Source organism: Anaerobacillus arseniciselenatis, assembly GCF_001865995.1.
Taxonomy (GTDB): Bacteria; Bacillota; Bacilli; order Bacillales; family Anaerobacillaceae; genus Anaerobacillus; species Anaerobacillus arseniciselenatis.
On the sequence record NZ_MLQQ01000040.1, the window covers coordinates 1 to 115,343 of the forward strand.

124 protein-coding genes, 1 tRNA gene and 1 other annotated feature (1 of these 126 running past the window's edge) are annotated in these 115,343 nt (G+C 35.9%); of the genes, 47 read left to right on the top strand and 78 right to left on the bottom strand.

The window, feature by feature from the left end:
• The first annotated feature begins 134 nt into the window (after positions 1-134).
• The 5 genes from gerPC (at position 135) to BKP35_RS13295 (ending at position 2,132) form a co-directional block, all read left to right on the top strand.
• Positions 135-752 carry a spore germination protein GerPC gene (gerPC, locus tag BKP35_RS13275; RefSeq protein WP_071313851.1) on the top strand — a complete coding sequence of 206 codons (618 nt, stop codon included), beginning with the start codon at positions 135-137 and terminating at the stop codon, positions 750-752.
• A gap of 6 nt (positions 753-758) precedes the next feature.
• Positions 759-935, top strand: coding sequence for a spore gernimation protein GerPD (locus BKP35_RS13280; protein ID WP_071313852.1), 177 nt, complete (start codon positions 759-761; stop codon positions 933-935).
• A gap of 10 nt (positions 936-945) precedes the next feature.
• Complete coding sequence (locus BKP35_RS13285) at positions 946-1,326, top strand: spore germination protein GerPE (protein WP_071313853.1); 381 nt, start codon at positions 946-948, stop codon at positions 1,324-1,326.
• 69 nt (positions 1,327-1,395) lie between these two features.
• Positions 1,396-1,614 (top strand): spore germination protein, encoded by a 219-nt coding sequence (locus BKP35_RS13290; RefSeq protein WP_071313854.1) that lies wholly within the window; start codon positions 1,396-1,398, stop codon positions 1,612-1,614.
• A 77-nt stretch (positions 1,615-1,691) separates the two neighbouring features.
• Positions 1,692-2,132 (top strand): Hsp20/alpha crystallin family protein, encoded by a 441-nt coding sequence (locus BKP35_RS13295; protein WP_084031653.1) that lies wholly within the window; start codon positions 1,692-1,694, stop codon positions 2,130-2,132.
• Positions 2,133-2,397: 265 nt separating this feature from the next.
• Here BKP35_RS13295 and BKP35_RS13300 read toward each other — a convergent pair whose 3' ends face one another.
• From BKP35_RS13300 to BKP35_RS13340, 9 genes are all read right to left on the bottom strand, one after another.
• Complete coding sequence (locus tag BKP35_RS13300) at positions 2,398-2,934, bottom strand: TlpA family protein disulfide reductase (RefSeq protein ID WP_084031654.1); 537 nt, start codon at positions 2,932-2,934, stop codon at positions 2,398-2,400.
• 254 nt (positions 2,935-3,188) lie between these two features.
• Entirely contained in the window at positions 3,189-3,284 is a 96-nt protein-coding gene (locus BKP35_RS18985) for a YjcZ family sporulation protein (protein ID WP_084031655.1), read from the bottom strand.
• Between the two features lie 117 nt (positions 3,285-3,401).
• Positions 3,402-4,517: a GerAB/ArcD/ProY family transporter gene (locus BKP35_RS13305; protein ID WP_245741967.1), complete on the bottom strand. Its 1,116-nt coding sequence runs from the start codon at positions 4,515-4,517 to the stop codon at positions 3,402-3,404.
• The gene (locus BKP35_RS13310; protein ID WP_071313856.1) at positions 4,517-5,704 is read right to left on the bottom strand and encodes a Ger(x)C family spore germination protein; all 1,188 of its coding nucleotides are present in this window, start codon (positions 5,702-5,704) and stop codon (positions 4,517-4,519) included. The genes BKP35_RS13305 and BKP35_RS13310 overlap by 1 nt, the downstream gene beginning before the upstream one ends.
• Positions 5,705-5,828: 124 nt before the next feature.
• Complete coding sequence (locus tag BKP35_RS13315) at positions 5,829-7,358, bottom strand: spore germination protein (RefSeq protein ID WP_245741968.1); 1,530 nt, start codon at positions 7,356-7,358, stop codon at positions 5,829-5,831.
• Between the two features lie 386 nt (positions 7,359-7,744).
• A complete protein-coding gene (locus BKP35_RS13325; protein WP_071313859.1) occupies positions 7,745-8,227 on the bottom strand; it encodes a CBO0543 family protein in 483 nt (160 codons plus the stop codon).
• A gap of 188 nt (positions 8,228-8,415) precedes the next feature.
• Positions 8,416-8,490 (bottom strand) — tRNA-Val (locus BKP35_RS13330).
• A 91-nt stretch (positions 8,491-8,581) separates the two neighbouring features.
• The gene (locus BKP35_RS13335; RefSeq protein WP_420534831.1) at positions 8,582-8,758 is read right to left on the bottom strand and encodes a hypothetical protein; all 177 of its coding nucleotides are present in this window, start codon (positions 8,756-8,758) and stop codon (positions 8,582-8,584) included.
• Between the two features lie 93 nt (positions 8,759-8,851).
• Positions 8,852-9,409, bottom strand: coding sequence for a phosphatidylglycerophosphatase A family protein (locus tag BKP35_RS13340; protein WP_071313860.1), 558 nt, complete (start codon positions 9,407-9,409; stop codon positions 8,852-8,854).
• Positions 9,410-9,671: 262 nt separating this feature from the next.
• Here BKP35_RS13340 and BKP35_RS13345 point away from each other — a divergent pair, with 262 nt between their 5' ends.
• From BKP35_RS13345 to BKP35_RS13360, 5 genes are all read left to right on the top strand, one after another.
• Positions 9,672-10,388 carry an alpha/beta hydrolase gene (locus tag BKP35_RS13345; protein WP_071313861.1) on the top strand — a complete coding sequence of 239 codons (717 nt, stop codon included), beginning with the start codon at positions 9,672-9,674 and terminating at the stop codon, positions 10,386-10,388.
• Positions 10,389-10,445: 57 nt separating this feature from the next.
• Complete coding sequence (locus BKP35_RS13350) at positions 10,446-10,961, top strand: YjcG family protein (RefSeq protein WP_071313862.1); 516 nt, start codon at positions 10,446-10,448, stop codon at positions 10,959-10,961.
• 3 nt (positions 10,962-10,964) lie between these two features.
• Positions 10,965-11,387 carry a GNAT family N-acetyltransferase gene (locus tag BKP35_RS13355; RefSeq protein ID WP_071313863.1) on the top strand — a complete coding sequence of 141 codons (423 nt, stop codon included), beginning with the start codon at positions 10,965-10,967 and terminating at the stop codon, positions 11,385-11,387.
• Positions 11,388-11,514: 127 nt separating this feature from the next.
• Positions 11,515-11,640 carry a hypothetical protein gene (locus BKP35_RS20115; protein ID WP_281244239.1) on the top strand — a complete coding sequence of 42 codons (126 nt, stop codon included), beginning with the start codon at positions 11,515-11,517 and terminating at the stop codon, positions 11,638-11,640.
• A gap of 97 nt (positions 11,641-11,737) precedes the next feature.
• Entirely contained in the window at positions 11,738-12,907 is a 1,170-nt protein-coding gene (locus tag BKP35_RS13360; RefSeq protein ID WP_071313864.1) for an MGDG synthase family glycosyltransferase, read from the top strand.
• A gap of 184 nt (positions 12,908-13,091) precedes the next feature.
• On the opposite strand, the gene BKP35_RS13365 is transcribed toward BKP35_RS13360, so the two are convergent.
• Positions 13,092-13,355, bottom strand: a complete 264-nt coding sequence (locus BKP35_RS13365) for a hypothetical protein (RefSeq protein WP_071313865.1) — start codon at positions 13,353-13,355, stop codon at positions 13,092-13,094.
• Between the two features lie 353 nt (positions 13,356-13,708).
• On the opposite strand from BKP35_RS13365, the gene BKP35_RS13370 reads away from it, so the two are divergent.
• Positions 13,709-15,985: a UvrD-helicase domain-containing protein gene (locus tag BKP35_RS13370; RefSeq protein ID WP_071313866.1), complete on the top strand. Its 2,277-nt coding sequence runs from the start codon at positions 13,709-13,711 to the stop codon at positions 15,983-15,985.
• 87 nt (positions 15,986-16,072) lie between these two features.
• Entirely contained in the window at positions 16,073-16,249 is a 177-nt protein-coding gene (locus BKP35_RS19625; protein WP_169819225.1) for a hypothetical protein, read from the top strand.
• An 85-nt stretch (positions 16,250-16,334) separates the two neighbouring features.
• On the opposite strand, the gene BKP35_RS13375 is transcribed toward BKP35_RS19625, so the two are convergent.
• A complete protein-coding gene (locus tag BKP35_RS13375) occupies positions 16,335-16,574 on the bottom strand; it encodes a hypothetical protein (RefSeq protein ID WP_071313867.1) in 240 nt (79 codons plus the stop codon).
• A gap of 268 nt (positions 16,575-16,842) precedes the next feature.
• Here BKP35_RS13375 and BKP35_RS19630 point away from each other — a divergent pair, with 268 nt between their 5' ends.
• On the top strand, positions 16,843-16,992 hold the full coding sequence (locus BKP35_RS19630; RefSeq protein WP_169819226.1) for a hypothetical protein: 150 nt from the start codon (positions 16,843-16,845) through the stop codon (positions 16,990-16,992).
• Positions 16,993-17,073: 81 nt separating this feature from the next.
• Here BKP35_RS19630 and BKP35_RS13380 read toward each other — a convergent pair whose 3' ends face one another.
• Positions 17,074-17,664 carry a hypothetical protein gene (locus BKP35_RS13380; protein WP_071313868.1) on the bottom strand — a complete coding sequence of 197 codons (591 nt, stop codon included), beginning with the start codon at positions 17,662-17,664 and terminating at the stop codon, positions 17,074-17,076.
• Between the two features lie 163 nt (positions 17,665-17,827).
• On the opposite strand from BKP35_RS13380, the gene BKP35_RS13385 reads away from it, so the two are divergent.
• The 3 genes from BKP35_RS13385 (at position 17,828) to BKP35_RS13395 (ending at position 20,139) form a co-directional block, all read left to right on the top strand.
• Positions 17,828-18,529, top strand: a complete 702-nt coding sequence (locus tag BKP35_RS13385) for a BMQ_0737 family morphogenetic spore coat protein (protein WP_071313869.1) — start codon at positions 17,828-17,830, stop codon at positions 18,527-18,529.
• 160 nt (positions 18,530-18,689) lie between these two features.
• The gene (locus BKP35_RS13390) at positions 18,690-19,343 is read left to right on the top strand and encodes a hypothetical protein (RefSeq protein ID WP_071313870.1); all 654 of its coding nucleotides are present in this window, start codon (positions 18,690-18,692) and stop codon (positions 19,341-19,343) included.
• A gap of 46 nt (positions 19,344-19,389) precedes the next feature.
• Positions 19,390-20,139, top strand: coding sequence for a glycosyltransferase family 2 protein (locus BKP35_RS13395; protein ID WP_084031657.1), 750 nt, complete (start codon positions 19,390-19,392; stop codon positions 20,137-20,139).
• 170 nt (positions 20,140-20,309) lie between these two features.
• Here the strand turns inward: BKP35_RS13395 and BKP35_RS13400 are convergent, their stop codons facing one another.
• Positions 20,310-20,663 carry a DUF1360 domain-containing protein gene (locus BKP35_RS13400; RefSeq protein WP_071313872.1) on the bottom strand — a complete coding sequence of 118 codons (354 nt, stop codon included), beginning with the start codon at positions 20,661-20,663 and terminating at the stop codon, positions 20,310-20,312.
• 765 nt (positions 20,664-21,428) lie between these two features.
• On the opposite strand from BKP35_RS13400, the gene BKP35_RS19865 reads away from it, so the two are divergent.
• Positions 21,429-21,953: an alpha-helical endospore appendage domain-containing protein gene (locus tag BKP35_RS19865; protein ID WP_071313873.1), complete on the top strand. Its 525-nt coding sequence runs from the start codon at positions 21,429-21,431 to the stop codon at positions 21,951-21,953.
• Positions 21,946-22,386: a hypothetical protein gene (locus BKP35_RS13410; RefSeq protein WP_071313874.1), complete on the top strand. Its 441-nt coding sequence runs from the start codon at positions 21,946-21,948 to the stop codon at positions 22,384-22,386. The genes BKP35_RS19865 and BKP35_RS13410 overlap by 8 nt, the downstream gene beginning before the upstream one ends.
• A 94-nt stretch (positions 22,387-22,480) precedes the next feature.
• Here BKP35_RS13410 and BKP35_RS13415 read toward each other — a convergent pair whose 3' ends face one another.
• From BKP35_RS13415 to BKP35_RS13430, 6 genes are all read right to left on the bottom strand, one after another.
• The gene (locus BKP35_RS13415; RefSeq protein WP_071313875.1) at positions 22,481-22,768 is read right to left on the bottom strand and encodes an alpha-helical endospore appendage domain-containing protein; all 288 of its coding nucleotides are present in this window, start codon (positions 22,766-22,768) and stop codon (positions 22,481-22,483) included.
• Between the two features lie 286 nt (positions 22,769-23,054).
• A complete protein-coding gene (locus BKP35_RS18995; protein WP_084031658.1) occupies positions 23,055-23,138 on the bottom strand; it encodes a YjcZ family sporulation protein in 84 nt (27 codons plus the stop codon).
• A 169-nt stretch (positions 23,139-23,307) separates the two neighbouring features.
• The gene (locus BKP35_RS13420; protein ID WP_071313876.1) at positions 23,308-24,246 is read right to left on the bottom strand and encodes a peptidoglycan-binding protein; all 939 of its coding nucleotides are present in this window, start codon (positions 24,244-24,246) and stop codon (positions 23,308-23,310) included.
• A 129-nt stretch (positions 24,247-24,375) separates the two neighbouring features.
• Entirely contained in the window at positions 24,376-25,158 is a 783-nt protein-coding gene (gene fabI / locus BKP35_RS13425; RefSeq protein WP_071313877.1) for an enoyl-ACP reductase FabI, read from the bottom strand.
• Positions 25,159-25,521: 363 nt separating this feature from the next.
• Positions 25,522-25,665 carry a hypothetical protein gene (locus BKP35_RS19635; protein WP_169819224.1) on the bottom strand — a complete coding sequence of 48 codons (144 nt, stop codon included), beginning with the start codon at positions 25,663-25,665 and terminating at the stop codon, positions 25,522-25,524.
• A gap of 35 nt (positions 25,666-25,700) precedes the next feature.
• Positions 25,701-27,791 (bottom strand): cation:proton antiporter, encoded by a 2,091-nt coding sequence (locus tag BKP35_RS13430; protein ID WP_245741969.1) that lies wholly within the window; start codon positions 27,789-27,791, stop codon positions 25,701-25,703.
• 256 nt (positions 27,792-28,047) lie between these two features.
• Here BKP35_RS13430 and prpE point away from each other — a divergent pair, with 256 nt between their 5' ends.
• Together prpE and BKP35_RS13440 are read left to right on the top strand one after the other, a co-directional pair.
• Positions 28,048-28,788, top strand: coding sequence for a bis(5'-nucleosyl)-tetraphosphatase PrpE (gene prpE / locus BKP35_RS13435; RefSeq protein WP_071313878.1), 741 nt, complete (start codon positions 28,048-28,050; stop codon positions 28,786-28,788).
• Positions 28,789-28,901: 113 nt separating this feature from the next.
• Complete coding sequence (locus BKP35_RS13440; RefSeq protein WP_071313879.1) at positions 28,902-29,351, top strand: hypothetical protein; 450 nt, start codon at positions 28,902-28,904, stop codon at positions 29,349-29,351.
• 221 nt (positions 29,352-29,572) lie between these two features.
• Here BKP35_RS13440 and BKP35_RS13445 read toward each other — a convergent pair whose 3' ends face one another.
• The 4 genes from BKP35_RS13445 to BKP35_RS13460 are packed head-to-tail and all read right to left on the bottom strand — an operon-like array spanning position 29,573 to position 32,321.
• Entirely contained in the window at positions 29,573-30,460 is an 888-nt protein-coding gene (locus BKP35_RS13445) for an RluA family pseudouridine synthase (RefSeq protein WP_071313880.1), read from the bottom strand.
• Between the two features lie 18 nt (positions 30,461-30,478).
• Positions 30,479-31,273, bottom strand: a complete 795-nt coding sequence (locus BKP35_RS13450) for an NAD kinase (RefSeq protein ID WP_211274630.1) — start codon at positions 31,271-31,273, stop codon at positions 30,479-30,481.
• Positions 31,274-31,289: 16 nt separating this feature from the next.
• Complete coding sequence (gene yjbM, locus BKP35_RS13455) at positions 31,290-31,922, bottom strand: GTP diphosphokinase (protein WP_169819227.1); 633 nt, start codon at positions 31,920-31,922, stop codon at positions 31,290-31,292.
• 6 nt (positions 31,923-31,928) lie between these two features.
• Positions 31,929-32,321 (bottom strand): UPF0738 family protein, encoded by a 393-nt coding sequence (locus tag BKP35_RS13460; protein ID WP_071313883.1) that lies wholly within the window; start codon positions 32,319-32,321, stop codon positions 31,929-31,931.
• Between the two features lie 185 nt (positions 32,322-32,506).
• Between BKP35_RS13460 and BKP35_RS13465 the strand changes: the two genes are divergently transcribed.
• The 4 genes from BKP35_RS13465 (at position 32,507) to BKP35_RS13480 (ending at position 35,710) form a co-directional block, all read left to right on the top strand.
• A complete protein-coding gene (locus tag BKP35_RS13465) occupies positions 32,507-33,109 on the top strand; it encodes a CYTH domain-containing protein (protein ID WP_071313884.1) in 603 nt (200 codons plus the stop codon).
• On the top strand, positions 33,106-33,747 hold the full coding sequence (locus BKP35_RS13470; protein WP_071313885.1) for a lytic transglycosylase domain-containing protein: 642 nt from the start codon (positions 33,106-33,108) through the stop codon (positions 33,745-33,747). Before BKP35_RS13465 ends, BKP35_RS13470 begins: the two co-directional genes overlap by 4 nt.
• 454 nt (positions 33,748-34,201) lie before the next feature.
• On the top strand, positions 34,202-34,579 hold the full coding sequence (locus tag BKP35_RS13475) for a globin domain-containing protein (RefSeq protein ID WP_071313886.1): 378 nt from the start codon (positions 34,202-34,204) through the stop codon (positions 34,577-34,579).
• Between the two features lie 198 nt (positions 34,580-34,777).
• A complete protein-coding gene (locus BKP35_RS13480; protein WP_281244240.1) occupies positions 34,778-35,710 on the top strand; it encodes a ClpXP adapter SpxH family protein in 933 nt (310 codons plus the stop codon).
• A 687-nt stretch (positions 35,711-36,397) separates the two neighbouring features.
• On the opposite strand, the gene pepF is transcribed toward BKP35_RS13480, so the two are convergent.
• From pepF to cls, 3 genes are all read right to left on the bottom strand, one after another.
• Complete coding sequence (gene pepF, locus BKP35_RS13485) at positions 36,398-38,218, bottom strand: oligoendopeptidase F (protein WP_420534838.1); 1,821 nt, start codon at positions 38,216-38,218, stop codon at positions 36,398-36,400.
• Positions 38,219-38,697: 479 nt separating this feature from the next.
• Positions 38,698-39,924, bottom strand: a complete 1,227-nt coding sequence (locus BKP35_RS13490) for a competence protein CoiA (protein WP_071313888.1) — start codon at positions 39,922-39,924, stop codon at positions 38,698-38,700.
• A 138-nt stretch (positions 39,925-40,062) separates the two neighbouring features.
• On the bottom strand, positions 40,063-41,574 hold the full coding sequence (cls, locus tag BKP35_RS13495; RefSeq protein ID WP_071313889.1) for a cardiolipin synthase: 1,512 nt from the start codon (positions 41,572-41,574) through the stop codon (positions 40,063-40,065).
• A 118-nt stretch (positions 41,575-41,692) separates the two neighbouring features.
• On the opposite strand from cls, the gene BKP35_RS20120 reads away from it, so the two are divergent.
• A complete protein-coding gene (locus BKP35_RS20120; RefSeq protein ID WP_281244241.1) occupies positions 41,693-41,815 on the top strand; it encodes a hypothetical protein in 123 nt (40 codons plus the stop codon).
• 179 nt (positions 41,816-41,994) lie between these two features.
• Here the strand turns inward: BKP35_RS20120 and mecA are convergent, their stop codons facing one another.
• A complete protein-coding gene (gene mecA / locus BKP35_RS13500; protein ID WP_071313890.1) occupies positions 41,995-42,660 on the bottom strand; it encodes an adaptor protein MecA in 666 nt (221 codons plus the stop codon).
• A gap of 385 nt (positions 42,661-43,045) precedes the next feature.
• Here mecA and BKP35_RS13505 point away from each other — a divergent pair, with 385 nt between their 5' ends.
• On the top strand, positions 43,046-43,729 hold the full coding sequence (locus BKP35_RS13505) for a TerC family protein (protein WP_071313891.1): 684 nt from the start codon (positions 43,046-43,048) through the stop codon (positions 43,727-43,729).
• A gap of 228 nt (positions 43,730-43,957) precedes the next feature.
• Here BKP35_RS13505 and spxA read toward each other — a convergent pair whose 3' ends face one another.
• The 5 genes from spxA to BKP35_RS13525 form a co-directional block, all read right to left on the bottom strand.
• Complete coding sequence (gene spxA / locus BKP35_RS13510) at positions 43,958-44,356, bottom strand: transcriptional regulator SpxA (RefSeq protein WP_071313892.1); 399 nt, start codon at positions 44,354-44,356, stop codon at positions 43,958-43,960.
• 331 nt (positions 44,357-44,687) lie between these two features.
• Positions 44,688-44,816 (bottom strand): hypothetical protein, encoded by a 129-nt coding sequence (locus tag BKP35_RS20125; RefSeq protein WP_281244242.1) that lies wholly within the window; start codon positions 44,814-44,816, stop codon positions 44,688-44,690.
• A 208-nt stretch (positions 44,817-45,024) separates the two neighbouring features.
• Entirely contained in the window at positions 45,025-45,579 is a 555-nt protein-coding gene (locus tag BKP35_RS13515) for a GNAT family N-acetyltransferase (RefSeq protein ID WP_071313893.1), read from the bottom strand.
• 201 nt (positions 45,580-45,780) lie between these two features.
• Positions 45,781-46,989, bottom strand: coding sequence for a putative glycoside hydrolase (locus BKP35_RS13520; protein ID WP_071313894.1), 1,209 nt, complete (start codon positions 46,987-46,989; stop codon positions 45,781-45,783).
• A 25-nt stretch (positions 46,990-47,014) separates the two neighbouring features.
• On the bottom strand, positions 47,015-47,245 hold the full coding sequence (locus BKP35_RS13525; protein ID WP_071313895.1) for an excisionase family DNA-binding protein: 231 nt from the start codon (positions 47,243-47,245) through the stop codon (positions 47,015-47,017).
• 242 nt (positions 47,246-47,487) lie between these two features.
• Between BKP35_RS13525 and BKP35_RS13530 the strand changes: the two genes are divergently transcribed.
• The 3 genes from BKP35_RS13530 to BKP35_RS13540 all read left to right on the top strand — a co-directional run bounded on the left by BKP35_RS13530 (position 47,488) and on the right by BKP35_RS13540 (position 50,654).
• The gene (locus BKP35_RS13530) at positions 47,488-48,024 is read left to right on the top strand and encodes an HD domain-containing protein (RefSeq protein WP_071313896.1); all 537 of its coding nucleotides are present in this window, start codon (positions 47,488-47,490) and stop codon (positions 48,022-48,024) included.
• Between the two features lie 728 nt (positions 48,025-48,752).
• Positions 48,753-49,733, top strand: coding sequence for a sodium:calcium antiporter (locus tag BKP35_RS13535; RefSeq protein WP_071313897.1), 981 nt, complete (start codon positions 48,753-48,755; stop codon positions 49,731-49,733).
• Between the two features lie 627 nt (positions 49,734-50,360).
• The gene (locus tag BKP35_RS13540; protein WP_071313898.1) at positions 50,361-50,654 is read left to right on the top strand and encodes a hypothetical protein; all 294 of its coding nucleotides are present in this window, start codon (positions 50,361-50,363) and stop codon (positions 50,652-50,654) included.
• Between the two features lie 150 nt (positions 50,655-50,804).
• Here BKP35_RS13540 and BKP35_RS13545 read toward each other — a convergent pair whose 3' ends face one another.
• Positions 50,805-51,374, bottom strand: coding sequence for a TlpA disulfide reductase family protein (locus BKP35_RS13545; protein ID WP_071313899.1), 570 nt, complete (start codon positions 51,372-51,374; stop codon positions 50,805-50,807).
• 562 nt (positions 51,375-51,936) lie between these two features.
• Positions 51,937-52,201 (top strand) — a binding site (T-box leader).
• A 213-nt stretch (positions 52,202-52,414) separates the two neighbouring features.
• Here BKP35_RS13545 and trpS point away from each other — a divergent pair.
• Positions 52,415-53,401, top strand: a complete 987-nt coding sequence (gene trpS / locus BKP35_RS13550; protein ID WP_071313900.1) for a tryptophan--tRNA ligase — start codon at positions 52,415-52,417, stop codon at positions 53,399-53,401.
• Between the two features lie 293 nt (positions 53,402-53,694).
• Here the strand turns inward: trpS and BKP35_RS13555 are convergent, their stop codons facing one another.
• From BKP35_RS13555 to BKP35_RS13570, 4 genes are all read right to left on the bottom strand, one after another.
• Entirely contained in the window at positions 53,695-54,441 is a 747-nt protein-coding gene (locus tag BKP35_RS13555; protein ID WP_071313901.1) for a YjbA family protein, read from the bottom strand.
• A gap of 99 nt (positions 54,442-54,540) precedes the next feature.
• Positions 54,541-54,750, bottom strand: a complete 210-nt coding sequence (locus BKP35_RS13560; RefSeq protein ID WP_071313902.1) for a YuzI family membrane protein — start codon at positions 54,748-54,750, stop codon at positions 54,541-54,543.
• Positions 54,751-54,890: 140 nt separating this feature from the next.
• On the bottom strand, positions 54,891-55,733 hold the full coding sequence (locus BKP35_RS13565; protein WP_071313903.1) for a DUF2268 domain-containing putative Zn-dependent protease: 843 nt from the start codon (positions 55,731-55,733) through the stop codon (positions 54,891-54,893).
• A 62-nt stretch (positions 55,734-55,795) separates the two neighbouring features.
• The gene (locus tag BKP35_RS13570; protein WP_071313904.1) at positions 55,796-57,940 is read right to left on the bottom strand and encodes a DNA topoisomerase III; all 2,145 of its coding nucleotides are present in this window, start codon (positions 57,938-57,940) and stop codon (positions 55,796-55,798) included.
• Between the two features lie 359 nt (positions 57,941-58,299).
• Between BKP35_RS13570 and BKP35_RS13575 the strand changes: the two genes are divergently transcribed.
• Positions 58,300-59,007, top strand: a complete 708-nt coding sequence (locus BKP35_RS13575; RefSeq protein WP_071313905.1) for a Crp/Fnr family transcriptional regulator — start codon at positions 58,300-58,302, stop codon at positions 59,005-59,007.
• A 78-nt stretch (positions 59,008-59,085) separates the two neighbouring features.
• Here the strand turns inward: BKP35_RS13575 and BKP35_RS13580 are convergent, their stop codons facing one another.
• The 3 genes from BKP35_RS13580 to liaF are packed head-to-tail and all read right to left on the bottom strand — an operon-like array spanning position 59,086 to position 61,673.
• Positions 59,086-59,712 (bottom strand): response regulator transcription factor, encoded by a 627-nt coding sequence (locus tag BKP35_RS13580; RefSeq protein ID WP_071313906.1) that lies wholly within the window; start codon positions 59,710-59,712, stop codon positions 59,086-59,088.
• 22 nt (positions 59,713-59,734) lie between these two features.
• Positions 59,735-60,856: a sensor histidine kinase gene (locus BKP35_RS13585; RefSeq protein ID WP_071313907.1), complete on the bottom strand. Its 1,122-nt coding sequence runs from the start codon at positions 60,854-60,856 to the stop codon at positions 59,735-59,737.
• Position 60,857: 1 nt separating this feature from the next.
• Positions 60,858-61,673: a cell wall-active antibiotics response protein LiaF gene (gene liaF, locus BKP35_RS13590; RefSeq protein ID WP_071313908.1), complete on the bottom strand. Its 816-nt coding sequence runs from the start codon at positions 61,671-61,673 to the stop codon at positions 60,858-60,860.
• A 438-nt stretch (positions 61,674-62,111) separates the two neighbouring features.
• Here liaF and BKP35_RS13595 point away from each other — a divergent pair, with 438 nt between their 5' ends.
• A complete protein-coding gene (locus tag BKP35_RS13595; RefSeq protein ID WP_071313909.1) occupies positions 62,112-63,128 on the top strand; it encodes an LCP family protein in 1,017 nt (338 codons plus the stop codon).
• 1,342 nt (positions 63,129-64,470) lie between these two features.
• Here the strand turns inward: BKP35_RS13595 and fabF are convergent.
• Together fabF and BKP35_RS13610 are read right to left on the bottom strand one after the other, a co-directional pair.
• Entirely contained in the window at positions 64,471-65,712 is a 1,242-nt protein-coding gene (gene fabF / locus BKP35_RS13605; RefSeq protein ID WP_071313911.1) for a beta-ketoacyl-ACP synthase II, read from the bottom strand.
• Positions 65,713-65,751: 39 nt separating this feature from the next.
• Positions 65,752-66,690: a beta-ketoacyl-ACP synthase III gene (locus BKP35_RS13610; protein ID WP_071313912.1), complete on the bottom strand. Its 939-nt coding sequence runs from the start codon at positions 66,688-66,690 to the stop codon at positions 65,752-65,754.
• Between the two features lie 315 nt (positions 66,691-67,005).
• On the opposite strand from BKP35_RS13610, the gene BKP35_RS13615 reads away from it, so the two are divergent.
• On the top strand, positions 67,006-67,353 hold the full coding sequence (locus BKP35_RS13615) for a hypothetical protein (RefSeq protein WP_071313913.1): 348 nt from the start codon (positions 67,006-67,008) through the stop codon (positions 67,351-67,353).
• A gap of 195 nt (positions 67,354-67,548) precedes the next feature.
• Here BKP35_RS13615 and BKP35_RS13620 read toward each other — a convergent pair whose 3' ends face one another.
• From BKP35_RS13620 to BKP35_RS13630, 3 genes are all read right to left on the bottom strand, one after another.
• On the bottom strand, positions 67,549-67,932 hold the full coding sequence (locus tag BKP35_RS13620) for a hypothetical protein (RefSeq protein ID WP_071313914.1): 384 nt from the start codon (positions 67,930-67,932) through the stop codon (positions 67,549-67,551).
• A gap of 299 nt (positions 67,933-68,231) precedes the next feature.
• Positions 68,232-68,786, bottom strand: coding sequence for a DinB family protein (locus BKP35_RS13625; RefSeq protein ID WP_071313915.1), 555 nt, complete (start codon positions 68,784-68,786; stop codon positions 68,232-68,234).
• Between the two features lie 77 nt (positions 68,787-68,863).
• Positions 68,864-69,838, bottom strand: a complete 975-nt coding sequence (locus tag BKP35_RS13630) for a BMP family ABC transporter substrate-binding protein (RefSeq protein WP_071313916.1) — start codon at positions 69,836-69,838, stop codon at positions 68,864-68,866.
• A gap of 166 nt (positions 69,839-70,004) precedes the next feature.
• On the opposite strand from BKP35_RS13630, the gene BKP35_RS13635 reads away from it, so the two are divergent.
• Complete coding sequence (locus tag BKP35_RS13635; protein WP_071313917.1) at positions 70,005-71,597, top strand: peptide chain release factor 3; 1,593 nt, start codon at positions 70,005-70,007, stop codon at positions 71,595-71,597.
• 177 nt (positions 71,598-71,774) lie between these two features.
• Here the strand turns inward: BKP35_RS13635 and BKP35_RS19640 are convergent, their stop codons facing one another.
• From BKP35_RS19640 to BKP35_RS13655, 6 genes are all read right to left on the bottom strand, one after another.
• Positions 71,775-71,948, bottom strand: a complete 174-nt coding sequence (locus tag BKP35_RS19640; protein WP_169819228.1) for a hypothetical protein — start codon at positions 71,946-71,948, stop codon at positions 71,775-71,777.
• Positions 71,949-71,981: 33 nt separating this feature from the next.
• The gene (locus tag BKP35_RS13640) at positions 71,982-72,902 is read right to left on the bottom strand and encodes an NAD-dependent epimerase/dehydratase family protein (RefSeq protein ID WP_071313918.1); all 921 of its coding nucleotides are present in this window, start codon (positions 72,900-72,902) and stop codon (positions 71,982-71,984) included.
• Positions 72,903-73,062: 160 nt separating this feature from the next.
• Positions 73,063-73,806: an alpha/beta hydrolase family protein gene (locus BKP35_RS13645; protein ID WP_071313919.1), complete on the bottom strand. Its 744-nt coding sequence runs from the start codon at positions 73,804-73,806 to the stop codon at positions 73,063-73,065.
• Between the two features lie 78 nt (positions 73,807-73,884).
• Positions 73,885-74,007: a hypothetical protein gene (locus BKP35_RS20130; protein WP_281244243.1), complete on the bottom strand. Its 123-nt coding sequence runs from the start codon at positions 74,005-74,007 to the stop codon at positions 73,885-73,887.
• A 357-nt stretch (positions 74,008-74,364) separates the two neighbouring features.
• The gene (locus BKP35_RS13650; RefSeq protein WP_071313920.1) at positions 74,365-74,544 is read right to left on the bottom strand and encodes a YjzC family protein; all 180 of its coding nucleotides are present in this window, start codon (positions 74,542-74,544) and stop codon (positions 74,365-74,367) included.
• A gap of 85 nt (positions 74,545-74,629) precedes the next feature.
• A complete protein-coding gene (locus BKP35_RS13655; RefSeq protein ID WP_071313921.1) occupies positions 74,630-75,349 on the bottom strand; it encodes a YwiC-like family protein in 720 nt (239 codons plus the stop codon).
• A gap of 348 nt (positions 75,350-75,697) precedes the next feature.
• On the opposite strand from BKP35_RS13655, the gene BKP35_RS13660 reads away from it, so the two are divergent.
• Positions 75,698-76,243, top strand: coding sequence for a hypothetical protein (locus tag BKP35_RS13660; RefSeq protein ID WP_071313922.1), 546 nt, complete (start codon positions 75,698-75,700; stop codon positions 76,241-76,243).
• Positions 76,244-76,410: 167 nt separating this feature from the next.
• Here the strand turns inward: BKP35_RS13660 and BKP35_RS13665 are convergent, their stop codons facing one another.
• The 10 genes from BKP35_RS13665 to lpdD form a co-directional block, all read right to left on the bottom strand.
• Entirely contained in the window at positions 76,411-77,121 is a 711-nt protein-coding gene (locus BKP35_RS13665) for a Crp/Fnr family transcriptional regulator (RefSeq protein WP_084031660.1), read from the bottom strand.
• A gap of 337 nt (positions 77,122-77,458) precedes the next feature.
• A complete protein-coding gene (locus BKP35_RS13670; protein ID WP_071313923.1) occupies positions 77,459-78,985 on the bottom strand; it encodes a NarK family nitrate/nitrite MFS transporter in 1,527 nt (508 codons plus the stop codon).
• Between the two features lie 106 nt (positions 78,986-79,091).
• Entirely contained in the window at positions 79,092-80,387 is a 1,296-nt protein-coding gene (locus BKP35_RS13675) for a NarK family nitrate/nitrite MFS transporter (protein ID WP_071313924.1), read from the bottom strand.
• Between the two features lie 355 nt (positions 80,388-80,742).
• Positions 80,743-80,940: a hypothetical protein gene (locus BKP35_RS13680; RefSeq protein WP_071313925.1), complete on the bottom strand. Its 198-nt coding sequence runs from the start codon at positions 80,938-80,940 to the stop codon at positions 80,743-80,745.
• The gene (locus tag BKP35_RS13685) at positions 80,933-81,463 is read right to left on the bottom strand and encodes a Rieske 2Fe-2S domain-containing protein (RefSeq protein ID WP_071313926.1); all 531 of its coding nucleotides are present in this window, start codon (positions 81,461-81,463) and stop codon (positions 80,933-80,935) included. Before BKP35_RS13685 ends, BKP35_RS13680 begins: the two co-directional genes overlap by 8 nt.
• A 79-nt stretch (positions 81,464-81,542) precedes the next feature.
• Entirely contained in the window at positions 81,543-82,085 is a 543-nt protein-coding gene (locus BKP35_RS13690; RefSeq protein WP_071313927.1) for a 4Fe-4S dicluster domain-containing protein, read from the bottom strand.
• A 22-nt stretch (positions 82,086-82,107) separates the two neighbouring features.
• Positions 82,108-84,231: a formate dehydrogenase subunit alpha gene (fdhF, locus tag BKP35_RS13695; protein WP_071313928.1), complete on the bottom strand. Its 2,124-nt coding sequence runs from the start codon at positions 84,229-84,231 to the stop codon at positions 82,108-82,110.
• 88 nt (positions 84,232-84,319) lie between these two features.
• On the bottom strand, positions 84,320-85,519 hold the full coding sequence (locus BKP35_RS13700) for an MFS transporter (protein ID WP_245741970.1): 1,200 nt from the start codon (positions 85,517-85,519) through the stop codon (positions 84,320-84,322).
• A 1,534-nt stretch (positions 85,520-87,053) separates the two neighbouring features.
• Positions 87,054-88,175, bottom strand: a complete 1,122-nt coding sequence (locus BKP35_RS13705; RefSeq protein WP_071313929.1) for a TIGR04053 family radical SAM/SPASM domain-containing protein — start codon at positions 88,173-88,175, stop codon at positions 87,054-87,056.
• A 228-nt stretch (positions 88,176-88,403) separates the two neighbouring features.
• Entirely contained in the window at positions 88,404-88,739 is a 336-nt protein-coding gene (gene lpdD / locus BKP35_RS13710) for a prenylated flavin chaperone LpdD (RefSeq protein WP_071313930.1), read from the bottom strand.
• 254 nt (positions 88,740-88,993) lie between these two features.
• On the opposite strand from lpdD, the gene BKP35_RS13715 reads away from it, so the two are divergent.
• Complete coding sequence (locus BKP35_RS13715; protein WP_071313931.1) at positions 88,994-89,680, top strand: Crp/Fnr family transcriptional regulator; 687 nt, start codon at positions 88,994-88,996, stop codon at positions 89,678-89,680.
• Between the two features lie 653 nt (positions 89,681-90,333).
• On the opposite strand, the gene argF is transcribed toward BKP35_RS13715, so the two are convergent.
• The 14 genes from argF to ctaG all read right to left on the bottom strand — a co-directional run bounded on the left by argF (position 90,334) and on the right by ctaG (position 105,626).
• Positions 90,334-91,251 carry an ornithine carbamoyltransferase gene (argF, locus tag BKP35_RS13720; RefSeq protein WP_071314111.1) on the bottom strand — a complete coding sequence of 306 codons (918 nt, stop codon included), beginning with the start codon at positions 91,249-91,251 and terminating at the stop codon, positions 90,334-90,336.
• Between the two features lie 79 nt (positions 91,252-91,330).
• The gene (locus BKP35_RS13725; protein ID WP_071313932.1) at positions 91,331-94,504 is read right to left on the bottom strand and encodes a carbamoyl phosphate synthase large subunit; all 3,174 of its coding nucleotides are present in this window, start codon (positions 94,502-94,504) and stop codon (positions 91,331-91,333) included.
• Positions 94,497-95,576, bottom strand: a complete 1,080-nt coding sequence (locus BKP35_RS13730; RefSeq protein ID WP_071313933.1) for a carbamoyl phosphate synthase small subunit — start codon at positions 95,574-95,576, stop codon at positions 94,497-94,499. The genes BKP35_RS13725 and BKP35_RS13730 overlap by 8 nt, the downstream gene beginning before the upstream one ends.
• Positions 95,577-95,817: 241 nt before the next feature.
• Positions 95,818-96,957, bottom strand: a complete 1,140-nt coding sequence (locus BKP35_RS13735) for an acetylornithine transaminase (RefSeq protein ID WP_071313934.1) — start codon at positions 96,955-96,957, stop codon at positions 95,818-95,820.
• Positions 96,958-97,041: 84 nt separating this feature from the next.
• Entirely contained in the window at positions 97,042-97,830 is a 789-nt protein-coding gene (gene argB / locus BKP35_RS13740) for an acetylglutamate kinase (protein WP_071313935.1), read from the bottom strand.
• A 17-nt stretch (positions 97,831-97,847) separates the two neighbouring features.
• Complete coding sequence (gene argJ, locus BKP35_RS13745) at positions 97,848-99,086, bottom strand: bifunctional ornithine acetyltransferase/N-acetylglutamate synthase (protein WP_071313936.1); 1,239 nt, start codon at positions 99,084-99,086, stop codon at positions 97,848-97,850.
• Between the two features lie 29 nt (positions 99,087-99,115).
• Positions 99,116-100,153, bottom strand: a complete 1,038-nt coding sequence (argC, locus tag BKP35_RS13750; RefSeq protein ID WP_071313937.1) for an N-acetyl-gamma-glutamyl-phosphate reductase — start codon at positions 100,151-100,153, stop codon at positions 99,116-99,118.
• 489 nt (positions 100,154-100,642) lie between these two features.
• A complete protein-coding gene (gene moaD, locus BKP35_RS13755; protein ID WP_071313938.1) occupies positions 100,643-100,876 on the bottom strand; it encodes a molybdopterin converting factor subunit 1 in 234 nt (77 codons plus the stop codon).
• Entirely contained in the window at positions 100,873-101,343 is a 471-nt protein-coding gene (locus tag BKP35_RS13760) for a molybdenum cofactor biosynthesis protein MoaE (RefSeq protein ID WP_071313939.1), read from the bottom strand. Before BKP35_RS13760 ends, moaD begins: the two co-directional genes overlap by 4 nt.
• Positions 101,336-101,863 carry a molybdopterin-guanine dinucleotide biosynthesis protein B gene (mobB, locus tag BKP35_RS13765; protein ID WP_071313940.1) on the bottom strand — a complete coding sequence of 176 codons (528 nt, stop codon included), beginning with the start codon at positions 101,861-101,863 and terminating at the stop codon, positions 101,336-101,338. The genes BKP35_RS13760 and mobB overlap by 8 nt, the downstream gene beginning before the upstream one ends.
• Positions 101,864-101,878: 15 nt before the next feature.
• On the bottom strand, positions 101,879-103,147 hold the full coding sequence (locus BKP35_RS13770; RefSeq protein ID WP_071313941.1) for a molybdopterin molybdotransferase MoeA: 1,269 nt from the start codon (positions 103,145-103,147) through the stop codon (positions 101,879-101,881).
• 481 nt (positions 103,148-103,628) lie between these two features.
• Positions 103,629-104,081: a FixH family protein gene (locus BKP35_RS13775; RefSeq protein ID WP_071313942.1), complete on the bottom strand. Its 453-nt coding sequence runs from the start codon at positions 104,079-104,081 to the stop codon at positions 103,629-103,631.
• 10 nt (positions 104,082-104,091) lie between these two features.
• Positions 104,092-104,700, bottom strand: coding sequence for an SCO family protein (locus tag BKP35_RS13780; RefSeq protein ID WP_071313943.1), 609 nt, complete (start codon positions 104,698-104,700; stop codon positions 104,092-104,094).
• Between the two features lie 11 nt (positions 104,701-104,711).
• Entirely contained in the window at positions 104,712-105,626 is a 915-nt protein-coding gene (ctaG, locus tag BKP35_RS13785) for a cytochrome c oxidase assembly factor CtaG (RefSeq protein ID WP_071313944.1), read from the bottom strand.
• A gap of 411 nt (positions 105,627-106,037) precedes the next feature.
• Here ctaG and BKP35_RS13790 point away from each other — a divergent pair, with 411 nt between their 5' ends.
• From BKP35_RS13790 to BKP35_RS13810, 6 genes are all read left to right on the top strand, one after another.
• Positions 106,038-106,847: a Cof-type HAD-IIB family hydrolase gene (locus BKP35_RS13790; protein WP_071313945.1), complete on the top strand. Its 810-nt coding sequence runs from the start codon at positions 106,038-106,040 to the stop codon at positions 106,845-106,847.
• Between the two features lie 136 nt (positions 106,848-106,983).
• Complete coding sequence (locus tag BKP35_RS20135) at positions 106,984-107,118, top strand: hypothetical protein (protein WP_281244245.1); 135 nt, start codon at positions 106,984-106,986, stop codon at positions 107,116-107,118.
• Positions 107,118-107,351 (top strand): DUF3813 domain-containing protein, encoded by a 234-nt coding sequence (locus tag BKP35_RS13795; protein ID WP_071313946.1) that lies wholly within the window; start codon positions 107,118-107,120, stop codon positions 107,349-107,351. The genes BKP35_RS20135 and BKP35_RS13795 overlap by 1 nt, the downstream gene beginning before the upstream one ends.
• Before the next feature lie 331 nt (positions 107,352-107,682).
• Positions 107,683-108,138, top strand: coding sequence for a GNAT family N-acetyltransferase (locus BKP35_RS13800; protein WP_337959648.1), 456 nt, complete (start codon positions 107,683-107,685; stop codon positions 108,136-108,138).
• Positions 108,139-108,383: 245 nt separating this feature from the next.
• Entirely contained in the window at positions 108,384-108,983 is a 600-nt protein-coding gene (locus tag BKP35_RS13805) for a hypothetical protein (protein WP_071313947.1), read from the top strand.
• A gap of 412 nt (positions 108,984-109,395) precedes the next feature.
• Positions 109,396-109,749 (top strand): DUF1360 domain-containing protein, encoded by a 354-nt coding sequence (locus BKP35_RS13810; RefSeq protein ID WP_071314113.1) that lies wholly within the window; start codon positions 109,396-109,398, stop codon positions 109,747-109,749.
• On the opposite strand, the gene BKP35_RS13815 is transcribed toward BKP35_RS13810, so the two are convergent.
• Positions 109,746-109,940, bottom strand: a complete 195-nt coding sequence (locus BKP35_RS13815; RefSeq protein ID WP_084031684.1) for a hypothetical protein — start codon at positions 109,938-109,940, stop codon at positions 109,746-109,748. The two genes, BKP35_RS13810 and BKP35_RS13815, sit on opposite strands and share 4 nt — an antisense overlap.
• Positions 109,941-110,113: 173 nt before the next feature.
• Positions 110,114-110,302, bottom strand: a complete 189-nt coding sequence (locus tag BKP35_RS13820; RefSeq protein ID WP_071313948.1) for a hypothetical protein — start codon at positions 110,300-110,302, stop codon at positions 110,114-110,116.
• Between the two features lie 140 nt (positions 110,303-110,442).
• On the opposite strand from BKP35_RS13820, the gene BKP35_RS13825 reads away from it, so the two are divergent.
• Positions 110,443-111,000, top strand: coding sequence for a hemerythrin domain-containing protein (locus BKP35_RS13825; RefSeq protein ID WP_071313949.1), 558 nt, complete (start codon positions 110,443-110,445; stop codon positions 110,998-111,000).
• Positions 111,001-111,338: 338 nt separating this feature from the next.
• Here BKP35_RS13825 and BKP35_RS13830 read toward each other — a convergent pair whose 3' ends face one another.
• The gene (locus BKP35_RS13830; protein ID WP_245741976.1) at positions 111,339-111,593 is read right to left on the bottom strand and encodes a DUF6154 family protein; all 255 of its coding nucleotides are present in this window, start codon (positions 111,591-111,593) and stop codon (positions 111,339-111,341) included.
• 319 nt (positions 111,594-111,912) lie between these two features.
• Here BKP35_RS13830 and BKP35_RS13835 point away from each other — a divergent pair, with 319 nt between their 5' ends.
• The 4 genes from BKP35_RS13835 to BKP35_RS13850 all read left to right on the top strand — a co-directional run.
• A complete protein-coding gene (locus BKP35_RS13835) occupies positions 111,913-112,653 on the top strand; it encodes an AzlC family ABC transporter permease (protein ID WP_071313951.1) in 741 nt (246 codons plus the stop codon).
• A gap of 6 nt (positions 112,654-112,659) precedes the next feature.
• Complete coding sequence (locus BKP35_RS13840; protein ID WP_071313952.1) at positions 112,660-112,965, top strand: AzlD domain-containing protein; 306 nt, start codon at positions 112,660-112,662, stop codon at positions 112,963-112,965.
• A 173-nt stretch (positions 112,966-113,138) separates the two neighbouring features.
• Positions 113,139-114,446: a hypothetical protein gene (locus BKP35_RS13845; protein WP_071313953.1), complete on the top strand. Its 1,308-nt coding sequence runs from the start codon at positions 113,139-113,141 to the stop codon at positions 114,444-114,446.
• On the top strand, positions 114,439-115,343 hold the 5' end (the start) of the coding sequence (locus BKP35_RS13850; RefSeq protein ID WP_084031663.1) for a DEAD/DEAH box helicase. The gene runs 2,113 nt beyond the window's last position; only the first 905 of its 3,018 coding nucleotides appear in the window; the start codon lies at positions 114,439-114,441; the stop codon falls past the right edge of the window. Before BKP35_RS13845 ends, BKP35_RS13850 begins: the two co-directional genes overlap by 8 nt.

Consider the following 115,343-nt stretch of genomic DNA (forward strand, 5'->3'; position numbering starts at 1 on the left):
AGCGTACCCACCAATTGGCATAGTTTCACATATTATAAAAATAATGTTAGAGGTCGTGTCGAAAAATATTTTTTTGGTACTTCTCCAACGGCTCAAACCGTTGGTATATCAATATTTATAGAGGGAGGAAATTTATGTATTATCAATACGACTACTCCACTTATTTTCAACAAATTTACCAACAGTTAGAAGCACAACAAAGTAAAATTGACGAACTAGAAGAAACCATCGATATCCTCCTTGACGAGATCAGTACGCTAAAAAATCAAGCATCACAACAACCAGGAAAAATTGAATATAAATTTGATCAATTAAAAGTAGAAAGACTCGAAGGAACCTTAAATATCGGAATCACTCCTAACGGTGGAGTTGAGCCTAATTCTATTGACGATTTCACAGTAAACCGAAACAATATAGATGTACCCGTCGTCCAACAGCAACATCCAAAGTTTTATGAAAATATCAAAAAGAAAGTTTATGATTATTTGAATAACGGGTGTTTCGATGCGATGAAATCTTTAGAACAACATTATAATTACCAGCTTGATATCCCCTATCGTAATTTCATTGTTGAAGATATTAAAAAGCAAATCGATAAGCGAATTCAATATTATTTAAAAGACGTTAACCTTCAAGACGAAAGTGAAGAAGCTTTGAAGCAAATCGAGGAAACTACCGTCAATAATGTTATCAATGATATAAACCGAACAATGGAAGAATTTATTAAACACTTACCTCAGAAAGGAGAATAAACATCTATGAATTTTACTGTCGTAAACCACAACATTTCTGTCGGTAATATCGACGTTGGTGGGGTTTCATCAGCTTCCATTTTTTTAGTCGGAGATACTGATACGATTATCTTATCATGTGTCTTTGATACTCCACCTGAATCGTTAATCATTGGCCCATTTGTGCCGCTTGCACCGGAATAAGGTGGTTCAAATGACAAGAAGAACTTCAGTAGTCGACTACTCAAGAGTTATTAACGTCAGTTTAAGTTCAATTTTTCATATTGGTGATTCAGTTCAAGTAACTCCTGTCGCTTGGGCTATTGCTGTACAACGGCAACTTCAACTTTTTTATGGCGATGAAGGGAACTTTTTACAGTTTCCAATGTTTACGATGGAGCTTCCACAACCGACGATCCAAGAGCCAATTACAGTAAATAGGTACAATGCTTCATCATTCATTAAAGTAAATCGTATTCACGTTACAAGTGTAGCGGCAGGTAGCGTCCATCAAATTGGTTCAACAAACTATATTAATTCAGAATCTAGAATTAAGCATATTAGGCAGTTTCATAGAGATCCGAACATGGAGTAATAGCATTTGTCACGCATTGAAGTACATTCACATAAAATAAATATTAATTAAATTGAAAAGGGTGTTTTTATGCCTGCAATTGTTGGTGGACCTTTCAAAATTAACGATAATGGTGGTGTCATAAATTTCGGGGATACATTAAATATATCTCCAAAAAGCACATCAAAATCTGTGTCCGGATCAGGATCGATTAGTTCAGGGGATTTTGTCATTTCAAATAACGGTATTAATGTAAATAATACGCTTGACCCTGATTTAGCAGATCAAAATGTAGGAGCGAATGTATAAATGATAGAGTTTATCTAAATGATAGACTTTGTCATTTATTACTTTAACTATTTTCAGGTGAAAAGTGGTGAATTTTTATGGATCGTGACATGATGGAGTGGATGAAGCCATTTCAAAAAACGTTTGACCAAGACTTTTTCAGAAACTTTAACCATCTTTTTGACAATAATGAACAGCAAAACAAGAATGTAAAAGTCAATCTTTACGAAGGTCACAATGAAATGCTTTGCATCGTATTCTTACCTGGAATTGAAAATGTGGAGGATATCTCATTAACCGTTCATTTGAACACGATAGAAATAAAGGGCAAATTAGATGTCCAATTTGACAACTTTACATTAACTCAAAAAGAGTTTGATAATGGCGACTTTAAACGAACGATCCAGCTTCCTTACGTGGTTCGCGAGGACAAAGTTGATGCCACTTATCGGAACGGTTTATTAATTATTCACCTTTATAAACAAATGTCTAGCAAACAAAATGAACATCGAATTAATATTAAGCATATCGATGAATGAACCGCCTACCAACTAGCATGTAAAAAGTGGATGATTTCCTTCACTTCGCCGTGACCTTCTATCGAATCTCAGACGCTCGTTCAGGAAATCATCCGCTTTGCCTTTTTCAGACAAACCCCTTATTCTGGTACCACAAGAACAATATACAGATTTCGGTGTTTTCTTTCTAACTATTTCCTAACCAACAAACCAACTATAAAAAACAAAGAGAGTCCCCGTGTTCATTCATTAGCTGACACTATATCGGGACACTCTCTTTGTTTTTTTATCTTATTTCTTCTATAAACTCCTCTAACCATTCATACCTTACCAAACCACGATATACTTTTACAATCACACCATCACGGTCGATAACATATGTAAACGGAATGCTATCAATATTGTAAAGTGTCGAGACGACCCCTCTTCTTTCTTCGTTAGGTTGGTCAACGAACGTCGGGAAGTCAACACCAAACTCTTCCATGAATTCATCAGCATCTTCAGGACTTCTTTCTTGTAGTGCTAAATTAACCCCAACAACTTTTACGCCCTTGCCTTTATAATTATTTGAGAGTTCGATCAATTCTGGCATTTCTTCTCTACACGGCGGACACCACGATGCCCACAAATTTAAAACGACAATATCTCCTCTAAATGAAGATAATTCAGCTTCTTCCCCTGTATGCCATAAAGGTAGCGTAAAATCTGGAGCAATCATCCCTTCTTCTGCTCCAACTCTAGGTTGCGTAGTAGCAACAACATAAGCAATTAAACCTACTGCAACTATGAATACAATTAAACTCGTTAATCTCTTATTAATCACATTTACCCTCCCAATAAATAACCAATTTCAAAACGTTTATTTAATGAAATTCATCCTATTGTTGTTTTAAATTTTTGCCTATAATATATACTCCCTATACTATAACTAATTTCGTTCATTAATGATATATATGAAAATAACAATTTTGATACAGAATTTTAAAAAACTTTCAAGAAATATGTAAAAAATGAGGGTGTCCCTAAACAAAGTGTCAGACACTTCAGGGACACCCTCACTTTTTCAGAAAACTCTTTTTAGTAACCGTAACCTACGTACGAAGCACCGATAATTACTAAAAGAATGAACAATACTACGATTAACGCAAATCCTGCACCTAAAGTGTGAGCCATGATTCAACACTCCTTTTCGTCTATTTGTGGAGTTTTTCTCCACCCACGATTACTATATTCATCCAAGGATAAACGTGATTAGACGAATGTGGAGTTATTTCGCCCAGATTTTTTATACTATGAGGGAGCATCAAGATTCCCCTTTGTTAATTTCTTTTTAAAAATAAACCCTAATAAAAAAACGATAATCGGTACAGCGAATGTAATCGGCATCGCAACCCGTGGCCAATAATACGTTAATAAATCCATTGCTCGAATATGGTCATTTACAACCCAATAACCAAAAACACCTAAAATCACTGCAACCGGAATCAATAAAAAATTTAAATTGTTCCCCCCAATGATATGCTTCGCTGAAATCGATGCACATAATAAGCACATCATTACTTGGATAAGAGCTGAAATGGCGAAAAAAATAACCATGATTAATTCATAGCGGTGGACAAATAAACCAATCTCCGCACTTCGAGCCATTTGCATACAAGCGACAATATATTGTCCGGCCACTTCAGGAGATAAAACACCAACCTCTAAGATCGGCCACATTAAAATAAATCCACCACCTAGAATTAGGGCTTTCGTCGAATATTTCATCCATTTTTCTTTTTGCTTGACCATTGGTAAAATAATCGCAACCATTAAAGTGGCCATCGCCCAATCCGCATTGTGGTGCTTTGTTACTTCTACTGCATTGAAGAATCCATTTCTTAACACAGGTAAAAAAGATTCGATTTCGAAATAATCTAACGAACCTAAAAGGAGAAGAATATTTAAAACAATAATTGAAAAAACCCCTAAAACAGCAAGCCGTGCAATTACTTCAACTCCTTTCATTATTCCATATACACCAACAATTGTAACAAGTGCAACGAAGATATACGTAGGTACTTCAGGTAAGAAATAATCCATTAGATGATAAACAACTGTAATCATGATGCCACCGTATGCACCGAGAAAGAAGGTAAACATTAACAGCGCAATAAGCTTCTCGCCCCACTTTCCAACTAATAGCTTTGTCTGTTCTAAAATATTTTTTTCAGGAGTACGCTTGATGATTAATACTGTCAATGACATGATTAATAAGCCAAATAATGTAGAGAAAATAGTGACGATCCACATATCTCCCCCAGCTTGTCTAGCGATAATCCCTTGAGTGACTCCAATCGCTTTGGCGTATACTATATTAATGATAATTGCCAGTAACATTGCGTTTGAAATTTGTGATTTCATCATTAATCCTTACCTTTTCTCGTTGGATTTTCTAACAATTGCGGATTATTTAACTCCACTTTTACGTTTACTTTCACTTCGATCTCTGGAAATATTTCATCCCAATCATCTTTTAAGTCATTCCAATATTGAGGATATTTCGCTTGAAAAGCCCTTCCTAACTTTATCGCATCTACTTTAAATTCTTTTTGAACTTTTTCAAGCATCACTTCGATATCTTTCTTAATGTAGGCTGCAACGTCAGATTCAAGATCCTCCATAACTTCTGAATGTTCAAGCTCTGTTGGACACCCTAGTTCCACTAAATCAGTTACTGTTTCAACCGTTGCTATAAAACTTACTTTCCCATTTTTATAGTTCGGTGTTAATTGAAAGCGATTATCTCGTAATTCTACACTTACAGGGCCTTCTTCGTCAGGGCATGATAACGGAATAATCGCATTACCTACATCTTCTACAAACCATAAAAAGCCGCGACTTTCCCTCGGATTTAACCTCCCGACCATTTGATCATCACGAAATACTGCGATTCCTGACAGTTCGATTTGGGGGATACTACCGAACTCTTTCGGATTTTCAGGATCAACCCCTCGTGAACGAAGCCGAACCATCGCTAAATAAGGGTGAACGTGCTCTCCTATATATGAGGCCGACAAAGACATGACATCAGTTCTTGGCGCTTCAGCAACTATCGGACTGTAGCGAAATAATCGATCTAATGATCTACCAGGAATAACTTCAAGCCCTGTTTTCACAGCCACTACTTCATTTGCTTTTTTCTCTGTAACAACGATCCATGTTCTCATACGGAGTTCATTATTTCTCGTAAAAAAATCAATAACATCAACAATTCCATCTCTAGCGACTTCCTCACTTATCACAATAATCGCATTATGCCCCCAATAAATTCTTCGTGAGGAAAAGCGAGCTAAGTTTCGAATCGCTTCAAAAATGGTTTTCCCTTCTCCTGTTGCCGTCCAAATTGGATCACCTTCCGTTCCACCAACCCCTGCATCACCCCTGGCATCGGCAGGCCTCACCACTTGAGCAGTGACCCAAATTTCTCCGTTTTCAGCTTTATCGACCCCTACAGCCATTACCATAGCAAGATCATCGATTTCCTCTTTTCCGAATAAGCCAACACAAAAAAGTAATGATAAAAAAGTACAACAAATCATGATTTTCTTCATTGTTTTAATACCTACTGAATTTCACAATGCTAATTATGCTCCATCTAGTTGAGAACGATTTAAATAAACTAAATGGAGCATCCTAGTGAGCTAAATAAAAATTATGAAATTCATTTACCTTTCTCTATTTTTCCGGTGATGGTTTTTGGTTTTCAGATTCCCTTTCAGGCTCATCTTTGACATCTGCAGGTCGTTTTTCTTTTGCCCACCAAGGTGCGCGAAAAAGCGTATCTTTTTGATCAGAACTACTAAATGGAAAAACAGGAGCTAAGTATGGTTCACCGAATGAGCGTAAAGAAAGCGCATGAATTAGAACAACAACAAAAATCGTCGCAAAACCTAATAGACCAAGAACTCCTGATGCAATCAAAATTGGAAAACGAATCAGGCGAATGGAAACTGATGCAAAGTAATTCGGGATTGCAAAAGAAGCAATACCGGTCGTAGCGACGACGATGACCATTATCGGTGAAACTAAGCCAGCCTCCACCGCAGCTTGCCCTATAATTAACGAGCCCACAATACTAACAGCTTGACCAATTTGCTTTGGCATACGTAATCCTGCTTCACGCATTAATTCAAACGCTAATTCCATGATCAAAGCCTCTAATAAAATGGGTAAAGGAACAATTTCCCTACCGGCGGCTATCGTTATTGCCAATGGCGTCGGAATCATCTCTTGATGAAACGAAACGAGCATCACAAAAAGAGAAGGTAGCGTCAAACTAATGATGAAAGCTATGTAGCGAATGAAGCGAAAAAATGACCCCATCCAATATTGCGTATAATAATCATCACTCGTATTTAAAAACGTCCAAAAATGAGTTGGCACTAATAAAACGAACGGTGTATTATCGACAAAAATCGCTACTTTTCCTTCATAAATACCAGCGGCTATTTTATCAGGTCGTTCTGAACCTTGGACTGTCATAAAAGGTGAATTAGGAGCATCATCAATAAATTCTTCAATATAATTGCTTTCTAAGATAGCGTCTATTTTTATTCGGTTTAATCTCTCTAAAACTTCGTCAACTAATCCTTCCCGAACAACCCCGTCAATATATGCGATGGCGACATCCGTTTTCGACCTCTTGCCTATTTGCAACGATTGCAGCCGAAACATTGGATCCCTTATTCGTCTTCTTACTAAAGCCGTATTAGCACGAATCGACTCTACAAACCCATCACGCGGGCCTCTTATGACCGTATCAGATTGTGGCTCCTCGATCCCGCGTGTATCCCAGCCTTGTGTAGCTAAAACAAAACACTGAACACAGTGATCAACAAATAAAACAGTATTTCCAGCAAGTAATTCATTAATAACATCTTGAAACGTTGATACTTTATTGATCGAAGGAATTAATAATAGTTTTTTTGTTAAGGCCGTCGCAATTTCTTCACTTTTGGTTAATTCACTAAGAAACTGTAAATCACGATTATTATTTAATAACGGCGCTAATACAGTTTCTTCTATTTTGGTCTCATCTACTAATCCATCGATATAAATTAAGGTTGCTTCAAATGTATTATTGTTCATAATAAAAAAATCACGCTTAACTACATCTGAAGAATTACCTAAAAGCTTCTCAATCTCATCGAGGTTTTGTTTTAATCTTACAAAAACGTCTTGCTCTAGCTGCTTTGTTAGATCCACCTTATGTAAGCTCCTTTTATAAAGTATCCAAAATTGCATTTTATTTCTGTATAGTTATCTCCAAAATATGGGCAAAATATTTTCGAACTTAAATTTATAAAAAAGGAAGTTGACGATGTGGCTTTTTAATAGTTGGATTTATCAAAATATCTTAAATACTGAGTGGTTTATGTGGGGAATTGTGATCACTGTTTTTGGCTTTAATTTTCTTTCTCCAATCATTATTTTTTTCGCTTTATCTGAAAAGAAATTGCACTTGAATTTTAAAAAATGGATAAAAGACTTAAAAAATAAGAGCCAAACTACTGGCTCTTGAAAGGGTATAATACTGATGTTTATCTCTTTTATTCAAAGTAGGTTAGATATACAACGTCTAGATCTTGCTACTACTGATTTCCCTCCTTAAACATCACTCTCTTTGGAATTTCAAGCAAAGCTCTTACGGTGATTTTCACTCCAAATACCGCAAATAATGAATGAACCCATGTCCATTTTAATCTGTTAAATTTTAATAAATCCGTTTTTCTTGCTGCCCATATCTCGTATGTCGATTGAGGGATACCGAATAGTAGTAATTTACCAATTATTCCTGGTAATTTCGAATGGTAACTTGATTGGCAATACCAAACCGATAAATAAGGACAAATTAAAAGATCATAAACGATGTTTATTTTAAACTGTTTTGAAGCAAGCCGTTTCGGATACTTAAGGTATTTTTTACCGACTAAAAACGAGTCAAGTAATAAATTTAATACCCCATTAAAGAAGAAAAATGGAACCCAAAGTTTCGCTGTTGGCTTTCTAACTAAAGTTGGAATAAATAAAACTCCTAGGATTATAGCCAATCTTAATACAAATCGTTCGATCATTGTTTACACCCCTTTATTTGTAGAGTGTACAATTAAAAAGGTTTTATAATAAAAATTTTAAGCAAGTAATTTCCACAAACGCTTTAGTCCACTAAACGTTAGCAAAATCGGGCAAAAATTTTGACGTTTGGTAAATTTAACCATAAAGAAAAACCCTTGTATACCAAGGGTTTCAGCGTTTTTATGTATGGTGACCCGTACTGGACTTGAACCAGTGACCCCTTGCCTGTCAAGCAAGTGCTCTCCCACTGAGCTAACGGATCGCATTTAATATAAAAGAATTATAATCTTTAAATTATGTTTTGTCAATATCCCTCCTCGCTACAATTAATAACGTATCGAGGAGGGACTTGCTCATTCATCAAATGTATACCGAACCACATACTTTTCTTCTGCTAATTGGCGTATCTCTACCCAAGGAGGGATTTCATAGCCATTATGCCAATTATCTTCGAGTTTTGCTTTTAAGCAGCTAGCTTGAAATTTTGATTGAAAAATTTGTTTCCAGTAAATCCAACGAGTAATTTTCATGAACCACATCTCCATAATAATAATAACTATATTATTACCATTATTGATACTTTATACATACAATACGATCATGACGGAAAACTCAAAACTAACTTATCCAATCTGTTCTTCTTGATCGCGTCTTCTAATCTCTTCTTCCCGTAATTTCTCTTCTTTATCTCGAATTCTATGCGCTAAACGACTTGACGCATTCGCTGCTATACTGCAAATTAAATCATCTAAAAATGTGTTGATCTGATTTCCTTTTTTATCTAACTCTTTAATAATCCCGATCTTTTCTTTATCTAAATAGCCAAAAGTCGTTACTGCTATACTTCCATACCCAAACACACTACCTAGCGCGACAGTCTCATCAACCCCAAAAAGACCTTCATCCATAGCGACAATCGATTGTAATGGCTCAGATAACTTTCCTTGTTCAGCTAATTTATCTAACTCAACACCTACTAAAATCGCATGTTGAATTTCTCGTTTTCCTAAAACCGCATCTACACTTTTTACACAATCTTCAATCGTTAAAGTGTCTGTATAAGCTACTTGCATCTTATAAACGATTTCAGCAATATCTAGTAATTCCACTCCTCGTTCAATAAGTAAATCTCTTGCTGCTTTTTCAACTACATGACAATGCACTGGTTCTTTATATTTCATACAACCTCTCCTCTGTCCATTTCTGAGTCAATATTTCCTATTTTACCATATTATATGCAACTCAACATATCATTCTACTTTACGTGAGTGAATTTCATAATTACAAAATGAGCCACACCACGCAACTATATATTGATCTTAGTGGCGAGAATAATGAATTATGAAATTCATTGACGTAGTTAATATTTCGTTTTTAAAAATAAAACATGTTATATTAAATATATGGACAATGTATCATCGTTAAGGAGGTTTATACGAAAAAATGAAAGGGAACATTACTGACAATTACATCGATAGCCGTTTTTTACAAGAAAAAATCAATATGAAATTATATTTGCCAGAAAACTACTCTCCACTTTATACGTATCAACTACTTATTGCTTTAGACGGTGATGATTATTTACAAAAAGGGAAGCTCCCATCTTTAGCTAGTGAGCTCATCGAAAATAAAGAAATGGAACAAACGATCATTGTGATGCTTCCGTATCATTCGATAGAGGATCGCTATGATAAATATCATCCAAATGGCACAAAAAACAAGCAATTTATTCGTTTCCTAGCTGAAGAATTAGTTCCTTTTATTGAGGAGAGCTATAAAACCTATGAACTCCCTTCAGCGCGCACATTATTAGGAGATTCTCTAGCTGCTACTGTAAGCTTACATTCAGCTTTCGAATATCCATATACATTTGGACAAGTCATTGCTCAATCTCCTTATATAAATGCGACAACAATGGAGAAGCTTCAGTCCATCCGTCATCACGAAATGCTAAGACTTTATCACGTCATTGGTGATAAAGAAACTTCTGTTGAAACGTCAAAAGGAAATACGAAAGATTTCTTAACACCTAATCGCGCATTTCATAAATTATGTGAACAAAAAGGAATCGACGTGTTTTATGACGAATTTATTGGAGAGCATACTTGGTTTTATTGGCAACAAGACTTAAAACGGGCACTTTCACGGATGCTGTCATAACCACTTTTTTGCTATAATAAAAAGAAAAATTTATTATTAATTTAGGAGGGAACGATCATGAAATACGGAATAGCTATTTTTCCATCAAAACAACTACAAGATGTTGCTAATTCTTTACGTAAGCGCTACGATACTCATTACGCACTTATTCCACCTCATATCACTTTAAAAGAGGCTTTTAACGTTGAGGATAGTGATTTAAATAATGTTGTAGCTGAGATCAAAAAAATCGCTAGCAAAACAACGCCATTCTCTTTAAATGTATATAAATACAGCTCTTTTAGCCCTGTAAGTAACACGATTTATATGGGTGTTAAAGAAAATGAAGAGTTACTTCACCTTCAAAAGGAATTAAATAGCGGAAACCTAGACCAAGAAGAGAAATACCAATTTGTACCACATATTACGGTCGGACAAGACATGGACGATGATGAATTTCATGATGTTTTAGGTAGATTACGAATGGAAACGATTAACCACGAAGAAATTTGTGACCGCTTCCAACTTTTATATCAGTTAGACAATGGCTCTTGGACGGTTTATGAGACATTCCGCCTTGGAGGGGAAGCGTAAATAATGAACATCGTACTTGTAGAAACTAACCCCCAACTAAATGATGCATATTCAGTTCGGGTGAAAGTATTTGTTGAAGAACAAAAAGTTCCACCAGAGGAGGAACTAGATCAATTCGATGATAAAGCGATGCACTTTGTCGTCTACGATAACGCAACACCGATTGGGGCCGGGCGCCTTCGTGAACTTGATGGTTACGGGAAAGTAGAAAGAATTTGCATTGATGCTGACTATCGTGAAAAAGGCATCGGCAAACTTTTAATGGAAAAGATCGAAGCCGAAGGGGCAAAACATGGATTTTCTGCGTTTAAGTTAAATTCACAAGTTCAAGCAATAAACTTTTATCGTAAGCTCGGCTACGAGGTCAGTTCTGGCGAATTTTTAGACGCTGGCATTCCTCACGTGACCATGAAAAAACATATATAGCACTTTTATAAAAAGTGATAAGCGTTGGCTTATCGCTTTTTTGTGTGTACATGTTGGTTTGTTGGTTTGTTGGAAAGGTTAGTGCCCGTTTTTTACATGGTAGGTATTAACGATTGATTGTCATGTTTTGTATGAAAATAAAATGACGGTCGACTTTTCCGAACAAGCCTCTAAAGCCGGAACGGATTTACAGCGCAGTGAGGGAAATCGACCGGATTTTTTCATGTTAGATGGTGACGAATTATCGTCATGAGCGTTTTGTATGAAATTCTACTAATAACGTCATAATAAGAACAAATAAACCGGAAATCTGCTTAATTAAATCCTCTACTATGAAAGGATTTTTCAGTATGAATAAAAGAAAAGTTGTCATTTTTTCAGTTTCATTTGGAAATGGACATAATCAAGTTTCTAATGTATTAATTAAGCAATTGAAAGCAAAACATTATGACGTTGAAGTAGTTGATACATTTGATGCGATTAACAAGCTATTCCATAAAGTGGTTCTAGACAGCTATTTACATTTACTTCGGTTTCGACCTACTTTATGGGGAAAGCTTTATCAATATTCTGAGGAGCACCCAGATTCCATCTTTTTAAAACAATTCAACGCATTTTTAACGAACAAACTATATCGAACTTTACAAGGAAAATGTGCAAATATTATTATAACCACCCACCCAATTGCGACAACGTTACTTGCAAATGTAATTAGAAAAAAGCAACTTCCTATACGCCTTTATGCACTATTAACGGATTTCGCTGTTCACCCAATGAGTGTCCACCCAGAAGTTGATCGTTATTTCATCGCTTCTGAACACTTGCTTTATTATGCAAATTTATACAAGTTAGATGAACAAAAGTTTCACCCTACGGGAATCCCAACTTTTAAAGAAAACATCCAAAGCTACTCTAAAACTGAGTGGAGAAAAAAACTTCATCTCAATGAGAAGATGAAAACGATATTAGTCGCAGGAGGCGGAGTTGGATTAGCAAAATTCACTAAAATCTTATCAGGCTTGGAGGCATATCAGGAGAAATTACAAGTCATTTGTGTCACGGGTGATAATAAAAGGGCGAAGCTAAAAATAGAACAGATGCAAAGTAAACACCATATTCGTGTCCTAGGTTTCACTAATTTATTTATGGAATATTTAAAAGCAAGTGATGTTATCATTTCAAAAGCAGGCGGTGTCACGATGTCTGAAGCTCTCGTTTGTGAAACACCGATTCTTATCTTTCAACCTTTGCCAGGTCAAGAAGAGCAAAACAGTCAATTTTTAATGAATTATGGTGCGGCTATCAAAGCAGAAGTACTAGAAGAAATCCCAGTTTTATTAGAGCGTATTATCTTTAACAAATACTACAATAAAATGATGCAAGAAAATGCCCATAAATTAAAACCGAACAACGCAGCTACGGCAATTTCTAATGTCATTGAGACAATCGATGCTAGAGAACAGAAAATAACCAATGAAATTTATCCATTAGAAAAAATCCGGGTACCTTCTCCTTCATAACGGAGCTGTCCCAGAAGTGTCAGATCACTACGCGTTACTACTAAATATAGACGTATAGATAGTATTCCGACTATATTTAGTTACCTAACTGGGTCTGACACTTGGTTTTTGAAAGCCCCATTCTGAAAATTTCTCTCCTTTAAAAAATCTTTTAGCTTCAAAAAAATAGAGGGCTTCCCCCCCTCTATACAACCTCATCAATATAAGTTCCTTTCCCTGTCAACTCACTGAGTACTTGACTCCTTTTTTGCTTTTTATTCTGCTTCTCGTCATTTGCTTTATAATATTTATAACTGTCATTGAAAGCTTCCTTCTCTTGTTCCGATAAAACTCGATGAAATTTCCCTTTCGAGACTGGTGATATTTGCTTAATACTACGGTGAGAGTGAATGCTGCGATTGCCGTACTGAAATGATTGCTGATCCCGAACTGGTGGAACGTACCCCATTTCATCACCCCCGAATTTATTGGTAGTTATTGTTAAGCCATTTCGTTTATGAGAGAACTATGTTGAGGATATCTTTTCGTCATAATGACTTTACTTATTTAATACCCGGTTTTTAATTTTAAAAAACAGTTACTATATTATTCTATGCTCTCTTCCCTTACATGTTTCTCTTTTTTTTGCTATAGTGGTTTAGTAGTTTAATGAATTTCATAATTCAATCTCATCGCCATTAAGTATCTATATGTAGTCAAGCTGAAGCTCTCGCAACTACATATAGTTTAATTTGGCTCAATTTAGGTAATTTTGAAATTCACTCTATTGATTTTAAGTATGTTCATTAAGTGGGGGTTTTCATGAAAATTGCATTATATAAAGATCAAATGATCCATTTAACAAAAATCGAGCGTGATCAATTGCAAAAGATATTTTTAGCTAGTCAACGTGGAGAACTTTCTTGTCCGTGTTGCCATCAAAGTGTAAAGCTGAAAATTAGTATTCATGAGCCACCTCTTTTCATACATCCGAGTCAAACATTTAACTGTGATGAGGCAATTAAAGCATTAGAAGAAAAACACGAAGCGACTGTCAACCACTCAGTTGGAAGCTTTACACTCCCTTCAAAACGTGAAATTAACGGTGGCGTAGCGATGCTACATAAGACGAATGATACTGTAACCGGATGGAAAAATCCTTATGAGATACGAAGCATTCCACCTTTTAAAAACCATCAAACCTCTTCCAGTGAACATAAAAAATACGATGTTGACGATAGTCAGTGGGAGGCTATTTCAACGACCGAGGGACCACTTCTCGTTTTAGCAGGAGCAGGAAGTGGAAAAACACGAGTTCTTACAACACGAACGGCGTACATGTTAACGGAAAAGAAAATTGCTAGTAACCGTTTATTGTTAGTGACATTTACAACAAAGGCTGCTAAAGAAATGAAAAAAAGGATGGCTTCATTTTCTGGGATTACCGAGAGAGATTTACAAACACTCGTCGTTGGTACTTTTCATAGTATTTTTTACAAAATGCTCATGCACCATCAAGGGGCTTTATGGCAACCAAACAAACTACTAAAATCGGACTGGCAACGAGAACAAATCATAAAAGAAGCTTCAAGAGAACTCGGAATTGACGAAAAGGAGTTCGCCTTCGATCAAGCCTTATCCCAAATAAGCTATTGGAAAAACCATATATTAAAACCATCAAAAGTACGAGCTGAAACCGATTGGGATGAAAAAGTAAAAATATTATATGAACGTTATGAACAGACGAAACAAGCAACACAGCATTTTGACTTTGACGATATGTTACTCGGCTGTTACGAACTATTAATTGACAATGCGTCATTACTGGAAAAATATCAGCAACGTTTTTCTTATATTTTAGTGGATGAATTTCAGGACATTAATAAAGTTCAATATGAGATTATTTCGCTTTTAGCAAAAAAAACACAAAACTTATGTGTTGTAGGTGATGATGACCAATCGATTTATAGTTTTCGAGGAAGCGACCCATCCTATATATTAAATTTTGAAACTGACTTTCCTAAAGCAAAAATCGTGACCTTAAATTGCAACTACCGTTCGCATCATTCGATCGTCTCGAGTGCTACAAACGTCATTACGAACAATAAAAAGCGAAAAACGAAGAAAGTTGTAGCAATGACTGAGAATATGAAACGACCGCTTCAATTTTATCCTTTTGATGAGGAGGAAGAAGCGACGATGATTGTTACTGATATTAAGGAGAAAATTGAAAACGGGGCACGGCCTCGTGATTTTGTCATCCTTTATAGGACGAACTCCTCTGCTCGAGCGATTTTCGAACGACTCGTTGCCTCTAGCCTCCCCTTTTATTTAGAACAAGATGGAGAAGCTTTTTACAGGAGAAGAACGGTTCGAAAAGCGCTAGCCTACTTGAAGCTAAGTCTTTATCCTGATGATCAAGAAGCGATTAAAGAACTATTAGGCGCAATGTTTATTAAACAATCAAGTTTACGTGATTTAAAAGCTCTATCGATCTTGCACGATTGTTCGTTGTTAGAGGCGATGACGAAGCTGACCGATATTCAAGTTTTTCAACAAAAGAAAATAAAAAAGATGATCCCTCTTTTCAAGCAGCTACGTAATTTTTCAGCTGTTGAAGCGCTTGAATGGGTTGAAAAAGAAATGGGCTTAAGTGACTACATTAAGAAAAATGGAAATGAAGGAAACGTGATCGACAAAGGCTCTGATGATTTGCGTGACTTAAAAGTTGCGGCAGCCAGTCACGACCGTGTTAGTGATTTTCTCATTCACGTTGACCATATGATTGCTAAATCGAAAGAGCTTAAAGGGCGACCGGAAAATGAGGATAGTATTCAGTTAATGACCGTACATCGAGCGAAAGGGCTTGAGTTTAAGACCGTCTATATCCTAAGTGCTGTCGAAGGTTCCCTCCCTCACGATTATTCGCTAGAAGCCTACCGTGAAGGTGATTTAACGCCACTTGAAGAGGAGCGTCGTTTAATGTATGTAGCTGTTACTCGAGCGATGGAAAACTTATATATATCGATCCCCCAAAAGCGACGCGGCAAGAGGGCTCATCCATCAAGATTTATTCGGGAAATGAATACGATGATATAAGAAAAGCGCAAGCGCCCTCCTTTCGGTGAAAACCAGTGGAAGACCTGCCCGTAGCGGTCGGGGTTTAGACCGCGAGGCAGGTCTGAAGTGGTCGAGCCGATTGCGCCTGCTCCTGCGGTTACTCGTCGCACCAAAACATCTGCTCCTGCGGTTACTCGTCGCACCAAAACATCTGCTCCTGCGGTTACTCGTCGCACCAAAACATCTGCTCCTGCGGTTTCTCGTCGCAAAAGAAAGTCTGACACCATTAGGCACCAAATATAGACGGATAATAAATTAATACGTCTATATATTTAGTAAGTTCTACATGGTGTCAGACACTTATAGACAGCCTTTTACACTTTTTTATTTATATCCAAGACCAACCACGCTTGTTAGCATCCTCTTCTACCTTTTCTTTTGTTACTTCTTCTGTCGTTGGTTCTACTTCTGAACTGGGACTAGGGATTCTTTTTGCAAACACAAGGTCATCCCATGCTGAAAGTGGATGATGGAATGCTTGCTGTTCTTTCTTTTGAGTAACCTCCTCTTCCACTTCCATTCTTTCTTGTTTAACTTTCTCCACCTTTTTAGCTCTTTTCTTTTTCATGACTTAATTTCCTCCTTACTAAGAACAAAATTGTTTTTTCATTCGTAGTACCGAATAAACGATAACCTATATTAACCTATGTTATTACTTTATCTCTGTGTGGGCATATGTACATAACCATTTTTTAACCTACTATTTCCGATAACATTAAAAAGTTACGACACAAATTGTACTAAAATAAATTGTAATTTTAGGTAATAATGGAACACATTAAGAATGCTTCGTCCATATTCTAATTAATATAGGTCTTAACTAAGAGGTGAGAGAGATGGAAAAACGAAAACGTGTTTCTGCAATAACTCCTTCAAAAAAGAAACCGATAAAAAGTAGCTCCCAAGTTCACGTAGTTTCTTCAGGCCTTAAATCAAAAAAAGCCCGAGGTGGCTGCGGCTCATGCGGGAAAAGAAGAATTAAATAACCTATAAAATCTATATAACGAAATACGAGGCGCTCCTATTAGTGTCTAACACTTTCTTTTGGAGCAGCCTCTTATTTTTTATTAATTATTTTTATTCTGTTGTTTTATTGACCGTAAAAACCATGAATCCGAAGTATCTCCTTCTCCCTTCACATGAACGGAGCTTCGTTTACCTTCAAATTGGCCTTTCTCCTTTTCAGTTCTATGGGCTTCTACTAATTCTTTAAGCTTCTTAACCTCTTCTTCCTGAGTCTCTATAGTCTTTTGAAGGTTACTATTTTCTATTTTTAACAATTCATTTTCTTCTTTTACTCCTTCATGTTCTTCGGTTAAGCTCTTAATTTGTGCTGTCAATTCTACATACGTATCATTAAATCCAGAACTTTTCTCAATTAGCCCCTTAACATGGGCTTCTATTTCATCTTTAACATTCTTTAATTCAGCACATTCTTTTTCTTTATCTGCTAACGAGTTCTTTAATTCTGTAATTTCATTATTTAATTCATCAAGTTGATTATAATGATAATTGTTTTGATATTTTACAACAATATCTTTGTATCGAGAAAGCTCCGCTTGTAAGTGAATGATTTTTTGTTTAAGCTGCACATTGTCTAGTCTACTCGTTGATTTCTGTTGCAAATCTCTTGACATGCTCTCTTCACCCCTTTCCATATTTCTGTCCTCTTACCATATATATGTGACAAACGCCTATTTTTGTATATTTTTTTTAAAAAGTTGATTTTCACCCATGTACTCCTGCACAATTCCTAGGGAAATACATAGTATGAATTAGTCAAGTATTAATACCTATTTTTGAAAGGAGATATACGCTACTATGGCTAAAGAAAAAGAAAAGTTATGTATCCGCGTTGATAAGGTTTATGACTGGATTACACGGGAAATTCATAAAGATTTTTGTTTTGAAGGACCAGAGGGATTAGCAAAATTAGGGTTTAATGGTGACCCAGATTGCGTTTACCCTGGAGTTGACCCTTGTGCAGTATTCCCAGAAGATGCAACTCTTGAAGTAAAATGTTTCCCAACTGATGCAGCGGGGAACAAAATTGATGTCGATGACATTAAAGTGGCTCAAGTTGGCGAACGTCAAGATGTATTTGTAGAAGATCTAGACACAACATTACAATTAGTTCGCTTAAAAACGACTGGCCATTTCGTTATTCAAGTAACAGCAGTAGAATGCGGTAAAAAAGTTTTAGGTGTATTAGAATCTAAACCACAACCATTCTGCATCATCGACAAATATTTACTTTGCGCTCCAGAAGGCACTGAAATCAATGCTCACATTTACTACTTCGAGTGTGAAGGAACATTAACATGTGAAAATGGCGAATTTGAGCAACTTGCAGCAACTTTACTTCTTTGTCAATCAGTTCAAGTAGAAGCAGAAGTAAAAGTCGAAGTCGAAGGAAAGATTTGTCAACCGCGTGAGGAAATCATTGCACCTATTTCTGTATGCCCTGACATCACATTCCCACCACAATGCCCAGAAATTTTCCCACCAAGAAAAAAGTGCTAGAAAAATGATTATGAAGCAAGCTAGGTCACTTCGATCTAGCTTGCTTTTTTCGTTACAATCCCTTATAGAGACAAAGGATCGAGCATACATATGTCTTATAACCTGTTTTAATAAAGCCTCTTGTCTACATTTTAAAGCTGGAAAGGAGTAGATCACCACAATGAATGAAAATAGTAAAAAGAAAAAGCGCTCATTAAGTTCTGCTGAACTACGCCAAAAAGTCATCTACTATCAGTCTGAAGCTGCCAAATATAAATTCCTTTCAGATAAATACGAAATGTTATTATCTCAAGCTTTACAGTCAACCCCAATTTCTGAAGAAGCCACCACTGAATTAAAAGTCGCACAGGAGAATGAAGAAAGAGTTGAATGTACTTCCTATTTTAATTACTCATTTATTCAAGAAAAAGATGAACCACCTTTAATTTACGGAAGCTTTGTGATCAAAAACAGTGGAACCGCCTCACTCAATACACCTATTATTTGCTTAAAAACAAACGAGGCAGATGACGTGACCATCGGTGGAAAGATTGGCGAGGTCGACAACTCCGGCGATAAATTAATGGGTTCTTTTGAAACATGGACTTACGTACACCATGATTGGCGGAAGAAATGGATAGAAGATGGAGAACTATGGTTAAGACCGAAAGATACAGCCTATATCGACCCTGGAGAAAAATTATCTTTTTCAGGTTTTGATATTAATTTTAAAAACTCTAACTCGTTAAAACCGATCACCATTGACGGTTTCTGTTATTTCGAACAACTAACTGCCGGTGCTAAATCACTAAATAGTATTTCAATTACAGTGTAGACAGAAAATCAGAAGCATATAAATGCTTATTTTATTGGAGGTTTAAATGATGGAAGATAAAACGATACAGCCGTTAGTAAGTATTATCATTCCTTGTTATAACTATGGCAAATATATTGAAGAAGCAGTTCAATCCGCTTTAGACCAAACATATGAAAATATTGAATTGATTATCGTAAACGATGCTTCAACAGATCCCTTTACTATTGATATACTCGAAAAGCTTAATCATCATTCAAAATTAACAATTATTCATCACGAATCAAACAAAAAGTTGCCTGCTGCTAGAAACACTGCTATTAAAGCAGCTTCAGGCAAATACATTTTACCAATTGACGCTGACGATAAGGTTGATCGTACAATCGTTGAAAAAACAGTTGAAGTCTTAGAAGAAAGGGCAGATGTAGGTTTTGTTTCAGTTGGTATCCAATATTTTGGAGCAATAAATAAAGTTTCCATTCCTAGCCCATTCAATTTAAAAACATTGCTTTATCGAAATATCGTTTCAGTCACTTCATTATTTAGAAAAGAGGCTTGGGAACAAGTTGGTGGATATAATGAGAAATTTATTTACGGATATGAAGATTGGGAGTTCTGGTTAAACTTAGCAAAACATGGTTGGCATGGTGTCTTAATTAAGGAACCTCTATTTCATTATCGAAAACACGGAAAAAGCATGATTGATGATGCTGTTAAGAAACATTTGAAAATCGTTAGTCAAATCATCAACATTCATTCTGAACTATATAATGAAACTAAAATAACACACGAAGAAGAAAACCTAATAAAAAGGTGATAAAATAAACTTTTGAAACTAACTTTCTAAGTTTAGACCCATAACAAAATATAGAGGGTGGGACAAAACAAAGTGTCAGACACCGCTAGACACCGAATATAGACATATGATAAATCTTTACGTCTATTTAGTAGAATCCGCGTGGTGTCAGACACTTTTGTCCCACCCTCTTATATTAATTTACTTACTATCGCCTCAATAATCGAGGCAACGGTAGCTATCGATAAAATTACAATGAGTGGCCCTGTTACAAAAGGAATAAATATATAAGAAAAGAAAAGAAATATTGAAGCCCATACTGCGACACACCAGTAACAACTTAAAAGTTCGCCAATCCAAAATTTTAAACCTGTTCCTTTAATGTTTAAATAAGTTTCAACCACTCCATTTTCATTCGTTTCTTCAATGATTTCATGAAATGGTTTACGAATAAACGTTGTGATCGTGTCGAAAACAATTAAACGTGTCAACCGAAACGAAGCTAAACAAAGTAATATAAATTCAAATACAGACAGTGAAAGCATTAGTACCACCCTTTAAATTAGACATAGAATATCTTATTAAAACTCAATGCCAAGAAGCAATATTTTTAATATTTCGACGTCACTAATTAAACACCGTTTACTTGAAAGCAGTAGTCAATGGACTTAGCTTTTATGAGAGCCTTTCTAAAAGATATGCCAAATACCCTTGTATCAAATATGAAATTTTTTCAAAAAAATAAGAGGCTGCCCCATTAGTATCTTTGTTTTTGGGCAACCACTTCAACAATTAACAGCAACAACAGCAACACGTACAACATTTAACGATTTTAAATTTCCTGCAACAACAACAATATTTTCTTTCATATTTACACGATGGCTTACAACAACAACAAACTTTTTTACAAATAAACTTTTTACCTTTCTTACACTTCTTTTTCTTTTTATCTTTTTTTTCGCTATAACACATACTCACCCCTCCTCTCTCCTGCTCTATATATCATATTAAAAAGAGGAAAAAGTGCTTGAACAATATACCTAAGGAAATGTTTTAATTGAGTGAATTTCATAATTACCTAAAAAGAGTCACATTAAACAATATATAGTGGCAAAATATTTTGGTGCAACTATATATTGACCTCAGTGACGAAAATATTGAATTATGAAAATTCATTAAATTACTTACAAATTTAAATAAAAAAATAGAAAATTAATACTATCCTTAATACTTGTACATATATATATGTAGAAATAAAGTTTAAAACCGGTCAACAAATCGCACCGAACTCACCTTGAGGAGGAATGTAGATGGGTATTCCTACTTTACCTAAACAAAGACATCGCCCTAACTTCGACGAGACAATGATAGATTTGATGGAATCAATAGCCAAAGAAGAGCTTGCCTTATCACAGTTAATCGCATCAGAATCAAACAAAATAAAAGCATTTGTCGGCAGAGAACTTGACTTTCCTACTTGCCCTACAACAACTGAAATATTGAACTTTAATTATTCAGTGAATAAATTAATGGATACAGTATTGATGAAAGAATGGCTTTTATTAAAAAAGCTAGAGACGGTTTCCCATATGAAATCAACTTTTAAATTGCAAAATGAATGTAAGGACGCATTTCGAGATGACTGTTGCGCAGATTGTGAAGATCATGTTACTTGTAGCGATGAAGAAGATCACTGTTCATGTACTGATCATGAAGTAGTCGAAGAAGATCAATGCTCATGTACTGATCTTGAAATGGATGTAGAAGATCAATGTGATGAAAACTGTTCATGTGAAGATTTAGATGCTGATGTGGGTGGTGATGATCGTGAATAATCATTTTAGTGAATCTAATTATGCCAATGTTTTATTGCAACTACAACAATCATTAAATAGCTACTTAGAATCAATCCAACAATTAATCGAAGCCATTGAAAAATCGACTCTTAAAGAACAAAATAAAAACAGTGTGAGGAAGTCTATTTCAGCTACGATCACTACACTTCTGGAAGTTCAAAAAATTATTTATAAAAAGATACAAATTTTAATAAGCAACTTTGATTTAGGCGATGTATTTGATGAACAAACTTTTATTCACCCTTCCTTCAATCAAATTAAAAAGAAATCAAATGTTATTGAAGTAAATAAGGAGATTAATAACATGGAAAAATACCATTTCAAAAAAGAAAACCAATCGCAAAACTTTGTTTATTATAGAAGCGGGCAACCAGCACCACCTTGGAAAGCTGTCCACTTAAATAATAACTAGAAGGGAACAACTTTGCTCCCTTCTAGTTATTATTTTTTAGAACGATCGAAACTTGACCCATAAAGGTTTTTCATATTATTTAAGTATTACACCTTTACTTACACTTTGGCGGAATATCTAATACATCCTCTAATTTAAATTGTAACAACATTTCCTTTTTAATAACACTTCTTAACGTTCTTTCAACACTTCGGTTAATTTCTAATAAATCTTCAATGCAATCGGCTTTTTCTATTCCTTTCTGCAGCTTCTCCCCTTCCGCATTTAAAATGTGAGAAAGTCCGATTTCTTCTAACGCAATTGATGCTAAAAGTAAATTAATTACCTCTTCCCGTTCTAACTTAATTTCAGGCTTAATATCTGGAATTTCAGGTAACCCCATCTTCTCACCCCCTTTTCACACTGCTAATATATGAGGAGAAAAAGATGTCCAATAACCACTATTTTATAATTAAATTTACCTTTTTTCATACTTATTGTGGCATGCCTCCCTTCACCATCTAATATGTAAAAGCGGATGATTTCTTCTCTTCGCAGTGAAGCTACTGACCTCAATCACAGCATGTCAGGCTGGTTCTAACCAACAAACCACAAACCAACTAGCAAACTATTATATAAAAAAAGAGGAAAAACTCCAAAAGAAGTTTTTCCTCTAATAATCAATAATATTACCAAACGTAGGCTGAGCCTACGATTACTAGTAAGATGAACAACACAACGATTAATACGAAGCCATCTACTGGTTTATGCATATTGATCACCTCCAAACATCCATTTAGAGGCTAGCCCTCTTATTTATATTTATATGCATTGACAATAAAATTGGTTTAGACGTTTAAAATAAATTTTGTCGAATAGTTATCTTTTGTGTTTCGTGATTAACGATGGTTTCATTCTGTGAACAAACTTATTGTTAAGGTATTACTGTTTTTCCATTAAATTTTTTATGACTGTGGCCAATTGGGCTCTAGTTACGCTATCTCCTGGACGAAACGTTCCATCTTCAAACCCCTGCATAATTCCTTCTATTCGGACAAATTCAATAGCATCATACGCCCAATGACCACTTGTTACATCTTTAAACGTGTTATTACTGTCGTTGTCATTATTAGTTTCATCATTATTGTTATTATCATTTTCGTTAGCATCATCGCTATTGTCGTTTTCTCCAGTGCTACTAATTTTTAGAACTTCCTCGAGCTTTGCAAACGTCTTCGGCCCTGCTATGCCATCTATAGTGAGTCCATGCTTTTCTTGAAATGATTTTACCGCTGTCTCTGTTTCTGTTCCAAAATCACCGTCTGCTCCAAAGCGTGGGAGCTCTTCTCCGACTTTCATGAGATCTTCTTGAAGTTTCTTTACTGCGTCACCTTTATCCCCTCTTCTTAACATTGTTGTACTTTGCGGTATACCTCTTAGTTCATTTCTAACTTTATCCATATCAATTCCAGGACATTGGGTATTTTGACCAGAGAATTCTTTATGACCTAACACATCATTTGCAGAAAGGTTAAACCGATCAAGAGCTACATGTGCACGCTCATGCCAAGCTTTTTCTTGAGCATCAGAAAATGAACCACTACCAACTAAAGCTATATGATACGTAGAACTATTATGACCGCCAACACCATTAGTAACTACTGTTGGGTCATAGCAAAGTTGAACCGTTCCATCTCGTAGTATAATTTCATGATAACCACCAGTTGACCAACCGAGATCTTTCCAGCGATTATTCCAGAAGGTCCAAAAATCACCACCATTTGTTGCCGTATGATGACGAGCGACCTTTTTAATGTCTGACTCCGAACGTCGACTTGAGCGTTTCGGGGTTTCTTCACGAATGTCTTGAATATTCGACATACCCTTTTCCTCCTTTTTAACTCTCTATATAAATAATATGCGGTAATGCACTAAGGAGGTGAGAAAATCTTATAAAAAAAGCCTGTGAGCTGCTATTTTACAAATAGCATTCACAGGCTTTTTCTCAATTTATTTCATTAGTCCAATAACATTATAGCCACCATCAACATGTAGCATTTCGCCGGTAATTCCTCGTGAAAGGTCACTCATTAAGAATAGTGCAGCATCTCCGACTTCTTCTTGAGTAACTGTTCGGCCTAGAGGTGCACTAGCTTCAAACTCATCAACAACTTTATTAAAGTCCGATATTCCTTTAGCAGCTAACGTTCGAATTGGGCCAGCTGAAATGGAGTTTACGCGAATTCCTTCTCTACCAAGATCGTTCGCTAAATATTTCACACTAGCGTCTAAAGAAGCTTTCGCTACACCCATAACATTGTAATGTTTAACAACACGTTCTCCACCTAGATAAGTAAGCGTCACGATACTTCCACCTTCTGTCATTAATGGACGAGCAGCTTTCGTTACTGCAGTAAGTGAGTAAGAACTTATGTTTTGTGCTAAAAGGAACCCTTCACGCGTAGTTGCTAAATATTCGCCACCTAATTCATCTTTATTAGCATAGGCGATACAGTGAGCGACACCGTGGATCGTTCCAACCTCTTCTTTGATTGTATTAAAAGTTGCATCAATCTCTTCATCGCTTGAAATGTCACAAGGAATGACGAGTGAATCTTTTCTTTCTAAAGTTTCAGCTAAGTCTCTTACGTTTTTTTCCAATCTTTCTCCAGCATATGTAAAAATTAAGCGAGCTCCTGCTTTCGCTAATGATTGCGCAATTCCCCATGCGATACTACGTTTGTTCGCTACACCCATAACGACAAACGTACGATTTTCTAACGATAAATTCATCAAAAAATCCTCCTTTTATTTAAATGTATAAGTGCGTGTTCAAAAAAGAGGATAGTCAGAGCCGAGGAGGTCGAGGCGGCGAAGCTTCTGTGTTGCTCATGTATGCCATTAATACATGAGCAACACAGAAGCGATCCAACGAAGAGATTCGACAGCTATGATTACCGGACTTTTTGAACATCCTCTATAAGTTGTTATTAGCACTTGGTCCTAACAATTATAGCACGTCCCTACCGATAAGCAAAGAGGTTGTTTTTCAAAATTAAACTTTCCAACTTTCAGCTTCCAACAAACGACAAACCAACTAACCAACAATCCAACGAACCACTATTACATAAAAAGAGTAAGCCAATCGTCCTTGACCTACCCTTTATTCGTTTCAATATTTCGTTTTGTAAAGTGGCATTGCGGACATTCATAAATGACGTTTTGATTGGATTGAGCTGTTAGTACGTTTTCAAGATTATCTTCTTTTTGACAACTAGGGCAAATTATTTTTAATTTCATTATAATCACCTCAAGTTATAGTCTATCCGCATAGGTTAGTCATATTCGCGACTAGGTAATACTGTTATTGGTAATGTTGTCCCCCTCGTACCACGTAAATCAACATTCTCTTCTTCCTCAGGAAAGATTACTAGAAAACTTTCAGAAGTAGTTTCGGCTAGCTTTTTAGGTAATTTTTCTAAATATGGGTGCCAAGCAATCGTACCTCGACGAGCGCTAATAACAACAACTAAATCCCCATCTTTAAAACGATGGTAATAGTTTTCTTCCAAATCTCCCCATTTCTCAACCGTTTCTAAAACAAGTTCAATATCCGGCTTTTCTTTATTCAATAATTTTTCATAAAAGTATTGGTCGCCTTTCACGACGACACCAAGTACACTCGCTCCTAGTTGATTGGCTATTTTTTTTACGACACGGATACTTTCTTTAAATCCACGTTTTCTAGAAATCATTGAAGGAAGAATTAGTACTATTCTTTTCGTCGTATTTAACGGATGACTTATTTTTGAAACGACCATCATTTCATTCGTTTGTTGCAAAACTTGGTCTAGGACGCCACCTAATATTTTTTGTGATGTAGATAATTTTCCGTTCCAACCGACAATAACCATCGAAATTCTTGTGTCAGTAATAGCGCGAATAATACCCGATGCGGGGTTATGATCAACTCTCGTCAATAATCGTATCGGAATATCTGCTCCTGAAGCATACATTACCGCATGACCAAGCATCTTTTCTGCTTCTGCAACTTTTGCCGCTTCCGCTCCTCCATTAGATTGTACAACAGAAATTGGATATAAAGGTTCATTTGAAGTAGGTGTCTTAATAATAAACGCTAAATCTAATAAGGACTCAATCGTTTTAGGATTTGATAAAGGTATTAAAATTCTTTCGGGTGCAATACTCGGTTCATAAGGTTGCTCTTCTTCATATTGAGCTATTTTGCGACTATATTTTTCAACCATATACGGACCAATTAAACAGGTAACTAAAATCATTATAATAACACCATTGACAGTCGCTAAATTAAATAAACCTAATTCAAATCCAACCAAAGTTGCTGCTAATGTCGCCGCAGCTTGAGGGATCGAAAGACCATACATAAGCTTAATTTCATCTTTCGAGTAACTGTAAATATTCCCTGAAATCCAAGCAGCAAAAGCTTTTCCAAAGTTAACAAACAGAACGATGGATAACGCGACTAACCACGCTTTCGGCTCTTCAATTAAGACGCGAAAATCCATTAACATTCCAACAGATAGTAAGAAAAAAGGAATGAATATCGCATTTCCAACAAATTTAATACGATTCATTAATGGACCTTGTTCGAAAATTAGTCTATTTAACGCTAGACCTGCTAAAAAAGCCCCAATAATTGGCTCTACACCTGCAATAGTTGCGAAAAAGGCACAAACGAACAAAATTGCCATCACAAACAAGTATTCCATTGATCCTTGGCTACTCATATTTCGAAAGAAAGAACGGGCAATTAGAGGAACACCAAATAAAACGATAATTACGAATAACGATAAAGAAACAAACATTTGCAACCAAAACGTGATTGTTAACTCATCTTGCTTCATTCCAGCAATTACGGCTAATACTAAAAGAGCTAATGTATCCGTCATAATTGTACCGCCGACGGTCGTAGTCACTGCTTTATTTTTGGAAATGCCTAGACGACTTGCAATCGGATAAGCAAGTAAAGTATGTGAACCTAAAAGCGAACCTAATAAAATAGACGCTGGTATAGAATATTGTAAAAACAGTCCCAATCCAGTTCCTAAAATAAACGGTATCGTAAATGAAAGCAGTCCGAATACAAAACTACGATTACGATATTTTTTAAATCCATCTAAGTCAATCTCTAATCCTGCAATAAAAATAATATATAAAAGTCCAACTGTTCCTAACAATACAATTGTTGGATCTCGATCCAACACTCCTAAACCGTTTGGTCCAACAATGATTCCTGCTATGATTAGACCAATTAAACCTGGTACTTTTAATTTGTTCATTAGTAATGGAGCCACTAAAAATATAACCATTGCTAAAGCGAAGATCAGCACTGGATTTGTAACAGGTAATTCAACCACAAACAAAGCTTCACACACCTTTTTCATAAATTAAGTTTAAGTCGTTGATCAAAAAAACTTTTATAATCATAAAAGAACGGTGTACCTTTGTCAACAAAGCCTTCTTTATAATCAGCATTAGTAAAAACTACATTTAGGTTATGAAGTTATTTTTACTATTTACTACCCATATCCTACCTTATGAACTTTAATAAATAATATCACTAAATTATACTGGGTAAGATATGATTGAAATCATTAAATTCTATGTAAAAAATTATTATTTAAGAAAGATGGGATACAATTGTTTGATGTTATCGGTGACATTCACGGTTGTTATGATGAATTTGAGGAATTGACGAAAAAATTAGGTTATCTTTGGGACAAAGGCTACCCTATTCACCCTGAAGGAAGAAAGCTTGCTTTTGTAGGCGATTTAACAGATCGCGGCCCGAATTCTTTAAAGGTAATTGACGTAGTTTCAACATTAGTAAAGAAAGGTTTCGCTCATTACACCCCCGGGAATCATTGTGATAAGTTGTACCGATTTTTTTTAGGGCGTGGTGTCCAACAAACACACGGTCTTGAAACGACCGTTGCTGAGTTAAAAAATTTACCGAAAGATGAATATGCATCCATTCGAACGAAATATATGGAGTTGTATGATAATGCTCCATTATATTTAGTTTTAGATGAGAAACGACTCGTCATTGCCCATGCAGGAATTCGCTCTGATTACATCGGTAGAACCGATAAAAAAGTAAAGACTTTTGTGTTGTATGGAGATATCACTGGAGAGAAGCATGACGATGGGTCTCCTGTGCGGCGCGATTGGGCAAAAAAGTATACGAATGAAAAATCATTTATCGTTTATGGCCACACTCCAGTTCGGGAACCACGACTCATTAATGGAACGATTAATATCGATACTGGATGCGTTTTCGGCGGTACATTAACAGCATTTCGTTATCCTGAAAAAGAAACAGTTTCCGTTCCATCGAAACAGTCGCACGTGCCTGAAAAATTTAGGACGTTTGATGATTAGTTTTAAAATTGTAATTATTTGTAAGTTAAGCTACGTAGCATTGCAAACCTAAAAAATTTTACATTTTTAATTTTTAATTCTTAATTTCACTCATTTTGAAAGGGAGTTACTAAATGATATTAAAAAAAATGATGGTTTTGTCGATACTTGTCTTATTTGTATCTGCTTGTGGTGGTGAAACGAAGATCTCACCTAATACAGAAGAAAGTAAAATTATTATTGATGAGGAGCGGTCATTGGTCACTTTTTACGCATTATTAGAAAACGAAAATCGTAGTAGCATTGGGCCCCTTTTTGCTAAATTCATCATTTATGATGAAACACTTCAAGATGCGATTGGTGATAATGTCATTGATTTTACGAACGAAGAAGGGGAAAAGCAACCTTTCGCAATTGATGGGAAAAGTGCTTATTTTATTTCTGAATCTTTTGTATATAATGCTGAATTAGACAATGAGGAATTAGTGAATCAAGTGGAAGTTGTGATCAGTAATGAAAATGAAATGGAGTTATTACAATTTTTGATATCGAATATCGAAAAAATCGAAGCACCATCCTCATAATAGGATCGTGATTTATTCTTTTCAAAACTCTCATGACGATGTATTCGTCACCACTTAGATTGTTAAAGGAGGGGGATTTCCTTCTCTTCGCAGTGACCTTCTGACGATTCTCAGACGCTCGTTCACGAAATCACCCTCCTTTTTACATCCAAAACTCTCATGACGGAATTCCGTCACAATCTAAGAATGTAGATACCGAGCATTACCACCCTAACTAACCACTAACCAACTATTTGTAACATATCGGTAGGTGGTTCAATTTCAAAAGACATCTCCTCTTTTAAAATCGGATGAAAAAACTGTAATTGCCAACTATGAAGGGCTTGGCGGTTAATTTTATCCAATGAACCGCCGTACAAATCATCCCCTAATAAAGGGTGACCAATCGAAGCCATATGAACGCGAATTTGGTGGGTCCTCCCCGTTTCTAACGAAAGTTCAACGACCGTTTCATCTTGCAAAGGCTTCACAACTTTAAAATGAGTGATTGCTTCTTGTCCATCTTCGCGGACGGCCCGCTCAATAATACTTCCTTCTTTTCGAGCAATCGGGGAATTGATAACTCCAAACTCCTGTTCAAGGTGACCATGAACGATAGCAACATACGTACGTTTTATCGTTCCAGCACGTTGTTCTTTCGAGAACAAATCGTGTGCATAACGATGTTTTGCTACGATCATTAGCCCTGTCGTATCTCGGTCTAACCGATTAACAGCATGAAACGTCGTTGGAATTTCGTTTTTATCATAGTAGTACATGACTGCGTTAGCTAATGAATAGTCTGGATGATATTTAGAAGGGATCGTTGGTAAGTTCGCTTGCTTATTGATCACTAATAAATGGTCATCTTCATAAACAATATCCAAAGGGATATTTCTAGCTTGCATTCCCTCACCACGTTCCTCATCCGGAAAAATGACCGTTACTTCATCACCTTGTTTTAAGACAGCTCGTACAGTTACTTCCTCTCCGTTAACTAACAACTTTCCATCATGTTTGATCTGTGTTAATGCTAACCGAGAGATTTCTTTTTCATGCCGTAAAAACTCTCTTAAAAGACATCGGTCGTGTCTTACTTCAACTTTCCAATGAAACTTTACATTTCTCATTATTTTCCCTACTAACTGTTAATCGTTGATAAACGACTCTTTGACTCTTTTCCAAAATGGGAAAGGACGAAAGCGCGCAAATCTAATTTTATCTTCTGCCACTCGGCATTGTATCGACTTTACACTTTTCTCTACTAGTGAGATGTGGTCAATTGTCACGTGTAAATCGACATCATTTAATGGTTTTAATAAACAAGTATGGTGCTGAGGCAACACAAGTGGCGAACCTATTGTTCGGTATACGCGATTGTTAATTGATGCCATTTCAGATACTTGAATAGAAGCGAGTGACGGATGCAGTATCGCACCACCAAGGGCTTTATTATACGCTGTACTACCAGAAGGTGTCGAAATACATAGACCATCACCACGAAACGTTTCAAACAAGTCCCCTTTGATTTCTAAGTCCATCACTAATGACCCTACAACACTTTTAACCGAACATTCATTTAACGCTAAATGTCTTTCTGACTTTGTTGAATCGTTGTGGCGAATAATTACTTCTAACAAGGGATACTCAACAATTTTAAACGGAGTTTTCGCAATATGGATCACCAACCGTTCAACCTCTTCTGGTTTCCAATCAGCATAAAAGCCGAGATGACCTGTGTGAACACCAACAAAAGAGGTTTCACTAGATCGATGTGCATACTCATGAAAAGCATACAATAACGTCCCATCTCCCCCTACTGTAATGACAATGTCAGGCTCCTCATTATTATAAGTTAAGTTAAACTCCAATAAATAATTTTTTATTTTTTGCATTAAGCCGTTGGACTTTTCATCACCTCTAGAAATAACCGCAAACTTCATTTTTGCCCCCCCTTTCTTAATGGCTTCTCTGCTCTTCTTCTTTCTTCCTAAAAATAACTTGAGCTTCTAAAACTTCACCACGAATTTGTGACATTTCTTCATCTAGACGGAACGCAGCTTCGGCAGCGTTTTGTAGGCGGTCAATAATATCTTCAGGAATCTCACCACTATATTTATAAAGTAAAGAATGCTCAATTGTTGCCCAAAAATTCATAGCCAACGTCTTCACTTGAATTTCTACTAATATTTTCTTTTCTCCACCAATCGTTTGTACCGGATATTTAATCACAAGATGATAGGCTCGATAACCACTTCTTTTTTCATTTGTGATATAATCACGCTCTTCAATGATTTCAAAATCTTTTCTTCTACGAATTAATTTTACGACAGCATCGATATCTTCGACAAACTGGCACATTACTCTGACTCCGGCTAAGTCTTGCATTCGCGTTTCTAGCTCATCGAGAGGGATATTTTTTCGATGTGCTTTGTCAAGAATGCTAGAAATCGGTTTTATTCTACCAGTTACAAATTCGATCGGCGTGTGACTTGTTGAAGACATGTTGTATTGTTTCCGCACACCTCGTAATTTAATTTTAATTTCATCAACCGCTTGTTGATAAGGCGCTAAAAAAACGTCCCAATTCATCAATTGTCACCCCATATTTTCATTGGTAAAAAACTGACTGACAACTTCAACCATTTTTTCTCCGTAATTACTATTTTCATTTATATTTGAAATAAAATATTGTAATTCTTCATGAAACTGAATAAGTGGTACTCTATTTTCTTCATCAACTTGTAAAAATAGTGGCAAGCTTTTTTGTAGAGCAATATTCAAATCATTCCAAGTCTCTTTTGGAAAACTGACATATATATAATCGTCTTCAACATCTAATATGTAAATAAAGGATAATTGATCAGAATCCGCTAACATGCGCCCTTCAGCTTGAATATTTTTATTAGTGAAAAATTGTTGTTCGGAGACGAAAACTTTCACTTCACGTTCATCAACTGCTAATTTTGTTACTTGAATTTTTTTGGCCATCCTAATTCCTCCAACATTAACATTTTACGACATAAGTGTATCATAAATAAGATTTTTACGATAATGTATATCTACCATTGCACAACAAAACATAGTATTATTAATAGTAGAATTCAGCTTATTTTTTAAACTATAACAAATTTTAATTCACACACTTAAACAATTATAATAAAGAAGGTTTCCATATGACTCAAGAAATTGAAATTGAATTTAAAAATATTGTGACAAAAAACGACTTTGAAAAACTGTTAGCCGCATTTACGATTGAAGCTTCCCAATTTAAGAAACAAGTGAACCACTATTTTGATACAACTGACTTTCAATTAAAAAATCATCAATGCGCTTTACGTATTAGAGAAAAAAATCAAAAATATACGATGACATTAAAGCAGCCTAATCAAGTTGGTTTGTTAGAAACTCATCAATTATTAACTAAAAATGAAGCAGATATTGCCTTAACCGGAGGAAAACTTCCAGAGGGGGCATTAGCTGATCACCTTTTCAAATGTTTTAAAATTGACATCAAAGAGTGCCTTTTTTTAGGTTCATTAATAACGAAAAGAGTAGAAATACCATATCACGGTGGTACTCTCGTTTTTGATCATAGCTTTTATTTAGATGAGGAAGACTTTGAAATTGAATACGAAGTAACGGATGAACCAAAAGGAAAAAAGATTTTTGACGAGCTTTTTTCTAAATATCACATCCCTATCGTGAAAACTGAAAACAAGATTAAAAGGTTTTTCTCAAAAAAATTACAAACCAATAAGCATGGAGGAATCGAATGAAAATTTCTTCACAGGTTAATCACATGTTCGAACTACACGCTATTCGGAATTTGCAACAAAGTAGTAGCCATCGTTCATCTTCATCGTTTGAAACGTTATTTTCTAGTATATTGGAAGAGAAGTTAGAAAAAAATCTAACAAAAACATTTCCTAACATTCAAAATAGAAAACTTGAAACTGTTCCGATGCAATTGTCTCATATAATACCGGAGACTGTTCAACCGTTTAGTCCATTAAATATTTCGTCAGGATCAAAAGAAAAAACTTACGAATCCTACATTGAAGCAGCTGCAAAAAAATATAATGTCGATCCAAAGCTCATTTATTCTGTGATTAAACATGAGTCCAATTTCAACCCGAAGGCCCAGAGTCATGCTGGTGCGGTTGGACTCATGCAGCTAATGCCAGCTACTGCTAGAGGCTTAAATGTTACAAATATTTTTGATCCTATCGAAAACATTAACGGCGGAACAAAATACTTACGACAAATGTTAGATCGCTATGACGGTGATGTAACACTCGCCCTAGCAGCTTACAACGCTGGGCCAGGTAATGTCGATAAATACGGAGGCATTCCGCCATTTAGAGAAACACAAAATTATGTACCTAAAGTGCTTAATACCTTTTATAGCATTTAAAAAATTATATAATTTAATGAATTTCATAATTCATTATTAACGCCATTTAGTATCTATATGTAGTTGCGTTAAACCGCTCGCAACTACATATAATCTGATATGGCTCAATTTAGGTAATTATGAAATTCACTCAATTAAAACCAAAGTGCCTGTTCACGATTCAGTGATAGGCATTTTTTGTGTTTAGTTGGTTTGTTGGTTTGTTGGTTTGGTGCCTAGTTGGAAGGTCGAAAGTTGGAAGGTAAACATCGAACTTACACAGGTTAAGTGGTGACGGTGTTTCGAGTAAAAGGTCACGGTGAAGTACCCGCCTTATTCATCTTTGATGGTGGAGAATTTCGACTTACAGTGCTGATTATTTGCGGTCAAGTATCCTAGTTGCTACAATAATGTTACAGTATTATTTCATCAGACATTTATTTTGTCTATAGAACAAACAAGTGAGGCGACAACAATGGATAAACAGTCAAACATCCCTTATGAAGCTATGGGTGGAAAAGAAGTTTTAGAAGAGCTAGTAGAAACGTTTTACAACAAAGTAGAGCATCATCCACTACTAGCTCCGATATTCCCTGTTGACTTAACAGAAACAATTAGAAAGCAAAAACAGTTTTTAACACAATTTCTTGGTGGGCCACAATTATATTCTAATGAACATGGTCATCCTATGCTAAGAGCTCGACACATGCCTTTTGCGATCACCGAAGAAAGAGCAGAAGCGTGGCTTGAATGTATGCGTAGTGCTATGGATGAAGTGAATTTAGAAGGTCCTTTACGTGAATATATTTTTGAACGCTTAACTCAAACAGCTTACCATATGGTTAATGAGTGAATTTCATAATTACCAAAAATGAGCCATATCACGCAATATATAGTTTGCTAATAGTTTTGACGCAACTATATATTGATCTTAGTGGCGAGAATATTGAATTATGAAATTCATTGAAGTAATTAATATTTATAAAAGTCTTACACTAAAAGTGAATATTACTATAAGCGCGCCTTACTAATATGGAAAGGAGGGATCTAATTGTCGTGTAATGAGTCTAATTCAAGAAATAAAGATGATATAGAACTTTGTGAATGTAGCGATGATGATACAGGCCTTTGTGGTTGTGACGATCAAGATAGCAACCATCCTAAAGAAAACAAAAAGCCATTAGAAATCTACACTTTTGTTGATCCCCTCTGTCCCGAGTGTTGGGCTCTGGAGCCAATTTTAAAGAAATTAAAAATGTATTATGGAAACTACTTCAAAATTCGTTATTTAATTGGTGGAAAACTACAATGTTGTAAAGAGAAGAAATCGAATAAAGATTTGGCCCAATCATGGGAGAAAACCGCTAGTAGGACAGGAATGTCTTGTGACGGTGACCTTTGGCTAGAAAACCCGATATCTACTCCGTTTGCCGCTTCAATTTCTATAAAAGCTGCAGAGCTTCAAGGTAAACTAATCGGGATAAAATATTTAAGAAAACTACGCGAAGTATTGTTTTTAAATAAACAAAATATAGAAGATGAAAATGTATTAATCGAATGTGCACAAAACATCGAAGGTCTTGATATTGAAGAATTTAAAGAAGACCTTCAATCTGAAGGAGCCGTTAAAGCATTACAGTGTGATCTGAAAACAACGAAAGAAATGAGCGTTGAATACTTCCCTACTATCGTTGTTTTTAATGACAACTTTGAAGATGAAGGACTTATGGTTCCCGGATTGTACGATTTTGATGTTTATGTAAATGTCCTTGAGCAAATGTTAAACGAACAACCAAAAAAATCTTCACCAATGTTTCTCGAAGACTTTTTAAAAGAGTACTCATTTGTCGCTTCGAAGGAAATAGCTGTAGTTTACGATTTAACCATTGAGGAAGTCGAAAAAGAAATGAAAAAATTAGTTTTACGTCAAATAGTTGAACGGGTTCCCGTTAAGTATGGAACTTTTTGGCGCTATATCGGTTAGTTTTAATGTAAAAAAAGCTAGGTTGGGGAGACCTAGCTTTTTTACGTACTTCGTAATAAATACAACATTATCGTTACTTCATTTTTATAAGGGGTGTGATTATATTCACATAACTTAGGGGGAGATATGTGATCTCTTTCACATTTATAATTTACCAAATTTATTCTCTCTTTTCAATACACTTGTGAATTAGTTCACAAATCTTTCACCAATGTATAATGTAGGAATAACTTGTACAAGTTTTTCATAGTTATTAATAAAAGTACAAGCACTACATTTACACCTAAGTACTACCTACGCTCTGTGAGAGCTCTGTGAGAAATGGCAAAATATCACCGAGACTAAGTTAGTACTAAACGAAAGAAATCGATGGAGGGGACAAAATTGTATCATGTAATGTTTTTAATTGGCCTACTTTTCATCTTTGTTACCTTTTGGATCTTTATTTTAAGCTTACTTAATTTCTTCCCACTCTGGCTCTCTTCGCCTTTACTGCTTGCCTCGATAGTTTTCACAATACATTGCTTTAATGAAAAAAGAAGATTTCGCGGATTTTCATAAGAAAAGCTCAAGCGCATTGGTAAGCTTCGACAAGCGTTGGAGGGCAGTAACTTCACTGGAAGGCCAGAATTTGTTTAATTTTATATTTAAAATAAGAGGCTGTCGCTAAGGACAACCTCTTTACTTTTACTCTTCAAACAGTAATTGTTCCATTTCATTGAGTGTTTCCTCGAATACAGCTAATGCTTCTTTAATTGGATCAGCACTTGTCATGTCAACACCGGCACGTTTTAACACTTCAATCGGATAATCCGAGCTACCTGCTTTTAAGAAGTCAATATAACGGGTAACTGCCGGCTCACCTTCTTCGAGAATTTGCTTTGATAGTGCTGTAGCCGCACTGTAACCTGTTGCATATTGGTAAACATAGAAGTTGTAATAGAAATGCGGAATTCGAGCCCACTCTAACCCAATCTCCTCATCAATAACGATATCTTCACCAAAGTATTTTTGGTTTAATCCATAATAAGTTTTCGTTAATAGCTCCGGCGTCAACGGTTCACCATTTGCTGCTTTTTCATGAATTAACTTTTCAAATTCAGCAAACATCGTTTGACGGAATACCGTCCCTCTAAAACCTTCTAAGAAATGGTTCAGTAAGTATAGCTTCTTCTTTTTATCTTCCGTTACTTTTAATAAGTAATCATTTAATAATGCTTCATTACACGTCGATGCAACTTCTGCAACAAAAATCGAGTAACCTGAATAGTGATACGGCTGTGTCTTTCTTGAGTAATAACTATGAACAGAATGGCCAAATTCATGAGCCAAAGTAAATAAGTTATTAACGTTATCTTGCCAGTTCATAAGGATATACGGCATTGTGCCATACGTTCCTGATGAATAAGCACCACTGCGTTTGCCGACATTTTCTTCAATGTCAACCCAACGTTTTTCAAAGCCTTCTTTAATAATATTAACGTACTCTTCTCCTAATGGCTCAACACCTTTGATGACAAGGTCTTGCGCTTCTTCATAAGGAACTTCCATTTTTACATCTTTAACGATAGGTGTATACAAATCGTACATATGAATTTCATCGAGACCTAACGCTTTTTTACGTAATGCAACATAGCGGTGTAAAAGATGTAAATGATCATTCACCGTGTCAACGAGTTGATCATAAACAACTTCTGGAATATTATTATTGTCTAATGCTGCTTGGCGAGCCGATTCGTAATTTCTAATTTTTGCATTAAATAAGTTTTTCTTAACATTGCCACCTAACGTACTGCTAAGTGTATTTTTAAACTTACCATACGTCTCAAAGACAGCTTTAAAAGCATCTTCTCTCACTCGACGATCGCCGCTTTCTAAAAAGCGAATGTAACGTCCGTGAGTTACTTCGATGTCTTCACCGTTCTCATCTTTAATTGTCGGAAACTTTAAATCGGCATTATTGAGCATTCCAAACGTATTTGCTGGTGTAGCTGTTACTTCACTTACTTGAGCAAGAAGTGCTTCTTCTTTCTCACTAAGAACGTGCGGACGCTGACGATTTGTTTCATCCAAGGCATGCTTGTATTTTTTTAAATCATCATTTTCAGCTACAAATTCGTTAATTTTCTCTTCCGGAATACTTAATAACTCCGGAATGATAAACGAAGCGATATTACTAAACTGTGTTGACAAATTAGCTGCTCGATCGTTTAAGCCTTGATAAAATGAATTCGTCGTATCTGAGTCACTTTTTAAGTGAGCATATACGTAAAGTTTCCCTAAACGCATACTTACTTCATTTTGAAACTTCAAGCATTCATATAGTTTCTCACTACTAGTTGCTAATTGGCCTTTATACTGTTGTAATTTAGGCATTTCTTCTTTTACTTCTTTAAATTCTTTTTCCCATTCTTCATCCGTAGAAAAAATATCTTCTACATCCCATGTTCTTTCAACTGGGATTTCTTCACGCTTTGGAAGTTGTTTTGATTTCTTTGTTTCTTCCAACATAAGCACCTCCATTTTTCTTAAATAAAGCTTGGCTTATCTTTTTCACGAAAGCCTTAGTCTTCTTATACTATCTGCCCTATTAACAGTTTATTCTGATAGTATAAAACAAACGTATTCAAACTATATTGTTCGTTACTATATAGAAATAATCCTTTTTATTTTAGAAAAAATATTACTGTTTTCGAAATAATTTACGATTTTCATACAAAACCAAGGTGACGATTTAATCAGCACCATCTAATATGTAAAAGGAGGGCAATCTTCTTCTCTTCACTGTAAAACTCTTACGACTTTTAGAGGCTCGTTCAGAAAATTGCCCTCCTTTTTTCATACAAAACCTTCATGGGGGGTATACCGCCACCATCTAATATGAAAAGGCGGACACTTTCCCTCACCTCGCAGTAACCTTCTTACGAATCTCAGAGGCTCGTTCACGAAAGTATCCGCCTTTTTTTCATACAAAACCTTCAAGACGATTATTCGTCACAGTCTACTAAGTAAAAGAACGAGCGATTTTTTAATGAAACCGTCTTATTGACCTTTTTATCCATTTCTATCGCTTTATCAAACGTCTTTGGCATTTGAACATCGTTCAATTTTATAAACACGTCTCCCCCATCTTTAGTTAAAAGTACATTGAGTTCACATAGAAGTAATAAGTAACTTTTTAACGCGGCATTTTCACTTCCCGCTTTTTTTAGAGGAAGAAGGCGTAAATGGAAAACCCCTTTTTTTACAAGGGCTTGAAACGCTCTTTTTACTAGCTTAAAGTGGAACTTACTATGTTTTTCTCTCTGATTAACAAACATTTCTAAAATCCAGCTTTGCCACACGTAAGTTGGCGTTTCAATAAATTCATGAAAAGGGACTGGTACTCCTGCTTCGGAAGGAAATAATGTATACGGAATTCCTTTATTCAAATATAAACTTCTAAGAAAATGTTGTGCTTCACTTAAATGTCTCCTATAAGTTCGCCACATTCTTTTTGTGGAAAGCCACGTATCCGATTGCGTGTGTACACTTGTGGTTTGAAAGATTGTATGAAAGAAAAACTTATTTAGTGGATGAAATGTCGGAGTGCAAATGGATCGGTTTGCTGATAAGGCAATGATGTTATTTAATTTAATAAATATTTTATTTTTAGGGCAAAAAGCAATAAGTTGGGAATGGTCTTTCTGATCATGGGGGTTTAAAGTAAATAGCCAATGGAAACTGTTCAATTGGAAGAGGTTCGTTTTAATTCGCTGTATTTGGTTTCCACCTAAGATCCAGATAGGTATGTAACTATGATCTTGATAGGTTTTCGTTCTTTTCATAAAAATTTGATGAGGTATTTTCGCACATTGAAATTCAATCGCAAGACGCCTCTCTCCGATGTGTACTAATAAATCAGGTCTTTGTTTAATTTGTGGTACATACGGTTCAAGCTCTACATGTAATTGTTGTGACATAAACCAATCATATAATAACTTTTTCCCTTCAATATGGTACGGTGTTTCACCTTCAAGAAAGTCATTACAAGTTTCTTTTTTCTTATGCGCAAAATGCCACGCTTGCTTTTCCCCTAACTTTAAAATAACTTCCCGTTGACATGCAGGACAGTAAAACTGCTCTTCTTTCCTTAGATGTAAGAGTGTTTCTCTTTTTACATCTTTACGATATAAAGAAATATAAGTGCCATCACTAATGGTTGCTACAAGCAACGAAACTCCCTCCTCTAGTTTATTTAGGTGCCCAAATGTAAACTTACTATAGACAAAAAGAAAGTATAGAGCACTTAGTACTCCAACTATATTTTGTGCCTAGAGGTTCATCACTTTTTTGGACACCTCTCTTAATGATTAAAGTAACGGTGACATTAATCTTGAAGTCGATTCTATCACCCTTTTGAATAGCGATCTTTTCTTAAACTTTTCATAACTAATAACGGTAGAGTGTTCCATATCGTATATATAATCACTTACAAGGGTATGAACGCTTTTTGTTTTATACAAAAAGGCATTCACTTCAAAGTTTAAATGGAAGCTCCTCATATCCATATTCGCTGTACCAATTGAGGCAATTTCATTATCGACAATCAAAATTTTACTGTGCATAAAGCCACGATTATATTCATAAATTTTCACGCCTGCCTCTAACAACTCTGGAAAATATGAACGCGAAGCATAAAATACAATTCGTTTATCAGGCCGGTTAGGTACTAAAATACGAACATCTACACCGCTTAAAGCAGCAATTTTTAACGCCGACAATATATCATCATCAGGGATAAAATACGGTGAAGCGATCCAAATCGATTTTTTTGAGGAAGTAATCATTGAGAAAAATAATTTTTTTATTACTTCCCAACGAGTATCTGGTCCACTAGCAATCATTTGGACCCCACCTAGTTGCTGTTGCTTAGGAAGTTCTGGAGATAGATAACTTTGTTTTAACAACGTTTCTCTCGTCATATAATACCAGTCTCTTAAAAAAATAAGCTGCAGTGAACGTACCGCTTCTCCTTGTACGTATAAATGTGTATCTCGCCAATGACCGAAGTATTGATTCTTACCTAAATATTCATCACCAATATTCAATCCACCGACCAATGCTACTTTTGCATCAACAATAATAATTTTCCGATGGTTTCGATAGTTAATTTTATGGTTTAAAAAAGGCATTTTTACAGGAGCAAAAGCAACCATTTCTACCCCAGCATCGCTTAGTTGCTTTACGTAAGACTTTGAAAGTTGGAAACAACCTACAGCATCATAAAGAAAACGAACTTGCACTCCTGCTTTTGCTTTTTCTATCAAAATTTCTTTAATCTCGTTACCGATTTCATCATTGCGAACGATATAATATTCCATATGAATGTGATTCGTTGCATCTTCCAATGCTTTTAAAATATGGGTAAACGTTTCTTTTCCATCCGTTAACACTTTTGTTTCTGTAGCAAAGGATATTGGGTTATTAGCTAAGCGGTGCGCGAGGCGAAAAAGAAGTTGTTGATCTTCTCCCATTTTACTTAACTCTTTTTCATTAAGATGCTTACTACCTTCAATACTATCTAATGCTTGTTCATCCATAATTGCCTTTTTCGTAAATGTTTTCATTTTACGATGATTTTGTCCAAACATTAAGTAGAAGAAGAAGCCTAATACGGGGAAAATGGCGAGAACCATTAACCATGTGACCGTTTTAGATGGGTGACGATTTTCTAGGAAGATGACAATGGCAATAAAAAAAGCAGATAATGAAAAAAGAAAAGTAATCGCTCCGACGATCCATCCTTCCCAGTAATCTTTCGTTATGTATAAAATTGTTCCTACGATACTTAAAAAAAGTAAAACTTGTAGTTTCTTTTTCATAAATTTACCCCTCATAAGAAAAGCGCAAAACGTCCGCCTGTCGGCGAAAACCGGTGGAAGACCTTCCCGTAGCGGTCAAGTTTTAGACAGCAAGGGAAGGTCTGAAGCGGTCGAGCCGATGGCGCCTGCTCCTGCGATTACTCGTCGCACGAAAACATTTGCTCCTGCGATTACTCGTCGCACGAAAACATTTGCTCCTGCGATTACTCGTCGCAAAACTCCACTGCAGCATATTCAGTGAAGCGTCTTGGAGCTAAACACCTTTCCAAGTTCAAATAATATATACTTTCTTATCCTTAGAAAAAAGGACCACCACTTCCTCAAAAGATAACTTCAATCAATGAGACCTTCATATAAAGAGGTGTTCATAATGTATCTTTTCAAGGAAGTGCAGCCCCCTTTGATTACGTACATATCAAGTTATTTGTCAAACATTTTCCGTAAATTTTGTAGCGCTTTGTCTCCTATAATTTCTTTACCGTATTCTTGAATTCGGTGGATAGACACTTCAGATTCAAAACCAAATTCTAAAATCTGACTTAAAATATCATCTTGTTCATCCTCCGCAAATTCATCTGTAAACATTACAAATAAATAGTAATTACCTTCGAAGTGATAAAGAGCATCTTCAAAGCCCTTAATATCAATTCCATAACTTAGAGAAATAATATCCTCAAAATCATTAAATCCAATAACGAGATCTAATAACTCAGGCTCTGTATCCTCATCTTCTTTTTGCTTACTTTTTACAAAATTTTCATCAAGCATGTCGACAATATTTTCGTCGACTGGTAAATTGATTTGGTCATTCGAAACTGGGATTTCTAATTTTACGCTCCCGTCTGTAATTTGACCTCGCGTAACGATAATTTCAAGGCCTTTATCAAGTGCCTGTACTTGTATCCATAATGGTCCTTCAAGCTCAAAGTTTTCTATATCATTTGCTTCGTTAATCATCTCAAAAAAAAGTTCCTCGCCTCTTTCACGGTTATACCAAATTTCTTCGCGATCAAAGCCTCGATTTTCTATATCTTTGTAGGTGATGAAAAACTTGATTGTTGATTCATTTAGTCTTTCGATTTCCATGTTCCTTCTCTCCCTTCTAGCGAAATCTATATGGCGGAAGGGATTTGTATCCCTTAGAGATTAAGATTGAGTTAACCTTTCATTCACCATTTCCGTTAGAGATAAACGGAATAAGCTATTCCTTTTCATATATTATACTTCTATTCTATGATAAATCAATTCAGAATGAAAATTAAATGCTAAACAATTTTTGGACAATTAATTTAAACTTTTTTACTAAATCAGGAATGAAACCTTTTAAAAAGTGATAAATTTAGTTAATAAGTTGTCCTTTTATTTTATCATTTATTTGATTATTTTTTAAATGGTCTTTTATAAATATATTGTCAGTCAACTTGCCCCTGTTATTATTTGTTTATTCACTTTACTTTTAAGAGGTGTGTCCATGAGCCTAGATATGGAGTTCATCATTCCATTATTAACAATAATTAGCATTGATATTATATTAGGTGGTGATAATGCCATAGTTGTCGCGTTAGCATGCCGTAACTTACCTAAAAATATTAGAAATAAAGCGATTGTCGCAGGAATTGGTTTGGCGATTGTTGCTAGAATTACCTTAACCCTTTTAGCTGTTTACATACTTAATATTCCTTTTCTAATGGCAATTGGTGGAGCGTTATTATTATATATTTCCTTTCATCTTTTAACAGAGATGGGTGATGAAAGGGATATCGAAGGTAAAACAACCATTTTTTCTGCGATAAAAACGATTATTATCGCTGATATTGTGATGGGCTTTGACAATGTACTAGCTGTTGCAGGCGCTGCGCACGGAAATAAAACGTTAGTAATTATCGGTCTACTTGTATCAGTCCCAATCATTATTTGGGGAAGCAAAATCATTTTATACGCTATCGAACGATTTCCGATTATTATTTATATCGGAGCCGGAATACTGGCTTATACGGCAGCAAAAATGATTATTCATGAGCCAATGTTTGATCCACTTTTTTCACACCATCCATTCGTTTCAACAATGTTACAAATCTTGGCGATCGTCGCCGTTATCGCTTTAGGGTGGTTTTTTAACCACTTTAAAAAGAATAACTTTGAATTTAAAATGTAATAAGAAAAGCGCAAGGCGTCCGCCTATCGGCGAAAACCGGTGGAAGACCTGCCCGTAGCGGTCAGGTTTTAGACCGCTACGGGCAGGTCTGAAGTGGTCGAGCCGATGGCGCCTGAAGCTAGACAGCATTCAAAATTTTTTATACTTTCTTATCTTTCAAGAAAAGCGCAAGCGAAAAAAACAAAGAGGCGCACATCATAGGGTGGCCTCTTTAAACTTGTATATTTTTTATTCGTTTGCTGCTCTTTGAGCCTCTTGTAAAAAGAAAGAACGAACTTTACGAGGTAAGAAACGACGAATTTCAGCCTCATTATAACCTACTTGTAATCGTTTCTCATCTAAAATAATTGGTCTACGTAGTATACCAGGATTTTCACTTATAATTTTGAACAGTTGTTGCATTGATAACGAATCAACTTCAACATTCATTTCTTGAAAAACTTTTGAGCGTGTTGAAATAATTTCGTCGGTTCCATCTTCTGTCATTCTTACGACTTCTTTCACTTCTTCGATCGTTAATGGCTCTGCAAAAATATTTCTCTCAACAAATTCAATGTTATGTTCTTCTAACCACGCTTTAGCTTTTCTACATGATGTACAACTTGGGGATGTAAACAGTTTTACCATTTTCCAATTCTCCCTTCCATTTATCCAACTCAGACTTTTATATATACAATTATTATTAATTGATAATCAGTTGATAATCAAATTATACAATAATCATTCTAATTTGAACACCCCTGATTGAAAATTAAATAAACAAAATTTATACACTTTGTACATAGTGTTAACTAACTCTTCCCTTTTATCTCATACCCTTTCACCTCTTAGATAAAACATATTTTTAAAAAATTTTTAATAATGAATTTCATCATATGTGTTTCATTGTAATAAAATAAGGGACTGTCCCAAAAAGTGTCATACACTTATGGGACAGCCCGTTTTTATTTCAATACTCTTATGCTGTTGTTTTTGTGTTTGATGATACTGGATTTCTGCCTGGAATACGTTTTAATCCAGGTAGTTTCTTTTTTAGTTCTTTTAAAATCTCTCTTTTCTTTTTACGCTTTTTATCTCTTCCCTTCATGTTAGACACCTTCCTACTCGTAAGATTAGTAACGCCTGTTAATATTCATTTAAGGAGATGTTCAAAAAGTCCGATAATCATAGCTTGCGAATCTCTTCGTTGGCTCGTTTCTGTGCTTCTCATGTATTAATAGCATACATTCCGCTGCTCGAAGCTTCGCCGCCTCGACCTCCTCGGCTCTGATTATCCTCCTTTTTGAACACGCACTTTAATTATTTTTAGAGTTATTATAAGAAAGTACTTCGTCTACATCTTGATAAGGTTCACCGTACAGCTGTTCATCTTTATACGTGTGGATCATTTCATACGTTTGCTTCATCTTTTCATAAATCGTTTCTTCATCGTCGTCTTCTGGAGACCAATATAAAATTTCTAGTTCGGTAATTTCTTTTGTTGCAAGCGATCGGCGTCGATAGCCGATTGATTTTGCATGATGAAACCCTTCTCGTTCATAAAAATTCAACCTTTTTTCCGTATCTGTATCCTCATAATTAACAGGCTCTACCTCAAGGATGATCGGTTTTTGTTTTAGTTTAAGTTTATTTAATAACTTTTTCCCTAAACCTTGGCCTCTTGCATCTTTAGAGACGAACAAGTAATCAATAAAGATGAAGTCGTCCATCTCTACATACATCATAACATGATGTGGCCCTTCATTCTTGTGATAAATGTTACCTTTTTCTTTTAATAAAAGTTCCATATGCTCTTTTGATTTCATTTCCTCTATTGGGAAATATTGATTGAGCTTTTCATACCAATTCATGTTAACCTCCAAGTCTTTCCCCTTTAAATATAATACATGTCTTCATTAATAGTATATGCTTAATGGCAATTTTGTTAAACAAAAAAACGCAAGTGAAATTTAATCATTCCACTTGCGTTAGGCTGTATGAGAAACGCTGGCATACATGTAAAGAAAATTTTTATTTAAACGTATTGCACTAAGACAACATAAAAGTTAGCATTAGTCGTCTAAACCTATTTTATAATCTACATTTGGAGTATAGCGATTGCCTGCATTCCATAGGAGGAATTCGTAAATACCGTTTTTATAAAGAGCTTTAATTTGAGCTTCCACTTCTTCCTTCCCGTAAACTCGATAATTCCCAGCCCCTAAATAAGAAGCTGTAAAGTCTTGAAGCCACGGCCTTGATATTGGTTGATTTTCTAATTTGGCTAATAATTCATTTTCAACTTGTGCATAAGCATCCACGAGTTCATACGGATGTAAATCTGGCTTAGCAATTCCAAAATAAGATGTCCAATGACTTGGGTAAATCATCGAGGAAATAACATCTACATTTTCAGAAATTCTTGAAAAGTTTTGCCCAATACCCGGAGCTTCAGAAATGGTAGCTGCATACCCAAAAATATCTACAGAAACATCTACGTCATAAGGTTGCAACTGTTCTCTTGCATAAGCAACAAAGTCAGTAACAGCGTCAACTCGTTTTTGCACATTGTCGTCTCCATCAGTGTATTCTCCAACACTGTAGGTTAGTATTTCATCTCTTCTTTCAAACCCTTCCGGGAAACGAACGTAATCAAATTGAATTTCTTTAAATCCCATTTGTGCAGCTTTTTCAGCGATGGCTACGTTATAATCCCATACCTCTTTTAAAAATGGATTAACGAACGCCTCACCACGACGATTTTTCCAAACTTCACCATCTTGTGTGAATGATAAGTCTGGACGCTTTTCTGCCAATACAGAATCTTTAAATACGACAATACGGGCAATCGGATAAATTTCATGTTCCTCAAGTCGTTTCATCATTGCTTCAGGATCTCGGATGTATCGTTTACTAATATCTAAAAATGGTGATTCTTCGTTATCAGGAGTATAAGTTAAATAACCGAAGTCGTCCTTGATGTCAATAACCATTGAATTTAAGTCAGAAGTGTCGATTAAATCAATGAGCGACTCAAATCTTTGGCCACCAGCTGAATGTCCAGTGACATAAATGCCACGAACTGCATCCGGATACTCAAAATGGTAACCTGACTGAAATATAAATCTTTCCATTCTTTCTGGAAGTTCCGGTTGCTTTAATTCACTTACCTTAATAGCGTGATCCGTTACTTTTTTATCAGTTTCGGCGAATGTAACTGTTGTAATTCCAATTAAAAAAATAAATAGAAGTGATATCGTTATCTTCAAAGTTTTCCCCATCTGTCATTACCTCAATTCTAGTCTATTAATCTTCGTCTTTCACATCAATATCTGCTGGGAGGTCTTCCGCTTGTTCTTCCTTCCATAATAAGATCTGTTTTTCGATATTTTCCCTTGTCGTTGAAAATTGATCTTTGTTCACTAAATATTGATTTCCATCATGGACAGCCCGAACATTCCCTGCTTTTATTTGCTGAAAAACGTAGTCTGGTGACAAATGTAAATAGTCTGCAATTTCTTTAATTGTTACATACATCATGATCCCTCCATTTTCAGCTTTTTTAATCTCTTTATATTAGAATTATACAATTGTTCGCAATGAATACCAATAAGCTAAATAAAAAAAAAGACATTTTTTGACGAAATACAGCATTTTTTACAATTCCTCATTTAGCTAATTAACTTCACTTGCATCACAAGTATGACGTATGTATAATAGTAAAAATATCTTTTGAACATTAGCTGAAAAAAACTAAGATTCTTTGAGGAGGGAAAATGATGAGAGACGTAACTTTACGATCAATTTTCGAACATCGAATCACCCAAAAATATGTAAAAAGAGCTGGAATGTCTCATGCAATAGCTGTAGCTTATCATGCATTTAACCTCTCAAAAGAGTATCGTGTAAACCCCGATTTAGCTACGAAGGCGGCTTTTTTGCACGATATTGGACACTATACGTGGTATCGAGATGGAAAATGGGATTATGAGCTTTATAAGAAAAATGATATTCATGCAATTAAAGGGGCAGAAAGGGCTCATAAGTTGCTAATACGACTTGGGGAACATCCTGAAAAAGCTAAAAAAATTGCCTTAGCGATATTACTTCATACTGATTCCTACTTGCCTAAAGGAGAACTTGACTTAGAACCTTTACAAAAAATTGTTGCTCGAGCAGACGAAATGGATGAAGAGCCTGGAGGAAACCATCATTATCGGACAATTGATGATGAAAAGGCTCGTTCACGAATCTCGAAACTTGATCAAAAAATTGACGAAGAACTGCACCAATATAATGAAATCGCTAATCACTAATGTACTTTTAAAAATACGCATACAAAACGCGCATGACGAAGCATCGCCACCATTTGATATGGAAAAGTCGAATGATTTCCTTCACTTCGCTTTGAAGCTACTGACCTCAATCGCATCATGTCACACCTCTTAGCATAGGCTTCGTGCAGCTTTGCGACGAGTAACCGCAGGAGCACCTTCTTCCGAATCTCAGAGGCTCGTTCACGAAATCATTCGACTTATTTCATACCAAAAAACAACTTGACGATTTCGTCAAGCACATGATATGTTTTATTCAATAAATGAATAAGCCCAAAAAGGGGAGTAGCGACCACTAGGTTAATGAGTCGTCATGACGGTGATGTTTTTTCACTCGGTTCATTAAGCTTTGTATGCATACAAAGTACGCAAGACCTTTTTATGAAAGTACATTTTAGTTTGTTTTCGATACTTACTAAATGTATTTTCATAAAAAGGTCTTTTTCTTTTTTTGTTACACTGTCAAAATTTATTAGTTAAAACGCAAGTAGTATTAAAAAACTAAGGCTTTCGCCATGTTAGTCAGTGAGTTAATTTTTCCAATTTATTTTTATGTTTTTTTCTTTACTTTATTGAGTGAATTTCATAATTACTAAAAACGAGCCACATCAAGCAATATATAGTTTGCGAAGGGTTCTGGCGCAACTATATATTGATCTTAGTGGCGAGAATAATGAATTATGAAATTCATTATTTAGGAGGAGTTTAAGATGGTTTTTATTTTATTTTTTTTCGCGGCATTATTTACAGTTTTGGCTGCTGTTAAGCTTTCTACTTATGCCGATGTATTAAGTGAACGAACGGCATTAGGTGGAATGTTGGTTGGTACTCTTTTTTTGGCTGGAGCTACTTCGTTACCAGAGGTAACTACTAGTTTAGTAGCTATTGGCATAAATAACCCTGATCTTGCTATAGGCAATGTTTTAGGAAGTAATTTGTTTAATTTATTAATTATTGCGAGCTTTGACCTTTATTTTCGTAAACAACAAATTTTTAAAGCGGCGTCTAAAAATCATTTATATACCATCTACTTAGGAATGCTCCTGTCTTTGCTCGTATTTTTAGCACTTACTCTACAACTACCATATTCGTTTTTCGGGGTTGGTCTTGATGCATTGGTTCTTGTTTCTGTTTACGCTCTAGGAATGTTTCTTTTATCTAAAAAAGTCCAAAATTCAGAAGAAGATCATGACGATGGGGTCTCACAAACATCAGCGATTTCTCTAAAAAAAGCAATTATAGGCTTCGTTATCGCTTCAATAACGATATTAATCTCAGGTTCACTTCTCTCAATTAGTGGTGATCAAATTGCTACAGTAACCGGACTTGGCTCCACCTTTGTTGGTAGCTTTCTTATCGCAGCTTCGACTTCGTTACCTGAAGCCGTTGCAGTTTTAATAGCTATTCAACTACGAAACTATAATTTGGCGATCGGCTCTATTTTAGGTAGTAATTTATTTAATATATTAATATTAATTAGCACAGATATTTTTTACAGACCTGCAACGATTTTATCATCTGTCTCACCAGTAAATTCTATTACTGCACTAGCGATTTTTGTATTAAATTTATTTGTACTATACTCATTATTGCGAATTAAGTCTACTAAGTTACATACCGTATATTGGCTTCCTTCGGCAATACTTGTCGTTATTTATTTCATTTCGAGCTTTCTTATTTTTATTTATTGAACAACTAATATTATATGGATTAGCTAGTTACCGGCACTATCTAATATTTGTACGGAAGTGTTGAATTTTTACAGTTTATCTTAAATAAGTTTCAAAAAAATGGTTGTATAGAAGGATTGAAGTTTCACTAAAGCTTGTGCAGTAGAAAGAGAGCTAAGTTGTTTTTGGGAAGATGGAAAAAGAAAGGCTGTTGTGAAATATAGGATGTTGCACAATATGGGGCAGTGTGCAATATCACGTTGCTTCGTAGTATGGGGGGAGTGCGCAGTAGTTAGGTTCCTTATGGGGTCGGGCATGCAAGAAGATCTCGCGTTACCTTTTGGGTGATGTGACACTTTGTTCGGGCACGCGAGAAGGTCTCGCGTTACCTTTTGGGTGATGTGACGCTTTGTTCGGGCACGCGAGAAGGTCTCGCGTTACCTTTTTGGGTGATGTGACGCTTTGTTCGGGCACGCGAGAAGGTCTCGCGTTACCTTTTGGGTGATGTGACGCTTTGTTCGGGCACACGAGATCTTCTTGCGTTCCCTTTTAGTTGATGTGAAACTCGGTTAGGTCACGCGAAAAATCCTTACGTACCCTTTATCTGTAACCGTCAAATCATCCACACCTTCTAAAGATAATCTGTTAATGCGAAAAAAACTGATTACTCTTCCTAACTTAAAACTAAAGAAGAGTAATCCAAACGCCGGACTGATTACTCTTCTCGGCTCAAAACTAGAGAAGAGTAATCGAAACCACGAACTGATTACTCTTCTCGGCTCAAAACATGAGAAGAGTAATCCAAACACTCGAATGATTACTCTTCTGAGCTCAAAACCAGAGAAGAGTAATCCAAACATTCGAATGATTACTCTTCTGAGCTCAAAGCAAGAGAAGGGGAATCGAAAGCTTAAAGTGAGCATTTTGCTCTCTCTTTTATAATGCAATTGCACACTCCCCCCGTAATACGAAGCAACACGATACTGCACACTCCCCCCATACTACGCACTTCCGATTTATGCTAAATCTACTGTTATTAGCTCAACCTTCACTTTTTTTCTCCCAAAAGAACGCAGTTTTACGAAAACGACCTTAGTTTAATCTGCCTTCAAAAAAAGGGTGGTTCTTAATCATTTCTAGCGTTATAATTCCGTTTATTCGTTCGACGATCTTACCTTCTTCATCGATAAAAAATGTGGTTGGAATACCGATCAATTGGTATATGTCCATTACTTCCCCTTCATCATCATAAAGAACTTCAAAATTCACATTGAAATGTTCAACAAACTCACGGACACGTTTTCGGTTTGGTTCTTCTTTAGTTACATTTACCCCTATAACAACAAAGTTCTCATTTTCAACCTTTTCTTGTAGCGCCACCAAAATTGGCATCTCTTCTTGACAAGGAGCACACCAAGTAGCGAAGAAATTGACGATTACTTTTTTACCTCTAAAGCTCTCAAGTTGTAGTTGTTCACCGTTAAAATTTTGTAATTGAAAATTTTCGGCAATATCACCTTTATACACTCCTAATTGATTAGACACTAATACTTCTTGTTCCATCCTTTTAATCGCTGTGTCTGAACGTTCATAATTAATGGCTAAAAACAAAAAGGTAAAACAAAGAATGGCTAAATAAATAAAATTCTTTCTATCAATCACAATCTCTCATCCCTTTCTTACATACTTAAAAACTAAACCACTTTTACATACAAAACGCTCATGGCGGATATTCCGCCACCATTTAATATGGAAAAGTCGAATGATTTCCTTCACTTCGCTTTGACCTTCTTGCGAATCTCAGAGGCTCGTTCACGAAATCATCAGCCTTTTTTCTTACAAAACCAGCATGACGGCACTCCCCATCTAAGGTGGAAATGCCGGACGAGTTCTCTCGCTTCGCTGTAAAGCTACTGACCTCAATCACATCATGTAATGCTTCTTAGAGAATTCATCATGCAGCTTTGCGACGAGTAACCGCAGGAGCACCCTCTAGCGAGCTTTAGAGGCTCACTCGAAAACTCGTCCGGACATTTTTCATTCAAACAATCAGGGTGGTTTGCCTTCTCGTTATTAGATTAGTACAAGTATATGTACAAGAATGTTCTCAATTACTAATTTTTAAAAATACGACCCAATAAAAATAGTGATAAAGCCTATGAAAATAAAAACCTTATTTGCTTTTTCTAGCTTCGTTTTGTATAATTAGAAAAAATTTAGTAATTTAATCGCTATGATAAAGAAGAGTACATTTTGCAAAGCTTTTAGAGAGTCTGTGATGGTGAGAAGCAGATAGTGGCGCAATTTGGAATGGGCTTTGGAGCATCCGAACCGAAACATCGTTTCCGAGAAAGGAAATTTTAGAAGTAGGCTTCGGCGTTTTTCCTAACGTTATATAGGAATCCATATCGCCTCATAGGCTGTATGGTCATAAGTGATTCTAAATTTTAGAATAATTAGGGTGGTACCACGGTCCATTCGTCCCTATCTCAAGGGATGAATGGGCCTTTTTGTATGCAATAGTCGGTTAGTTGGTTTGGTGGTTAGGCCACGCCCCCGACTGACTTTTTCATTTAAGATGGTGAGACTGCACCCGTCATGAGGGTTAGGTATGAAAAAGCTGGACAGTTATTTTGGTCTGGTAAATAGGAAGTGCAAGTTTTTTAAAGAAATATTTTTAAATTCGAAAGGACGATGAAGTTATGAAAACAATTTTTTCTGGTATTCAACCGAGTGGAACATTAACTCTAGGTAATTATTTAGGAGCGATGAAGCATTTTGTTGAGTTACAAAACGACCATCATTGTTATTTTTGTATTGTTGATGAGCATGCGGTCACTGTTCCTCAAGACCGAATTCAGTTACGTAAAAACATTCGAAGTTTAGCAGCCCTTTATCTAGCAGCAGGAATTGATCCTAATAAATCTACCTTATTTATTCAATCTGAAGTAGGAGCGCACACTCAGCTAGGATGGATGATGCAATGTGTCGCTTATATTGGGGAATTAGAGCGAATGACACAGTTTAAAGATAAATCCGAAGGTAAAGAAGCGGTTTCAAGTGCTTTACTAACGTATCCGCCATTAATGGCTGCAGACATTCTCCTTTATAATACGGATATCGTCCCAGTTGGTGAAGATCAAAAACAGCACTTGGAATTAACTAGAGATTTAGCAGAAAGGTTTAATAGAAAGTATAATGACATTTTTACAATTCCGGAAGTACGGATCCCAAAAGTTGGCGCACGAATCATGTCACTCACTGACCCTACGAAAAAAATGAGTAAATCAAATCCTAACCGAAAAAGCTATATTTCTATGCTAGATGATGAAAAAACAATTATGAAAAAAATCAAAAGTGCCGTTACTGATTCCGATGGTATTGTAAAGTATGATAAAGAAAACAAACCAGCTATTTCTAACCTGCTAAGTATTTTCTCACTTTGTACCGGCAAAACAATTGAGGAGTTAGAAAATGAATTCGAAGGTAAAGGTTACGGAGATTTTAAGCAAGCGTTAGGTGAAGCGGTTGTTGAAACACTTAAACCAATTCACGATCGTTATCATGAAATTATTGACTCTGAACAATTAGATGACATCCTCGACCTTGGTAGAGATAAAGCAGATGCAGTAGCCTCTAAAACATTAGCAAAAGCGAAACGTGCGATGGGGTTAGGGAGGAAAAGGTAAGGTTAATTTAGACTTTTAAATTTGCAATTGAGAATTGTTGTGAGTAGTGCCCTTGAAGTATAGTGATGAGTTTTCAGTTTTGAGTTAGTGAAAGTTGCGCTTCGCAGATTTAACCCTTGGACTTTTCTCTTAAAAAGTCCAAGGGTTAACTAGTTGTTCAAATGACCAGCTTGCTGTTCAACATTCAAAAATATGCTTTCTTATCTTTCTAAACAGAAGGGGCGACCCCAAACAAAATGTCTAACACTTTGTTTGGGATCGCCTCTTTTTTATTTGACGCTATCATCTTTCTTTTATTTCACACTTTCATGATGTTGTAGTTCCCATATTTTTTCGAAAAAAGGCTGTCCTTTTATCATTCTTTCACAAAGATGATAATGCTGAGGTGACCAGCCGTGTTTGACTTCATCAAATAAGCCATGCCATGCTTCTTCAAAACTCATTTGCTGGATCATCTCGTAATTATTTGGTAACCATTCTGTGTACCAATAACGTACTTGAGCAACATTATTAGTAGAATATAGTTGGTCTAATATCATAAATAACAGTTGTTTCAACTGTCGTTCTTTCCTAATTAAGCCACTCATAAGCTGTGGATCAGGTGATAAAATATGATACTCTCTTGGTGCATCAATATATTCTACATAGTAATTTTTTGTAAGCTCATTAAGAGCTAGTTCAGTTACGATACTTTCTTGTCTAGGCATTAATCTGCTTTTACGAATTGGCGTTTGGTAGCCTAACGTATCTACTGCTAAAACCTTTTCACCGTCAGTCGCAATAAAACAGTAATCTAGCTGTAGACGTTGATTGTTTTTCCTTTGGTAACTTTGTTGATAAACATCATTCAGTAATTCTTCTGGTAATTCTGCTAAATTATTTTCTATGTAATCGAATAGTTTGCTCGTAACTCTTATGATGACAACTTGATCTAACAGTTCAATTTTATCGTCTTTCCTCCATTCGAAAAATTCGCAGACGTTATACCCATTTTCTTCTCCTTCAAACCAATTGATCCATACATCCCGAATGTGGACCATATGAAAGCCCCCTTGCTCTATGAATGTTTACAAACAGTATGGTCAGCAACGAGGAAATTTATTCCACACAAAAAATAATCGGGATACTTTTTTAAAATTTTAACGTTTTGAAGAAGGAATATATATACTTAGTATAATCATTATAAAGCCGATGAGGAAAAGGTGAAATTCGATTCTTAACGAAATGAAATGTAAATAGTAAACGAAGGAATACCCCGCTGTAATTAGGTTCAAATAAGCAATCATACTCACTCCCCCGGTCACAGCAAGTCCGAAACCGATGAGTAAAATAAAAAAACGAAATATCATAGCTTGTCCCACCACGCTATTAGGAATTGAGCAACTTCCATGAGCATTCCTCCTTTCTACCTTTTATTTATTTCTTCTTAAAAATGAGAAAAACCTTTAAAAAATAGAAAAAACTTGGTTTCTCACCAAGTTTTAATGTTTTATTTTAATGCAAAGTCGGATTTAGCTAATATTTCTTTTGAATCAATGCTTAATAATTGTTTCACCTTCATTCCTTGGTTATTTTTTACATACGATGAAACAATTTGATAACCTAAGCAATATCCAAACCATTTTGGAAATCTACCTCTTCGTGAGCTCGGATCACCATATAAAATCGGATCGTGTTTTTCTTTCCCTTTCACTTGTAAAAAATCGACAATTCTATGCCAATAAGGAAATAACTCTTCTTTTGAGTATAATGACACCCAAGGTGCTAATAACTCTTCACCGATCGTTTTTTCTACGGCAACTTCTGCCATCCCTTCGATAATCATCGAATCTAATAAAGTAAGTTCATCAAAATCTTTTTGTTGTTCTGCAAGTCGGCAAACATGATTGTACTCATGGGTAAACAATGCTTTAATTTCTTTATGTGACAAATCTTTCGTAATAAATAATAAAATAACATCGTGAAAGCTAATTCCCATCTTTCCATTTAACTCTTTCATCAATAGTTTATTTCTTTTTTCAATCGGAAACACAAATATGTTTGCTTCTTCTCCACTCCATTCCTTCCTTAACATTTCATAATAACTTTGAAGCATCTTCCAAATATTATTCTTCTCCATTACTCTTAATTCGTTTAAAATTTTAGCATCAGGGTAAAACATCCCATTTTCTAAAAAATATTGGTGCAGCTGTACATCATTAAACTCCTCAAAGTAATCGGCGATTGGTTCACATATCAATCTTCGTTGTAACTCAAAATATTGTTGGGAAGTAACTTTTTTTCGCTCTCTTATATATTCCCTTAGCCATTTGCTCGTATTAACAACACTCATTTTCTGACACCTCCACTAAGCCTACTATTGTATACGTATGCTTTATCGTGAAAGCTGCCACTTCAAAACTCAAAACCAACCTTCTTCTCTTTTTCATCCCAAACGAGCGTTGCCGCGAACGTTTTATCTCCTTTTTTAAAACCTTTAAGAACATTTGTCTTCCCGTTAGTTAACAGTTTCTTGATCGTTGTTTCTGTTAACTTTTTACCTAAAATGACCTTTGATATCGTAAAGTTACAAGATGTTTTTTTGTAATTGGCGCAACCGTAAAACTTTCCTTTATCAATCACATCGCCATCACAAAGCTTACATTTCCCAACCACTTTTCCAGTTGTAAACTTCGACACTTTCTTATTTTTCACTTCATATTCTAGTCCGTCAAAATTCCATTGCTTCGAATTTGTTGTCGCATCTTCAATAATTTTATTGGATAATTTTTTGGTCTGCTCGATAAATGTGGCAGGTGAAGCTTTACCTTGACCGATTTCCCCTAGACGTAACTCCCATTTTGCTGTCATTTCCGGAGAAGCTAAAATATTGTTATCAATTGCTTCGATTAATATTTTTGCCTTCTTTGTTGCATACACTTGGTTTTTTATTACTTCAATATAATTTCGATCTTTAAGCATCGTAATAATACCAGCTCGAGTTGCTTCTGTTCCTAAGCCTTCAGTCTTTTTAAGAACTTTTTCTAACTGTTGATCATCGATAAACTTCCCCGCCGTTTTCATTAACGTAATGAGTTGACCTTCTGTATACCTTTTCGGTGGTTGAGTTTTTCCTTCTTTAATATCGACCTTAGACACTTTACCTTGTTCGCCTTCTTCAAGAATAGGCAAAATTACGTCTTTATCATCGCTTTGATGCATTAAAACTTTTCGCCAACCTTCATTGACTAACTGTTTCCCTTTAGAAATAAAGGTAGCTCGTTTATCAACTAAAGTTGTAATCGTAGTATAGTCAAAAACGGCGGCATCGTAGTGCGCGGCAATAAGTCGGCGGACAACTAAATCATAAATTTTTCTCTCATCTTCTGATAGTTTACGAGGGTCCTTCACTTGCTCTGTCGGTATGATGGCATAATGATCAGTTACTTTTTTGTCATTCACATACCTCTTATTGTTCATTAACGTTTTTTTAGGTGATGGAAGCATTTTAGAATACTCGTTTATTTCGCTTAACTTTTGTAAAATTTGTGGAAATGTTTCAGCTTCCCCTTTAGTGACATAGTTAGAATCTGAACGAGGGTAAGAAACAATCCCTTTTTGATATAACTTTTGTAATACATCTAACGTTTTTTTAGGTGAAAATTTGAAAATACTATTTGCGGTTGCTTGTAATGCTGATAAATTAAATAATAATGGCGGTTCATACTTTTTTCGTTCTTTCTTAACCTTTGTTATTTCTACGTTCTTCCCTTCACAAAATGCTGTGATTTTTTCTGCGAGTTCTTTTTGGTCAAGTCTAGATTCATTTTCTTTCTCCCATTTACCTTCATACTGTTTATCGTTCACCGTAAAACTCGCAAGTACTTCCCAAAATGGCTTAGGTTCGAATTGTTCAATCTCAGTTTCTCTTTTCACAATTAAAGCAAGCGTTGGCGTTTGTACACGACCAGCTGAAAATACATCTTGAATGCCTTTTTCCTTTAAAAGAATTGAATACACTCTTGAAGCGTTCATTCCTACTAACCAGTCAGCACAAGCTCTCGTGTACGCTTCATAATATAAATTTCTCGTATCTTCTTCATTTAATAGCTTTTCAAATCCATCTAAAATAGCCTTCGGAGTTAAAGAAGAAATCCACAGCCGTTTCATCGGCTTTCGCACACCACTCATGTGAATAATGCTACGAACGATTAACTCTCCTTCGCGTCCGGCATCACCACCATGAATAATTTCTGTTACTTCTTTATTTTTAAGTAATTTATTAATAGTTTGATATTGTTTCCATTTAGCCTTCACCACTTCATATTGAAACTTTTCTGGAATTAATGGCAAGTTTGTTAAAGTCCATTTTTTCCACGTAGAATTATAAACTTCAGGAGGCGACAGCTGCAGTAGATGCCCGACGGCCCACGTACAATAACCACCTTGTGGAAACCATTTATTTGGTTCAATAATGACATATCCATCTTTTTTTATCGTTTTAAACTGCGATACTAATGCTAATCCTTGATCAGGTTTTTCTGCAATAAGTAGTTTCATTGATTATCTACTCCTTAATCTTTCTAAACCATTTTTTATATTACGCTTTTTAAGAAGAACTCGCAAAAGAAATTTAAAATATCTACCCAACATTGTTACTCTTTAGAATTGATAGGGCTCAGTTGAGGTGATTTTGAAATTCACTCATGTGATTAGTTTCATTCATTTTTGATTCATTTTATGTTATCCTTGACTTGTGACAAATTAATGAAATTTGAAATGGACGTTGTACAATTTTTTAAAATAAAAGGGGTATTCTGCTTAAAATTTTTCCAAAAATACGCACTATTTACGTATACATCAAATATATAGATATTTAATTTACGGGATTATAGTAATTGAACAAGGGGGGATATACCGTGAATAAAATCGTAGAGATTACACCCTTTTTTAAACAATTAACGAAAGAAAATCAAGATATTTTGTTGCAACACGGTGTAGAGACATTCGTAAGAGAAGGAACAACGCTATTTTACGAGGGTGACGAAGCGAGAAGTATATACTTAGTTCGTTCTGGTAAAATCCGCTTAAGTAAAATGACAATGGATAATAAAAAATTTTTTCTACACTTAAAACAAGACAATGACATCATTGGTGAGTTTAGTTTATTTAATGATATGTCAGTCAGTATGACGGCGGAAGTAGTTGAAGATTCAACTCTTGTAAAATTTAATCGTGACCACTTAGAGGCTTTATTTTTACAAAATGGTGAAATTGCTGTTTCATTTATTAAGCTGTTTGCTCGAAACACACAATCAACACAAGCGAAATTTTCTGACCTTCTGTTGTACGGGAAAGTGGGAGCGCTTTATTCGATTTTAATTCGTTTTAGCAATTCTTACGGGGAAAAATATAATAATGATATTTTACTATCAGTAAAATTAACAAATCAAGATATTGCTAACTATATCGGCACTTCTCGAGAAACAGCCAATCGAATGTTACAAGATTTAAAGAAGGATAATGTTATCGCTTTTTTGAATGGCCATATTTTAATTAAAGATATTGATTATTTAAAAGGACATTTACGTTGTGGTCGTTGCCCTGTTGAAATTTGTACCATTTAATATTATAAATAGAAAACATTGGATCGTCTATGTTAAAGAATATAGAATTATGGAATTTTAAGTCCATAATTCTAAGTTCTACTTTTTAAAATGTTTACTTACATAAATCGCTACTTGTGTGCGGTCGGCTAGTTCGAGTTTAGAAAGTATATTACTTACATGTGTCTTCACTGTCTTTATACCAATATGAAGTTCATCACCTATTTCTTTATTACTTTTCCCTTCTCCTAAAAGAAGGAGCACTTCACGCTCTCTTTTTGTTAACGACTCATGCTTAGGCTTCTCTTTCATTCGATGAAACATCATACTAGCTACTTTTCCTTCAATCGTTGGTTCACCTTTTACCGCCTTATAGATCGTTTCAGCAATCTCACTTGCACTCGTTGTTTTTAAGACATAGCTAAAAGCGCCTGCTTCAATGACAGGAAAAACCATTTCATCATCCATGAAACTCGTTAAGACGATCACTTTTATATCTTTATTTATTTTAGTGATTTGCCTAGTTGCTTCAATTCCGTTTACTTTTTCCATCATTAAATCCATTAAAATAACATCTGGCTCTAACTGTTGAGCTAGTTTAATAGCTTCTTCACCGTTCGCACCTTCACCGACCACTTCAATTTCTTCTTCACAATCTAAATACATTTTCAATCCCATTCGTACCATTTCATGATCGTCAATAATTAACACTTTAATTTTATTCATCTTTATTGCGCCTCCAAGCAAATCATTCTTTTTTCTGTATCGGAACTCTTAACTCGACCTTGGTTCCTTTATTAGGATAAGATAAAACGGTTAAATTACCACCTAGTTCAATCATTCGCTCTTTCATTGTCATTAACCCGTACGACCCTTTTTTCTCCATTTCTTCTAAATTAAAACCTACGCCATTATCTTCTAAAACGATGAACAAACGTTGATCTTTTTCAAACATTTTCATTTCAAAAGAGGTAGCACTTGCATGCCTTAACATATTAGAAATCGCTTCTTGAATAATGCGAAATAATTGGTCTTCAATTCGGGATGGGAGTTGTGTTTTTTGCTCATCAATCAATTCAATTGTTAAATGATTATTTTTTATTTTCAATTCTTCTAGGAGGGATCGGATTCCTTCTTGAAATGACTTCCCATCAAGTGTCACCGGTCTTAAGTGCATGATAAGTGCTCGTAGCTCTTGTTGCGCGTTATTTACCATCTTTTCTATATCATGAAATACTTTTTTAGCTTGATCACTATTTTTCTCGACTAGTTTAGGTAATGCGGCCATAGTCATTGAAATCGCAAACAGCTGTTGACTAACGGCGTCATGTAAGTCTCTAGCTAACTTACGGCGTTCCTCCAAAGAAGCGGCTTGCTCAGCCTGTTCGATGAGCTTAGAGTTTTCATTTAAAAGCTTTTGTAATGATAACACTTGCTTTTCATAATTATCAGCCATCGCATTAAAGCTGTCTGATAGCTCGGAAAATTCGTTAGTACCTTCTGTTTTGATTCGCGTTGTTAATTTTCCCCTCGTGAATAAATTTGCTGCATCTACTAATTTCTCAATCTGATTTTTTATATACCTAGCAAGTGGAAAACTATACAAAAATGCGACCGCAAAACTAATTAAAAATACGTAAACCGTTGCAATAAAAACAACTTTAAAAAAGGAATTTGAAAAAAGAATAATCGATGTTGCTCCTGTATAAATTTCATATAGATGGCTAGAGCTTTGAATAGCAGAAGCACTTATTAAAATTCCTAAACAAAATACAACGGTAATGACAACGACGATTTTCCATTGCACCTTTAATATTTGCCATTGAACGCCTGATAACTGCTGAGGCCGTTTGCGTATTTTATCTCCCATATTAATCTACTCGCTTTACTTTAACATCACCGATGGAGAGCTGGATATAAATCTCTACTTTTTTATCTGCTGTTGCATAATTTTCGCTTTCATATGAAACACGTCTACTTGTACCAGACTGTTTATTATCAAAAACTTTCACTTCGCCTAACTTCACATCGACATTTACTTTGACTGGCAACTGTTCTGGAACTAAAATTTTCACATCGCCAATTCCACCTGATAAATCAATCGTGTTTACACCTTCTTTTAACATTGCAGTAGATAAGTCAAGAGAAATATCCCCTATTCCTACCCACGCTTGGAGATCCTCGATTTGCCATGGAGTATTGCCTAATCGAACATCTCCAATAAGATGCTTCTGTTTAACATTGGCGGAGAATTTCCGTTTCTTTTTCTTAGACACCGAGTAATCATCTTCATCGTACTTACCACTTAAATCGACAACAATTAAATCTCCCCCACGATTTAAAAGCATAGAAAGCCCGACATAAATAATTAAAATTGGCCAAGTCCAACTCCAAAATTGCCCCCAACTTATTTGGAAATAATCGAGATTGTTTCCTTGTACAACGGTACCAATCGCTAAAACGAATAATCCCCAAAACAGCTTATTAATTCTCCATTTTCCATCTCTTAGCTTTCTAGTAAAATAAATAAGCCCACGTAAAACTTGCCTTAGCCCAAAATAAATAATAATAAGTGGCCAATACGTTGATATAACCGTCCCGATATTCATACTAATTGCGCCTACATTCGTTAATAAAAATATCAACCCAATACATAATACAATTAAACCAAGGATTTTATTTGCCATTGTACATTCCTCATTTATCTATTAATATTTTAGAAAATTCGCTTTCGACACTTCTTATAAGAAAAGCGCAATGCGCCTTGGTCAGCTTTGACATGCGTGGGAGGGCCAGCAACGTTTTGCCTCCTCTTCGATTTCCCCTCATATGAGTTAGCGCGAGTTGAACTTTCTTTAAGTCGAAAAAAATTATCATTGACTGCTCTACTAACCTTCTTTAATTTTATCACCCTTATGATTATTTATCTAATTCAATTGTAAGAAAAATATGATGATATTATAACGGTCAAGCGATGGTACTTTTCTCCGTCTTAAGACTGATTTTCATTTCTCTATCGTCTACCAAACCATTTCTTAGAAATTAAAATTTCATTTATTAGCTGTATAAAAAGTGACTTTTTTCTGCTATAATCTTGTTTGTATGTTTAAAGGAGTGGAATAAACTTGTCTAATAGAGGAAAAAAAAGAGAAAAGAACTCGAAAATTAAACGCAAAGTGTTTTTACTTATATTTTTAATAACCTTACTTGCCATTTTATCTGCCGTTGCTTACACTACTCAGCAATACGAACGCGCAAGGCAAGAATCTTTAAGGTTAATAGAAGAAAGTCGCGGGCAACAAGAAGAACTAGAAGAAATTGAGTTTCATCCTGAGGAAGAAGCTGATGAATATGTTCACGTCCTATTAGTTGGTATTGACAATGAGGGTGGTGGGCGCGGAAATACCGATACGATCATGGTTGCTCAATACCAGCCGAAAAATGGAAAAGCAAAACTAGTATCATTAATGAGAGATACGTACGTATCAATTCCTGGCTATCGAGATAATAAAATTAATGCATCATTCGCCTTAGGAGGACCTGAACTGCTACGAAAAACGATTAAAGAAAACTTTGGTATCAATATTCATTATTATGCTTTAATTGATTTTAACGGCTTTGTACGTGTCGTAGATATTATTTCACCTGACGGCATTGAAGTTGATATTGAACGTAGAATGTTTTATCAAGATGGAGCTGGAGATGTAAGTATAAATTTTCAGCCTGGACTGCAACGTTTAGATGGTAAGCAAGCTTTAAATTATGTTCGTTTCCGTAATGATAGTGAAAATGACTTCGGTCGTGTTCGTCGTCAGCAAGAAGTACTTTCAATCTTAAAAGACGACTTGCTCACTTTTTCCGGTGTAACACGATTACCGAGTTTGTTAGGGTCAATTGAACCATACATCCAAACTAATCTTCAAAGCAGGCAAATGTTAGACTATGGGCGTGACTTCTTTTTAAACCCGGTTGGAGATGTTGAGACATTAACGATCCCAGCTGATGGTCATTACACTGATGCTAGGTACAGCCATGCAGGAGCAGTACTCGAGTTAGACATGGAGAAGAACAAACAAATTCTTCATGAGTTTTTAGAGCTTGATGAATTAGTTGAGATAGATCCAAATAGTTCAAATAACTGAGTGAATTTCATAATTACCTAAATTAAGCCTTATCAAACTATATGTAGTTGCGAGCGAATTAACGCAACTACATATAGTTACTCATTGGCGAAAATATCGAATTATGAAATTCATTAAACTAATAATATATTAAAAAGGGGCTGTCCCAAAAGAAAGTGTCAGACACCGTTAGGCACTAAATATAGACGGATAATAAATTAATACGTCTATATTTAGTAAGTTCTACATGGTGTCAGACACTTATGAGACAGCCCCTTTTTTGCATTTTGATGCTACAGAGCATGTGGAGAGTGCGTAGTAGTAGGGTTCCTTATGGGGGCGAAGATCTTGCGTTCCCTTTTGGTGAATGTGACGCTTTGTTCAGGCACGGGAGAAGGTCTCGCGTTACCTTTTGGGTGATGTGACGCTTTGTTCGGGCACGCGAGATCTTCTTGCGTTACCTTTTGGGTGATGTGACGCTTTGTTCGGGCACGGGAGAAGGTCTCGCGTTACCTTTTGGGTGATGTGACGTTTCGTTCGGGCACGCGAGATCTCCTTGCGTTCCCTTTTAGTTGATGTGAAACTCGGTTAGGTCACGCGAAAATTCTTAACGTCCACTTTATCTGTAACCGTCAAATCATCCACACCTTCTAAAGATAATCTGTTTATGCGAAAAAAACTGATTACTCTTCCTAACTTAAAACTAGAGAAGAGAAATCGAAACGCCGGACTGATTACTCTTCTCGGCTCAAAACCAGAGAAGAGTAATCGAAACCCCGGACTGATTACTCTTCTTAGTTCAAAACCAGAGAAGAGTAATCAAAACGCTCGAATGATTTCTCTTCTTAGTTCAAAACAAGAGAAGAGTAATCAAAACACTCGAATGATTTCTCTTCTCGACTCAAAACCAGAGAAGAGTAATCAAAACACTCGAATGATTTCTCTTCTCGACTCAAAACCAGAGAAGAGTAATCGAAACGCCCGAATGATTTCTCTTCCTACATCAAAACAAGAGAAGAGAAATCCAGTGTTAGAAAGGGCGTATTTCTGCTGCACAGTCTCACGTAATACGAAGCAAACACGATACTGCGCACTCCCCCCAGACTGCGCACCATCCCTATTTTACGCTTTTACAATACTCTCCACATGATGTGCAAATCCCTAAATTTATCATTCATTCCCCATTTCTTCCCCTCTTTGTTCTCTCAGCCCTTATATTGTATTTCCATTTCGCTTTATGACCCGACCCTATTGTTTGTTCTAGCTGGAATAACAATAAAAAAGCTGGGGCTGTCCCGAACAAAGTGTCAGACACTTTTGGGACAGCCCCAGCTTTTTTAGCTTGTCTATAGTTGTTGCAATATTAGCCTTTATACTTTTTAAACACTAATGTTGCATTATGCCCACCGAAGCCTAAAGAATTACTTAATACTGCACTAACTTCTTGTTCTCTCGCAACGTTCGGAACGTAATCTAAATCACACTCAGGATCTGGTGTTTCTAAGTTAATCGTTGGTGGAATAACACCGTCAACGATCGCTTTAACAGAGAAAATTGCTTCAATCGCACCAGCTGCACCTAAAAGGTGACCTGTCATTGATTTCGTTGAACTAATCGCAAGTTTATTTGCGTATTCACCAAATACTTGCTTAACCGCTAATGTTTCATACTTATCATTATAATGAGTACTTGTCCCATGAGCATTCATATAATCAATATCTTCTGGGTTGAGACCAGCATCATTTAAAGCGATTCGCATTGCACGAACCCCACCTTCTCCCTCGGGAGCCGGAGCAGTAATATGATACGCATCTCCTGTTGCACCATATCCAGCAATTTCAGCATAAATTTTTGCACCACGTTTTTCGGCATGTTCTAATGATTCAAGAATTAAAACAGCCCCACCTTCAGCCATAACAAAGCCATCACGGTTCAAATCAAATGGTCGACTCGCACTGTTTGGATCAGGGTTTGTTGACAATGCTTTAGCTGCACTAAATCCCGCAATTGAGATATTTGTAATCGGTGCTTCACAACCACCAGTAACCATTACATCAGCATCACCGCGCGCTATCACTTTAAAAGCATCACCAATCGAGTTAGCTCCAGAAGCACATGCTGTGACCGTACAAGAGTTAATTCCTTTTGCACCTAATGTAATCGACACTTGTCCTGATGCCATATCTGGAATTAGCATTGGTACGAAGAATGGGCTTACTCGACGTAATCCTTTTTCTTGGAATACTTTGAATTGTTGTTCGTAAGTTTCCATACCACCAATTCCTGAACCGATCCACACACCAATTCGCTCAGCATTTTCAGGTGTAATATCTAACTTGGCATCTTCAACTGCCATTTTTGCGCTTGCCACTGCATATTGTGTAAAACGATCCATTTTTCTCGCTTCTTTACGATCCATAAATGCTGCCGGGTCAAAGTCTTTTAATTCAGCTGCTACCTTCGTCGGAAATTGTTCTGCATCCACTCTCGTTAACATTCCTATTCCTGATTTTCCAGCAATCGCATTTTCCCAAGTTGTTGCTATGTCATTTCCTAAAGGTGTAACAGCACCTACTCCTGTAATTACAACACGATTTTGCTTCATTACTATCTCTCTCCTTTTTAAAATTCAATATGATTTAAACTACTTTCCCCATCGAATAGCTACAGAACCCCATGTTAGTCCTGCACCAAACCCTACTAAAACAACAATATCTCCATCTTTAATTTTTCCGTTATCCAACTCTTCAACAAGTGTCATTGGAATAGAGGCTGCAGACGTATTCCCATATTTATGAACAGTTTTTGCCATTTTCTCTTCCGGGAGTTCCAACCTTTGCCGAGACGATTCCATAATTCGTATATTGGCTTGATGAGGAACTAAATAGTCTACATCTTCCTTCGTTAATCCGGCTTTATGAATTACTTTAAGCGCAGATTCCCCCATTTGTCGAACGGCAAATTTAAAAACTTCTCGACCATTCATTGTTAAGTGTTGTCCCTCTTGAGTAATATGTTCACTTCCTGCACCGTCAGCACCAAGATCAAAAGCTAATATTCCTCGGTCATTTGAGACTGGACCTAATACAGCAGCTCCAGCCCCATCACCAAACAACACGGCCGAATTTCGATCTTCCCAATTCATTCGTTCAGATAGCTTTTCCGCCCCAACAACTAAAACATATTTATAGTCATTAGTTTGAATAAATTGTTTCCCCGTTATAATACCATACATAAACCCAGTACAGGCCGCACTTACATCCATTGCCGCAGCATTTTTAGCTCCTAATCGTTCTTGAATTACTGCTGCTACCGCTGGAAAAGGTCTATCTGGGGTCACTGTTGCAACAATAATTAAATCTATTTGTTCTGGCTTAATATCAGCATTTTCTAAAGCTTGTTTAGCAGCTAAATAAGACATATCTGAAGTTTTAATATGTTCAGGTGCAAATCTACGTTCTTCGATCCCTGTTCTTGTTCTAATCCACTCATCAGAAGTGTCCATCTTTTTTTCAAGATCAAAATTTGTTACTACATTTTCCGGTATATAGGAGCCCATACCAAGTATTCCTGCATTGGCCATTCAAGCTTCCTCCTTTTATTTTTTATAATTCTTTTTGTATAAAAACCTTGACATTTTCAGTATCATTAAAACATCACACTTTAATACTACTAGTTAATATTATGACCTGATACTAATTTTAATTGAAATAATTGCCTTTGTCTAGCGCCCATTCAAACTTTTCGAGAAAACTAGACTAATGCTAAATTTAGTGAGGAGAAACCTATAGTTCTACACGGAGAGATTTTTCAAATTCGGGCTTTTGGCTCCGGCACTATCCTACCTATAATTACATAATTTTATATTGTACAAATCTTTTCTGAGGAGGTGAAAGCTGTGACAGATAAGAGAGAAGCACGCAATGAACCACAGAGAGATTTTTTTGATAGTTTAATGTTTGGTCCACCCAAACAGCCACCAAAACAACAAGAACAAGTACAAACCGAGAATGAAGAAGCAATAAAAAACGTTCGAAAAGAGAAAGAATCTCAGGAACCTTCACCTAAAATAAATAATCCCGATAGTGAGATAAATCAAAAACCGAATGAAAATCCAGAGGACATGATGCAAATGATGCAACAATTTGATGCGATGATGGATTTAGCCAATAAGCTTGGTCCATCACTAAAAAAACTTACCCCGTTATTTGACCTTCTTAAGCAATTTAGTGGTCCAAAAAAATAACCGTTACTAATAAGAAAAGCGCAAGCGACTTGATACTTCGACAAGCGATGGAGGACCAGCAACGTTTTGCCTCCTCATAGAATTGCCTTTTGAATGGGCAAAATCTTGATGGGCCGGAACGCTTAAGAAGCTAGGCTTCGCAGCTAGACAAGCAAAAAGAGGGTGTTTCGGGACACCCTCTTTTAAAAGCAATATTTATTCTTCATGGTACCCATATGGGGATGGGCCGTACGGCGATGGACCTGGCCCATATTGGCCTGGACCGTATGGCATTGGGCCTGGCTGACCTGGTCCATAAGGCGATTGACCGTATGGCATTGGACCTGGCTGACCTGGTCCATAAGGCGATTGACCGTATGGCATTGGGCCTGGCTGACCTGGTCCATATGGTGACGGACCGTATGGCCCTGGTCCATGTTGGCCTGGGCCAGAAAAGGCACTAAACAATAAACCACCACCTGCCAAACCAGCGAGGAAAGGTAATACAGCTCCACCACTACTACCATGGCCGTGATGGTGTGGGTGGTGATGATGATGGCTATGATCTCTCATCATTGGGTAATAATAGCCGGGATACATAAGCGAACCTCCTTTTAATCTTATACAACAATTAAAGACCCCGGTTTCACTAGGTCCTTAATATAATATGAGCTTATGTCCCAACATGAGCACGTCCCTTAGACAGTTTAACGAAGACAAACGCCCTTTTTAGTCGAAAAGCGGAGACGACTGGAAAGCTTCGACAAGCGTTGGAGGGCCAACAACGTTTTGCCGCCTCTTAGAAACCCCTCCTGAATAGGCAAATCTTGATGGACCAAAACGTTCGAGAAACTAGGCGCCGCAGCTAGACAAGAAAGGCGGAGACGCCTAGGTATTATTCACAATGACAAGTACGGTGTATTAAAGTGCTCCCATTTCTCTCTTTTTCCGCTAATCATTTTTGTTAAAAATGCAATTTGACCTCGGTGATAACTTTCGTGATCAATAAGATGATATAAAATCCATTCTGGAGTATACGCTTTAATCTCGTCTCCTTCTTTCACTTTTTTAGAAGCTCTTCTAAACTCTACATCGGAAAGGTTTAAATAAATTTCTTTTGTCACTTCTCTAGCATCGGCGAGTCTAGCTAAAAAATATGAACGGTCTTTGCCTAACGGAGCTGAGATTTCTTGTTTTTCATGAAAATTAAATAATTGTTTTTCTTCTGTACTCAGTTCCTGACCTTGAATTACGACTCTCATCCACCATAGTTCGATTTGAGCAATATGTAATAAATATCCTGAAATACTTGGAAAGCCATTACATTCATAATACAAATCTTGCTGATCTAAATCTGCAACAATTTTGAGAAGTTGTTCACGAGTTGACTTTAATCCTTGCAATAAATGGATTGCATCGTTTTTCATATGCGTAGAAAGAGTTATTTCCTTCATGAAAACCACCTCACCTTTTTTAAAATCAAGAATTTAGATTTGGAATATTTATTATGAATGCTTATAGCAATCATAATCTAAAGATCATCGTTATTATTTATTTCATTTGGTAACTTTCCGGTTTTAATATATGTATGAATAGCTTGATCAATTAATTCTTGTATTTCTTCGTTGACTTCAGTACTGTAGGGTCCTAACGAAATTACCCCCTCTGCAAAATCGTAAAATATGTTCCCTGACGGCAATTCACCATTAATAAATTGTTTGGCAGCGATTTCATATAATTGGTCCACATGTTGAATCGTGCTAGTTAGCACCGTTGCTTGACCGAAATCTGAGTGGTCCCCAACAAATCCGATGACAAATAAACCATCTTTTCTAACCTCTTCAATGATTGATACATGAAAGCCGTCACCAGCGGGATAAAATACATCTGCATTTTTATTAACCATATTATGATAAAGCTCTAGCGCCCTATCAATGTCTACCCAACTTGAGACATAGTCAACTTTTACATCCATTTTATCATTTTGAAATAAAGCTCCCTCAACAAATCCATCGACTTCAGGCTGTGAAGGAAAAGCTGCTAGAACACCTACCGTCTTCGTTTCGGACATTTCACTCGCTAGCATTCCAGCAAAAAAACCCATCGCATACCCTTGAAAATGGAGGCTTGTAATATTCTCACCAGAAACATCAGAGTTAAAAGTAATAAAGTGAGTATTCGGGAACTCATCTTTTAAATCCATAAAAATCGGAGCATACATTTGTCCGTGACCAAAAATTAAATTTACTCCTGCTTCATGAAACTCATTAATTGTTGCTACCGTTTTTTCGATCGTATTAATTTCTTCTTTATAGAAGACATCAACATTTAAACTTGAGTGAATATTTAGCAATCCTCGATAACCTTTACTATTCCACCCTTGATCATCAATGTTATGAGGTAAAAGCAGTCCTATTTTTGTTGCTGAATTCGTTTGTGTAAATGTAGAGCATCCGACCAAAAAAACGAGAATTAATAATATAAAGCTGTTGCGTAGGATCTTCATAAGTTGTTAGCACTCTCCTTTAGCTTTCAGAAAAACTTAATAAGCTACCTTTTTTCACTATTTAAAGTATGATAAAATCAATCAATGACCACTAGTACTATTATAATTGATTATAGACGAAAAGAATGTTAAAAAATTGTTATATTTTTAGAAAGAGGCCTAATATATGAAAAATTCCTATGAACAACAAGTACAATCACGAAAAACATTTGCGATTATTTCTCACCCTGATGCTGGTAAAACAACATTAACTGAAAAACTACTTTATTTCGGTGGGGCGATTAGAGAAGCGGGCACAGTAAAAGGGAGAAAAAATTCAAAACACGCGATGAGTGATTGGATGGAGATCGAAAAACAAAGAGGTATCTCTGTCACAAGTTCAGTTTTAGAGTTTCAATATGACGACTACCACGTTAATATTTTAGACACTCCTGGACACGAAGATTTTAGTGAAGATACGTACCGAACATTAACCGCTGCAGACTCTGCGACTATGTTAATCGATGTCGCTAAAGGGGTCGAGGCTCAGACGATTAAACTTTTTAAAGTTTGCCGAATGCGCGGTATCCCTATCTTTACGTTTATTAATAAGTTAGATCGACAAGGAAAAGAACCTTTTGAATTAATGGAAGAGTTGGAGGATGTGCTTGGAATAAGGTCATATCCAATGAATTGGCCAATCGGTATGGGACAAGATTTTAAAGCTGTTTATGATCGTCATAAAAAACGATTAGAACTTTACAATCACGAAAACCCTAGTAATATCGATATCATAAGTATAAGTGGTCCTGATGATCCAAAAATCGATGAAATCATTAATGACGAAGGGCTCGTAAACCAGTTCCGAGAAGAAATGGAGCTTTTAGATGTAGCTGGCGACCAATACGATAAAGAGTCAATAGATAACGGCAAGCTAACTCCGATTTTCTTCGGAAGTGCGATTTCTAACTTTGGGGTACAAACATTTTTAGAGCACTTTTTAGAAATGGCTCCATCACCCACTCCAAGGAAAAGTAATGAAGGTGTAGTTGATCCGCTCCATCAAAAATTCTCTGGTTTCGTATTTAAAATTCAAGCGAACATGAATCCAGCCCACCGTGATCGAATTGCTTTTTTACGAATTACATCTGGGGTTTTCAAAAAGGGAATGAACGTTAATCACGTTAGACTTGGAAAAAACATGAAATTAGCGCAACCAACCCAGTTTTTAGCACAAAGCCGAAATACGGTGGAAGAAGCTTATGCTGGCGACATCATCGGTTTATTTGATCCGGGAACGTTTCGTATCGGTGACACCCTCGTTGAAAACGGATCATTTGAATTTGATGAAATGCCACATTTCTCACCTGAACATTTTTGTGCGATTTCCGTTAAAGATGCCTTAAAGCATAAATCGTATGAAAAAGGAATTCGCCAATTAACTGAAGAAGGCGCGATCCAACTTTTCCAAACCTATCAAAAAGCCGTAGAACAACAAATTGTTGGTGTTGTTGGTGTGCTTCAATTTGAAGTATTAGAGCATCGGCTTAAATCGGAATACAAAGTTGATATTCGCCTTGAAAGGCTTCCGTTTTCTTATGCGAGATGGATTTCCGGAGAGAAAAAAGATATTGAGGCTTTTTCCAGGACACAACGAAACTTAGTAAAGGATCGTGATGATCGACTCGTTGCTTTATTTGAAAATGATTTTCAGATGCGTACTGCTGAAGGTAAGTACCCTAACATCAAATTTTATGAAAACTCATTTATAAAAGAATAAGTACAGACTATGAACTATCAAGAAAAGCGCAAGCGCCTTGGTAAGCTTCGACAAGCGTTGGAGCGCCAGCAACGTTTTGCCTCCTCTTCAAATCTCCTTCGTGGATAGGCAAATCTTGATGGACCGAAACGCTCGAGAAGCTAGGCGCTAGAGCTAGACAAAGAAAAAAGCGGGACCTTATCGGTCACCCGCTTTTTTTCTATATATTGTTTCAGCTCCAATTCCAAGAATAATCGCAATCACTACACTTAATGTTTCTGATAAATGAAAAAGGATATTTAACATTAAAAATATCGCTACAGTTGTAACACTAAAAACGATTAACCCAATTAAAATTTCTTTCGTTGTCATCTTTCCTCCTAAAATTACGGATCGTCCAATTAACTATATTGAAAAATATAAATGCTTATATTTTTCAATATGATCCCTTTGTGCTTTTAAACCTGTCTTTAAATGAATGGTTACTTTAAACCCTAATTCCGAGACTACCTTTTCATTACTAATTAAAACTTTCATCTTTTCATCTCGTGGATAGACAGATGGATCATTAGTAAGGATCTCATAGCCCTTAAACCATTCATTCGTTTTACTAGTCGACAAATTATAAATCGCGTTCTTACAATCTTTTTTTTCTCCTGCTTTAATAAGTGTATCAAGAATATCGTCAATATACAAAACATCTTCAGTAACGCGGTCAAAATCTATTTCCTTACATGAAGCTGTTTTATTTGTAATTAATTGATGGTAAGTCATGTCTATTCTTTGCCAAGGGCCGTAAATAGTAGGTAAACGAAAAATAACATAAGGCACATCTCTATCTTTACAACGTGCACTAATTAACGACTCTGCAGCCATTTTTGTTAAGCTATAGGGTGTTGTCGGATTTAATGGTGTTTTTTCAGTAACAATACCACATCGTTCTCCATATACTGCTGTCGATGACGTGTAAATAATTTTTGTTTTTTTATTACAAGCATCAATGATTTTTCCGGTTACACCGACGTTGTCTTCAATGGTCGTTCGTAATACTCCCCAATTACGATCTCTACTAGTCGCTGCTGCTAGATGGTAAACAATCTCTACATCCGAAAAAAGTTGTTCTAAGTTCATATTCTCAATTTTTTCATGAATAAAACGAAATTGGGCATTCCTTCCAATGTATAAAAGCTTCTCTTCACATATATCCTTTAGTCTCTCATCGATAATTCCATCAATTCCGATGACTTCATAACCACTCTCGAGAAGTCGGTTACAAAGTGAAATGCCGATAAACCCAAGCGCACCAGTAACAACTATTTTCTTCATAAACAACTCCTCCACAAGAAAAGCGCAAACGCGTTGGTAAGCTTTGCAGCTTCATCGATTAACATCTTGTGCTTTATTTCATTCCATTTCTCAATTTTATGAAATAACTACCTCAATTATGATCAAAACCTCCTCTACACGATCGTAAAAGGAGGTTTTGTTATAGTGGTTTTTCATGACTTTTCAAAAATTGTATCGTTGGCTTTGCCAATCTTTGAAATGATTTTTCTTCTAGAAAAATTGATAACTCAATTTCTAAATCACTTTGATTACTAAGTTGTTCATAAGGTCTAACATGTTGTTCTAATGAGTAAGGAGTTCGGTCTAAACAGTGAAGAATTTTCAGCGGTATAGGCATTGCTTTATAACTACTTGAATTCATCAATGAAAGTACGTTTTCTAATTCACATTCTTCTACATTGTAAGCTAACTTTAATTCTTTTAAAAAGCGTTTATAAAAAAGCTTATTTCTTTTTTCAGTATTAAAATAATGCATTAAATTCAAACACGGATTAATCATTACTACTGATCGAAACGAAGATTTCATATTGGGGATCAACTTCGCAGCGATTAACGCTCCCATCCCTTCAGCAATTACATGTGCTTTTTTATTCAATATTTCTTTAATCATTACTTCTTTATATAATCTTTGCATATATCTACAGGCGTCATCACTTCCCCAATTTCTGCCGAATAAGTTAGAATAAATCACAGTATACCCTGCATCTTTCAACTGTTCAATAAATTGATATTGATCAGGACGCTGATGCCATGAACTTGTATAATGATTCACATAATGGTTAACATCACCTATTATGAAAACTGCAAAGCCGTTTGGCTTTCTTGGTAAATGAATAACATTCCATTCTCCCCCGACCAAAAAAAATCTTTCTGTAATAGCCATAATATCTCCCTCGCAAAATTCATTCTCTTCTATACTGTATGCGAGGTTATTTTTAGTTTGTATAGGGTAGTACCTATTTTACTTATTTTCATTGTTGTCTAACTCTCGCTTTAGTTCTTCAATTCTCTCTTGACCATATGTCGTTAAGTTTTTCTCAGATTGATTTAATAATGCTTCTAGCTCTTGCTTTTTTTCCTCCAATCTACAACCCTCCAAATTGTGTTTTTATTAGTTTATGCCAAAAAGAAGTACTCAATGCCCTTCCCAACTCTTTTTCATACTAAACCGTCATGACGATTTACCGTCACCATCTATCATGGAAAAGGCGGGTGCTTTCCCTCACTTCACCTTGACCTTCTATTCGAATCTCAGACGTTCGTTCGCAAAAGCACCCACCTTTTTTTCATACAAAATCACCATGACGACGGTAACCGTTACCATCTAGTATGGAAAAGTCGGGCGAGGGTCCTAACCAACTCATATCTAACCAACAAACCAACTAAATACAAATAAAGCACTAAGGTAAATTTCACCTTAATGCTCTACTCACTAATTTAATTAAAACTTACTTTTATACGTCCATTTTCGATTATGGTTCGTTGTTTCTGGAAAATGATCTCCAGCCTTTAGTTTCACTTTTTTAGGGTTTTGTACCATATCTCCTGTTTCACCAATCTCTACATAAATCCCATTGTTTGGTGCTTTTTGTCCGTGATCAAATTGACGGTTTTGTCCCATTTTGTAACACTCCAATCCATTCATAATAAATTCTTTATTAATATGGATCTCTTTCTAAAGATTATTACGGAAAGTGTAAGTGGATTTAAAAAATAATTCCAATACCTACTACAAAAATAACACTATTAGCTATCTCAATTAAGCCAATTTGCACAGGTTTATATCTTTTTTGTTTTGGCATCATCCACGCTTTTAATGAACTTATTAAAAATATTAAAGCAATCATAGGCATCCCTAGCAAAACAAAAATCAATACCGTAAAGCCGTGAAATACATTGGAATTCATTAGAAATTTTTTATTTCCGTTTTCACGAATTAATGTTTTTACATGAAATACACTAGCAGTAAAGAACATAATGTTGATCGTCATAAGTATAAAAGTTATCGCTTCAATTGTGCCACTTCCGATGTAATATGAAATAACAACTAAAAATGATAGGGCAATGATCGCACATAAATCATTGATAAATAGTCGTTCTTTTTTCAACTTTGCAAAAACAATATTAAGAATAAAGAAAGGAAGAATAAATAAGCTAATTAGAATAATTTCTGGAATAAGATATAAGACCGGAAATGTGAAAATAGTACCAATTAATACATAAACGAATAGTGATGGCACCGCTGTTTTCAAAAGTTTCGGTTGTCTCACAAAAGTTAATAATGGAGCAGAAGCAAAGTAAAACGCTAAAACACCTATAAAAAAGAACCAATGAACCAAAGTTACTTCAGTTGCTAACATCCCGATTAAGTAAGGCACTATTAACATCGCCCACGCCCCGTGCTCTCTAGGTATAAACCATTTCATCGTAACCCCTCATTTCTATTTAAAGTGGATTTACACTTTAATGAACTTCATACTCCTTATTTAGCAGCGCCCCTAGGATGTTACATCTATTTGAGTTAAACCCTTCTCAACTAATAGTTGTAATGGAAGTCGCTAATTTATTGTATTATGAAATTCACTCACTTGTAATGTAATTTATACTTTTATATTACTGAAAAAAGAGCCAAACCTAAGTGATTATTATCACTTATTCAAGGCATTCACATAATTGTGATATTTTACACTGTGTATATACAGTTTTCTTGTTATATTAATTCATAGAAGAAAAACCTTTATTTATTATTAAACGATTGACTGGGGTTGATTTAAATGTTAGAAGTTACATTCACATATGAAGGTGAACAACCAATATTTGAGACATTACGACTATTAAATTTTAAATATATCGATGGGATTTACGTTTTAAAAAATAAGGAACTACAATACACTATAACGGCTGAAAATAATGCGACTGCAAAGAAGCTGGTTGTAGAGTTTTCCAAAGAGTTATCGTTCGAACAATACAAACATATTCATAAAATTATAAAAGCAATTTCTGAAAACATTGTGGCCGATTTAGACGATCATTTAGCATTAATGGGTTATTTAGAAGATGGAAGTGAAGCGTATATTTATCATGGTTGGAATCAATGGTTAAAATTTCTAGAAGCTGCTAAGCACGTTTCAATGGAGGGTCAAAAGGTTCAAGTGTATGATAATCAGTTACTCATTGCTGAGGGGATTTTAGTTGATGCAGTTAAAAACGAAGCGTCTAACGACGACTTTAAAGTCATCCAATGTACACTCATTTCAAAAGACGGTGAAAAATCAGTAATGGGAGAAGACCTGAAGATTATTCCGACAGGGGAATTTTAGTTAATTTACAATTTATAATTAAAACCTTTGTTAGTGTTGCTTCATAGCATTCCTATCAATAACTGTCCATTTTAAATTGTAAAATAAAAGGCTGTCCATTAAGTGTCTGACACCAGGTACTATAGTTAGTACATAACGGTGCCTGACACTTATCGAACAGCGCTTTTTTAAATCGTACAAATCTCTACTGGGCAATCACCGCAATGTAAATAATCCTTTAAAAATTGAATATCTCTGACAGTAATAAAGCCTTTATCAACACTTATTATCTTATCTTTTTTCAAGTCATTTAACATTCGATTAACACTCTCACGTGTCGTTCCGATATAGTTAGCAATATCTTGATTTGTTAATTGAACATTAATTAAAATACCGTCATCTGATTTTACACCATAGGAATTGCTAAAACGAATCAGTGTCGAATAAAAAGCACCCGTTTTACCACAAAGGATTAAATCACGAAATTTAGCTTGTGTTGATTGCGTATGCCTAGCAAACCATTTCATAAAGGCAACAGCAATTTCACCATTTCGTCTAAATATTTCCTCTAACGCCACTCGTTCAAATTTAACAAGAACAGCATCCTCGATTACTTCGGCAGTAACACTAATCGACATATCATTAAATAAGCCAACTTCACCTACGAGCTCATCCGTTTGCTTCAAATGAACACTAAACTCTTTTCCATCAGCGGTCATTTTACTAAGACGAACTTTCCCGGACCTGATTAAATAAACACTTTCAGGAAAGTCACCTTCATAAAATAAAAAAGTTCCACTAGGTACGTTAATTTCCAAGCCAATTGATAATAACAATTCTTGGTTTTCTTTTGACAGTTCATTAAAGAAACGCTTCATTTGCAGCTCTTTCTTTTCCATTAAGAAAACCTCATTTCATTTTAGATTAATATTACATTATTAAATATTGTCAGTATAATTAATAATTAATTATTCACTTATTATATTAACACTATCCTTATGTTATTAAAAGGAAAAGTGTCCACTATAAAAAATTATTAAACTTAATTTATGTCTATTTTGTGTACATAACACATTAATAAATTGTACCATGAAGTTAACTATAAGTAAATTGAATTAACAATGGATAGAAGAACTCATCAATTGACTTCTCAAGTAACTTTACTTTTGACTCAAAAGGCAAATAGTAAAAACGTATTAATGAAAGGCTCTTTTCGTAAAAGAAAAAGGAACCCAATTAGGCCCCTTTTATTTGTTGCTTATTTATATTTGTTGCCCCTTGAGCTTGTAACTCTTTTTCCTGTTGCGCTAAATCAACGCTTGATAATTCATATTCTTCACCGTGTGACCCTTTAGGCTCATCTAAAAATAGAAGGCAGAAAAGAAAACTAAAGAACGCGCCACCAGCTAAAATAAAGAAAAATGTTTGTGGTGATACTAATGTGAAAATTGTTAAATATACTACAGCTCCAACGTTACCGTACGCTCCAGCCATACCAGAGATTTGACCAGTTATTCGTTTTTTAATAAGTGGAATAACAGCAAATGTCGCTCCCTCTGCTCCTTGTATAAACATTGAGGTTAACACAGTTACTGCAACTGCTAAAATTAACGGCCACTCGGAGTTAATGAGTCCCATTCCTGCTAGGCCTAGTCCAATACCGAACATATAGATCAACATAACGGTTTTTCGACTACTCATCTTATCAGAAAGCCAACCACCGAAAGGTCTTGCAAATAAATTCACAAAAGCAAATGAAGAAGCAATTAATCCTGCAGCTGTTGCCGTTAACCCGAACGTTGTTAAAAAGAATAACGGTAACATCGATACGATCGCAAGCTCAGCTCCGAAGTTAGCAAAATACGTTGTATTTAGTGCTGCAACATTTTTAAATTTATATTTATCATCTTCAGGGACACCTTCCCTTAAGATCGGTAAATTCACTCTTAAAATTTGCACAATTTGATAAATTAAAACAACTACTAGTACTACATATATAATATATAATGCTTGATCAGATAGAAATTCTAAATTATTTAAACGCCATGAAAGTAACCCTAATGCTCCCACTAATGGCACTGTCCAAAGTATTAATTGGATCATGTCACCGTAAGTACTTACTTCCATTGCTGCTGTTTTTCGTGGTTTTGTATAAACTTTTCCTTCAGGAGTATCACTTACGACAAACCAGTAAATAACTCCATAAATTAAACATGCGATCCCACTAAAGGCAATTGCATAACGCCAACCTTCATCTCCACCAAACATTGTGATTGCAACCCATGGAAGAACAATTGCAGCTGCGGCAGACCCGAAGTTACCCCAACCAGCATAAAAACCTTCTGCAAACCCAACACTTTTCGGAGGAAACCATTCTGAAACCATTCGAATACCTACAACAAAACTTGCTCCGATTGAACTTAATAATAAACGAGAAACAAATAATTGCATCCAAGTATTACCAAAAGCAAACATAAATGTCGGTATAGCCATTACGATAAGTAAAATCGAGAAAACTCTTCTAGGTCCATATTTATCAAGTAACATTCCGATAACTATTCTAGCAGGAATCGTTAATGCTACGTTTAAAATCCCTAATGCTGCGATGTGATCCATCGTTAACCAACCAACGGATTCAACCATCGTTCCAGCGAGTGGTGCCATATTAAACCATGCAAAAAATGAAACGAAAAACGCAATCCACGTTAAGTGTAACGTCCGTGTTTGTGGATTTTTAAATTTAAATAAATCTTTACTTGTCATGAACATCCATCCCCCATCAAAAGGATATTTTTGAAAACACTGACTCATAAATGCTAGTTTTTCACTTATGAGTCAGATTTCACTTAAAATCTAAAGCTAAATTAAATTAACATTTTACTTCTGCACCACTACGAGAGTAGTAATACCAGTTAACCACTAAACTTACAACATAGTAAGCAATAAAGATGTAAAGTGCTAAATTAGCAGTTCCCGTTGTATCAATCGACCAACCGAAAATTTGTGGAATTAAGAACGCACCGTACGCTCCTATTGCTGAAGTCCAACCTAATACAGCCGCAGCTTCTTTTTGGTTGTCGAAAATAAAAGGAATCATTCTAAATGTTGATCCATTAGCAATACCTGTTGTTACAAACAAAATCATGAACATAATTAAAAATCCTGTAAAGTTTCCTGCGTTATAGAAGTATATAACTCCAAATGTTGCAGCGATCATTGCGATAATATCCCAAAATGTTACGATCGCTCCACCAAACTTATCTGAAATCCAACCTCCTAATGGTCGGATTAACGCACCAACTAATGGTCCTAAGAAAGCGAACTGTAGTGCATTTACTTCTGGAAATTCCGTTCTAATTAATAGTGGGAATGCGGCAGAGTATCCGATAAATGAACCGAAACACATCACGTAAAGCCAAGTCATGATCCACGTATGCTTCTTTTTCAAAATAACTGCTTGCTCTTTTACAGAAGCTTTCGTTCCCGGTAAGTTATCCATTCCAAAAATAGCAGCAATCACTGTCAATATAATCGGGATTACCCAAACGAACGCTGCATTTTGAACCCAAATGTGAGATCCATCCGGTAAAACTTGCGGGTTTCCAGCTACAGCTCCAAAAATACCTGCTGTGACTACTAGAGGTGCTAAAAATTGAACAGCACTTACCCCTAAGTTTCCAATACCAGCATTTAGCCCTAAAGCTGTTCCTTTTGCTTTCTTTGGATAGAAGAAAGAGATGTTTGACATCGATGAAGCAAAGTTACCACCACCGAGACCACAAAGCGCTGCTAATATTGCCATTGTCATAAATGATGTTTCAGGGTTTTGAACAGCGATACCAATCCCGATCGAAGGAATTAGTAACGATGCAGTACTAATGATTGTCCAGTTCTTTCCCCCGAAGATTGGTACAACAAATGTATAGAAAATGCGGAATGTTGCCCCTGTTAAACCTGGGAGTGCAGCTAATGTAAATAATTGCGAATTTGTAAAGTTGAAACCGATATCATTTAAGCTTGCTGCAGTCACCGACCAAATTTGCCATACTGCAAAAGCTAATAAAAGAGCTGGAATCGAGATCCATAAGTTTCTATTCGCATGCCTTTTTCCTTCGGACTCCCAAAACTGTTCGTTTTCGGGCTCCCATCTAGTAATTCTTGCCATGTTTATTCCTCCTAAATGTCTAGTTCCTTCATATTTAAATTACGTTCATAAGAAGCTACTTTCATGATAGTTGATGGGCTACCATGATCGATGTGAATAAAGTCACACGAGAGATGATGTTCATTAATTGTTCAAATTTTAGACTTAAAATGTATACAAATAGTTTTAAAATAAAAATGTATCAAAACCAAACCGTTATATTACTTTTCTATTTCTTTTGCAAATAAAGAGGGTGGGACAAAACAAAGTGTCAGACACCGCTAGACACCGAATATAGACATATGATAAATCTTTACGTCTATATTTAGTAGGATCCGCGTGGTGTCAGACACTTTTGTCCCACCCTCTTTATATATTACTGTTTTTTATATTCAACTTTACGCCATTGTAAATATGCAAATAATGCGATTCCAGCAGATACTAGGCTTATTACATTATAAGTTAAGAGAATTTCATAATCACGTCCAAGGAACGCCTCAACCGTCCACTGCAACATAACGACATTAATGACAATCGTCGCAATAATAATTGCCCAACACGTTTTTTTACCCATGACGATACTGCCTCCCTACTGCATACACAATACCGTTGTCTACTTCAATTTCAATTAATGGTAACTCACGTTGTGGCGGTCCAGCTGTTGGGTGACCACTATTAACATCAAAGTAACCAGCGTGACATGGACAAAGTAGAACATCTTGTTCTTTTTCATAGAAAACTGGGCACATAAGGTGAGTGCAGGCACTATTGTATGCTTTTAAATCACCATTAACTGTATGAACTAAAATCGCTGGATCTTTCTCTGTTGGATAATTAAAAACTACAGAATCTCCTTCAGGGAGATCGGTAAGTTTCGCAATTTCAACTCTTTCATAATCTTTCTCCACACCAAGCATCGCTTTTACAGAGAAAGGAATCGTTGCTACCCCTAGTGCTACAGATGTTCCAACTGCTGTTTTTAAAAACGCTCTACGGTTATATTTCAAATCGTCATCACGATTTACGTTATCTACTAAATTAATCATGTCAGCATTCGTATCTTTTTGATTACGACCTAATTTCTTTTTACAAGTCATGATTTACCCTCCATTCATTGATTTTTCTTAAAGCGAGGTATGCACCTCGCTTTAAGTGAGGAAGGGTTTTCCTCAGTAATTAGTCACTATAAACTCCGAAAAACTCAGGGACATATTGCCACTTATCTTGCTCTGTCGGTTTTTTACCTTCAATTAAATTCATTTGTGTTCTACGACGACGTAATGCTTGCATTTCATCAAAGTCAATGAAACGAATAGCATCACTCGGACATACAGACGCACACATTGGTGCAATATCATGTTGTGTTCTGTCATAACACATGTCACATTTGTACATTTTGTTTTCTTCAAAATCGAACTTCGGAATACCAAACGGACAACCGAATGTACAGTTTCTACAGCCAATACATTTTTCTTCCATCGCTGAAAGAACTACTCCGTCTTCGGTAATTTGAATCGCGTTTGCTGGACAAACTCGAGCACAAGCTGGATCTTTACATTGCATACAGAGCATTGGGTATGTTTGACGACTTTCAAAAAAGTCAACATACTCTACATAGTTCCGTTCTTTTGCATCATGCCCACCGCACTCACGACAAGCGGCTTGACATGAGCGGCATCCGATACAACGTTCAAATTCAAGATACATTATTTTATTCATTGTCGATTTCTCCTCCTGTCGTTTACGCTTTCTCTATTTTCACTGCACAAACTTTAATTTCTGGCATTCTTGACGTTGGATCAAGAGCTGGATTTGTTAATTGGTTAACAGATAGCTCTTTCCCCCAATGATAAGGAACGAATACGTGATCGTTTCGAATAGCCTTTGTTAAGCGAACATCTAACACCATCGAAGAACGAGGAGTTGTTAACTTAATCTTATCTCCATTAACTAAATTGTACTGACTCGCTAACTCTGGGTGAAGTTCCGCATATGGTAATGGGCATTGCTCCATCAAGAATTTCACTCTTCTCGTTTGTGTTCCTGAAAGGTAATGGAAAACAACTCGCCCCGTCGTTAACGTATGTGGATAATTAGCGCTTGGAACTTCCGCTGGCTCTTGCCAAGCAACTGTTGCTAAATTTGCTTTTCCGTTTGGTGTGTCAAACTTTTCTTTAAACATTGTTGGTGTTCCAGGGTGATCTTCAGATGGACAAGGCCAGAAAACACCGTCTTCTTTATCAATACGGTCGTACGTAATACCGTAGTAGTCTGCTTTTCCGCCTTTAGATGCTAAACGGAATTCCTCCCAAATTTGCGGTACATTCTCATATGGGAAAAAGCTTCCTTTACCCATACGCTCCGCAATAGCTTTCATAATTTCCCAATCTGTTTTAGACTCACCGATTGGATCCTTTACTTTACGGATGCGAATGACGCGCCCCTCTAGGTTTGTTGTTGTTCCTTCATCTTCAGCCCAAGTCGTTGCTGGTAAAATAACATCTGCAAATTCTGCTGTTTCTGACATGAAGAAATCACTAACAACCATAAAATCTAATTTTCTAAAGCTATCCCAAACATATTCTGTATTAGGTGCAGAAACTGCTGGGTTACTACACATAACGTGCATCGCACGGATATTTCCGTTTTGAATTTCATCAAACATTTCGAAAGCAGAAACTCCTGCTTTTGGCATTTCTTCTGGTTGAATTCCCCAAACACCAGCTACATATTTGACATGTTCTGGGTCTGCAATTTTACGGTAACCAGGTAGTGCATCTGCTTTTTGACCGTGCTCACGTCCACCTTGGCCGTTGCCTTGACCTGTTACAGTAGAAACACCTGATGCAAATTTACCAATTTGACCTCGAAGCAGTGCCATTGAAGTATACGTACATACGTTATCTACACCTTTTCTTTGCTGCTCAATTCCACGGCAGAACATAACGACAGAACGTGGTGATTTCCCGTAAATAGTAGCTGCCTTCTCAATTTTTTCTACAGATACACCGGTAAGTTGTGACGTATATTCAGGAGTAAAAGTTTTTACTAATTCTTTTAACTCATCATAATTGTTACAACGTTCATTTACGTATTCCTCATCAACGTAGCCATCACGGATGATAATGTGTAACATTCCGTTTGCAAGTGCAGAGTCTGTACCAGATTTCAAATCTAAGTGAACATCAGCTAAACGTGCAATTTGAGTTTCACGAGGATCAGCAACGATCATTTTCGCTCCTTTGTCACGAGCTTTCCATAACCATTGAATAGAAGTTGGAAGACATTCTGCTGCATTCCATCCTGAGATAAAGAAGCAATCCGTATGTTCTAACTCCGTCCAAGGTAATGTTGATCCACGGTCAGTTCCAAGGGTCTTCATAAATCCACCTGCTGCTGAACTCATACAAAAACGACCGTTATAGTCAACAAAGCGTGTACCTAACCCAACACGTGCATACTTTCCTACGAGATAACACTTTTCGTTTGTCATTGATACGCCACCGTATACCGATAGTGCATCTTTACCATGCTTTGATTGTAATTCTTTAAAGTTCTTTTCAATTAAATCAAGCGCTTCATCCCAAGAAGCTTTTACAAACTGACCATTTTTCTTAATTAAAGGTGTTGTAATTCTTTCTTCATGATCAACTGTTTGATAAGCGGTAACGCCTTTAGGACACATTTTCCCTAACGTAACCGGCCAATCATAGCGAGGTTCTACCCCAACAACTTTCCCTGTTTTTTCATTTAATCTTATATGCATTCCACACTGCATTCCACAATAACAGCAGTGAGTCGTAATTAATTTTTCACCTTCGCGATGAAGATTTTTAACGCCTTCTTTAGCTAAAAACTGTGTCATTATATATCCTCCTCTACTTAGAAAAGCGTAAATACCAATCTAATAAGTAACTGCAATCATCTTTACACTTTTCTTGTTTCCATTGTTTTTACTTCTCTTCTTTGTTATAAAACTCATCTGACCTTTTTCTACCGAAGCCAGGAATATGAATGCCATTATTTGTTTGAACAGGTCCGTATGGGTTACCTTTGACTGATCCTAAGTTTAGTTGGCTCATTGCACGAATTCTTCTGCGGCAGCTTGGACAATAGTCTGCTAAATACGAGCCGTCCTCTAGTTGTAAGTCAAATTGTTGTTCATGTAGTATTGCTTTTACATCTGAAATTTGGTCATCACTACTATATTTCGTTCCACATTTTTTACATGACCGCGTATCAACCATATGTTCCTCCTGATAATTCATTGGAACCCCTATTGCAAGTGGTCGAATTGGTAGATGGAACAACTTTCCAAACGGGAAGTAAATTAAAAATAAAACGACTGTAATTTGATGAATTAATGCTAATTCAGGGTGAATAAATCCACCTAAAAACTTATATGAAACTGTTAAAAATAATCCAGTAACCGTTACTGCTAATAGGATGTAAAGTGGTAATACATCAAACTCTGCTCTTTCAGTCACTTTTAAATCGTTATTGTGTAATCTTCTTACTAGGGCCATGATCACTCCAACTAAAACCATGAGTGCTGTAATATTTAAAATGTTATACATGATTGCAGCAAAGAAACCATTGGCATGCATTGAAATCATCGGTATGTTAAATACCATAATTTGATACGTTGTTGCATCAATTAATCTAAAGTGGACCCACCCAAATACTAAACCGAAAGTAAAAGCAAAAGATCCGATACAGCCCCAAGCAATTAACCAGTGCTGTATACCTCGATAAATTCCTCGTTTAAAGATAAACTTCTGTAAAAAAATATTTTCTATTAATGTTATAACGATTGATTTCACATTTCTTTTTGAACGATTACCTGATTTTAAGTTTTGAATACTCGTTTTTACTAACTGTTTCGTTGCTGGCCTTACTAACCATGCAGCCACCCTTACAATTAAACCGATAACAAAAACAAAAGAGGCAATCATATATCCTGCTAGCATTAAGTCAATTTTTGCAAATTGTCCTGTTCCGATCCACATCGTGAATACTAGGAAAATTGTTGCAAAGAATGCATACATACTAGTTTTAGAATAAAAGGATTTTTCAAAGCTTTTGATGTTAAATTTCGTATCTTCAACTGTTTCAACATTGCTAGTTGAATACGCTCTTTCAAGATTATTCATCTGTATATCACTCCTTTAGAAGTAATGCACATTAAACAACTATAGGCCTTTTAGCTGCGTGAAGTGCTTCACTGTTTTGTTAACTTAATTGTAGAAGAGTTACCTCTGCCCCACTGTGCAAATTCTCACACGTGGAGTGTGCATTTTCTCACACCAACAGCTTGTTTATTGTTCATAGATAATAAAAGTACGTTCAAAGCATTGCTATATCAACACATCTTTATCACAATAAAGAGAAGAGCGTTCACAAAACAGTCACATTTTTGAACAAAAACCCCTTTGACATTTATTATTTTTATTGGAAGCAAATAATCTTTTAATCTTTATTTCTCTACTATATATTTAAGAGAGGGGTAAAATCACTGTGATTTTACTTATTATTAGAATGCATTTATTATCAGGGACTTAAGTGAGGCGATTTCAAACTTAGTTTGTAGATGATCAACAGTATGACGATAATTTAGAGGACATGGAACTGCGGAGTATGAGGGGAGTGCGCCGTAATTCGCACTCGCTCGGTAGTATGCATTTATGGGGAGAGTGTGCTGTAGTTAGGTTCCTTATAGGGTCGGGCGCGCGAGAAGGTCTCGCGTTCCCTTTTGGTGAGTGTGGCGCTTCGTTCGGGCACGGGAGAAGGTCTTGCGTTACCTTTTGTGTGATGTGACACTTTGTTCGGGCACGGGAGAATGTCTCGCGTTCCCTTTTAGTTGATGTGACGCTTCGTTCGGGCACGGGAGAAGGTCTCGCGTTCCCTTTTGGGTGAAGTGACACTTTGTTCGGGCGCGCGAGAAGGTCTCGCGTTCCCTTTTGGGTGAAGTGACGCTTGTTCGGGCACGGGAGAATGTCTCGCGTTCCCTTTTGGGTGAAGTGACGCTTGTTCGGGCACGGGAGGCTATGCAGTAGAAATGCGCCCTTTCTAACACTGGATTTCTCTTCTCTTGTTCTGAACTCAGAAGAGAAATCATTCTGGCGTTTTGGTTACTCTTCTCACGTTTTGAACTCAGAAGAGTAATCATTCAAGCATTTGGATTACTCTTCTCTGGTTTTGAGTCGAGGAGAGTAATCATTTGGCGTCACCCTAGACCATACAATGGAATTGACGAGCGCGTTTAACAGATACTGGAATTCACACTCGCTTGTCACTGGTTTTGACCGCGAGTTTAACAGATACTGGAATTCACACTCGCTTATCACTGATTTTGACCAGCGCGTTTAACATATACTGGAATTCACACTCGCTTATCACTGGTTTTGGTCGGTGTGATTTACAAATACTGGAATTCGAACGCGTCATACGTGGTTTTATATATATGTATTTTACAGATGATGTAATTCCGTTGCATCAACCCACGCTCTACTGCACACTCCCCCCCCATACTATGTCATAACCTCTCTAGCACCTTCTTAATTTTCCCCCTTTAACTACTCGGTGATTAATCATTAGTAAACAAAAAAGAGTACGAAATAACCATTCGCACTCCTTTCAATATATTTTTTAAAATGTTCTCAAGTTGACTACTTAAATGCTAAAAAACTATTCTAAATTTGCCTTTGCACATGCCTCTTTTATACTTTTAGGAATATAGGCACAATATGGATCGCTCTCCAAATAATCCCCAGTTAAAGCAAACGCTCTAGCTCGTGATCCTCCACAAAGTTCTTTAAATTCGCATTCACCACATTTTCCTTTTAATAGGCTTTTATTTCGCAATTCCTTTAATACTGGACTTTCACGATATATTTCTGGAAGCGGTGTTTCACGAACATTGCCACATTTAACTGGTAAAAAACCACTTGGATAAACGTCACCAATATGACTAATGAATATGAAGCCATCACCGTCGTTTACTCCTTTTGGAGCTCTTCCTAATGTATCCAGACGCTTATTTCCCTCTACATTCCCTAAATTAAGCCTCTTCTTTTCTTGGAGAGCAACTCGGCGATAATGGGGTGCTTCAGTTGCTTTTACGTCATAAGGCATCTCTTGCTGCATTTTAAATAACCACTTCATCACATCTTCATGTTCTTCAGCAGTAATCATATCTTTTTCCATTCCTCTACCTGTTGGAATTAAGAAAAAGACACTCCACAATACAGCGTTCATTTCTTTTACTTTCTCTGCCATTGCTGGTAAATCATCTATATTATATTTTGATACGGTTGTATTAATTTGTATAGGAATATCTAATTCCTTCAAATAGTCAATACCTTTCATCGTTAAATCGAATGAGCCACGAGTACCTCTAAAATGGTCGTGAATATCTGCTGTAGAGCCATCTAAACTAAATGCCCAACGTGACAAGCCGACTTCTTTTGCTTGGTCGATTGCTTTTTTCGTTACTTTCGGTGTGGCACTCGGTGTCATAGAAACGGGCAATTTTTTTTCTTCTATCGCATATTTAGCCAATTCATACAAATCCGGCCTCATTAACGGATCTCCACCAGTAAAAACAAATAACGGGTTGTCCATTGTTGCAATTTCATCTATTAATTTTTTTCCTTCCTCAAAAGACAACTGTCTAGGATCAGCTTGATATTGTGCTTCCGCTCGACAGTGCAAACACTTTAGGGCGCATGCTCTTGTTACTTCCCAAATTACAATGAACGGATTTTCATCATAATTTCTTGGTTTCATTGATAAGAATGGGCGATTCATAAAATCTCCTCCGTTCTATAATATGACTTCATCATATGCTACATCGCCTTCATCCACAGTGAGATAAATCACAGCGCAATATAACTACATAAATTTGTAACAAGTCATAAGAAGAGTGCAGGCGCAAGATATAGACAGTTTTACGAATTTTCACACTTTCATATTTTAAGAAAAGGTGAGTAACCCTCTAAGTAAATTAATCACTTAAAAGTTCACTCACCTTCGATTTTATACCGTTTGTACATTTACAGCTTTTTGATCAGCCATCAAGTGGAAAAACTTATCCCATGTTTCATTAACAAGTTCTTCGATTTGATCTTTTGTTGCATTATCGATATGAATTCCACCTGTAATAACTGTTGTTTTTTGAAATGTATTACACCAAACTTTTGCCAAATCTATAAATAAACCTTCTTCTTTATGATGCGGAAACCCGTAACTTACAACATTCACTTCATTTTCTTCATAAGTGGCTATAACTACAGCACCAATATGTGGCTTCGTCCCACCTGACACAACAATTAAATTATCACTACCTACTCGTTTTAGTTCACAAGTGATCAATGTTCCCCCCCCTTTAAACAAGTGGATTTGAATTCATATTAACAAAAACAAATCACAAAAAATGTGAAGCACATCACAGTGAACTTATATACGAACTAAAAGTTTAAAAAAGACAAAATATAGACAAAATTTAATATTACCATTGTGCGAAATTTTTCATATGAAATAACACCATTTTTATGTTATTTTATATAATAATTATACTTTTAAAGACGTATACAATATTATTGCACTTTTAAGGGAGCTGAGTGTACATGTCTAACACTAGTTTTATTAATAATATACCAATCTTTTCAGCACTACCAACTGAACTAAGAAAACAATTGGCTGACATCATTCAAACGATTAAAACGACAAAAGGGGAAGTAATCTTTCGTGAATACGACCCAAGTGAAGCTATTTACTTTGTTAATGAGGGAAAAGTTAAAATTAGTAAAAGCACTCCAGAAGGAAAGGAAATTGTTTTAAGCATTCGAAAACAAGGAGAAATGTTTGCCGAAGTTGCTCTTTTCGGAAAAAAAGGAAGTACATATCCAGCTACTGCGACTTGTATTGAAAGTGGAAATGTTTCCTTTATAAAAAACGAAGATCTAGAAGCGTTTTTATTACAGCACCCTCAATTATCAATTTCAATGTTTAGAACATTATCAGAAAGATTGATTATATCACAAGCAACACTTAGAGACGTTGCTTTATACGGGAAGTTTGGAGCCTTGGCAGCAACTTTAATCCGTTTAGCTGAAGAATACGGAACTGCTACTGATGAAGGAATTACCATTAAATTAAAACTTACTCACGAAGATTTAGGAAGTTTTTTTGGGGCAACGAGAGAAAGTGTAACAAGACTTATGAATCAATTGAAACAACAAAGAATTGTAACTAAAAAACAAGGGTATTTGATCATTCATGACATGGAATTGCTTAAGGAGTATAAAAACTAATTCAACTCTCTCTACAAAATTTTATCGTTAAGTGAGTGAATTTCATAATTACCTTAATTGAGCAATATCAAACGATATGTAATTGCGAGCGGGTTAACGCAACTACATATCGTTTCTTATGGCGATAATATTGAATGATGAAATTCATTAAAGTAAAAAAAACTATCAAAAATTAGTTTTTGATAGTTTTAATACTTTATGTCCATAAGTTTTGGGGGTCAAATGAACAAAAAAGAAATGATTTCATGCATTTACATGTTATTTGGTTTTGGGCACTAAATAACATTGTTATTTGGCAATATTTGATTGTTTCCATTCTTTTTCTATCTACTTATTTTCTTTGTTATGTCGGTTTAATAAAGATGTAAGGCTATATCTATTTTATATTTTGGGCGAACATAAAGTAGATATTAACGCTTGCATTACCCTTTGTTAAACTTAATTTCATTTTAGCCATTGTTTGAATGTGTTTCTGTGACTAACATCACAAATGCCCGTTTTAAATTTATGAATACTTTGTGAACTGAGTCAATTTGATCATTACCTAAAATATCGCCATATCAAACGATATATAATTGCGAGCGATTTAATGCAACTACATATCGTTTCTTAATGGCGATAATACTGAATGATAAATTCATTAAACTACAATATCAATTACTCATTAATGCTACGAGAATTGCTTTTTGAACGTGTAAACGATTTTCAGCTTGATCGAAAATATATGAATGAGATCCATCGATGATATCCGCTGTGACTTCTTCCTCTCGGTGAGCCGGTAAACAGTGAAGAAATATATAATCGTCTTTCGCATGTTGAACTAAACGATTATTCACTTGGAAAGGCTTAAAGATTTCTAAACGATCGTTTGTTTCTTCTTCGTAGCCCATACTCGTCCATACGTCTGTGTAAATAACGTCAGCCCCATTCATTGCTTCTACAGGATCATTTGTTAATTGGAATGTCGCTTTCGTTTCTTGACATATTGATTCAACCTCATTTATGATCCACGGTTTCGGTTCATAGCCTTTTGGTGTAGCGATTGCAACATCCATACCAACTTTCGCACAAGCTATAAGTAATGAATGAGCGACATTATTGCCATCGCCAACATACACCGTCTTTATTCCTTTAAAGGTTCCTTTCGCCTCATAAATCGTCATAATATCCGCTAACGCTTGACATGGATGAAAATCATCTGTTAGTGCATTCACTACAGGAACCGTCGAATGTTTAGCTAACTCCTCGATAATTTCATGACCGTGCGTTCGAATCATAATCCCATCAACATATCTTGATAATACTTGAGCAGTATCTGAAATCGGCTCTCCTCTTCCTAGCTGAGAGTCTTTAGAGCTTAAAAATAAAGCCGAACCTCCTAATTGACTCATTCCTACTTCAAAAGAAACTCTTGTTCTTGTTGACGATTTTTCAAATATCATTGCTAACGTTTTTCCTGCTAAGAAGGGGTGAGGAACCCCTTCTTTTTGATACTTCTTTAAAACAAGAGAAAAATCTAACAACTCATTTATTTGTTCAGGTGAATAGTCTAATAGAGTAAGAAAATTCATTCCTTGATATTTTTGTACATTTAATCCTGATTGTGATACAGATGATACCGTCAAAAATCTCACTTCCTTTTGCGTTTAGTTAATTCGTTTGCTTCAAGCTAGTTTTGTATTTTTCATAGTTATCGAGCCAATCATCGATACACCTAAGATTACTTTCGACTGTATTTAAACTTTTTACGATCTGAGCGAACGTAGATAGTTCCGTAATGACTGGTTTACGGTTCTTTAATGCTTCTTTCCTTTTCCACTTTGACTCTGAATCGTTACAAATATTTAAGTAACAAACCCCATTATCGTCTTCTAACCAACCTTGAAAAGAAACTGTATCGGACTCGACTACTTCATACTGCAAATCGATTAATTTTTCTTTTAACGTAGTAAATAATTCCATTTCCGTTTCATCTACTTCACAATAAATACTACCTTTTTTCTTAAATAACTCTGGAATATCACGCTCTCCCCAAACGAAAGCCTTATAAAACGCTTCATCAATATTGTCACTAATTGAAATCAACTCACCTGTTGACTTCATTTCTGCCTCTAGCTTCGGGTCGAGATCTGGCAATTTAGAATGTGAAAACACAGGGGCTTTTACTGTGAAATACGATGGCTCAACTTGATAACCAACAGTCTCAACAATATCTTTCAGTTTTTCCCCTAAAAGAAGTTTCGTTGTTAAAGCAATCATATTCATTCCTGTAACTTTACTAAGGATCGGGACCGTTCTAGAAGCACGTGGATTTACCTCAAGTACAAACACTTCTTCTTTATATAAAACAAACTGAATATTAAAGACGCCTTTAAAATCCATACCTTTGGCTATTCGTTTCGTATATTCAACAATTGTTTCTTTATGAGAATTTTTAATATTGATTGGTGGTATAACAGAAAGGCTATCTCCGGAATGAACTCCCGCCTTCTCAATGTGTTCAAACATTCCTGGAATAACCACGTCTTCGCCATCTGTTAAAGCATCCACTTCTAACTCTGTACCCGGGTAGTAGGCATCTAGTAAAATCGGAAACTTCACTTGATTAAATCCATTATTCATATATTCAATCATTTCTTCACGATTATAGAAAGTCATCATTCCTTGACCACCGATGACGTAAGAAGGTCTGATTAATACCGGATAGCCAATTTCATCAGCCATATTCAGTAAACCAATCTCATCATAAGCAGTAACTCCTGGGATGTGAGGGACATTTACTTGATTCATAAACTGGTAAAAAAGATCTCGGTCTTCAAGCTTATCAATCGTATGATGATTCGTTCCTAGTAAAGGGACACCTGCTTCTTCTAAGCTTTTCACTAATGAAATCGCCGTTTGACCGCCAAGTTGAACGATGACCCCTTCTGGTTTTTCTAGTTCAATAATGTTTAAGACATCTTCAGTTGTAATCGGTTCGAAATAAAGTCGATCAGCAATCTCATAATCTGTACTAACAGTCTCTGGGTTATTATTAATTAAAATAGCTTCATAGTTTTCATTTTTTAATGCTAGAACGCCGTGAACTGAACAATAATCAAATTCTATTCCTTGACCGATTCGAATTGGCCCCGAACCGATAATAACCACTTTTTTCTTATTACTTTCTGTATCAACGTCTTGTTCGCCACTCCAGCTAGAATAGTAATAAGCAGTTTTCGCTACAAATTCAGCTGCACAAGTGTCAACCATCTTAAATGACGGCACAATATCAAACTCATGACGTTTGTTACGGATATCATCTAATGTTACTTTCCAAACACTCGCTAACCATTCATCAGAAAATCCGTTAACTTTCAGGTTTTCAAGTTTTTTCTTTGATACAGTGGTCAGTGAAAGTTGTTTCACTTCATTTTCAATTTCAATTAAAGACTTCCAACTTTTTAAATAGAAATAGTTAATTTTTGTTGCTTCATGTATTTCTTCGGTTGTTACGTTACGACGCAGCAATTCTAAAATAGCAAAAAAACGGAGGTCATCAGCTTCAGTGACACTTTCCCAAAGTTGTTGTAACGTAAACTTTTTTACTCTCTCCATCTCAAGCCCTAAAATACCTTTAATATCTAAAGAACGGACCGCCTTTTGAAATGCCGATTCTAAATTTCTTTCGATCGCCATCACTTCTCCAGTTGCTTTCATCTGCGTCCCAAGCTTTCGATTGGCTTGAGGAAATTTATCGAATGGCCAACGTGGAAACTTCACGACACAATAATCTAAAGAAGGTTCAAAGCTGGCATACGTATGCTGTGTTACTGGATTTTGTAACTCATGTAAATGGTAGCCAAGGCTCAATTTAGCCGCAATTCGTGCAATCGGATACCCTGTAGCTTTCGAAGCTAGTGCACTTGATCTACTTACACGAGGGTTTACTTCAATCAAATAATAATCTTTACTATACGGATCAAGAGCAAACTGTATATTACATCCTCCTACAATACCTAACGCTCTAATAATCTTCACTGAAACAGAGCGTAACATCTGATATTCTACGTCTGTTAACGTTTGAGAAGGTGCGACGACAATCGAATCACCTGTATGAATACCAACCGGATCAATGTTTTCCATATTACAAACAGTTATACACGTATCGTTTGCGTCTCGCATTACTTCATATTCAATTTCTTTAAAACCAGCGATACTTTTTTCGATTAAACACTGGTTAATCGGACTAGCATTTAAGCCACCTTTAACAATGTTTTTAAGGGATTGTTCATCATGAACAATTCCTCCTCCTGCTCCTCCTAATGTATAAGCAGGGCGAATAATAATAGGAAACCCGACCTTTTTTGCAAAATTTAGCGCGGCATCAACCGTTTCAACAATTTCACTTTCTGGAACCGGCTCACCTAATTCATGCATTAGTGTTCGAAACTCCTCACGATCTTCACCTTTCTTAATCGATTCAATCGGAGTTCCAAGTAGTGGGACTCCATACTTTTCAATAATCCCTTGTTCGTGAAGTGCTAATGCTAAATTTAGGCCTGTTTGCCCACCTAAAGTTGCTAAAATTCCATCAGGCGACTCTTTTTGAATAATTTTTTCAACACTTTCTACTGTTAATGGTTCAAAATAAACGACATCAGCACATGCCTTGTCAGTCATCACCGTTGCAGGATTATTATTGATGAGGATTACTTGACACCCTTCCTCCTTTAAAGCGAGACAAGCTTGAGTTCCTGCATAATCAAACTCAGCAGCTTGCCCGATCACGATTGGGCCTGAGCCAATTACTAATATTTTTTTTATATCATCACGTTTAGGCATAAATTTTCTCGCTCCTCTTGCTACTCATATCAGTTAAAAAGCAGTGAAATATCTCTTCTGAATCAGATGGACCAGGATGGGCCTCTGGATGAAATTGTACAGAAGTGATTGGATATTGCTGATGTGATATTCCTTCAACTGATCGATCATTTATATTAATATAGCGTGGTGAAAACCCTGTTTCCTCTAAGCTATCTTCCGTTACTACATAACTGTGATTTTGCGATGTCATATACACTTTTTTCGTTAATAAATCTTGAACTGGCTGATTAGCTCCTCGGTGTCCAAAGCGGAGCTTTTCAGTGTCGCCACCGAAGGCAAGTGCCAATAATTGATGACCTAAACAAATTCCCATCGTCGGGTACGTGCTCGCTAACTTTTTAATCGTGCCTAGTAAATGTACTAGCTTTTTCGGATTACCTGGGCCGTTAGATAAAAATACTCCATCTGGTTTTAAGTTTGCAATCGTACCTTCGTCTGTATTAAATGGAACAACTGTTACTTTACAACCTAGCGTTAAAAGCGACGATAAAATCGATTTTTTATAACCAAAATCAACCATTACTACGTGATAATCGCCGTCACCAAACGTCTCAATTTTAGTAGTTGATACTTCCTCAACAAGATTTCTCGTACCTATCATAGGTTTATTTGAAAAGTCTACGGTATCAATGTTGGTAGTGATAATAGCCCCCATATCACCTAACTCTCGAATTCGTTTTACAACGGCTCTCGTATCAACGCCTAAAAGAATAGGTAGTGAAGTTTTTTCTGCATATTCCTTTAAAGATTCTATCGCTTCATAATGGTAACCTTCGTTTCTACAACCTTGCATAATTAAAGCTGAAGCTTGAGGAGCAATACTCTCTTGATCAATACCGTTGATCCCGTAATTACCTATTAACGGATATGTGAAAACGACAATTTGCCCTTTAAACGAAGGATCTGTCATTACCTCTTCATAACCTGTCATCCCTGTGAAAAAGACAACTTCACCGTAAACTTCCTTGTCGTTACCTAATAACTCCCCTTCAAAAAACTCACCCGTCGATAAAACTATATAACCTTTCACATATATTCCTCCTTATAAAAAGCGTAACGTACTGTAATCACCCGTTTTTACCAAAATTCCAAGTTGAATAATAATTATTTATATTGAATTTTTATTCAACAGTCACTAAAAAAATTTAAATTACTTTAATGAATTTCATAATTCATGATTCTCGCCACTAAGATCAATATATAGTTGCGTCAAAACCATTCGCAAACTATATATTGCATGATGGGGCTCATTTTTGGTAATTATGGAATTTTCACTCACTTAACTCTGCTGTAATCATTGTCATTGCCTGATCTAACTCATCATATGTCACAGTTAGCGGTGGTAAAAGTCTTATAACATTAGGTCCCGCATTTAAAACTAATAAACCTTTATCCCTTAATGAGGATATGACTAAACTAACATCTTGGTGACACTCAATTCCAACCATTAAACCTTTACCTCTAATTTGTTTTACAGCTTTACAATCACTTAAAACGTTCTTTATACTATTAAAGAAATAATTACTTTTTTCTTCTATTTCTTTTAAAAAACTTTCTTGAAAAACCGTTTGAATGGTTGAATAGGCAGCCGCCATTGCTACAGGGTTCCCTCCAAATGTAGAACCGTGACTTCCCGGTCCAAAAGCATCAATAAGAGATTTTTTACCGATGAGCCCACCTACAGGAAAGCCATTCCCTAACCCTTTGGCAACCGTTATAATATCTGGTGATAAATGATAATGCTGGTAGCCAAATGCCTTCCCTGTTCTACCAATCCCAGTCTGCACTTCATCTACTACGACTAGACAGTTATACTTATCTTTTAACTGATTAATAGTTGCAATAAATTGTTCAGTCGCTTCATGAACGCCACCTTCTCCTTGAATTACTTCAAGAAAGATCGCTGCTACATCATCATCCATAGTACTTGTTAACGCTTCTGAATCATTATATGGAAGATAAGTAAATCCTTGTAGTAAAGGTTCAAAACCTTTGTGAATTTTCTCTTGTCCTGTTGCTGAAAGGCTTCCCATCGTTCTACCGTGGAACGACTGCAAAAAAGTAATAATCTTCTTTTTCCCTGTCGCCTTTCTAACTAGTTTAATAGCTGCTTCGTTTGCTTCAGCCCCACTATTACAGAAAAATACAGCATCTCCACTAGAGTTGGAAACTAAAAGATTCGCTACTTCTTCTTGCCCTTCAATATGAAAAAGGTTCGAAACGTGACTCACTTTATTTAATTGATTGATTATCGCTTCATTCACAGTAGGATGACAATGTCCTAAGTTACAAACGGCAATTCCTGCGACAAAATCTAAATACTTTTTTCCATCGTCATCAACAATCGTAGTTCCGTATGCTTCCTTCACCTTCACAGGCCATTTATTATAGGTCGGGAATAAACAACTCAAGATAACACCTTCTTTTTTCTATTTTGAGTTTTGAGTTTTGATTGATTCTAGTATTGCTACGAAGCAAAACACATCGCAAACTCATCACTCATAACTCAATACTGCTTCTTTTGTTTTTACAATTTTCGTTCCGACAAGTTCGCCATTGCACATTAAGTTATCAGCTTTACCATTTATAATAAAAACCTCTTCAATATTTCCTTGGAGGCATTTGATAGCACCCTTTACTTTAGGGATCATCCCTCCATAAATTGTGCCGTCATCAATCATTTCTTCAATTTCTGAAACTGAAACTACTTTTTGTAGTTCATTACCTTTCATAATCCCATCAACATCGGTAACGAAAACCATTTTTTGGGCAGAGAGGCTATCAGCAATGGCTGCCGCTGCTGTATCAGCATTAATATTAAAATGTGTTCCTTCATCACCTAACCCTACTGGAGCAATTACAGGAACGACGTTAATTGATAAAAGTTTCTCCAAGAAATGATCGTCAACTCCAATCACTTCTCCAACAAAACCTAGTTCTTCTTGATTTATTGCTACTGATTTCAATAAAGCTCCATCACAGCCACTTAACCCTAAGCTTGTCACTCCTGCTAACTGAAGTTTTGTAACTAGAAACTTGTTCACTTTACCAGTTAACACCATCTCAACCACTTCTAAAACTTCCGACGTTGTTTTCCGTAATCCATTAACAAACTCACTTTCAACTTCTAACTTTTCTAATAGTGCATTTATTTCAGGCCCACCACCATGTACGATGACCGGTGTCATGGTTTGTTCTTTTAATTGTTTCATACTTAAAAAAAATTGATCGGAGAGCTGTTGTAATGTACTCCCTCCACATTTCACAACAATGACATCATTCATTAATACTCCCCCTAAAATTAAGTTCTGTAGCCAGCGTTTATTCTTACGTAGTCATAAGTTAAATCACAGCCCCATGCTTTACCAAAACCCTCTCCTACTTTTAGGTCGACTGAAATGACGATATTTTCAGTTGTTAAATACTGTGTTGCTTCTTCTTCAGAAAATGGGAGTGGCATACTATCTTGTAATGTTTGAATTTCACCAATAGAAATATCAATCGTTTCCGGATTGATATCTGCCCCACTGTAACCAATTGCACAAATAATGCGCCCCCAATTTGCATCAGTACCGTAAATCGCTGATTTGACAAGATCTGAACCGACAATCGCCTTTGCTACTTTGCCCGCCTCTTCGTCATTTTTTGCACCACTCACTTGAACTTCAATGAGCTTTGTCGCCCCTTCACCATCTCGAGCTATTTTCTTAGCTAAATGCTCACATGTCATTTTTAAACCAAGAACAAAGTGCTCCCAATCAGGATGATCTTTTGTTAATGATTGATTGTTTGCTAATCCACTTGCCATTGTTACGACCGTATCATTTGTTGACGTATCTCCATCAACGGTAATACGATTAAAGGTTTCATCAACCACTTCACTTAAAGCTACTTGCAGCCAATCCGGTTCAATATTTGCATCTGTCGTAATGTACGCTAGCATCGTTGCCATATTAGGATCGATCATTCCTGAACCTTTGGCAGCTCCACCAAACGTTACCGTTTTTCCATCAATTGTTGTTCGAAAACAAGCTCTTTTGTTAATTGTGTCTGTCGTTAAAATCGCTTCATTAAACCGTTCTGCTGAATCAAACTTCACTTGTGTGAGTGCTTTTATTTTTTTTATTCCATTTATAATTTTATCTATTTGTAAAAATTCACCAATGACCCCCGTTGATGAAACTGCTACATAATGCTCTGGGATCTTAAATACATCTGCTGTTGAACTACGCATTGAATATGCATCTTCAATTCCCTTTATTCCAGTACACGCATTGGCGTTTCCACTATTAACGATAATTGCTTGTAATTTTCCTTCTTTTGCAATACTTTCTTTCGTCACTTTTAGTGGAGCGGCTTGAACTTTATTTAACGTATAAACGGCTGCACTACTTGCAGGAACCTCACAATAAATAACTCCTAAATCTAACCTATATCTTTTCACACCGGTGTGTATTCCCGCTGCACAAAAACCTTTCGGTGTAATAATACTTCCTGCTTCCACAGGTGTTACAGATAAATGCTTTGTTGCTGTATCCATGAAATTCACCTCTTGTTTTTCTTTAACGTTTATGGAAAAAGCGGTGGCCCATTGAGTCCTGACGCTTCATCAATTCCTAACATCACATTTAAATTTTGGATCGCTTGCCCTGCGGCCCCTTTTACTAGATTGTCTATGACTGCTACAACTGTAATCCACCCTGTTCGCTCATCATACGTAACACCAATATCACAGAAGTTAGAACCGTAAACTTCCTTCGTCGCCGGATACTCACCTTGTTTACGAATTCGAACAAATGGCTCTTTTTCATAAAATTGTTGATATAATTCTACAAGTAATTTCTGTGACGTCTTTTCCAGCGGCTTACAATAAATCGTCGCCATAATTCCTCGTGTCATCGGTACTAAGTGTGTATTAAATTTTATTGGTTGCAATTGTGGACATACAGTTTTTAATCCTTGCTCAATTTCCGGTATGTGTTGATGTTCGTTCACTTTATAAATACGAAAGTTTTCATTTACCTCACAAAAATTAATTCCTAAACTAGCTTTTCTTCCTGCTCCCGATGCACCGGATTTAGCATCAATAACGATTGACCCAGAATCAATATTGATATTTTTTAACAGAGGGGATAATCCTAATATAGTTGCTGTAGGATAACACCCTGGGTTAGCGATGAGCTTAGCTTCCTTCACTTGTTCCCGATTAAGCTCAGTTAACCCATAAACTGCTTTTTGTAAAACTTCTTTTGGTGCAGCCTTTTGCTTATACCAAGTTTCATAAACTTCAGGGTTTTTAAAGCGGAAATCCCCAGATAAGTCAATGACTTTTACCCCATTTTCAACAAAGCCTGGCGTAAGGTCTTTAGAAATCCCTGAAGGTGTAGCCATAAAAACAATATCTGCATCCTCTGAAATTTTTAAACTATTAATCTCTTGTAAAGGTAAGGAAGTGATTTGATTTAACTGCGGATAACTTTCACTAATTTCCACACCTACTTGTGATGATGAATGAACAGTATAGTCTTTAATATATGGATGTTGATGCAGAAAACGGATTAATTCTGCTCCACTATAACCAGTTGCCCCAATAATCGCTGCTTTCATTTAGATCCCTCATTTTTTAAAGATTTAAATCGCACAATTGAATGTTGTTTTTTATTATAATGTTGAATAAAAATAAAATCAACTGTATTTTTATATTTTTCTTAATTTTCACTTCAAATCTTATTCACATTGCAAATAAACGGTTACATTCTTTTTGGATAATTTATGAATATACAAGTTATAAATTTTTATACAACTTTATACATGTCAAACCTTCATGACGGAAATGCCACTATCTAATATGGAAAAAGCGGGTGCTTTCCCTCACTTTACCTTGACCTTCTGACGAATCTCAGACGTTCGTTCGCAAAAGCACCCGCCTTTTTTCATAAAAAAACGACATCATGATGTACTCGTTCTATTAAGTTGTAAATTTGATATTTTTCCAACTTTCCAACTAACCAACAAACCAACTATCCAACTCAAAAAAAAGAAGCTACCATTACGGTAACTTCTTAAATGTGGATGTTTTATTTTGCGCTTTTCTAATTAGCCTCCACTTACAGGTGGGACTAGGGCTACTATGTCATTAGTTTTTACGACGTCTGTATCGTCTACATATTCTTCGTTAACAGCGATCATAGCACGGTCAACAGGTAGCGCCGGAAATTTATCTTTTAAGTATTCCTTCACTTCATTTACTGTTAATTCTGCTTTTTCAATCGTAAGCTCTCTTGAGCCTACGATTTCCTCTAACTCTGCAAAAAATAATACTTTAATCATGATAGATGCTCCCCCTCTGGTTTCCCTGTTGGGTATGGAGTTTTTTCTAATTGATCACCCATCCACTTTTCTCCATCTTCCCAATGCTCTTTTTTCCAAATAGGAACGATTTCTTTTATTCTTTCAATGGCATAACGACTAGCGTCATAGGAATCTGCTCTATGTGGTGTGGAAACAGCAATTACAACCGCTATATCAGTGATGTCTAGACGACCAATACGATGAGTAATTGCAACAAGAGCATCTGGCCAACGCTCCTGAATTTCATCACCAATTTGAGCTAATTTCTTTTCAGCCATACTAATGTATGCATCGTATTTTAAATAAATCGTTTTCTTATCTTTCGTCATTTCACGAACCGTACCGATGAACGTATTAATGGCCCCTGCATTTGGGTGAACGACTTTATCAACTACTTCTTGAATAGAAATAACTTCATCTGTAATTAAAAATAATTTTTCACTCATTGTCCTGTCCTTTCAGCTTTTGTAATATAAATTGTAAGTATTTTTCCTCTTCCTCTATGCGATAATAACGTATCGAATCACTTTGGACTTCTTTCGGTAGGGTAATCCAGCTAATAACACAAAAAATATTTTCTAACTTCGATAATAATATTAAATCATCTGCTTGTTTTATTAGTACTATTTTTGGAAAAGGAGATGCCTTGAACCCTTCTATGACTAGAACATCGATTGGAAAGTTTTTATACAGATCAACAAGTTCTGTAGGCTCCCAACTTTGTTCGTTTAACACGTTAAGCTGCAATTCACCTTTACTTACAGCACCCGAAACTACAGCACCTGCTTTTCGATGCTTCCAAGAATCTTTCCCATAATCTAGCGAAATAAGTTCCCCACCATGACCGTGGTGTTTCAATGTTCCTACCTTAAAGTTCTCTTTAGTAAAACATATAACTAGCTTTTCTACTAGAGTCGTTTTACCACTGTTACTAAAGCCAGCAACTTGAATCATTTGTTGCGTCATTAAATAAACGCCCCTTTATTTTTCTAAAATTTCTGAGCTACCTTCACCGTTTAATAATAACACATCAACGACATCACCTTTTTTAAACCCACGAGTTCCTCCAGGTAATACAACTAACGCATCAGAATTAGCGAGCGACGTAACTACCCCAGATTTGTCTAAACCTACAGGTTCAGCGAATATCTTCCCTTCCTCGATCGTCATTTTACTACGAATAAAACGAACGAACGGATTAGGCTTTGGAAAGTCTGCCTTTAAAATCCCTTGTACCTTTTGTAAATGTGGCTTCGGATTACCTAAATATAACTGTACCCATGGACGAGTTAATAACTCAAACCCTACATAGCACGCCGAAGGATTCCCAGATAACCCAAATAAAAGCTTCCCTTTATATTCGGCAACAGTCGTTACACTTCCTGGTCTCATTGCAATTTTATTAAATAATACATTGGCACCTAGCTTCTCGTAAATCGCCGGTAAGTAATCAAAATCCCCTACGGATACTCCACCTGTAGTAATTAAAACATCAACCTCATCTAGTGCATTTACTACAGCTTCGTAGCAACGATCAAAATCGTCAACTAATTTACCGTAATATTTCGGTACTGCACCCGCTTTTAAAATTTGTGATGTAATCATATAAGAGTTGCTGTTACGGATTTTTCCAGGCTCTAACGGTTCTTCGACATCAAGTAATTCTGTACCTGTCGCATATACACCGATGATCGGTTTTTTTCCTACTGGAACTTTATTGTAACCGAAAGTAGCTAAAAGCGCTTTCACTCCTGGGTCTACTTTTCGCCCTGCTTCAACGAGAATATCGTCTGTTTTCGTTTCCTCGGCCTTAAAAGAAATGTTATCCCCTGGTTTAAATGAACGTTTTAACTCAATAAAAGTTTTCCCATCACGTTCAATTTCTTTTGTTAACTCAAACATAACGATCGCATCTGTACCTTCTGGCATTTCAGCTCCGGTCATAATACGAATAACTTGTCCTTGTTTAGGTACTCGTTTCGCTATCGCCCCTGCACCTACTGTTTCAATTACTTCAAGTTCAATTGGTGTTTCTCTCGAAGCATCTACAGTATCTTCTGAACGAATGGCAAAACCATCTAAAGGAGACCGATCAAATGGTGGTATATCATGATCCGCTTTAATTGGTTGCTTTAAAATACGTCCATCACTATCATTAATGGAGACATACTCTAATTCTCCTTCTTTAGCAAATTGCAATACTGCTTCAACCGCTTCATTTATTTTAATTGGTTTACGTTCTGTATACATTTGAAGTCACACCTTTCACAATTCTAATTACATTTTAACAAATATGTATAGGGATAAGCTATGAACTTTTTCACAGTTCGCATTTTATTAACATTATTTACAAGGATTTCACATTCTTCATTCGTAGGCCATTTTTCATACAAAACGCACATGACGACCATTCCGTCACCATCTAATATGTAAAAGGCGGATGATTTTCCTTCACTTCGCTGTAAATCTCTATCGAGTTTTAGAGGCTCGTTCAGGACTTCATCCGCTTTTTTTCATACAAACCCCTCATCGCGGCTTACCATCATCGTTTATAATAAAAATGTGAAGAGCCAAGCATTATGCTTGGCTCAGTTCCAAATAGGTAATATTTCAATTTTTTAAAGAGATTTTCTTATAAAACCGGCGAGGGGATCACGATGACCACCTCCGCTGAAAAAACGAGCGCTTTCCTTTCCAACTAACCAACAAACCAACTGTCCAACTAATTATATTAATGCATATGCTTTTCGGGACGTTCATCTGGGATTTCTAAAATCTTGTCCACATCAACATCACCGACAACAAATTGGTGTTTTTCCATTCGGTGCATTCCTCGGGCGGTAACGTGATAATAAATGTAATAGACTCCTACATCTCGAGCTGTCCAAGATACTTCGTAAGCCCCTTCACCTTCATTGACTCCTTCTAAAAGTTGATACGAATCAGGATTTCCATGCTGCCAAATTTCAAATACAACTTCATTCGCATCAGTCACAGGTTCACCTTTTTGAGTCACTACTGCTTCCGTAACCATTTCATCATCAACTACTAATTGTGACTTCATATTTAACTCAACTTTAATAGGATCTAGTAAATTGATCTCTTCTACCTCTTGTTCTTTTACATTATTACAAGCAGCTAATAATAAAATAAGAAATAAGCTAGTAACAATTATTTTTTTCATAAACATCTCCCTAACGCAGGATAGATTTTAAATCTCTTAAAATCGCATTCTCATCAAAATCGGAATCCCCGTCATAAAAACGAATGACATTCCCATCACCATCGACTAAAAAGAAATTCACACTATGCATAATATCATTGGAATCAGGTAGTTCTTGGACGAGAGATTTAAACGACTCTCTCGCAAAAGTAGATATTTCTTCAACAGTGTATCCCGTAAGAAAATGATAATTAGAAAAATCAGCGCCATAAGCTTCTCCGTATTTTTTTAATGACCCAGCATCATCAAAATCAGGATCTACTGTAAAAGAAACAAACTGAAGGTCTAGGCCTTGTTTATTCACTTCTTCTTGAAGTGCGATGATATTTGGTGTCATCGTCCGACAAACCGTTGGACAACTAGTAAAGATCATATTCGCCAACCAATACTCTCCTTCTAAATCTTTCGTACCAAAAGCTTCGCCAAATTGATTTGTATACTCAAAATCATTCACTTCCCATCCTGCCTCCGATATATCTGTAATCGCATCAGATTTAGTTGTAGGCTCACCATATAAGAACCCGCAGCTAGCTAATATCAGCATTATAGAAATAGTTAAAAACATTTTTATTATTTTCATCAAACCACCTACTATTTAATATCTGGATTCATCACTTCAAAGTTTGGAATCACGACTGGTTTCCGTTCGCGCTTCCACCATTGTTTAAACGTATAGCCAATGGCAACACCGTAAACCAATTCTTGCGTGACCTTCATAATTGCACCACCAAATTGTTGATCGTGTTGTGGCGATAACGGTGGCAGTGCGTTTTCACCGGAAAATAATTCATATGGAATGTCTGAACCAGCTGGCAGACAATAACCCATTGCAATTGACCAAGTATTTACATCCGTATACATCGCATATAAAGGGCCACTTGCAAAAATAACTAAAACACATGCAGGTGTAAATAAAACCCCATTTGCGAACATGTAGCCGATTTTCTTCAATTCTGTAAGTTGTTCTGCCATTTTAGGAAAAACTGGGATAATATGCCACCACATTAAAAAAGCCGCAAATAACATACCGAGTTGATATATATTGTGCAAACCACTATTTGTCATTAATCGATCAAACGTAAACGGCAAATGATAAAAAGAAAACATTGCATTAAATAATATTAATCCCATCAACGGTTTCCCTAAAACTTTTAGTGGCAACCTAACAATCGAAAATTTCCAAAAAGTTTGTAAAAACCAATGCGGAATTCCTAATAAAAGCAATGGGGGAGCAATTAAATAAACGATCGCCATCGAGAACATATGCATACTAATCATTAAATGTCCAAGAACATATAGCGGACCGCCAAAACCAAAATAGACGGCTATTAACCCTAAATGAAAATAGACTTTTTTCTTCGTTGGAACTTTTTCGCTATCTTTAAAATGATATCTAAGAGGGCCTGTAATCGCAAAATATAGGCTACTAAATAATAATAAAACAACGATCAATTCCGGTGTCCATATCGTCCGAAATGTAAAAGATGAAAAGAATTGCTCAATCATAACTAACCTCCCAATAAGAAAAGCGTAAGGCGCCCGCCTATCGGCGAAAACAAAAGCGCAAGCGAAAATTAATGTAGTCAAAAATTCATCTATATCATTTATAACATGAATACGGTGTTAATAGGTATTATTATGTTTTGGTAATTTGTAGTTTTGAATTTTGAGTTTTGAGTTTCCTTAGCATTGCTTCGAAGTATCAACCAATAAAATTTAAATTAATAATCAATTTAGACAATTTTTTAATAAAAAGCTAGAATAAAGAAATGCTAATGAATTTCTTTATTCATATTATCGCCATTAAGTAACTATAGGTAGTTGCGTTAAGCCTTTCGCAACTACCTATAGTTAGATATGGCTCATTTTAGGTAATTATGAAATTCATATTTGTAAATATTGTTTTTTTAAGGAGGAATTATGGAACAACATATTATTGCTATCGATTTAGATGGCACGCTGCTCACTGATAGCAAACAAATTTCTGAACGAAATAAACAGGCGATACAAAAAGTGCGTGATGCCGGACATATCGTTTGTATTGCAACTGGTCGACCGTACCGAGCAAGCTCACTGTACTACCAGGAATTAAATTTAAATACACCGATTGTTAATTTTAACGGCGCTTTTGTTCACCATCCACTTCATAAAGATTTTGGTTATTATCACACGCCACTTGAGCTTAATACAGCTAAAACAATTATCGAAACTTGCGAAGCCTTTCAAGTAAAAAATATTATGGTTGAAATTGTTGATGATTTTTACTTAAGGTACTATGACGAAGTATTGATAGAAACGTTTACGATGGGCGATTCTCCAGTAAAGTTCGGGAATTTACACCATATATTAACTGATCACCCAACCTCTATATTAATTCATCCTAAAGATGATCATGTTCGAGAGCTAAGGAGTTTACTAAAAGAAGCGCATGCAGAGGTGATTGACCAACGAGTATGGGGTGCTCCTTGGAATGTCATTGAAATTGTCAAAGCTGGCCTTAATAAAGCAGTAGGTTTAAATAAAATTAGTGAATATTATTCCATTCCTAAAGAGCGAATTATCGCTTTCGGTGATGAAGATAACGATCTAGAAATGATTGAATATGCTGGAGTTGGCGTTGCAATGGGAAATGCGATTGATGAATTAAAATCAATTGCCAATAAAACAACATTAACAAACGAAGATGACGGTATCGCCTCCTTTATTGAAGATTATTTTAATTTGTAATACTAAATTCTTCCCTGTTTATTATCCGAATTGTTCGCAGAAAATAAGTTTGTACATGTAATACTCGAAGCATCGAATGCTTATTTAATTAGATGTTTCTGTTTACCTCACTCGGATAAAAAAGGAGAGAAGTAAAATGAGCAAAAAATCAAAATCAAAACGTTTTGTAAAACAAGGTAAAGATGTAGTTCAACCTAATAATGAGCGCTCCCGTAATGTTAAAACAATGGCTGAAGCCGAAAATCCAAACTTAAATCAAGGTGATTGCTAATGGGAAATCGTTTATTTCAACAAGCGAGAAATGCAGTTGAGCAAGCGGAAATGCAAGTACAAAGTGCAACAACACCTGAACAACTCGCTCTTGCCCAAGAAGAAATATTAAAAGCAAAAAATAATCTTTCATCGGCCTTTGCTCAATCAACAACCGCTGAAAAGAGGCAATTAGCTGAGCTACAAAATAACATAGAAAATCTCGAACAAACTTTACCTGAAGAAATGAGTTAAATTTTAAAGAGCATTTACACTTTTTAACTGTCTTGAGGATCAATGAACTTTTAGCATCATAGTCATTGATCCTCAAACAGCAAATATAGTATTTGTAACAGTCAAGGAGACAATTTACAATTCAAAATTTAAAATTATATGTAGGTTTAGCTACGAAGCTTCACCCTCACAATTGTAAATTTTTAATTTTACATTTTAAATTAAACGAGTTTTACCTCCACCTGTCCCACAAAGAAACTTATTCCCTAATTATTCAATAATATCGTCGTTAATTTAAAGGATTTTTGTTACAATTAACGAATATGTTGTATTGAGGATAGGAGGGGTCATTTTGAATGTCTTTTTAGTTGAAAATAATGCCAGTGAAAATTTAAGAGAAAACATTGCTGACCTCATGATGGGACAAATGGAGCAGATCGGTGATAGTGATTCATATACAAAGCTTAAAGTTTCGATTGATTTAGCATTAGAGGAAGGGTCGACCGCTAGAATTTTTGCTGTAGAAGAAAACGAACGGATTATTGGCCTTGCTTTCTTTAACTTAGCACTAAGTTTAGAAAAAGGGGGCCATTATATATGGTTAAACGAACTATACGTTCATAAAGAATACCGTCAAAAAGGTATTGCTAAAAAGTTATTATTACATATAATTTTTTGGGCTGAACAAAATGATTTAAAGGCGATCGAACTAGAAACAGGAGTAAACAATATTGCTACAAAGAAGCTTTACAATTCATTTGGATTTTATGATATAGTTTCTAAAAGATATGGATTAGATGTTTTTTGAGATCATTCTTGGCAAATGATTCCCTCTCTTCGGGCGACAAGCTCCGTTAGGTAATCATTTGCCACTTTTGATTCCCTTCCTTCACATGACTGCCCCGTTTCGAAAGTCATTTGTCCCTTTTGAGACAACCTCTTTTTTACAGTTATATTTCATTTACTTTTATATATTTTTTACTTCTTTTCAAACTGTCCACTTCATACTTATATAGAAATAGCTTTAGATTTTCTTTAGTAAGGAGTGTTAAGATGGTTCCACATTTTTTCGAAGCAGAATTTCATGATTTCCAAGTAGAACTATCCAAGCAATCGCTTCAGCAATTCATTAATAAGATGATGGAATACCAATGCTCACTTTATTGGCGTTATAACGATGAAATCATATATTTAATTATAGATACAAATCACTCCATTCATGAAATTCCCTTCAAAAAAAACGGTAACAAACTAACGATTAACGTCGACTGCTTAAAAGTGAGTGAAGAATTAGTTGCCAAAGCTCTTGAATTAATCATGACAGAATATAGTGGCAGCGGTTTTATTAAAACGTACACAGAAGGACCACAGTATATTACATTTTTTAAAGAGGGTGTTATTCAATCTATTACTGAAATTGATGGAGGTGAAAAAATCGTTATGAATCAATACGGTGCAATTATTGAATATCGAGATTTTGACCACGACCTTGATCCAGACACGATTATTAATATTATTGGTATGGAAATTGACTATACGTTAATGGAGCTTTACGAATCTCTCCAGGCCGAAGATAAAAAGTCCATCAATGATCAAAAACTAAAACTTAGACGGCTATTAAAAAGAAAAAAAGAGATCCAACAGTTATTGTAAAAATGCCAAGCTAATCGTTAATAAAGGGTCGGAAGTCCATCACAAGCCCAGCAAAAATTTAGACAGAAAAAAAGAGATTTATTCAATGACTCATGAATAAACCTCCAAAAAATAAAAATTGAAAAACCACTTTTGATTATACTATAAAAACGAGTAAAAGTTAGCTGTGTATTATTACCAGCTAACTTTTTTGTAGTACTTTAGTGAACGAGCGTTTGTATAAAAGTTGATTTGTTGGTTAGTAGCTAGCTAGTTGGTTAGGACCCTCGCCAGACTTTCCTTGTTGAATGTTAGATGGTGGCGACAAGCATGCCACCATGAAAGCTTTGTATGAAATTATCCTTTTTAGTTAATAACATGTAAAGAAACTAACTAACATTGAGGAGGAATTTCATTGGTTGATCTTAATTGGATGATGTTTATCATGATTATTTTAGCAAGCTATCGTTTCACTCATTTAATTGTTTTTGATAAGATTACTGAATTTATTCGAAAACCGTTTTTAAAACAAAAAACAATTTCCGATCACGGACACGAGAAAACAAAAAAGGTTCCTGATTCAAAACTCGGCTATTTATTAAATTGTTATTGGTGTGCTGGTGTTTGGAGTGCCATTATTTTCGGGTTAGGTTATATACTTTACCCAACAATCTTTATACCTGCTATTTTTATTTTTGCCATTGCTGGAGGACAAACAATCCTCGAAACATTTGTTGGTGTCGGTACAAAAGCTATTCAAGCTTTAAATAAACATTCTGAAAATTAATCAGTAAATCTTTTTAATTCATCCATTAATTGCCGCGAACGTTTCGCATTGCCTTCTGCAAATTCCCTAAGGCGAAGCTTTAATTCTTCACTTTCATGGACTCGTTCTGCGGCAATTAAATACGTGCGCATCATTTCTTCTTCATTATTTAATGCATCTTGTAAAGTTTGTTGGATGTCATTATGATTCATCTTAATCACCTCAAGTTTAGAATCCCCAATATATATAAATCCATACAAACCACCACCATCTCAGATGAAAAAAGCGGATGATTTCCTTCACTTCACCGTGATCTTCCACTAAATCTCAGAAGTTCGTTCGCGAAAAATCATCCTCCTTTGTTCATACAAAACCGTCATGACGATTAATCGTCACCATCTAACACGAAAAAATCCGGTCGATTTCCCTCACTTCGCTGTAAATCCGTTCCGGCTTTAGAGGCTTGTTCGGAAAAGTCGACCGTCATTTTATTTACATACAAAACGTGCATGACAGCATATCCGTCACCTTCTAAAATGTAAAGATCTATGGTTTTGCCTTTCCAACAAACCAACAAACCAACAAACCAACAAACCAACTTTTCAAAAAAAATTACTTAGGTTGTGATGATTATCACCTCATTAAACTTGTTTATTATGTACACTTACCTTATAGAATTTATAAATTACTTGTAATTACAAGGAGGAAATAAACATGAATCATAACTCACCTTGCTTTGGAGGGTTTGGAGACCCAAATGAAATCAACTATTGTGCACCATTAAAGCAACTAATCGATGAACATCCATCACTTCTTGCAAAAATGGCAGAGTTTAACCAAATGGTACAAGCGTTTGAAGCTGATGACACAATTACAGATTGGAATAATGCGATTGACCAACTTCACGAAAAATTATCAATTTTTATTGCCGAACTAGAACCTCATTCAGATCGTGAAGAAGATGTACTTTTTGAGATGATGGTTAAATACATTGGCCGTGAAGGTGGCCCTATTGCAGTAATGGAGTACGAACATAACACTGCAAAACTTAATCTAAAGGAATTTATGGATAAAGTAGCTTTCATAAAAGAAAACGAAAAAACAATTACAAAAGAAGAAGCATTTGACTTGTTCCGTCATTTAAAAATTGTTTATTTAACGTTAACTGACCATTTTATGAAAGAAGAAAATATTCTTTTTCCGATGGCAGAGAAAACTTTGTCAGATGAGGAAAAAGAGGAATTAGCGATTCAATTTAAAAAAATTGCATAAATAATGAATATCGTCTCCATCTAAACATGTAAAAGGCGTGTGATTTCCATCTCTTCGTTGCTTATTTCTTGACCAAATAAGAAGGCTCGCTCAGGAAATCACACGCCTTTTTTCATACAAAGTCTCATGACGATTTATCGTCACTATCTAATATGAAAAAATTCCGGTCGATTTCCCTCACTTCGCTGTAAACTCGTACCGACTTTAGAGGCTTGTTCGGAAAAGTCGACCGTCATTTATTTTCATACAAAACCAGCATGACGATTTATCGTCACTCCAACATGTAAAAATCAAGTGTATTCCATTCAAACTTACCAACAAACCAGCTGTCCAACTTTTTAATGCAGTAATCTGTTATCTTGATCGTCTCCATTACTGATGTGCCCAATACCTTCCTGAAACATTTTCAGACGGAGCTTTTCATATAAATATAAAGCAATCATCTCAAACTTCTCTTCTGCTTTTAAGTCTTGATATAACTTATCCAATTCATGACTTTTAAACCCGTCTAATATTCCGTAAATAATCACTAGTACATCTTCTTCATCACCTGTTAAATGATCTTTATACAATTCAAAAACATCATCAACCATTTTCAATATACTCACCTCTTTCTTTATACATAATAATAATTTGTCGATAAACATCACTATCTATTATAGAAAAATCGAGCTCCTACCTTTCAAAATAACCAAATAACCAACAAACCAACTATCTAGCCTTTACATACATAAGCCTATGGGAGTAAAATATTATTTATTTACTATAATGAATTTCATAATTCATTATTTCCGCCACTAGGATCAATATATAATTGCGTCAAAATCATTCGCAAACTATATATTGCGTGATGTGGCTCATTTTTGGTAATTATGAAATTCACTCACTAAAATGGTTAAAGGGGACGAAAGCATGTTTTTCTCCGGCTCGGTACAGGAAAAGAAATCAGATTATCTAAAAGGACTTTTAGCAGGTGTTAGTATCGCAATCGGTTATTTGCCTGTTGCTTTAACTTACGGCTTTATTGCTGAAACAACTGGCCTCACATTACTTGAGACGATCGCAATGAGTGCCTTCGTTTTTGCAGGCGCTGCTCAATATATGTCATTAAGTTTAATTGCTGTTGGAACAGGAGCATTTGAAATTATTTTTACTACGTTCATTATTAATATACGTCATTTATTAATGAGCACTGCAATCAGTGAAAAAGCTGTTAAAGACCATCCAATCATAAAGGGGCTATATGCTTTCGGAATGACCGACGAAGTATTTGCCGTTTCCTCAACAAAAGAAGGAAAGCTGACAAGTTCATATATTTTAGGGGTTGCTTCAATTGCATATTCAAGTTGGGTGATTAATTCCGGCATCGGTTATGCGATAGGTACTTCGTTACCGGCGACATTGCAACAAAGCATGTCGATTGCCTTATATGCATTATTCATCGCTTTATTAATACCGTCGTTAAAAAAACATCGAAAAATTGTTTGGCTCGCCGTTTTCGCAGCGATGTTAAATTCAGTCTTAACCTTATTCATTGCTACTGGCTGGGCAATTATTATTGCCACGTTAGTGTCAGCCATTGTGATTGAAATCATTTACTCAAAAAAACAAAATTTTTATGAACAGTCAGATCACAAGAGTAAAGGAGCGTAATTGCTAATGTCTCAAACAATGCTTATCATCATCTTAGGGATGGCCATCGTTACATATATCCCACGAGTTTTACCTCTTGTAGCAATGAATGGAAAGGAATTACCGCCAAAGGTAAAAGCCGTCCTGCAAAATGTCCCTTACGCAGCATTAGGAGCGCTCATTTTTCCAGGGATTCTTTTTATTCAAGATGATATTTGGTTCGGTATTATCGGTGGCACCACAGCAATAGTAATCGCTCTTTTAGGAGCTAACTTAATCATCGTTGTTATAAGTGCCATTACAGTATTATCACTGTATTCAGTATTTTTTTAACTCATTTATAAAAGGCTTTTCGACAGATTTCTTGCCTTTTTTAGTCGTAGCCAAGCATTCGCTTGGCTATACTCTATCCATAAAAAAATGATTTAAAGTTTCATACCGATTTGTTTTATGACGGTGTTTCGTACTACAATAGAAGGATACATTGAAATTATAAGTGGTGACATATGGAAAAGATAAAATTGAACTTAATTACCGACCATTTAAATGAAGACCTTGATTCGACTTGGAAGCATTTCACAAAAGTTTTACGTCCGTTTGTCGGTGACGTTTACCAAACCCTTTCTAAATCAGGTCATTTTAACCATGAGCAATTCGAAAACATCGTACAGCTTTTTTTCGAAGATTTGCAAAAAACTACAGAAGATAAAAAAGATCAATATACAATCATCGCTATGACCGTTCTTACTGAGCAATTATTAAAAAAAGCCATCGATTATGATACTTACCGCTTCCGTCAAAATCGATTTTCTGCTTTTTTTAACGAGTTGTTGCACCAGGGATACCCTGTAATGAAGCGAGAAGCTACAAAGGCACGATCTCCTTTCTATGATTGGTATACGTCACTGTTATTTGATCAGTTGATTCATGGTGAGCAGACCTCTCCTATTGAAAAACTAGTGACGACATGGTTACTTTGTGAGGAACGAGAAAATATTTTAATTAAACATGCCGAAAAATTAATAAAAAATAATCGCAAGCAAAAATCGTTTCATATAAAGCTTGCAAGTCTTTTATATTTACAAGCCGATGACGGTGTACATTCGTTAACATTATTAAGAGACCTTCAATCGACACTGCACTATAGTGAATTAATCGATCATTTTCTTATTATGGAACAAAAACATGAATTTGAGATGATGAAACATTGGTTTGAAATCTTCTTCCCTTACGATAAGCCAAAACAAGGAAGCACTCTAGGAAAATTATATGAAGAGATGTTAATAGAAACAGGTACTGACGAAGAGAAATTAACAATTGTTTGGAAAAATTGGCTTCAGCAACCTTCTTTCTCAAGCTATATTTCAAGGGTAAAAAAATGTAACAAAAAGGAAAAAGAAAAAGTATTACATTTTATTATTCCACAGTTACAAGCAGATCTATATCGCCCGCAAACCGAAGCGACATATTATCAAATCGTTACAGAAGAAGAGCTGTTTGAAGAAGGGATTGAGTCTCTTTTAACAGCTAAAAAAGAGGTCACAACGCTCTCGCCGGAAATTGAAAAACTAATAACAAATGTAATGAAAAAACGACCAGAATTGCTACTTCCTTTTTTACATCAAGTCGTCGAAAGATTAGTTCAAAAAAAGTCTAGAATTCATTATGTTGAAGCTGTTCATAATATTAAGCAATTAAAGCTCATATACGAAAAGTTAGATCAACAACAAACGTTTGCGTTTTATGTGTCAGGTATTAAACGGAGGTTTAAAACTTTTCGGGCGTTCATTCAGGAGTTGAAAAAAATTGATTAATAGTTACAACCCTAACCCGGTCATTATTCATTGTGGTCTATTGAGAAAGCGAATAGGCTATAGCCTATTCATTTGGGGTGAGCAAAAAAAGCATAAGAAATATGTAGATATTGAACCTTTTAAATATCCGTTTCTTTATTCACCTTTTGGGTTAAAACTTTCTTTATTTCGAAATCATCAACCTTCTTTTTATGGGACTTTTATTGAGACTACTGAATGTCACATTCAGGTACCATTACAAAATCGTCTCTTTTTCAGTGAGGCTGGAAATGTACCGGTATATCACGTTCCAGCAACGTATGAAACTCATTTATTCCCGATCAATGGTTTAGAAATTTCCATTGAGGAACTTGATCAATTCGTTTCATCAATTTTACAATTAACAACGACATCACAATGGAAATTAGCTGATGACTTTCAATTCATTCAGGCGTTTTTAAAAGCAGTTTTACAAGAAATTCAACAAGGGAACATCATCCCAAATGAAAATGGAGAATGGGAAACTAGTAACTTCCCTTATCAACAATGGGAAGATAGTGCACCAACGTCTTTTTTAGCTCTACACCCTGCCAATTACTCGTTTAATGAAACAGCGATTGGCAATGTTTCATTAAAAGACTTTTCTATCTCTTTTACAAATGCATATATTCATAAAGTAATGAATTCGGACCATGAAATAAAAAAAGCTTACGATGCTCTTATACAAAACCAATCGAAAAACGTTAAAAACATGTTAGAACAGTTGCAAGAAGACGCACCTTTCTCACAATCTTTAGAAGCACACCAACAATTTCTAGAAAATATCGGTGCCGTTGAGGTGGCTCCTTTTAAGCTCGGAATTCGGGTAGAAGAGAAAAAATCACCCAAAGCTGATCACTGGTTAGTCACTTTATTTAT

Bases quoted from the DNA above. Each gene is read 5' to 3' on its own strand.
- gerPC (WP_071313851.1), top strand. From the start codon at position 135: ATGTATTATCAATACGACTACTCCACTTATTTTCAACAAATTTACCAA.
- BKP35_RS13280 (WP_071313852.1), top strand. From the start codon at position 759: ATGAATTTTACTGTCGTAAACCACAACATTTCTGTCGGTAATATCGAC.
- BKP35_RS13285 (WP_071313853.1), top strand. From the start codon at position 946: ATGACAAGAAGAACTTCAGTAGTCGACTACTCAAGAGTTATTAACGTC.
- BKP35_RS13290 (WP_071313854.1), top strand. From the start codon at position 1,396: ATGCCTGCAATTGTTGGTGGACCTTTCAAAATTAACGATAATGGTGGT.
- BKP35_RS13295 (WP_084031653.1), top strand. From the start codon at position 1,692: ATGGATCGTGACATGATGGAGTGGATGAAGCCATTTCAAAAAACGTTT.
- BKP35_RS18985 (WP_084031655.1), bottom strand. From the start codon at position 3,284: ATGGCTCACACTTTAGGTGCAGGATTTGCGTTAATCGTAGTATTGTTC.
- BKP35_RS13305 (WP_245741967.1), bottom strand. From the start codon at position 4,517: ATGATGAAATCACAAATTTCAAACGCAATGTTACTGGCAATTATCATT.
- BKP35_RS13310 (WP_071313856.1), bottom strand. From the start codon at position 5,704: ATGAAGAAAATCATGATTTGTTGTACTTTTTTATCATTACTTTTTTGT.
- BKP35_RS13325 (WP_071313859.1), bottom strand. From the start codon at position 8,227: ATGATCGAACGATTTGTATTAAGATTGGCTATAATCCTAGGAGTTTTA.
- BKP35_RS13335 (WP_420534831.1), bottom strand. From the start codon at position 8,758: ATGAAAATTACTCGTTGGATTTACTGGAAACAAATTTTTCAATCAAAA.
- BKP35_RS13340 (WP_071313860.1), bottom strand. From the start codon at position 9,409: ATGAAATATAAAGAACCAGTGCATTGTCATGTAGTTGAAAAAGCAGCA.
- BKP35_RS13345 (WP_071313861.1), top strand. From the start codon at position 9,672: ATGAAAGGGAACATTACTGACAATTACATCGATAGCCGTTTTTTACAA.
- BKP35_RS13350 (WP_071313862.1), top strand. From the start codon at position 10,446: ATGAAATACGGAATAGCTATTTTTCCATCAAAACAACTACAAGATGTT.
- BKP35_RS13355 (WP_071313863.1), top strand. From the start codon at position 10,965: ATGAACATCGTACTTGTAGAAACTAACCCCCAACTAAATGATGCATAT.
- BKP35_RS13360 (WP_071313864.1), top strand. From the start codon at position 11,738: ATGAATAAAAGAAAAGTTGTCATTTTTTCAGTTTCATTTGGAAATGGA.
- BKP35_RS13365 (WP_071313865.1), bottom strand. From the start codon at position 13,355: ATGGGGTACGTTCCACCAGTTCGGGATCAGCAATCATTTCAGTACGGC.
- BKP35_RS13370 (WP_071313866.1), top strand. From the start codon at position 13,709: ATGAAAATTGCATTATATAAAGATCAAATGATCCATTTAACAAAAATC.
- BKP35_RS13375 (WP_071313867.1), bottom strand. From the start codon at position 16,574: ATGAAAAAGAAAAGAGCTAAAAAGGTGGAGAAAGTTAAACAAGAAAGA.
- BKP35_RS19630 (WP_169819226.1), top strand. From the start codon at position 16,843: ATGGAAAAACGAAAACGTGTTTCTGCAATAACTCCTTCAAAAAAGAAA.
- BKP35_RS13380 (WP_071313868.1), bottom strand. From the start codon at position 17,664: ATGGAAAGGGGTGAAGAGAGCATGTCAAGAGATTTGCAACAGAAATCA.
- BKP35_RS13385 (WP_071313869.1), top strand. From the start codon at position 17,828: ATGGCTAAAGAAAAAGAAAAGTTATGTATCCGCGTTGATAAGGTTTAT.
- BKP35_RS13390 (WP_071313870.1), top strand. From the start codon at position 18,690: ATGAATGAAAATAGTAAAAAGAAAAAGCGCTCATTAAGTTCTGCTGAA.
- BKP35_RS13395 (WP_084031657.1), top strand. From the start codon at position 19,390: ATGATGGAAGATAAAACGATACAGCCGTTAGTAAGTATTATCATTCCT.
- BKP35_RS13400 (WP_071313872.1), bottom strand. From the start codon at position 20,663: ATGCTTTCACTGTCTGTATTTGAATTTATATTACTTTGTTTAGCTTCG.
- BKP35_RS19865 (WP_071313873.1), top strand. From the start codon at position 21,429: ATGGGTATTCCTACTTTACCTAAACAAAGACATCGCCCTAACTTCGAC.
- BKP35_RS13415 (WP_071313875.1), bottom strand. From the start codon at position 22,768: ATGGGGTTACCTGAAATTCCAGATATTAAGCCTGAAATTAAGTTAGAA.
- BKP35_RS18995 (WP_084031658.1), bottom strand. From the start codon at position 23,138: ATGCATAAACCAGTAGATGGCTTCGTATTAATCGTTGTGTTGTTCATC.
- BKP35_RS13420 (WP_071313876.1), bottom strand. From the start codon at position 24,246: ATGTCGAATATTCAAGACATTCGTGAAGAAACCCCGAAACGCTCAAGT.
- fabI (WP_071313877.1), bottom strand. From the start codon at position 25,158: ATGAATTTATCGTTAGAAAATCGTACGTTTGTCGTTATGGGTGTAGCG.
- BKP35_RS19635 (WP_169819224.1), bottom strand. From the start codon at position 25,665: ATGAAATTAAAAATAATTTGCCCTAGTTGTCAAAAAGAAGATAATCTT.
- BKP35_RS13430 (WP_245741969.1), bottom strand. From the start codon at position 27,791: ATGAAAAAGGTGTGTGAAGCTTTGTTTGTGGTTGAATTACCTGTTACA.
- BKP35_RS13440 (WP_071313879.1), top strand. From the start codon at position 28,902: ATGATATTAAAAAAAATGATGGTTTTGTCGATACTTGTCTTATTTGTA.
- BKP35_RS13445 (WP_071313880.1), bottom strand. From the start codon at position 30,460: ATGAGAAATGTAAAGTTTCATTGGAAAGTTGAAGTAAGACACGACCGA.
- BKP35_RS13450 (WP_211274630.1), bottom strand. From the start codon at position 31,273: ATGAAGTTTGCGGTTATTTCTAGAGGTGATGAAAAGTCCAACGGCTTA.
- yjbM (WP_169819227.1), bottom strand. From the start codon at position 31,922: ATGAATTGGGACGTTTTTTTAGCGCCTTATCAACAAGCGGTTGATGAA.
- BKP35_RS13460 (WP_071313883.1), bottom strand. From the start codon at position 32,321: ATGGCCAAAAAAATTCAAGTAACAAAATTAGCAGTTGATGAACGTGAA.
- BKP35_RS13465 (WP_071313884.1), top strand. From the start codon at position 32,507: ATGACTCAAGAAATTGAAATTGAATTTAAAAATATTGTGACAAAAAAC.
- BKP35_RS13470 (WP_071313885.1), top strand. From the start codon at position 33,106: ATGAAAATTTCTTCACAGGTTAATCACATGTTCGAACTACACGCTATT.
- BKP35_RS13475 (WP_071313886.1), top strand. From the start codon at position 34,202: ATGGATAAACAGTCAAACATCCCTTATGAAGCTATGGGTGGAAAAGAA.
- cls (WP_071313889.1), bottom strand. From the start codon at position 41,574: ATGAAAAAGAAACTACAAGTTTTACTTTTTTTAAGTATCGTAGGAACA.
- BKP35_RS20120 (WP_281244241.1), top strand. From the start codon at position 41,693: ATGGCGCCTGCTCCTGCGATTACTCGTCGCACGAAAACATTTGCTCCT.
- mecA (WP_071313890.1), bottom strand. From the start codon at position 42,660: ATGGAAATCGAAAGACTAAATGAATCAACAATCAAGTTTTTCATCACC.
- BKP35_RS13505 (WP_071313891.1), top strand. From the start codon at position 43,046: ATGAGCCTAGATATGGAGTTCATCATTCCATTATTAACAATAATTAGC.
- spxA (WP_071313892.1), bottom strand. From the start codon at position 44,356: ATGGTAAAACTGTTTACATCCCCAAGTTGTACATCATGTAGAAAAGCT.
- BKP35_RS20125 (WP_281244242.1), bottom strand. From the start codon at position 44,816: ATGAAGGGAAGAGATAAAAAGCGTAAAAAGAAAAGAGAGATTTTAAAA.
- BKP35_RS13515 (WP_071313893.1), bottom strand. From the start codon at position 45,579: ATGAATTGGTATGAAAAGCTCAATCAATATTTCCCAATAGAGGAAATG.
- BKP35_RS13520 (WP_071313894.1), bottom strand. From the start codon at position 46,989: ATGGGGAAAACTTTGAAGATAACGATATCACTTCTATTTATTTTTTTA.
- BKP35_RS13525 (WP_071313895.1), bottom strand. From the start codon at position 47,245: ATGTATGTAACAATTAAAGAAATTGCAGACTATTTACATTTGTCACCA.
- BKP35_RS13530 (WP_071313896.1), top strand. From the start codon at position 47,488: ATGAGAGACGTAACTTTACGATCAATTTTCGAACATCGAATCACCCAA.
- BKP35_RS13535 (WP_071313897.1), top strand. From the start codon at position 48,753: ATGGTTTTTATTTTATTTTTTTTCGCGGCATTATTTACAGTTTTGGCT.
- BKP35_RS13540 (WP_071313898.1), top strand. From the start codon at position 50,361: ATGCGAAAAAAACTGATTACTCTTCCTAACTTAAAACTAAAGAAGAGT.
- trpS (WP_071313900.1), top strand. From the start codon at position 52,415: ATGAAAACAATTTTTTCTGGTATTCAACCGAGTGGAACATTAACTCTA.
- BKP35_RS13555 (WP_071313901.1), bottom strand. From the start codon at position 54,441: ATGGTCCACATTCGGGATGTATGGATCAATTGGTTTGAAGGAGAAGAA.
- BKP35_RS13560 (WP_071313902.1), bottom strand. From the start codon at position 54,750: ATGATATTTCGTTTTTTTATTTTACTCATCGGTTTCGGACTTGCTGTG.
- BKP35_RS13565 (WP_071313903.1), bottom strand. From the start codon at position 55,733: ATGAGTGTTGTTAATACGAGCAAATGGCTAAGGGAATATATAAGAGAG.
- BKP35_RS13570 (WP_071313904.1), bottom strand. From the start codon at position 57,940: ATGAAACTACTTATTGCAGAAAAACCTGATCAAGGATTAGCATTAGTA.
- BKP35_RS13580 (WP_071313906.1), bottom strand. From the start codon at position 59,712: ATGAATAAAATTAAAGTGTTAATTATTGACGATCATGAAATGGTACGA.
- BKP35_RS13585 (WP_071313907.1), bottom strand. From the start codon at position 60,856: ATGGGAGATAAAATACGCAAACGGCCTCAGCAGTTATCAGGCGTTCAA.
- liaF (WP_071313908.1), bottom strand. From the start codon at position 61,673: ATGGCAAATAAAATCCTTGGTTTAATTGTATTATGTATTGGGTTGATA.
- fabF (WP_071313911.1), bottom strand. From the start codon at position 65,712: ATGAAGCAAAATCGTGTTGTAATTACAGGAGTAGGTGCTGTTACACCT.
- BKP35_RS13610 (WP_071313912.1), bottom strand. From the start codon at position 66,690: ATGGCCAATGCAGGAATACTTGGTATGGGCTCCTATATACCGGAAAAT.
- BKP35_RS13620 (WP_071313914.1), bottom strand. From the start codon at position 67,932: ATGTATCCCGGCTATTATTACCCAATGATGAGAGATCATAGCCATCAT.
- BKP35_RS13625 (WP_071313915.1), bottom strand. From the start codon at position 68,786: ATGAAGGAAATAACTCTTTCTACGCATATGAAAAACGATGCAATCCAT.
- BKP35_RS13630 (WP_071313916.1), bottom strand. From the start codon at position 69,838: ATGAAGATCCTACGCAACAGCTTTATATTATTAATTCTCGTTTTTTTG.
- BKP35_RS13635 (WP_071313917.1), top strand. From the start codon at position 70,005: ATGAAAAATTCCTATGAACAACAAGTACAATCACGAAAAACATTTGCG.
- BKP35_RS19640 (WP_169819228.1), bottom strand. From the start codon at position 71,948: ATGACAACGAAAGAAATTTTAATTGGGTTAATCGTTTTTAGTGTTACA.
- BKP35_RS13640 (WP_071313918.1), bottom strand. From the start codon at position 72,902: ATGAAGAAAATAGTTGTTACTGGTGCGCTTGGGTTTATCGGCATTTCA.
- BKP35_RS13645 (WP_071313919.1), bottom strand. From the start codon at position 73,806: ATGGCTATTACAGAAAGATTTTTTTTGGTCGGGGGAGAATGGAATGTT.
- BKP35_RS13650 (WP_071313920.1), bottom strand. From the start codon at position 74,544: ATGGGACAAAACCGTCAATTTGATCACGGACAAAAAGCACCAAACAAT.
- BKP35_RS13655 (WP_071313921.1), bottom strand. From the start codon at position 75,349: ATGAAATGGTTTATACCTAGAGAGCACGGGGCGTGGGCGATGTTAATA.
- BKP35_RS13660 (WP_071313922.1), top strand. From the start codon at position 75,698: ATGTTAGAAGTTACATTCACATATGAAGGTGAACAACCAATATTTGAG.
- BKP35_RS13665 (WP_084031660.1), bottom strand. From the start codon at position 77,121: ATGGAAAAGAAAGAGCTGCAAATGAAGCGTTTCTTTAATGAACTGTCA.
- BKP35_RS13670 (WP_071313923.1), bottom strand. From the start codon at position 78,985: ATGACAAGTAAAGATTTATTTAAATTTAAAAATCCACAAACACGGACG.
- BKP35_RS13675 (WP_071313924.1), bottom strand. From the start codon at position 80,387: ATGGCAAGAATTACTAGATGGGAGCCCGAAAACGAACAGTTTTGGGAG.
- BKP35_RS13680 (WP_071313925.1), bottom strand. From the start codon at position 80,940: ATGGGTAAAAAAACGTGTTGGGCAATTATTATTGCGACGATTGTCATT.
- BKP35_RS13685 (WP_071313926.1), bottom strand. From the start codon at position 81,463: ATGACTTGTAAAAAGAAATTAGGTCGTAATCAAAAAGATACGAATGCT.
- BKP35_RS13690 (WP_071313927.1), bottom strand. From the start codon at position 82,085: ATGAATAAAATAATGTATCTTGAATTTGAACGTTGTATCGGATGCCGC.
- fdhF (WP_071313928.1), bottom strand. From the start codon at position 84,231: ATGACACAGTTTTTAGCTAAAGAAGGCGTTAAAAATCTTCATCGCGAA.
- BKP35_RS13700 (WP_245741970.1), bottom strand. From the start codon at position 85,519: ATGAATAATCTTGAAAGAGCGTATTCAACTAGCAATGTTGAAACAGTT.
- BKP35_RS13705 (WP_071313929.1), bottom strand. From the start codon at position 88,175: ATGAATCGCCCATTCTTATCAATGAAACCAAGAAATTATGATGAAAAT.
- BKP35_RS13715 (WP_071313931.1), top strand. From the start codon at position 88,994: ATGTCTAACACTAGTTTTATTAATAATATACCAATCTTTTCAGCACTA.
- argF (WP_071314111.1), bottom strand. From the start codon at position 91,251: ATGAATTTTCTTACTCTATTAGACTATTCACCTGAACAAATAAATGAG.
- BKP35_RS13725 (WP_071313932.1), bottom strand. From the start codon at position 94,504: ATGCCTAAACGTGATGATATAAAAAAAATATTAGTAATTGGCTCAGGC.
- argB (WP_071313935.1), bottom strand. From the start codon at position 97,830: ATGAATGATGTCATTGTTGTGAAATGTGGAGGGAGTACATTACAACAG.
- argJ (WP_071313936.1), bottom strand. From the start codon at position 99,086: ATGGATACAGCAACAAAGCATTTATCTGTAACACCTGTGGAAGCAGGA.
- argC (WP_071313937.1), bottom strand. From the start codon at position 100,153: ATGAAAGCAGCGATTATTGGGGCAACTGGTTATAGTGGAGCAGAATTA.
- moaD (WP_071313938.1), bottom strand. From the start codon at position 100,876: ATGATTAAAGTATTATTTTTTGCAGAGTTAGAGGAAATCGTAGGCTCA.
- BKP35_RS13760 (WP_071313939.1), bottom strand. From the start codon at position 101,343: ATGAGTGAAAAATTATTTTTAATTACAGATGAAGTTATTTCTATTCAA.
- mobB (WP_071313940.1), bottom strand. From the start codon at position 101,863: ATGACGCAACAAATGATTCAAGTTGCTGGCTTTAGTAACAGTGGTAAA.
- BKP35_RS13770 (WP_071313941.1), bottom strand. From the start codon at position 103,147: ATGTATACAGAACGTAAACCAATTAAAATAAATGAAGCGGTTGAAGCA.
- BKP35_RS13775 (WP_071313942.1), bottom strand. From the start codon at position 104,081: ATGAAAAAAATAATTGTTACTAGCTTATTTCTTATTTTATTATTAGCT.
- BKP35_RS13780 (WP_071313943.1), bottom strand. From the start codon at position 104,700: ATGAAAATAATAAAAATGTTTTTAACTATTTCTATAATGCTGATATTA.
- ctaG (WP_071313944.1), bottom strand. From the start codon at position 105,626: ATGATTGAGCAATTCTTTTCATCTTTTACATTTCGGACGATATGGACA.
- BKP35_RS20135 (WP_281244245.1), top strand. From the start codon at position 106,984: ATGAGCAAAAAATCAAAATCAAAACGTTTTGTAAAACAAGGTAAAGAT.
- BKP35_RS13795 (WP_071313946.1), top strand. From the start codon at position 107,118: ATGGGAAATCGTTTATTTCAACAAGCGAGAAATGCAGTTGAGCAAGCG.
- BKP35_RS13805 (WP_071313947.1), top strand. From the start codon at position 108,384: ATGGTTCCACATTTTTTCGAAGCAGAATTTCATGATTTCCAAGTAGAA.
- BKP35_RS13810 (WP_071314113.1), top strand. From the start codon at position 109,396: ATGATGTTTATCATGATTATTTTAGCAAGCTATCGTTTCACTCATTTA.
- BKP35_RS13815 (WP_084031684.1), bottom strand. From the start codon at position 109,940: ATGAATCATAATGACATCCAACAAACTTTACAAGATGCATTAAATAAT.
- BKP35_RS13825 (WP_071313949.1), top strand. From the start codon at position 110,443: ATGAATCATAACTCACCTTGCTTTGGAGGGTTTGGAGACCCAAATGAA.
- BKP35_RS13830 (WP_245741976.1), bottom strand. From the start codon at position 111,593: ATGGTTGATGATGTTTTTGAATTGTATAAAGATCATTTAACAGGTGAT.
- BKP35_RS13835 (WP_071313951.1), top strand. From the start codon at position 111,913: ATGTTTTTCTCCGGCTCGGTACAGGAAAAGAAATCAGATTATCTAAAA.
- BKP35_RS13840 (WP_071313952.1), top strand. From the start codon at position 112,660: ATGTCTCAAACAATGCTTATCATCATCTTAGGGATGGCCATCGTTACA.
- BKP35_RS13845 (WP_071313953.1), top strand. From the start codon at position 113,139: ATGGAAAAGATAAAATTGAACTTAATTACCGACCATTTAAATGAAGAC.